Here is a 94,177-nt window from a genome sequence, read left to right as displayed (position 1 = left end):
AAACCCCGCCTGGGGGAAGCGGGGCTTTCTGGTAGGGGTGAAGCTTAGGGACGCTTCGACTGTATGACGCGCGATCGTGGAAAAGGTTCAAAGCCTAAAAAGCGAACCACGCCAATACTGCAATGATCGGGATGATTGCCACGCCGAGAAGCACCAAGGGTGCAGGTTCATTGCCCGTCCTGTCGCTCAATGCTGATCTCCTCCAAAGTCCGGAGCGTATCGAAAGCAATTGCAACATTCGTTTGCGACCGCCCCTGTTCGGAACGTTCAAACGTCACGGTTTCGGACTTGGCTGCGGCGTAGGTGCGGCTTGAGGAGAAGGTGTCGGATTGCTCTGCTGCTGAGGCGCTGCGGCCTCGCCGCCTGCGTGAGGAACGCAGGTACCGATGTTGCTGAGCAGCCGTTTGGCCTGGAGGTCGCGCACCTTTGAGTATTCGCGTCGTCGCTCGATATTCGCCGCCGCCCATCGGTCCCAGGCCTCGAAAGCGTCCGTGTAGTGCTTTCGCATCTGCTCCTCGGCGGCAAGGCAGTCGGCGAACTTGTCGAAAACCAGGTCGGTGTTGACCGGGGTCATGCCTCCTACCAGGACAACGAGCATCCATTTCATCTTGCCGATCGCCTTTCGCGGCGGGCGAATTCTCCGCTAACGCGAAGAATTCCGTCCACGGTGGTTAGATGGCCCGACGGCTGCGACCGGCCACAAAACCGTAGATGAAAAGCACGATGATGGCGCCTACCACTGCCCCCACCAGCCCTGCGCCTTCTCCTGGCCGGTACCAGCCGAGAGATTGGCCAAGATAGGTCGCAACGAACGCGCCCACTATTCCCAGGATCGTGGTCAGGATGAAACCCGAGGGCTCGTTGTCGCCAGGCATGATGAACTTCGCGATGACGCCTGCGATGAAACCGATGATGATCGTCCAGATGATGCTCATATCTTTTCTCGAGTCTTGAGGAGTGCCTATCCCGCGGATTGCGCCGGAAGACGTCCGTCCGGCGTGTATTTGTCCACCGCTGCCGGAAGCTCGCGCGACAATCGGTCGAGGATCTCCTGCTGCGACAGGCCGGTCTGCTGCTCCAGCTTTTGAAGAACGTCCGGACCGATAGCCTGCTGGAGTTCGGGCGGGGTGACTTCGCGATTTGGCCCCTGATTGATCCAGGATTGAGCCGCATCGCCCTGTCCGTTCTGCTTGAAGTGCTCGAGCAACTCGCCGATCCCGCCGTTCAGCAGCGAACCGACGCCGCCGCCTCCCACAAGGCCGCCAAGATTGCCGAGCATGCCGCCCAGCGAATCCTTGGCACCCGACGGCTGACCGGAGGTAGCATTGCGGAACATGTCGCCGAGCTTGTCCCGATTTTGATAACCGGCGATTGCGAGCATACCCAAGAGGGCGGTCATCGATGGCATTCCGCGGCTCATTTCCGGCTCCTGAGTTCGATGATGGGCATCGTGCGTAAGCAATGGCGGCCCGCCTTGTGCTGGCCGCCGCATCACTCATCGCCCACAACATACGCGGGGCTGGGAAGTTCCACGTTCCCCAGAGCCACGTTTCCTCAGAACGATGGGCTTGTCAGTCACTGCCACTCCCGAACCAATTAATGCATCTCGCTTGACCGATTTGGCGTCTCCGGGTGGCCTCGTCGGAAATCAGCGCGTGAAACTCGCCTGGACGATCAGGGACAATCCAATCGAAAGACCGGCGGCGAGGCCAGACAGCACGATGGCCCACCATCGCCGCTCCAGCTCCGGCTCACCCTCGGTGCGGATCGTCTCGTGGATGAGTGCGGCGTTCGGCCGGCTTTGGGATTCGATCTGCTCGGTCTGGCGCCCGTGAGACGCCGTCAAGCTTCGAGGCTGGATTGAAGGAGGCGCCGTCTCCTGAAGGGCAGGTTCATCTCGAGGCTCGGAGCGGCAAGGGGTTTCTCGTGAGTGCTTCGAGGCCGCAGCGCTGTTGAGGTACGGCGGCGCCTGGTCCACCATCAGGAACCTTCGTTGGAAGCGGGTGTTTTCCACCGGGGAGGGGCGGCGATCTGACAAGAGGCCAACCGTGCAAGATAACGTGCGTGTGCGCTCGACCGCGCAAATCGCAGGCCATCCGATTCATCCGATGCTGGTGCCGATCCCGATCGCTTGCTTCATCGGAGCGCTGCTGACCGACATCGCCTATGTCGTCAGTGCCGAGATCATGTGGGCGGATTTTTCCGCCTGGCTTCTGGTGGTCGGCGTCATCTTCGGCGTGCTCGCGGCCATCGCGGGCCTGACCGATTTCCTCAGCAACCGCCTGGTGCGGGCGCAGCCGCCGGCCTGGCCGCATCTGATCGGCAACGCGCTGGCGCTGGTCCTCGCCATCGTCAATGCATTGATCCACACGCGCGATGCCTGGACCTCGGTGTGGCCGACCGGGCTCATTCTGTCAGCCATCACCGTATTGATCCTGCCGGTCACCGGTTGGCTCGGCTGGGCCATGGTGTATCGCCACGGCGTGGGAGTTGCCCGATGAACTCCGCAATCGCTCGGGCGCTGTTGTGCGCTTCTCTGCTGTCTCTCGCCGGCTGCAATGACGGCAGTGGCGATCCGAAGGCGCAAACCGGCGCCAACCCGACGCTTCCCGAGATCCAGCAATATCTGCTGCCGCCGATGCACATCGCCCGTATCGTCGGCTGGAAAAAGGACGAGACCCCGGCCGTTGCGCAGGGCTTGCAGGCCAAGTCCTTCGCGACCGGATTGCAGCACCCCCGATTCCTTTACGTGCTTCCCAATGGCGACGTGCTGGTGGTGGAATCCAAGGCGCCGAAGGGCGCTCCGATCAAGCGCCCCAAGGAAATCGTGATGGGATACATCGAGTCCTGGGCGACATCCGGCGGCGACACCGGCGAGAGCAACCGCATCACGCTGCTGCGCGACAGCAACGGCGACGGCGTGCCGGATACGCAAAGCGTCTTCCTCGACCATCTCAACTCGCCGTTCGGCGTCGCGCTGGTCGGCAACGATCTCTATGTCGCCAACACCGATGCGATCGTCAGATATCCTTACACGGAGGGTGACACGAAGATCACCGCTCCGGGTACGGTGCTGACGCCGCTGCCGGGCGGACCGATCGACCATCACTGGACCAAGAGCCTGGTCGCGAGCCCCGACGGTTCAAAGCTCTATGCCGGCGTCGGCTCCAACAGCAACATCACCGAGAACGGCATGGAGGCCGAGCACAATCGCGCCGCCATTCTCGAGATCGACCGTGCCAGCGGCCGCTGGCGCATCTTCGCAAGCGGCTTGCGCAATCCCAACGGCCTCAGCTTCGAGCCGCAGACCGGGGCGTTGTGGACGGTGGTGAACGAGCGCGACGAACTCGGTCCCGATCTCGTACCGGACTACATGACGTCGGTGAAGGACGGCGGCTTCTATGGCTGGCCCTACAGCTATTACGGCCAGCATGTCGATCCCCGCGTCCAGCCGCAGCGTCCTGATCTCGTCGCCAGGGCGATCGTGCCTGACTATGCACTGAGCTCGCATGTCGCGCCGCTTGGAATGGCCTTCAACACAAGCGCGAGTTTGCCGGCCGCCTATCGCGGCGGCGCCTTCGTCGGCGAGCACGGCAGTTGGAACAGGCAGGTCTTGAACGGCTACAAGGTGGTGTTCGTGCCGTTCACGGACGGCAAGCCGAGCGGCCCGCCGCAGGATGTCGTCACCGGCTTCCTCAACAGCGACAACCAGGCGCGCGGGCGGCCCGTCGGCGTCGCCATCGACAAGACCGGCGCGCTGTTGGTCGCCGATGACAGCGGCAACACGGTGTGGCGCGTGACGGCCGCGCACCCGCAACTCACGCAGCGATAGATCTCGAGGAGTTACACCATGGGCCTTGCTCAATACACGATCGTGCCGGTGCAGGACGAATGGGGCGTGCTGCACGACGGCGATGTCAAGAACAGATACTCCACCAAGGAAGCCGCGTTCGAATCGGCGGTGGCCGCAGCATCGCTGGCGCTTCGCGAGGGACACGAAGTCCATGTCAGCGTGCCCGGCCGCGAAGCCGGCGAGAACGCGCTGGGAATTTGATGAGACACTTTGAGCAGAACACTTCAGGAGCCTGCGATGACCAAGCCCCGGGAGCCGAACGGCATTGAACCCTCCCGCTCCGAAGACGACATTCAGCGTGATCAGCTCGGGCCGCGCGGTGTGCCGGATGCGCCGGATCCGGCCAAGATGACGCCCCAACGCGATAAGAAAACGCCGAAGCACGTCGATCCCGGCCATACAGCCTGACGGCTGCTCCGTGGCTTTTCCGTTCGGCCGGTAGGTTGCCGCCCGGCAGTCGTCGACTTACGCCGCCGCAACGATATCCGTCTTGGCAAAGTCGTCGCCGACGTAAAGAAGTGCGCAGCCATGCTCCTTGGCGACATCGTAGGCGAAGCAATCACCAAAGTTGAGACCGGCGGGACGAATGCCTTTGCCCCAACGCGAGTAGATCTGCGCCACGCGTTCGGCCGAAGCTTGGGTCACCGAGATCACGTTCAAACCGAGATCGTTGATCAGCCTGTTCATCTCTTCGTCGACGCCCCGCCGTGCCGCGACGATCAGGCTTTCTGCAACGGAGGCGGCCGAGATCAGGATTTCGTCGGCGGTCTCCAGTGCGGTGATGCAAGCATCGGCTTGCGGTTCGTCGAGCACGATCGCCATCAGCGCGGAGGTGTCGACTGCGATCATTCCGGCAGTCCGTCATCGCCGAAAAGAAAGTCCTGACTGCGCGCGGCGGTCGGTCCGGGGATAGCTTTGGCCCCGCCGGTCCTTCGCGCCGCCTCGAGCACGGTCCGGCGGGCGGCGCGGTCCGGCGCAAGCTTGACCGGGACGAGCCGCACCGCGGGATGTCCATGCCGCGTCAGGATCACCTCGTCGCCAGCCTCTGCGCGGCGGACAAGATCGGTCAATTGTCCTTTTGCGTCGGTGACGGAGACCCGCATCTCATTGTCTTTCCTCAATTTCGATAAAATGGACCATGTAATGGTCCAATGTCAACTGCCTCCCACCCCGCCATCGCCGGACGCAATCTCTCGGCCGATCTCGGCATGAGCCTGCCGGCGGTGTTCGCCGGGACGTCTCGCGCGCAAATAACATCATGTTAGGTTTGTCGCATAACGGGGTAATTGTGTTAGCCCGGCGAAAGCCTATCGTCCCCACCAAGCAGACACCCATCGGCAATGACAAGCGCTCGCGAAACTCCGCAGAGCGGCCGGAGAGTGCTGCCCAATTTTGAGCGAAGCCCGTCAACGGGACGTCAGCAAAACCCAAGGGAGGAAACTTGAGATGACTGCGATCCGACACATGAGTCAGTCCAGGAAGGCCGCTGCCAGCGGCTGGATCGGGTCAGCTCTCGAATATTATGACTTCTTCATCTACGCGACCGCCGCGTCGCTGATCTTCCCGCAAATCTTCTTCCCGTCGGAGAATCCAACCGTCGCGATCGTTGCGTCGTTGGCGACTTATGGCGTCGGCTATGTGGCTCGTCCCATCGGCGCCTTCGTGCTGGGACATTGGGGCGACACCCATGGCCGCAAGACCGTTCTCATCGTCTGCATGTTCCTGATGGGCATCTCGACCATGGCGGTCGGTATCCTGCCGACTTATCATCAGGTCGGTATCCTGGCGCCGATCCTGCTCGTCATGCTGCGCCTCGTGCAGGGATTTGCCGTGGCCGGTGAAATCTCTGGCGCGAGCTCGATGATTCTGGAGCACGCGCCGTTCGGCCGGCGCGGCTTCTATGCAAGCTTTGCGCTTCAGGGCGTGCAGGCCGGGCAAATTCTCGCGGCCGCGGTGTTCCTGCCGCTGGCGGCCTACATGCCGACCGAGGCCTTCAACAGCTGGGGCTGGCGGATTCCCTTCCTGCTCAGCTTCTTCGTCATCGTCGCGGGCTACATCATTCGTCGCGAAGTCGACGAGACCCCTGCCTTTGCCCGCGAGGGCGAACGGGGAGAAACGCCGCGGGCGCCCATCGTCCAGGCCATCAAACTGAGCTGGCGCGACATGCTCAGGGTCATCTGCATGGCACTGATGAATGTCATCCCGGTGGTTGCGACCATCTTCGGTGCGGCCTATGCGGTGCAGCCAGCCTACGGCATCGGTTTTGCCAAGGACGTCTATCTCTGGATCCCCGTGCTCGGAAACATGCTGGCCGTGTTCGTCATTCCCTTCGTCGGCAATCTCTCCGACAAGGTCGGCCGCAAGCCTCCGATCGTCGTCGGTGCGCTGCTCTCGGGCGTGCTGGCTTTCGGTTATCTCTATGCCATCAGCATCAGGAACGTGCCGCTGGCGATCCTGCTGTCGCTGTTGATGTGGGGCGTGGTCTATCAGGGCTACAACGCGATCTTCCCGAGCTTCTACCCCGAACTGTTTCCGACCCGCACCCGCGTGTCGGCGATGGCGATCTCGCAGAACATCGGCACGACCATCACCGCATTGCTTCCGGCCTTGTTTGCGACCGTGGCGCCTCCCGGCTCGGCCAACATTCCCCTGACTGTGGGGGCGATCGCCTTCGGCATCACTGTCATCGCAGCGCTCGCCGCCGTCACGGCCCGGGAGACCTATCGGGTCAGGATCGACGATCTCGGCAATCCCAACGCCGTTCCGATGCCGCGGGCAGACTATGAGCGGCAGCGTGCGGAGGTGGCGAGCGGTGCGGCCGCAATTCCGACCTGACGGGTACGCAAGGAAGCCATGCCGCTGCGATCGAGGACGGTTGCAGCGGCAGGGTGTGAGGCGTTACCTAACTGCCTGCTCGAATTCCGCGCGCGAGCGCGATCATCATGAGGTTGCAGAATGAACCCCGTCGTCGTCGCTGTCGCCATCACCGGCTCCGTTCCGCGCAAGAAGGACAATCCCGCGGTCCCGATCCTGCCGTCCGAACAGATCGAGTCGACGCACCAGGCCTTCGAAGCCGGTGCCACGCTTGCCCATATCCATGTTCGCAACGATGACGAGACGCCATCCTCCGATCCCGAGCGTTTCGCCGCGGTGCAGGCGGGGATCAGGAAGCACTGTCCTGACATGATCGTTCAGTTCTCGACCGGCGGGCGGGGCCGAGATCCCTCGGCGCGCGGATCGTCGCTCTACCTGAAGCCGGACATGGCCTCGCTGTCCACGGGATCGGTGAACTTTCCGACCATCGTCTACGAGAACGGCGCTGCTCTGGTCGAGATGCTCGCCACCGGGATGAAGGCGAATGGTATCCGGCCGGAAATCGAAATCTTCGATCTGTCGCATCTGCATGGTGCCCGCCGTCTGATCGAGGCGGGGCTGATCGACCAGCGTCCGCACGTTCAGTTCGTCATGGGCGTCAAGAACGCCATGCCCGCGGACGAGCATGTGCTCGACATCCTGCTGGGCGAGCTCAGGCGGCTGATCCCGAAGGCGACGTGGACGGCAGCCGGGATCGGACGCCACCAGGCCGAGGTCATGGGCTGGGCGCTCGCGCGGGGCGCCGATGCGGTCCGCACCGGGCTCGAGGACAATATCAGGATCGACAAGGCACGCCTCGCCGCCAGCAACGCGGAGCTCGTGGCCATCGCCGGTGAGGCTGTGGCGCGCCACGGCCGGCGCGTGGCGACTGCGGCCGAGGCGCGATCCCTGCTCGGGCTCGCGGGGCAGGGAGCTCCTGCCGCCTCCTGACATGCTCCCGGCCGCCTGCTGCCATTCGACGGCCGGCGTTTCCGTACGCTGAGTCTCCGGGTAAGACTGGCGTCACGGGCGTGATCTGCGCCTGGCGGGCAGGCGACGGTTGGAATGCGGTTCTTGAAATCTGACAGCAGGCTCATCGGGGTCCTGCTGGTGCTTGCGGTCTCCCAGCTTGTCGGGTGGGGTACGATAGGTCTTCCCGCCATTGTCGGCCGCGATCTCGCGGCCGATCTCGGCATGAGCCTGCCGGCGGTGTTCGCCGGGACGTCCGTTCTCTATGTCTCGATGGGCCTGTGCGCGCCCTGGCTCGCCAAGTCGTTTGCGCGGCACGGCGCACGAAAGGTGATGATCTCAGGCACGGTCCTCACCGCGCCGGGCTTCATCCTGCTGTCCCTCGCGCGCGAGCCGATACTGTATTTCGCTGCCTGGATCGTCCTCGGCACTGCCGGCAGCGCCACGCTTTCGACCGGCGCCTATATCATGCTGAACGAGGTCGCCGGGCGGCAGGCCAAGAACGCCATCGGCGCGCTGATGCTGGTGACGGGCCTGTCGAGCAGCATCTTCTGGCCAACGACATCGTTCCTCAGCGGTCTGCTCGGCTGGCGCGGGACGTGCCTCGTCTATGCGGCCATGATGCTCCTCATCAACCTTCCGCTCTATGCTTTCTTTGTACCGCGCCGGAAAATCGTCGGTGATCGTGGCGGAGAGCCGGTGAAGTCATCGCCGCCGCCTGCGATTCCCAGGAGCACGTTCAGCCTCGTCGTCGCCGCGATCACGCTCAATGCCTTCGTCAATTTCGGCATCGGCGCCATCATGATCGAGTTGTTGAGGGCAGAGGGGCTTCCCCCGGCGCAGGCACTTGCGTTCGGCTCGATGCTGGGCGTGATCCAGGTCAGCGCCCGCGGGCTCGATTTTCTCGGCGGAGGGCGGTGGGATGGAATCACGACCGGGCTCGTCGCCGGCACGGCGCTCCCGGTCGCCATGCTGCTGCTGATGACCAGCGAGGGCGCGACCTGGGCGGTTGCGACCTTCATCCTGCTCTATGGCGCCGGCAGCGGTGCGATGGCGGTGGCGCGGGCGACGATCCCGCTCGTGTTCTACGATCAGACAGAGTTCGCCAAGGCGATGTCGATGATCGCGCTGCCGCTCAATCTCGCATCCGCGGTCTCGCCGCCGCTCCTTGTCGGCCTGCTCACCCAGTTCGGCAGCCGCGGCGCGCTCGGTCTCACCTTCGTCTGCTCCTGCGCCACGGTGCTGATCCTGGTCCTGCTCGGCCGCCGGCGGCCGCAGGTGGCTGCAGCGGCCGCGACCTGTGAATATTCGCGCTGCGGAAATTCACCGCGCAGGTGACCTGCGCCGGGCGGGCGGGGGGATAGCCGTATGCCGCCAGTGCAGTGCTCGGAACGCCAAAATAGTGTATCCGCAGGGAGCGCGTCCCGCGATCTCGCCGCCGCGCCAATATCCAGTTCCCGGAGGAATTCGACATGTCGGCCCTGCCGCTCTCAGGCATCAAGATCCTTGACCTCACCCGCGTACTTGCCGGGCCCTTGTCGGCCCAGATGCTGGGCGATTTGGGCGCGGAGGTGATCAAGATCGAGCGGCCGGGCACCGGTGACGACGCGCGCGCCTTCGGCCCGCCCTATCTGACCGATCCTGATGGCAAGGCCAACAACAACAACTCGTTTTACCTCTGCGCCAACCGCAACAAGAAGTCGGTCACGGTCAACATCGCCAAGCCTGAAGGGCAGGCGATCATCCGCGAGCTCGCCAAGGACGTCGACGTCTTCATGGAGAACTACAAGGTCGGCGATCTCAAGCGCTACGGCCTCGACTACGAGACCATCAAGGCGATCAATCCCGGCATTATCTATTGCTCGGTGACGGGCTTCGGCCAGACCGGCCCCTATGCGCCGCGCGCCGGCTATGACGCCATCCTGCAGGCGATGGGCGGCCTGATGAGTGTCACCGGCCATATCGACGGCGAGCCCGGCGAGGGCCCGATGAAGGTCGGCCCGTCGATCGTCGACTACATGACCGGCATGAATACCTCGATCGGGATTCTCTCGGCGCTCTATCATCGCGACGCCAATGACGGCGTGGGACAGCACATCGACGTCTGCCTGTTCGACACCGTGATCGCGTCGCTGTCGCACTGGCTGCAGATCTACCTCGTCAACGGCAAGACGCCGCCGCGCCGCGGCACCTGGGGCAATGGCGGCATGCCGGCCGGCGTGTTTCGATGCACCGACGGCGAGCTGATGCTGGTGGTCGGCAATGACGGCCAGTTCCAGCGCACCTGCGCCGTGCTCGGCGCGCCCGAGCTTGCGAGTGACAAGCGCTTCGTCAAGAACAACGACCGCGTCGTGCACGGCAAGGAGATCATGGCGATCTTCGCCGGCCTGTTCCTGAAGCAGCCGGTGGCCTACTGGCTGGACAAGCTGGAGGAGGCCGGCGTGCCCTCGGGCCCGATCAACAATTTCGAGCAGGTGTTTTCGGATCCGCACGTCCAGTCGCGCGGCATGCGGGTGAAGGTCGACCATCCCTTCCAGCCCGATCTCTCGCTGATCCGCAACGCGCTGACGCTCTCGGAAACCCCGATCAAGGATTACCGCGCCCCGCCGCTGCTCGGTGAGCACACCCAGGAGGTGCTCGCCGGCAAGCTCGGCTATGATGCCGGCAAGATCGAGACACTGAAGCAGCAGGGTATCATCTAGCTGCTCGTTGACTGGCAAGGGACAGCACGCATGACCTCGTCCAAGACCATCATCACCTGTGCCATCACGGGCAATCTCACAAAGCCCGAGCAGTCGCCGCATCTGCCGATCACGCCCGAGCAGATCGCGACATCGGCGCTGGAAGCGGCCGAAGCCGGCGCCGCCATCGCCCATATCCATGTCCGCGATCCCGCGACGGGGCGGCCCTCGATGGAGATCGATCTCTATCGCGATGTCGTGGATCGCATTCGCGCCCGCAGCAAGAGTCTCGTCATCAACCTCACGACCGGCCCCGGCGGTCGCTTCGTGCCTTCGATCGAGGACCCCCGCGTCGCCGGTCCCGGCACCACGCTGCTGCCCCCCGAAAAGCGCGTCGAGCATATCGAGCTGCTCAAGCCCGACATCTGCACGCTCGACCTCAACACCATGAATTCGGGCGGCGAGGTCGTGATCAACACGCCGCGCAACGTCCGCATCATGGCCGAGCGGATGAAGGTGGTCGGCGTGCTGCCGGAGATCGAGCTGTTCGATTCTGGCGACTGTCATCTCGCCCGTGACCTCCTTGCCGATGGCACGCTGAAAGGACCGGGCCTGTTCTCGCTCGTGCTCGGCGTCAAGTACGGCTTCTCCGCCACGCCCGAGACGATGTTCTATGCCCGCAGCCTGTTGCCGCCGGGCGCGATCTGGTCCGGCTTCGGGATCGGTCGCGCTGAATTCCCGATGGTGGCGCAGGCCTATTTGCTCGGCGGCCACGTCCGCGTCGGCATGGAGGACAATCTCTATATGTCCAAGGGCGTGCCGGCGAAGACCAATGCCGAGCTGGTCGCGCATGCCGCCGGCATCGTCAAGAGCCTGGGGGCGAGCGTCGCGACCGCCAACGAGGCCCGCGCGATGCTCGGGCTTGCCTGAGGCTTGCGGGCCATCCCCAGATAATCCCGGTCCGTACTCACACAGGCTTCCGCTCCGCGCGCGACTCAGATTCGATCCATCCACTCAGTCCGGGAGGGAACGCATGTCCTACACGATCGGGTTTCAAGCCAAGAACCAGAAGGCAATTCTGGCGACCGAGGCGGCAACGGCCAACCAGGCCGTCGCGATCGTTGCCGCATTGCGGCAAAGCGCCGACGAAATAAAGTTCATCCGCTCGCCGCAGGAAGGCGACATGGGCATCGAGATGCTGCTGCTGCTCGCCAAGGAAGAGGCCGAGGAGATGCCGCAGCACGCCTAGCCGGCTCGGCGGGCACACTTCGATCAGAAGCGAAGCATGACGGCTGCACAATGATGTAGCAAGCCGTCATCTCGCTTGCACCGAAGGTGGCCGCCCGTGAAACTTGAAATGAAACGCGAAGCGCTCCGCGTCGAACCGATTTCGACATTCCTCGACCGCCGGAACGCTCCGGTCTCGCCGGTCACGCGCGCCGGCAACATGATCTTCGTCGCCGGTCTGCCGCCGTTCGACCCCGAGACGGGCGAGATCGCGGAAGTGCCGATCGAACGACAGAGCGAATTGATCATGGAGCAGATGAAGCTGTGCCTCCAGACGGCGGGCGCGAGCCTCGACAATGTCATGAAGTGCAACGTCTACTGCACCTCGACAAAACACTTCGCGGCGTTCAACGCCGTCTATGCGCGCTATTTCCCACACGATCCGCCGGCGCGGATCTTCGTCTGCACGCCGGAATGGTTCGGCCCCTTCGACGTCGAGATCGACTGCATCGCGATGATGTGAGGTTAGCGTGCCGCCACCCTTGACGGCGCCTTCGTCTCCATCCGTCCCGCCGTCAGCGCCATCGTCGCTACGCTGACGACGCGCGCGACCACGTCATCGACGTCGTCGAGATCGCATTTGCCTTCCGACAATTTCGTCAGCCGTTCGCTCTCGCGGATGGTGTGGTGCGCCATGGCGAGCGCGAAATTCAGGCCCCAATAGATATCGACGTCGCTGCGGTCGGGCAGGGACCTTCGCATCGCGCCGGCGAACTTTCGCAAATGGTCGATCTCGCGGTTCTTGATGCGGCGGATCGGCGGCACGGATTCGATCGAGGCGCGGATCATGAAGCGCGCCGCGCTCGAGCGCTGGTTCTCGGGGCCAAGGCAGCCGCGCAGCGTCGGGCCGACCAGGGCATGCAGGATCACCTCGATCGGCGCGCGGCCGCCGCCTTGTTCTTCCGCCGCCTTCAATTCGCGCAAACGCTCGCGGTTGGTGGCGATCGAGCGTGTCACGAACAGCTCCGCGATCAACTCGTCCTTCGAGCCGAAATGATAGTTCACCGCCGCGAGGTTGACACTGGCCTCCGCGACGATGTCGCGCAGCGTCACGTCGCCGAACCCGCGATCGGCATAGAGCCGCTCGGCGGCGGCGAGAATGGCAGTCCGGGTATGATCGCTGGCCATAGGAGCCCCTCTTGGAGGGAGTTGCAATTCAAACAGTTGTATGAAACTATCGTTTGAAGGCCGGGAAAGTCAATCCGCAATCGGGACTCGTTCGCAAACGCGCGAACCGGTTCCGCAGCGTCCGCAAGTCGCGCATTCGCACTTGCGGGTCGCACAATGCGGGTGGACAGTCCGGCGCAAAACAAGTTCGCCAAAACAACTTCGCCAAAACAAGTTGGCAAAGACGAGGAGCATCCCATGGATTTCGATCTGTCGCCGAAGCAGAAGGAATGGCTCGACCGCGTGCAATCCTTCATGGCCAAGCACGTGCGCCCGGCGGTGCCGGTCTATGATGAGCAGGATCGCAGCGGCGAACGCTGGAAGGTGATCCCGGTGCTCGAGGATCTCAAGAAGAAGGCGAAGGCCGAAGGCCTCTGGAACATGTTCATGCCGCCGAACGAGCATGAGGACGACGAATTCCGCGGCGCGGGACTGACCAATCTCGAATACGCGCTGCTCTCCGAGCAGATGGGCCACATCTCCTGGGCTTCGGAAGTCTTCAACTGTTCCGCGCCCGACACCGGCAACATGGAAGTGTTCATGCGCTACGGCTCCAAGGAGCAGAAGCGCAAATGGCTGCGTCCGCTGATGGACGGCGAGATCCGCTCGGCCTTCCTGATGACGGAGCCGGCCGTGGCCTCGTCCGATGCCACCAACATCGAGACCAGCATCGCGCGCGACGGCGACCATTACGTCATCAACGGCCGCAAATGGTGGTCGTCGGGCGTCGGCGATCCCCGTTGCAAGATCGCGATCCTGATGGGCAAGACCGATTTCAAGGCGGCCAAGCATCAGCAACAGTCGCAGATCCTGGTTCCGCTCGACACCCCCGGCATCAAGGTCGAGAAGATGCTGCCCGTGTTCGGCTTCGACGACGCGCCGCATGGCCACGCCCAGGTGCTGCTCGAGAACGTGCGGGTGCCGAAGGAGAACATCCTGCTCGGCGAAGGCCGCGGCTTCGAGATCGCGCAGGGCCGCCTCGGTCCCGGCCGCATCCATCACTGCATGCGCACCATCGGCAAGGCCGAGGAGGCGCTGGAGAAGATGGTGAAGCGGCTCACCTCGCGCACGGCCTTCGGCAAGCGGATCGTCGAGCATTCTGTGTGGGAGCAGCGCATCGGCGAAGCCCGCACCAATATCGAGATGACGCGGCTGTTGTGCCTCAAGGCCGCCGACATGATGGACAAGGTCGGCAACAAGACCGCGCAGGCCGAAATCGCCATGATCAAGGTCGCAGCTCCCAACATGGCGCTGAAGATCATCGACGAGGCGATCCAGGCCTTCGGCGGTGCAGGCGTCTCGGACGAAGCCGGCCTTGCCAAGGACTACGCTCACATCCGCACGCTCCGTCTCGCCGACGGCCCGGACGAGGTGCACAATCGCGCCATTGCCAGGCTCGAGGTTCGGAAGTATGCAAACTCTTCCAGTCATTAAGCGGGAGAGCATGCTGGCGCTCCCGATTTGAAGAAACGACAGAACATGATCCGTGATCGGATGACCGCTTGACGCAAGTGCGCTGGGGGTTACCGATTAGGATCATGTTCGGACTGAAGAGGGAGCGTCATCGTGGCTGACGGCGTCAGGAAAGACGAAGAATTCTCGGGCACCAAGCCGGTCGAGGAGCGTCATCGTATCGACGAGATGCGGCTCGAAGCCTGGATGCGCGACAACGTCGAAGGCTATGAGGGACCGCTGGTCGTCCTCCAGTTTAGGGGTGGCCAGTCCAACCCGACCTACCGGCTCGATACGCCGAACCGCTCCTATGTGATGCGTAGAAAGCCGTTCGGCAAATTGTTGCCGTCGGCGCATGCGGTCGATCGCGAATATCGCGTGATCGCGGCACTGGGAAAACAGGGTTTTCCGGTCGCGAAGGCCTATGCGCTGTGCCAGGACGACAGCATCATCGGTTCGGCCTTCTACATCATGTCGATGGAAGACGGCCGGGTGTTCTGGGATCCGACGCTGCCGAGCCAGACGCCGGAAGATCGTCGAAAGATCTTCACCAGCAAGATCGAGACGCTGGCCAAGCTCCATATGTTCGATCCCGCCGCGATCGGTCTTGGCGACTTCGGCAAGCCCGGCAATTATTTCGCGCGCCAGATCGACCGCTGGACCAAGCAGTACCGCGCGTCCGAGACCCAGACCATTCCGGAGTTTGAGAAGGTCGCTGAATGGCTGCCGAAGACCGTGCCGGAGCAGGCGCGCATCTCGATCGTCCACGGCGACTATCGCCTCGACAACATGATTTTCCATGCGACGGAACCGCGCGTGCAGGCCGTGCTCGATTGGGAATTGTCGACACTCGGCGATCCCATGGCCGACTTCACCTATCTGTTGATGCAGTGGGTCATGCCCGGCCTGGACGGCGCCGACCTCAAGGCGCTCAACATTCCGAGCGTGGAAGAGGCCGCGCAGATCTATTGCAACGTCACCAAGATGACGGTCCCTGATCTCAACTGGTACTTCGCCTACAACCTGTTCCGCCTCGCCGGCATCACGCAAGGCATCGCCGGCCGCGTCCGCGACGGCACCGCGGCAAACGCCAAGGCGCTGGAGTCAGCCAAGCGCACCGTGCCGCTGTCGAAGGCATCGTGGGAATACGCGCAGAAGGCGGGGGCGGTTTAAGAAATCCGAAGGCGCGGCCGGCGGCCGCGCCTTTGCTTGCGTTCCTCTCGTGTCCGGGACACGAGACAGAATGACGAGAGAGATGTCCGCATGATCGACCACACCACGCTCATCACCTACATCCTCATCGTCCTCGGCTTCGTCTTCATTCCCGGACCGGCGACACTCCTCACCATGGCGCGCGCCGCAAGCTCGGGAACCAGGGTCGGCATCGCCACAGGCGCGGGAATTGCGGCCGGTGACGTGGTCCACACCACAATGGCAATCGTCGGCCTCTCTGCGGTCATCGCAACGTCGGCGCTCCTGTTCAGCGTTGTCAAATACGCAGGTGCAGGCTTCCTGATCTATCTCGGCATTCGCGCCATGCTCGACAAGACGCCGCTCGAGGTGAATGGCGGCGCGCCCGCGATCAGCGCAGCGCGGGCATTCCGGCAGGCCGTGCTGACTGAGGTGCTCAATCCGAAGACCGCGCTGTTCTTCCTTGCGTTCCTGCCGCAGTTCGTCCGTCCCGAGCATGGTTCGACGACGCTGCAGCTCGCGCTGTTCGGCGCTGTCTTCGTGTTGCTCGGCCTCGTCAGCACGGTGGTGTTCGCCGTCGGCGCCGGTCGCCTTGGCAATTTGCTACGCCGCCATCCAGCCGTCGTGAAATGGCAGGGCAAGGTGCTCGGGACCATCTACTGCGCGATCGGCGTGCGGCTGGCATTGCAGGAGCGCTGAGGCGCACCGCTCACGTGGGATACGCGCTGCCCCACATACTCCCGTCATTGCGAGGAGCTCTTGCGACGAAGCAATCCAGACTGCCCCCGCGGAATGATTCTGGATTGCTTCGCTTCGCTCGCAATGACGAGAAGAAGCCTCACCCCTTCTCGCAATGCGCGATCAGCTTCTCCACAAACCCTGCGCATTTCTCCAGCTCCGCCATTTCCACGAACTCGTCCGGTGTGTGCGCCTGTGCGATCGAGCCGGGGCCGATCACGACGGACGGGATATCGACCATGCTGGCGAACAGGCTTGCCTCGGTGCCGAAGGCGACCTTGGCGTGGTCGTTGCGCCCCGCAAGGCTCTTGGCCAGCGTGACGATTGTCGCATCGGCCGCCGTGTCGAGGGCGGGGTAGTCGAGGATCTCCTCGAAATCAATGCCGCACTCCGGATGTCTGGCCTTCATCGCGGGCTCGATCTCCGCCTTGGCCCAGGCAACGATCGCATCCGTGACCTCGCGCGACTCGGTGATGCCGATGCCACGGCATTCGAAATCCACCGTGCAAGTATCCGGCACGATGTTCAGCGCGGCGCCGCCATGGACGATGCTGGTGAGCAGCGTCGAGTGCGGGACGTCGTAGAGGCTGTCGGCCGCTCGCACGGCTGCGAGCGCCACGGCGCGGCGTCGGATCTCGACGATCAGCTCGGCGGCGTATTCGATGGCGTTGACCCCGTCGGGCGCGATCGAGGAGTGGCGGGCGAGCCCCTTGAACGTGGCGCGCACGCCGTGCTTGCCCTTGTGCCCGATGATGACCTTCATCTCGGTCGGCTCGCCGATGAAGGCGCCGAGCGGCTTCACGCGTTTCTTCGCTACCTCGCGCAGCATCGGCCGCACGCCGACGCAGCCGATCTCCTCGTCATAAGAGATCGCGAGGTGAATCGGCGTCGCGAACTTCGCTTCCAGCATCTCCGGCACCATGGCGAGGCACACGGCGACAAAACCCTTCATGTCGGTGGTGCCGCGGCCGTAGAGCTTGCCGTCGCGCTCGATCAGCTTGAATGGATCGTGGCTCCAGTCCTGGCCGACCACGGGCACCACGTCGGTATGTCCCGACAGCACCAGACCGGGGCGGTCCTCGGGTCCAATGGTGACCCATAGCGAGGCTTTCTGTCCGGTCTCGTCAACGATGCGCTCGCCCTTGACGCCGAGCGCGGCGAGATAGCCTTCGATATGCGCGATCAGGGGCAGGTTGGAGCGATCGCTGATCGTGTCGAAGCCGACGAGGTCGGCGAGCAGCTTGCGAATGCGGTCGGGTCTTGAGCTTGGCATTTTCACGTTCTTGTCAGGGGGATGGAAGCTGAAGTGCTTGCACGAACCATACCAATGCGGTGGCTGGAGGCGCAAATCCAGATCACAGGTCCGTAGCCCGGATGGAGCGAAAGCGTAATCCGGGACCTCTTGTCCGCGTGAATGGATTCCCGGATTTCGCTGCGCTCCATCCGGGCTACAAGACTTTGCGTTGCCTGTCGGGCAAAACACCCAATTGTGGTCAACGCGGGACGCAACCCTGCGCCCTCTTTCGTTGAGCGTAAGGCGACGAAGCAAAGCTCGGGCGCAATGAGCCGCGAGAGGGCGAAGGTGTGTCTGCGATCGGGAGTGCGAATGGAAGCGCGACCCTGCACCCAAAGACTCCGTCATTGCGAGCGCAGCGAAGCAATCCAGGCTGCCGCCGCGGAAAGACTCTGGATTGCTTCGCTACGCTCGCAATGACGTGCTGATGGAGGCGCGCACTATCTCCCCAACGTCGTCCCGGCGAAGGCCGGGACCCATAACCACAGGGAGCAGTTTTGCGAAGACCAGTTGTCCGGGATCGGCACCGTGCGCAAGCCGATAGACCTCGCGGTATGGGTCCCGGCCTTCGCCGGGACGACGCTGAGAATGTGGCGGTGCCGTGCAAGACAGAGGCGAGAACCCGCCTGCTAAACCGGCTTTCCCGTATACGGCATCGACGCCGTCAGTCCGCCGTCCACCGGGAACGCCTGGCCATTGACATACGACGCCTCGTCGCTGGCCAGAAACAATCCCATCGCGGCGAGCTCGTGCGGCTGGCCGGGGCGCTTGAGCGGATTGAGCTGGCCGATCTTGTCGGCGGTGCCGCGCTCCTTGGCGCGGTCGAAGATCGGCTTGGTCATGCCGGTCTCGATCAGGCCCGGGCACACCGCGTTGATGCGCACACCGGTGCCGGTGAGCGAATACGCCGTGGTCTGCACCAGGGAGATGACGCCGGCCTTGCTCGCGGCATAGGGATGTCCGCTGGCGCCGGCCTTGAGACCCGCGACGGACGCGGTCAGCACGATCGCGCCGGACTGCTGCTTCACCATGTGCGGCATCGCATGCTTCACCGCGAGAAACGGCCCGATCAGATTGATGCGCAAGACCTCCTGCCATTGCTCGACGGTCTGCTCGCCGAGCGGGACGAGTCCGCCGGAGACGCCGGCATTGGCCCAGATCACGTCGAGCCGGCCGTGTGTCTTCACCGCCTTGTCGATCACGGCCATGACGTCCTTTTCGGAGCCCGCATCCGCTATCATCGCTTCGGCGACACCGCCGGCCTTCTTCACCTCCTCTACCGTCTCCTTTACCGCCTCGCTGCGATCGACCGCGATCAGCCTGGCGCCTTCTTTGGTGAACAGCAGCGCGGCGGCGCGGCCGATGCCGCTGCCGGCACCGGTGATGATGACGGATTTGCCTTGCAGACGGCCCATGCGATTTCTCCCTTCGGTTCGCACGCGACGCTTGCCGCGCGACGGAATTTCAAACAAGATTTCAAACGGTAAAGTGTCTTGAGACACGTTCACTACTGACGTACAGCGACATCAAACGGGATGGAAGGGTTTCGATGGCAGGTGCAGACAAGCCCAAAGTGGTGACGACACGCTGGTGGTGGGTCCGTCACGCGCCCGTGCGCAATGACGGCGGCAACATCTACGGTCAGTCCGATCTCGCCTGCGACACCAGCGATACCTACGTCTTCAATGCTGTTGCCAAGGTGCTGCCACGCAAGGCGGTCTGGTATTCGAGCAATCTGATGCGCACGCATCAGACCGCCGAAGCGATCTGGGCGGCCGGCTTCCCGAGGCCTGCGGCGATGACATGGGAAGCGGACCTCGCCGAACAAAACCTCGGCCGCTGGCAGGGCATGAACCGCGCCGAGTTCATCGCCAGCCGTCCCGTCGGCTCCAGCTGGTTCGCCGACATCAACGAGCCCGCGCCCGGCGGCGAGAGCTTCATGGACCTCTACAACCGCACCCGCCGCACCATCGAGCGGATCAACAATGAGGCCGCCGGGCAGGACGTGATCGCGGTCGCACATGGCGGCACCATCAAGGCGGCGCTGGGGCTGGCGCTCGACAATCAGCCGGAGCAGGGACTCGGATTCGATATCGACAATTGCTCGGTGACGCGGCTCGATTATTTCGCAAGCCCCGAGCGCAATGTCTGGCGGCTGCCGATGGTGAACCAGCAGCCGTGGATCGCGGACGATGCGCATGCGGCGATGCATCAACCCGCGGGACCGGAAGTCAAGAAGCTCGCCTGAGTGAGCTGTCATTCCGGGACGGTCCGCAGGACCGGACCCGGAATATCGAGATTCTCAGGTGCGCAATTGCGCACCATAGTTCGATGCATTGTATCGCCGCGTAGGAACAACGAACACGAAGATCAATCAGGGAGAGAAACATGACCTTGTTCGACATGAAGGGGAAAGTCGCCGTCATCACCGGCTCGACGCGCGGCATCGGGCTTGCGATCGCCGAACGCATGGCCGAGCACGGCGCCAAGGTGGTGATCTCCTCGCGCAAGGCCGACGTTTGCGACCAGGTCGCGAAGAACATCAATGATAAGTTCGGCAAGGGCACGGCGGTGGCGATCGCCGCCAACATCTCCTCGAAGGAGAACCTGCAAAACCTGATCGACGAGAGCAACCGCGCCTTCGGCAAAATCGATGTGCTGGTCTGCAATGCCGCATCGAACCCGTATTACGGCCCGCTCGCCGGCATCTCCGACGATCAGTTCAGGAAGATCCTGGACAACAACATCGTCGCCAATAACTGGCTGATCTCGATGGTGGTGCCGCAGATGATCGAGCGCAAGGACGGTTCGATCATCATCGTCTCCTCGATCGGCGGCCTGAAAGGCTCGACCATCCTCGGCGCCTACGCGATCTCCAAGGCCGCGGACATGCAGCTCGCGCGCAATTTGGCCTGCGAGTACGGCCCGCACAACATCCGCGTGAACTGCATCGCGCCCGGCCTGATCAAGACCGATTTCGCGAAAGCGTTGTGGGACAATCCGGAGAATCTGAAAGCCTCGACCGCGCGTTCGCCGCTGCTGCGCATCGGCGTCCCCGACGAGATCGCGGGCGCTGCGGTGTTCCTGGGCTCGAAGGCCGGCGACTTCATGACCGGCCAGACCATGGTGATCGACGGCGGCGCAACGATCAGCTGAGGCCCCAGTAGCTGTCATCGCCCGCGAAGGCGGGCGATCCAGTACTCCGCGGCCTGCGTTGGAGAGCTCGCTCTCACCACATCCGACACAGAGTACTGGATGCCCCGGTCAAGCCGGGGCATGACAGCGAGAGTGTGGATGCAGCGCCGCGGCTAGCGAGGCCGTCTCAATCCACCGCCGCGTACACCAGATCCCGCACCAGCGTTCGCGTAAAGTCGCGCTGTCCCGGGCCCTGGCTCATGAAGACGACGAACAGATCCTCCTTTGGATCGATCCAGAAGAACGTCCCCGCAATGCCGCTCCAGAAATACTGGCCGACGCTGCCGGGGAAGGGCGCGATGCCGGCCTCGCGGCGCACCGCGAAGCCGAGGCCGAAACCGTGGCCGGCCGAAAGGAGAGTGCCGTTGGTCACGACGTGAGGTCCGAGATGATCGGAGGCCATTAGCTCCAGCGTCTTGCGGCCGATGATCCTGTTGCCGTCGAGCGTGCCGCCATTGCGCAGCATCAGTGCGAAGCGGGCATAGTCCATGGTGGTGGAGACGAGGCCGCCGCCGCCGGACTCCATGATTGGCTGCTCGAGCATGTTGAACAGCGCAACCTTGTCGCCGGTCCAGGGATCGGCCGCGAACGGCTCGGCAAGCCGGCCGACATTCGCCTCGGCTGTCGAGAAACCGGTCTCGGCCATCTGCAAGGGCGTGAGAATGCGCTCGCTGAGGTACGCGCCGAGCGATTTGCCGCTGACGATTTCGATGATGCGCCCGAGGATGTCGGTGGAGCGGCTGTAATTGAACTCGTCGCCGGGATGGCAGACCAGCGGGAAGCTCGCCACCAGGGTGGCGTGCTCGGCATTGGTGATCTTGCGGCTGCGCACCCGCGAGTCCTGGTAGATCTTGTGCACGGGGCCATCGCCCTGGTGCTCGTAGGTCAGGCCGGAGGTGTGGCGGAGCAGGTCCTGCACCGTCATCGGGCGTTTCGGCGGAACCAGTTCCAGCTTGCCGCCGCTGACCACGCCGACCTTCTGGTCGGCGAACTCCGGGATGAATTTCGCGACGGGGTCGCCAAGAATCAGGTGCCCGTCCTCGACCAGCGCCATGATGCCGACCGACACGATCGGCTTGGTCATCGAGAAGATGCGAAAGATCGAATCATGCGCCATCGGCGCCGCGCCCGTCGGGCTCTGCCTGCCGAGCGCCTCGAACCAGCCGACCTGGCCGTGCCGTGCCACCAGCACGGTGACGCCCGGCACGGTTCCCTTATCGATCTCGCGCTTGAAGGCCTCCGACATCGCCACGAGGCGGGGACGCGACAGCCCCAGCGTCTCGGGGCGGGATTCCGGCAGAGGCGGGGTTTTCGGCGCGGTCGAGGGGCGGTGGGCGGCTGTAACGGACGCTTGGGCAGTAGACGCTTGGGCAGACATGGGCACTCCCGATTGCTTATTATTGTTCGGAGCGGACTGTGGCCCAGAAGGCGCGGCACAAACAAGCGAAGCCAGCGCGCTTCACCCTTGCAATCCGGCCTTGCAATCCGGTCGCCCCCTGTGCTTCAAAGCGGCCTGATCCGCGCGGCAACGCAGGGTCCGTAGGAGTGTAGCTCAATTGGTAGAGCACCGGTCTCCAAAACCGGGGGTCGCAGGTTCGAGCCCTGCCACTCCTGCCAGCGAAATCAAACACTTAGATTAGGACGCGGGCGATCAGCCATCGCCCGGATATTGCCGCCGGACGGTGTGAGGCCTAACCGCCGACCTGCCGTTTCCAGATCGCCTCCGCAAGGGTGATGTCGGCCACGGAATCTGCGCCGGAAGCCAGCGGCGTCCTCTGCTCCACGATATCGGCGACGAATGCATCGGCCTGACGCCGAAACGCCCAACTCGTGTCGCGCGGCAATTGCGTGCGTTGTCCTTGCTGATCGAGGATGACCTCTGCCTCCTGCTCGGCAAAAGGCGGGGGCAATTCGATGGTCAGCGCGCCCCGCTCGAACGCGATGCTCAGCCCCTCGCGCCAGACGCCTTCGGATCCATTCGCGAGTTGCAGCGCGCAGGCGATGCCGTCGAAGTCGAGTGTCACGGTCGCTGCGCCCGAGCTCTCGACGTTGCTTTCGGCGACTGCCGGCGACGACCCGAGCACGTAGCGCGCGAGGTTGATGATATGGCTGAACACGTTCAGAAAATTGTCGTAGCCGGGTCGCATCGCGCCCGGCATCCAGTCGGGGCCGTCCTGCCAGAGCTCGAGCCCGTCCGGCCGTACCTCGCCGGTCATGATGAAATTGTCCTGCGACCGGCCCGTGCTGCCACCGAAGCACCAGCCTCGCGCGCCGACAATGCGTCCAAGCGACTGATCTGCTCGCAGGCGCGCCAACTCGGCCATCGCGCGCGTCACCCCGGCGTCGTGACGCTTCATGTAGCCGATGCTGTAGACGCGGTTGTGCCGCCGCGCCGCCTCGGCCAGTGCAACGGCCTGAGCCGTGGTGTAGGCCATCGGCTTTTCCGAGAGCACATGGCGGCCGCTGTTCAACGCATCCAGCACGATCGGGCCGGTGGCGCGACGCTTCGTCACCACGACGACGGCCGACACCTCGCTGTCCGCCAGCAATTCCCGGTGCGTGCCGTAGACCCGCGCGATGTCGAATTTTTGCGCCGCTGCCGCGGCGAGATCAGGCCTGAGATCCGCGATCGCGACAACGCGGCAGGCGGGGTTGGCGACGAAATTGGCAAGGTGGCACATCTGGCCGACCATGCCCGTTCCGATGATGCCAATGCCCGGCCTCACTTGCTAGGACCCCTCGAAGCGTTTCCGGAGAACGAGGAAATGCGCCGGCTGTCCCCAGGTGTTGATGAACGCCTGGTCGGATTGGGTGAGAGCGGTGACTGTGGACGCATCCCGTCGCCCGATCGCGTCAAAAATACGATGGAAACTGTCGAGGGTCGCGACGATGGCGTCGATGTCGGACGCACCGTCGGCGAGAACATCTGTCGTCGGTATCGTCTCGCGCAGCGAAGCGAGGCTCGCGATCACACGGGGCAGGCTATCGCCGAAGGGATCGTCGATCATCGCATCGACATCGAGAACCAGTGTCTCGATCGAAGCCGAGATCGCCTCGACCGCTTTGGTCTTGCCGGCCAGATAGAGCTTCCGTCCGCCGAGAAAGCTCAGACGGCTGCGACCGAGGTGGCGCGTCGCGCGCCGCAGCTTCTCGTCGTCGGAGAGAACCTTCTTGTGCCAGTAGACATCCAGGCTGTCGCGATAGGCGGGCCACGCCGAATGGATGTCGAATCCCTGCTCATGTGCCGCCGTGCACAAGGCTCCCGCGTCGAGAAAGTAGCGGTGCCGGACGAAAGGATTTTCGAGCACGTCCATCAGCCAGGATTCGAAGCTGCGCGTGTGCGGAATGCTGTTCCATTTCGCGTCGAACAGCAGCTTCGCCGTTTCGAGTCCGGGACGGCCCGTCAGTGCCTTGCCGGCCGCATGAATCGCCTTGAGCGCGAGTTCGAAGAAGCCGCCGTAGCGCTCGTAGTAGGAAACGACGGCGTAACCGTCCGGATTGAGTAGCCGGTGAAAGATGCCGAGCCAATTTTCAGTCGGTTGTACCGTATAGATGAATCCTTCGGCATCGATGATGTCGAAACGACGATCGCTGCGAAAGCCTTCGACGTCGAACGACACGAGTTCGCGGAGACGTTCCGCTTGGCTGAAATGCGCGAAGTAAGCCTGGATTTTCGCGTGCGCATGCCGGTTCGGCTCGGCGAGCGTCATGTTCGCGCCCCAGCCTGCAAACACCAGCGCGTTCTCGCCGGAATCGGGGCCGAATTCGAGCACGTCTGCATCGCGGAACAACCGCGGCGGCAGCACCAGCTTGTCCGAAAACAACTCGCGCCGCAGGCCGGCATAGGCTCCGAGTTCGGCGGCGGATTTGAAATTCCCGAACGTCGGCAGGACGTCCTGGCGTTCGTAATAGTTGAAGAGCTTGTCCTCAGCCATGCCGCGACCCCGCGGCCGCCTCGAGGCGATCGAGCTCGCTCCAGATGTCCGAGGGCGCGAAGATCGAAACGATGTGGAGCGGACGCTTCACGTTTTCACGTAGTCGGCTACCGACCTTGTCTTCGTTCTCCTGGTTCACGGCCAGAAGACAGACGAGCGGATTCGACTTGCCGGCAAGGTCCTCCGGCGGGCGGATCGGAATGCCGGTCCCGGGCAGGAATAAGCCCTGGCGCTCCTTCTGGTCGTCGACCGAGAGATCGACGAGATCCCCGAGTTCATGGGCATTGGTGAAGGTGCAGGCGCGGCAGCCGGCGCCGTAGATGGCGATTTCGGCCCTGTTGGCGCGGGCCTTGGCGAGGATCGGGCGAAGACGCGCGCCGTACTCCCTGGCGCGCCGACCGAATTTCTCGCCGACGCCGGATGGCGCGGGCGGGGCCGTCACGTCGCGCGTCGCGCGTCGCGCTGCGATCGCGAGACTGCCGCCGCTGAAATTGTATTTCTTCACCGACACCGCCTCGAAGCCGTGGCGCGCCAGCAGCGCGAGCAGCGTCGGCTCGGTGAAGTAGCTGACGTGCTCCTCCCAGAGGACCGAGAGGTCGCCCGCCGTCGAGCCGGGTGCGAAATCAGGTACGTCGATGAACAGCAGCCCGTCGTCGCGCAGCGCGATCTTCACGCAGTCGAAAAAGTTCTCGAAATCGACGATGTGCTCCAGCACCTGGCGCGAGACGACGAGGTCGAACTTGCCGGCCTCGGCAATCGCGTCGTGACACAGCGCCGGGCTGATCATGTCGGCATAGACCTTGATGCCACGCTCGCGGGCGATCTTGCCGGACACCGGGTTGGGCTCGACGCCCACCAAGACCTTCGCACCGCGTTCGCGAAGCCTGTCCATGAACAGGCCGTCATTGCATCCGATCTCGAACACGGATTGGTGGGGTGAGAATTTGGCGATGGTGTCGAGTTCGTCGACCTGGTGCGGCTCCGGCTTCCAGCTGCTGAAATTGTAGTTGAACTGCCGGTACAGAATGTCGGGATCGATCGGCTTGACGATCTGGGGCAGGCCGCACTCGCCACACGCCAGCACCTCGAACGGATACCGTTCCTCCTGTTCGTCGCGGCTGTGCCGAAGCCGATGCGCAATCGGCATCTGTCCGAGGTCGATGACCGGGCGCAAATTGGTCGAATGGCAGAGGCGGCAATGGTCAGTCATCGGTAGAAACCTCTGCTGGAATGGCTCGTGAAGTATGGCGATGGGCCAGATGCTCCGTGGCGAGCGCACCAACCTTCGTGACGTAGTTCTGGACCTCGGCGAAATCGTTGCCGTCGGGCGCCCAGTCGGGGAATGCCGTGCGGGAGGGATCGAACGGACCGGCGGTGGTTTCGTGAAACACCAGCCACTCCGAGGTGATCAGGATCGAGTGAAACACCTGCTCGGGCATCCGGTAATAGCAAAGCGCGCCCCGGCCGTACGGCGCCATCTCGAGCACGTCGCGAATGCGGCCGTCGCCCTCGAAGATCACGACCTGCGCGGTGCCCTCGATCAGGTGAAAGGATTCAGGTTTGCCAAAATGCTTGTGAGGCCGCACATAGGCCTCGCGATGATGCACGATCAGCATCTCGTGAAGGCCGGACAAGGGATCGGGATGCGTGCACAGCCGGCTGCGCAGACGCGGATTGCCTGCGGCGATGCGCTTCAGCTCCGCGATCGTGGCGTCGTCCGCCGTAACGATGGCGTCGTCCGAATAATACACTTCGGGATTTTGCGCCCGCAGCGAGGCCCGCCGGTGCAGGCCCGTTGCTTCATTCGAAGAAGATGAACCCATGGTCGCCCCGGTAGCCGCATTTGTCGTAGATCCAGGCCCAGGTTTCCGGACCATGGAAACTCAGGCAGGTGAGCTGCCAGTACAGCAGGTTCGCCTTCTCGCGCTCGTCGCGGAACGATTCCACCATCAGATATTTCGAGGCGCCGCGTCCCACGCGCTCGATCTCCGACACGGCGCGGAAGACGTCTTCGAGCGGAAGATTGTGGAGCACGCCGAGCGACACCACGAGATCGAAGCTATGGTCGGGGTAGGGGAGCTCGACGGCGCTGCCGACCTTCAATTGCGGTCGCACCTCCTCCTTGGCGTTGGCGATGCCATAGTCGGAGATGTCGATGCCTGCGATGGTGAGGCCGGGGACGAGCTGGGTGAATTCGTAGAGCAAATAGCCCTTGCCGCAGCCGACATCCAGTACGCTCATCCCGGGCTTGATGCCGTAGCGGTCGATCAGGGTCTGGGCGAGCGGGCGCCAGCGTCCGTCGTAGCGGTAGCCGCCGTAGCCATAGCGGCGGTCGCCGTCCCAATAGTCGTATCCCCATTGCCGCGCGACGGTGGCGGATTCCGCCTTGTCGTGCTCGACGACCCGCTGAACGTAGTTCCGCTTGGTCGATGCGTGCATCGGCTGGAGCAGGTTGATCTCGGTCATTGTCCTGAACCGGTCCGCGGCATCGTTACAGGATGGTCGCGAATTTGTTGACGAGCAGGATGTCCTCGACGGCCTGGATGTTGTCGCGCGAGGACAGCGTGATCTCCTCGACGGCCGCGTGCAGATCGCAGCCCTCGCTCAGCACGCGGTCATAGATCTCCCGTCGCCGTGCCTCGTCGGGCGGCAGCATGAAGATGCTGTAGAGAATCAGGCCGCGCAACCGCGGCAGCTCGTCGAGGATGTCCTCGAGCACCATGTAGCTGCCGGGCATGGTGTGCTCGGCGGCGCTGAGCAGATAATGCAGATTCTTCCGCCGCGCATAGTCGCGGATCACGATGTTCTGGACGTGCTGCGGGGTGCGGCTGCCGTTCAGCGGCCGGGCGCCGATATAGCCGCGATGGCCGGCTCGCTCAGCCATGGAAGCCTCCCGGGAGCTTGTATTGCATGCCGACGCGTGTCGCCGGACGCAGCAGGATCGGTTCGAAGAATTCGCCGAATCGCTTGTCCGCATAGGGCGACATGATGCTCTTGAAGCGGCAGTTCATGCTCCAGCGCGAGCCGGCTTCCTCGTTGACTCGATTGCCGTGCATCAGGGTCTGATTGAACAGCATCACGTGCCCGTAGGGAATCTCGATGAAGGTCGCGTGCGGCTTGATGGTCTGGTAGAGTTCCTCGGCGCTGCGGAGGCTAGTCATCCGGTCCTGCATGTCGCCGTTCAGGGATGGCGGCAGCAGATACATCGATTTGGTGCGGTGGACGTCGACCAGGGGTACCCACACCACGACCTCGAACGGGGAGTCGCCCGACCACACGTCGGAATGGGTGGCGAGCAGCGACGAATCGTCTCCCGGCAGCTGGATGCTGAGATTGACGCGACGCTGCATGCAGAGCTCGTTGCCGACGATGGTCTCGATCGTCGAGCGCGCCAGACGGAAATAGGTCGGCCGGAACCAGGGCTCGGCGTTGAGGCCGTTGAAGACGTGCAGCCGCAGGCCGTTGAGATCATCCACGCTCACCCGCGTGTGGATGGTGTCGAGCATCGCGTAGGGGTCGTTGCCGTGTGGCAGCTTCAGATAGTCCGCCGCGAGCTCAGCGGCGCGCCGCTGGATCCGGTCGAGCCCGGCGCGATCGTCGGCCGGCGTGGTGACGAAGCCGTCGTCGATGAAGCGTTGCGCCAGTGCCTGCTCATCAGCCTCGAGGAAAGCCGTGTCCGTCATGCAAAATACTCCCGGGCGGTCGCGCAAACATAGCTGATATCCGAGGCCGAGAGGAACTGGTTGATGGGAAGCGTGAGGATCTGATCCGCCTGCCGCTCGGTCACCGGAAACGCGCCGCGACCGTGGCCAAGATGCGCCGCCGCCTCCTGGAGGTGGATCGGTACCGGATAATGGATCGCGGTCTCGATACCCTTGTCGGCAAGATATTTCTGGAAGTCGTCGCGATGGTCTGTCTGCACGACAAAGGTGTGGAAGGTGTTGAACTCGATGTTGCGGCAAACCGGGATGAACAGGGGAAGGCCGGCGAGCTCGGCGCGGTATTGCGCGGCGTTGCGGCGCCGGCGTTCGATGACAGAGGGTAGGTGACGCAAGCGAATGCGAAGCACCTCGGCCTGGACGGTGTCGAGGCGCGACACGATGCCCCATTCCTGGACGTCACTGCGATTGATCAGACCGTGATTGCGCAGGCGGCGAATTCTCGCGGCAAGCTCGGCATCGGCGGTGACGACGAAGCCGGCGTCGCCCGCGGCATTGAGGTTCTTCAGCGGGTGGGCGGAGAAGCAGCCGAACGTTCCGATGGTCCCGCTCATCCGCCCGTCATAAGTCGAGCCGACGGCCTGCGCGCTGTCCTCGATGACGGCGAGAGCGTGCTTGGCCGCGATCGCCATCAGGGGATTCATGTCGGCCATGCGCCCGGTCAGGTGCACCGGCATGATCGCCCTTGTGCGCGAGGTGACCGCGGCCTCGACCGCGGCCGGATCGATATTCTGGTCCGGCAGCACGTCCGCAAACACGGGCGTGGCGCCGACGGCGATGATCGCCGCGGTCGATGCCACGAACGAATTCGGCGGGGTGATCACCTCGTCCCCGGGACCGATGTTGAGCGCCCGCAAGGACAGGATCAGCGCATCGGTGCCGGAATTCAGCGTCACCACATGCGGCGAGCCGAGATAGGTGGTGAGCTCCTCTTCGAGCTTCGCAACGGCCGCGCCGCCGATGAAATCGCCGCGCTGGAACACGCCCTCGACCGCCTGCATGATCTCGCCGCGCTCTTCCTCGAATTGCGCGGGAAGATTGACGTAACCGATGCGTCGGAGGCCGGTGTCAGCGTCCATGGCAGAAATTCCGGACGATCTCGATGACGCGGTCCTGCTGGGTGCGCGTCAGATGCTGGTCGACGGGGAAGCTGATGACTTCCCGGGCGTGGCGGTCCGTGACCGGGAAGGTGCCCGGCGCGTAGCCGAGGTGCTTGAGGCCTTCCTGCTGATACAGCGGGATGGGATAGTGGATCTTCGCTTCAATACCGTTGTCCAGGCAGTATTTGTAGAGCTCGTCGCGACGCTCGGCGAACACCATGTAGAGATGGTAGACGTGCTTCACGTTGGGCCGGCGCGGCGGAATCCGCAGGCCGGGCAGGCCGGCAAGGCCCGAATCGTAATAGGCCGCGTTCTCGATCCGACGGCGCGTGATCTCGCTGGTCTGGCCGATCAGCCAGTTGCCGACGACCGCCTGGAGGGAATCGAGCCGCGAATTGCAGCCGAGGATCGCGATCTCGTCGCGATTCTTCATGCCGTGGTTGCGGATCAGGCGAAGCCGCTCGTTCATCCCGTCGTCATTGGTGACGACGACACCGGCATCGCCCCAGACGTTGAGGTTCTTGAGCGGATGCAGGGAGAAGCCGGCCGCGATACCGTGGGTGCCGGACCGTTTTCCCGCGAACTCCGACAGGATGCCCTGGCAGGAATCCTCGACCACGGGGATGTTGTGACGCTGGGCGATCGCCGTCAGCTTGCCCATGTCGGTGACCTCGCCGGTCAACTGAACCGGCATGATCGCCTTGGTCTTCTCCGTGATCGCGGCTTCGACGTAGTCGACGTTCATGCAGAAGGAGTCGTCGCAGTCGACCAGCACCGGCGTCGCGCCGGTCTCCGCGATGGCGCCCACGGTGGCGATGAAAGTGTTGGCGGCCGTGATGACCTCGTCGCCATGGCCGATGCCGAGCGCCTTGAGCGGCAGCTTGAGCGCATCGGTGCCCGATCCGACACCGATGGCATGACGCACGCCGATCAGCTCGGCAAAGCGCCGTTCGAATTCCGCGACCGGCTTGCCCAAGGTGAAGTCACCGGTCGCCACCAGCCGGCCGATCTCGGCCAGGATCGGTGCCGGGTCGGAGAATTGCTCGAGCAGATAGGAATATCGAACGTCGTGCATGGGGCCCGTCAGGTGGATTGAAGTTGAGGAGAGGAGGTGGGCGAGGCGATGAGCGCGCGCGCGATCGAGGTCGCGATGGCGTCGGCGGAAAGTCCGTGCTTCTTCAACAGCGAATCTTGCGATCCGTAATTGTGCATGAACCGGTCCGGCAGCGACAACCGCAGCATCGCGGGCAGGCCAGAGCCGAGCTTGTCGATCAGCGCCTCCGCGACTGCGCTGCCGAGGCCGCCGGAGGGCACGTGCTCCTCCAGCGTCGCCACGAGCCGGGTGCCCCGGATCGCTTGCAGCAGCGCCTCGGTGTCGAGCGGCTTGACCGTGTGCATGTGCAGGATGCCGGCGCGAATGCCCTGCGCGGCCAGCATGTCGGCCGCAGCGAGTGCGCGCTGGAGCATGATACCTGTCGTGACCATGACGACGTCGCCGGGCGGCCGCAGCAGGATGGCCTTGCCGATTTCGAAGCCGTGCTCGGCCTTCGAGACGATTGCGTCGCCACCCTTACCGAGCCGGATGTAGATCGGTCCAGTCCAGTCGAGGGTTTGCTCCATCAGCCGCGCCGCCTCGTCGGCGTCGCACGGGCAGACCACCGTCATGTTCGGCAGCGCCCGCATGATGGCGATGTCCTCGATCGCCTGGTGAGTGGGGCCGAGCGGCGCGTAGACGAGCCCGCCGCCATTGGCGATCAGCCGCACCGGCAGATTGTGCAGGCAGAGATCGACGGCGACCTGCTCGTAGCAGCGGCGGGTGAGGAATGTGGCGATCGTGTTGATGTAGGGCACGAAGCCTTCCATCGCGAGACCGGCCGACATGCCGATGATGTGCGCTTCCGAAATGCCTTCGATCAGATGGCGCTTGGGAAACTCCTTGCTCATCGCGCGCAAGGTGCCTGCGCCGGGATCGGAGCCGATGTAGAGCACACGCTCGTCGCGCGCGGCGAGCTTGTGGATCATGTTCATCGCGGTGTTGCGCATGAGGAGCCGATCAAAAATCCCCGACGGCGACGCGGATTGCGTCGAGCTCGCTGTCGGTCAGCTTGTTCTTGTGATGCCAATCGGCGTTGGATTCCGCGGCCGGCAGACCCTTGCCCTTGACGGTATGGCAGATGACCGCGGTGGGCTTTCCCGGAACGGCCGGGACCTGCTTCAGGACGGTGCGCAGGGCGCCGACGTCGTGGCCGTTGAGCTCCTGGACGGCAAAGCCGAAGCTGCGCCATTTATCCGCGAGCGGCTCCAGCGGCAGGACGTAGTCGGTGGGCCCGTAGCTCTGCAGCTTGTTGTAGTCGATCATCGCGACAAGATTGTCGAGCCCGTGCTTGGCCGCGCCCATGGCAGCTTCCCACACCGATCCCTCGTTGATCTCGCCGTCGCCGAGCAGGACGAAGGTGCGGTAGCTGCGCTCGCGCATGCGCGCGGCGAGCGCCAGGCCGACACCGATCGACAGGCCGTGTCCAAGCGCGCCGGTCGACGCCTCGACCCCCGGCACCATTCCGTATTCGGGATGTCCGCCCAAAATGCTGTCGGGGCCGCAGAAGCCGTCCAACTCCGACAGCGGAAAAAACCCGCGATCGGCCAACAGCGCATAGAGCGCCAGACACCCGTGTCCCTTGCTGAGGATCGCGCGATCGCGGGCCGGATCGCGCGGGTTGCTCGGATCGATCCGCAGCACGTCATCGTAGAGCACGCGGACCATCTCGATCAGCGACAATGCCGGACCGACATGTCCGCGTCCCGCGGAGCGGACAGACCCCAAGACCAGGCGGCGCAGATAAAGGCTGCGCTCATCCAGCGTGCAGGTGAGGGCGGCTTCGGCGTGGGGCGAGATTTGGGTCACTTCGGTAAATCGGTTGGCCGAATCGTCTGGTGAAGCCGGCGGGCTTTGTCGAGCTGACCGGCGAGGCGGATCCTAACATCGCCACCTTGCGCAGCCATTGCGCGCCGGGAGCGGCTGTCCGGCAAATAGGCGTTCAGGACAATCAGGCACCAGATTCCCTTGAACACAGGATACAGTACGTCACGTCGGATCGCAAACGCGTCATCTCTCGCCTCGAAGGCGCGCGACAGCCGTTCGATCAAGTGATTCGCGCTCGCCTCGGGCAGATCGCTGCCGGGGTGAATGGCGGTGTCGGACATGAGCTTGACCGGATCGTCCCAGCCAAAATATTCGAAGTCGATGAATCGCAAGCGCCCGTCTTCGGCGCGCAGTGCGTTGTGCAGTCCGAAATCGGACGGACTCAGCGCGCGATGGGGCGGCGCAAGGTCCGCTGCGGGATCCCGACCCAGTTCCGCGTAGCGCCGGCGGAGCTGCCGAATCGCAACGGCCGTGATGGGAACCAGGCTGCCTTCGAGGAACGCACGCAGGTCAGGATGATCATCCGAAGCCCGCCGCAGTCCGTCCAGGCGCTGCTCATACTGGACGATGGCCGCTTCGGGCGAAAAGATGCTGGCCGAGGCATTGCGCAAGTTCTGCGCGCCTTCGGCCTCGCGCAGCTTCTGCAGCTCGATGAGGAAATCGGCGAGCTGATCGGCATCGTCGCCTTGGGGGCGCAGCACTGCGGCCTCGCCGTCGAACCATTGGTACAGCGCGCAGAACGCATCTGCGTCCTTCGCGACCGGCCGCGGTGTCGACGTGATGCCGTGGCGCGCCAGGAACGAGAGTGCATCATACTCCTGTCCCAGGCGATCGCGTCCGTCGGACGGATAATGCTTGAGGGCGAGGGGCGGTCCCTCCGCCATCTCCAGCCGAAACACCCTGTTGTTGCCGCCGGACCTTGTCGGCTGGGCGGCCGCGACACGCGCACCGGCCAGGCGGCTGCCGATCGCCATCGCATCCGGCGCGGTGATGTCGGTCTCGCTCATGCCGCAAACACCTCGCGGCGGATATCGGCCCATGTCGCGATCGGCTTGCAGTGTTCGGGGTGGGGAGGCTGCGACCGCGTGAACAGGATCGATCGCATTGCTTTCGGAAAATGCGGTTGCTCGAAGACGTCGACGAGATCGTCGATGAAGACGTCGAGCTCCAGGCTCGCGAGCCTCTCGACCTTGGCGGCCAGCGTGTCCTCGAAATAGACGTCGCCGATGGCCAGCGCCGCATCCGCAGCGTCGATCAGCCTGGCTCCCCGCAGCCAGCCGCGCGCGGCGTCACGCAGGTCGGTGCGGTCGGGGTCCTGATGACCGAATCGGGTCTTGTGGCTGACGATGGAGACCTTCGCGCCGGCCTGCTTGCACGCCGCCAGGAATTCCCGCACTCCCGGATAGAGTTCGGCGCCGCCAATTCCCTTGCCGTAGACGAAGCCTTGCAGTCCTTGCCAGGCGAGCTCGCCGCCCGCGCGGGACCGGAGATGATCCCGGAGGTCGGTCTTCAGCCCCTCCCACCCTTCCGGCACCAGCCCACGCTGACGTGCGACGGCCGCAAAGACCTTGTCGTAGCAGATGATCGTGTTGTCGAAATCGATGCCGATCCGCACGCCGCTCACTTCAGGCTGATGTTCTGCATCATCTTGATGTTGAAGTACCGGGGGTCATTGAGCGAGTTCGGCAGGCGGCCGCCCTTGAAGGCGTTGACGAGGCCGGACACGGCCTGCTCGATCGTGTGGGTCGGCGCAAAGCCGAGCTCGCGGCGAATCTTCTCCGAAGAGACGTGGTAGGAGCGGAGATCGTCCGTCGGCTCGACGACGACGTCGACATTGCTGCCGACCACCGACTTGACGATGTCGGCGATCTTCATCAGCGAGTGGTTCTCGTAGCCGATATTGTAGGTCTTGCCGTCGATCTTTGCGTCATCCTGCTGGAGCAGGAACAGATAGGCGGCTGACATGTCCTCGATGTGCAAATTGGGCCGGCGCTGCGTTCCGCCGAACACGCGGATGCGGCCGGTATTGACCGCGAGATTAGTCAGGATGTTGACGACGACGTCGAGCCGCTGCCGCGGCGCGTAGCCGCAAACGGTGGCGGGGCGGACCGTGCAGGCGACGAACCCGGACGCGGCCTCGTCGGCAAGGTCGGTTTCGCACATCGCCTTGAACTTCGAGTAGTCCGTGAGCGGCTCGCAGGACAGGTCCTCGGTCACCTCGGCTTCGTCCTTGATGCCGTAGACGCTGGACGAGGAGGCGTAGATGAAGCGCTTGATGCCCGCCTTCTTGGCGGCGCGCACCATCGGCCGGAAGCAGTCGTAGTTGATGGACTTGCCGAGCCCCGGGTCCAGTTCGAACGACGGGTCGTTGGAGATGCAGGCGAGGTGGATGACGGCGTTGTTGCCGCGCAGGGCCTCGTTGATCGCGGCTTCGTCACGAATGTCGCCCTTGATCAGGCGCAAATCGGGATTGTTGCGGACGGCGTCGAACACGTCCTCGCCATACATGAACAGGTCGAGCACGGTGACCTTGTGGCCCGCAGCGAGCAACTGGGGAACCAGCACGCTGCCGACATAGCCGGCACCACCGGTGACCATCACATTCCATTTTTGACCAATCACTGTCGTTCTCCAGTATCTGCCGTCGCGCTACTTCAACAACGCGGTGACGAACTTGACCAGCGGCACCTTCTCGACCGAACTGCGGTGGCCGACGATCCCGACCTTGATTGCGCCGGCTGCGTTGCCGATGAAGGCGACGTCCTCGATATTGCCGCCGGCGGCGACCAGCGGCGCAGTGATCGTCAGGAAGGCGTCGCCCGCGCCGACGGTGTCGACGACGGTCTTGGTGAAGGCGGGGACGCGCGTGACACCGGTTTTCGACGAGAAGGGGTAGCAGCCGAAGGAGCCGTGCGTGATGATCATGTTGTCGCAATCGATCTTGCCGTGCAGGCCGGCCTCGATCACGGACGCGATGTCGCTGAACTTGTCGGTTGCAGCCAGACGGGCCTCCGGCGCGTCGATGCAGATGTAGTCGGCCCGCGGATACCTCGTGATCAAATTGTAGCCGTGATTGCCGCTGTTGCTCTGGGCATTGACCGCCAGGAACTTGGAGTTGGCGATCAGGGTGTCGATCGTGCTCGACGCGATCATGCCGTGGCCGAAATCCGTGGCGATCACCACGTCCGCGCCACGGACGCGCTCCGTCGTGATACGGTCGATCTCCTTCCGATCGGCCTCCTCGAGCGGCGTATCGTCCATGGTGTAGACTTCGAAGAGCTTGTGCAGATACCCCAGCTCGACGTACCGCGATTTGCGGGTCGTCGGACGGCCCTGAAGGCGGATCGGCGTCAACGTGACATTCGGGCGGACATGCGCACGAATGAACTCCTCAGGGTAGTCGTTGCCACCCAGCGTCGTGACGACCTCCACCGACTTGCAGAAGCTCGCGACATGGTTCGCCGCGGCAATGACGCCGCCGGCAAATTGCTCGCCGCTCTTGAACAGCGTGGCGACGATGTTTTCCTTCGAGGCCTTTCCGAGCGCCGTGACGTACTGGTATTCGTCGATGATGGTGTCGCCGACCAGCACGACGTGCATGTCCTGCACTTTGTCGATCAGCTTCAGCAGGCGATCGGCGCCGCCACCTTCACGGACTTTTTGCAGGTAGTCGCGGAGTGGAGGATCGTAGATGTCGAAATACCGGTTCACCAGCGACGAGGAGCTGAATGTCACGTCGCGGGTGAACACGATGCGTCCGCCGTGACGCTCGACGGCGTCGCGCTCGGTTCGGATCTTGCCGGTCACGTCGTCTTCGGGATTTTCGTAGTCGGACCCCTTCACATAGATGTCCGGCCTCACCGTATCCAGGATCGGCTCGGCGCTGGAAGTGTGATTGATACCGACCCAATCGACCGTCGCGAGCGAGGCCAGCATCTCGGCCCGCATATTTTCGGGGAAGATCGGTCGACCGGGGCCCTTGTTGACGTAACGGTCGGCGGTGATCGTCACCATGACGACGTCGCCCTCGTTGCGCGCCGCCTGGATGTGTCTGATATGGCCGAGATGCACGAGGTCGAAGACGCCGTGGCAGAGTGCAACCTTCCGGCCCCGCGCCTGCGCGGACCGCGCGATCTCGCCCAATTCCTCGATCGTCTTGATCTTTTCGTGCGCCGCCAGTTGGTCGTTCAACGCGGGATTGCCGGTCGGAAGATTGCCCATGTGAATAACCCAAAGCGCCAGCCGGACTCAGCCGGGCGGCCCGGAATTGATCGATTCGCGGCAACGATACCCGGTGAACCTGTTCACTGGCTTGCCTTCTGCGGCGCGCCGGACGCCGCGTCGTTGTTGTCCCCGAGATATTTGAACCAGTCCTTGGTGGCGTCCGCGATCTTGTCCACCGTCCACAGGGGAGCGTCCTTGTACTGATCCATCGACTTCAGCATCGTCGCGACCCCGTCCTCAAATTTTACCTTCGGCGTCCATTTCAGGATCCGCTTGATCTTGGTGATGTCGGCATAGGTGCAATCGGGCTCGCCGGGCCGCTTGGGAATGTGGACCTTGTCGCCGCCGAGAAGCTCGACAAGCCGGTTGACACTGTAGGTGTTGTCGGAGCCGACGTTGAAGATTTCGTTCGAGACCTCGGAGCGCGCTGCGGTGACGAAAGCGTCGGCGACATCGCTGACGAAGGTGAAGTCGCGGGTCTGCTCGCCGTCGCCAACCACCGTGAAGGGCTTGCCGGCGAGCTTCTGCGCCATGAACACGCCGAACACGGCGCCGTAGGTGCCCGTGGTGCGATGGCGCGGCCCGTACACGTTGAACAGGCGCAGCGCGACCGCGGGCAGCTTGTAGACCTGGCACCAGTGCATGACGCACTGCTCGCCGAGATTCTTGGTGAGGGCATAGGGATACATCGGACGGATCTCGGCGCTCTCCGGCGTCGGATAGACGTCGGGAATTCCGTAGCAGGAGGACGACGCGGCATAAACGAAGCGGCTGACGCCGGCCTGCCGTGCAGCCTCGAGAACGTTGACGGTCCCGTCGACATTGGCGCGGTGATACGGGATCGGGGACTCGATCGAGGGAACGATGTCGGCCAGCGCGGCGAGATGGAACACCCAGTCGATGCCGTCGAAATGCGGCTTGATCGATTCGAGTTCGGTGACGTCGGCCCGTACGATCTTGAGTCGATTCGAATCGATCCGCGAGACCAGATTTTCGGGGCGTCCGATCACGAAATTATCGAGCGCGATGACCTCGTGGCCATCGTCGAGGAGGCGGTCGACGAGGTGACTGCCGATGAAGCCGGCGCCACCAGTAACGATGCATTTCATAGGAACATCCGTGATGCGAATGCCCAGCGAAACAGGCCCGCCAATGTTGAGTGAAGGTGGAAGCCGAATCGGCTGCTGATAGACTTCGAAGGTAATATACCTTTGCAATCGCTGGTGATAGCCGGTATCAGGGCGTCATGTCGCCGTCGAGCCGCGAGCCCATGCCTGCCGAGTCCGTCGATCCCGATCACAAGGCTTTCCTTGACGACTACGTAGGGCGCCTACATCGTGCGACGGCAATTGACGACGGGGTTTTCGCCAGGATTTCCGTCACCCGCACGGCTTGGTTGCGCGCGCGCGAGCAGGGCGGCCGCGTCATCTTCATTGGCAATGGAGGCTCGGCCGGCATCGCCTCGCATCTCGCAATCGATCTGGCGAAGAACGCATCAGTGCCCGCACTCTGCTTCAGCGATGCCAGCATGATGTCGTGCCTTGCCAATGATTACGGTTTCGAGGACTGGCTTGCGCACGCTGTGAGGCTGAGCGCCCGCGCCGGCGATTGCCTCGTCGCGATCAGCTCGTCGGGACGCTCGAAGAACATTCTCAATGCGGTCGCGCAGGCGCGGGCGATGAATCTCGATGTGATCACGCTGTCGGGCATGAACGCGGAGAATCCGCTGCGCAATCTCGGCGACGTCAATTATTACGTCGACAGCCGCAGTTACAACATCGTCGAGACCACGCATCAGTTCTGGATGATGGCCGCGATCGACCTCATCATCGGTCGCGCGGAATATCCGGCGTCCTGAGGCGGTGCCGTCGATCTGATCACCACGGGTGAGATTGCCTCACCTGTTCGCATGTCTCCGTCTTACGGTCCTACGATGAAAAACCTGTTCTACGTCCGTCATACCTGCCGCCTCTGTCATTCGGACAAGCAAGAGCTTGTCGTCCCGATGGCAGGCATGCCCATTGGCACGCCGAACTTCCAGGTGCCGGATGCAAGCGTCGACGATCCCGTCTTTCGGGCCGCGGTGCCGATGGCGCTGCACCTGTGCGCGGACTGCGGCCATCTGCAGATTCTCCACGTCGGCAATCCAGAGATCCAGTACCGAAACTACGTCTATACCACCTCGCTCTCGCTTGGCCTGCGGGAGCACTTCGCGGGCTATGCCAACGATGTCGTCAGCCGGTTCGCCATCGCGCCGGGCTCGCTGGTCGTCGAGCTCGGCAGCAACGACGGATCGCTGCTCGGTTTTTTTAAGGAGCGCGGCATGCGGGTGCTGGGTGTCGATCCCGCCGTCGACATCGCGCGGCGTGCGACGGAAGCGGGAATCGAGACCATCGGCGATTTCTTCACCGATGCCATCGGTCGCCGCATCCTGCAAAGCCACGGCGCGGCCAGCGTCGTAATCGCCAACAACATGATCGCCAATGTCGACAATCTAGACCCGCTGGTGATCGGGGTTCGCGACGTGCTTGCGCCGGACGGGCTGTTCGTTTTCGAAACGCAGTATGGCGTCGACGTCACCGAGAAGAACCTTCTCGACACCGTCTACCACGAGCATCTGTCGTATTTTAACATCAAGCCGCTGACGCGCTTCTTCGCGCGGCTTGGCATGGAAGTGATCGACGTCCAGCACATCGAGACCAAGGGCGGCTCGATCCGGGTGACGGTGCAGCGTGCCGACGGCGCGAAAAAGCCATCCGCGGAGGTCGCGCGCTTCATCGCCGAGGAAGACCGGCTGGGCGTCGATCAGTCGGCCTACTATGTGCCCTATGCGAGGAGGATCGCCGCCATTCGCGACGAGTTGGTCGCGATGGCCGATGCCGCCCACGCGCGCGGCCAGCTCGTGGCCGGCTACGGCGTCTCGGTCGGGACCACGACCCTGCTGCCGCAGTTCGGCCTGGAGAACAAGATCGACTTCCTGGTGGACGACGACCCCAAGAAGGGGAACGTGATGGCCGGCCCCGGGTACGACATCCCGATCCTGCCGCCTGCCGCCCTTTACGAGCGCAAGCCGGCGTTCGTCGTCGTCTTCGCCTGGCGCTATGTAGATCCGATCCGGGCCAAGCATGCCGGCTATTTCGCTGACGGCGGAAAGTTCGTTGTGCCGTTGCCGGGCATTTCGACGATCGACCGGGCGGACTGACCTTGAGAGTCGCCAGAGGCGCGGCAGGTGAGGGGGCGCCGGTGGTGCCGTCCTGCAAGGAACCGGCTGCGGCCTTGGGACGGCGCCTCGCAGGCGGCGGATAAGCCCTTGATCGGCCTGATCTCTGGTCGGTCGCCCGCGGAGGTCGTTTTAGGCGCGCGGGCCCTCCCTATCTTGACCTTTGGCCCCATCCGCAGTAGATACCACGCACTCGCAGCCGGCCCGTTAGACGCGGATTTCCGGCGCGGCTTTGAAATCCCCGAACAATCGAGCCCGATTTCCGGCTCATCCTTCGACAGAGGGTTGGGCCAACGGCGGCTGTTCGGATCCCTGAAATTCATTCGCGTCTGTCGACGGACGTTGGACATCAAACGATGGCAGTCAGCCCGTTCAAGTTCTTGCAGGAAGTGCGCTCGGAGACCGCCAAGGTCACCTGGCCGACCCGGCGCGAGACCACGATCACCACCATCATGGTGTTCGTGATGGTCGCCGTGGCCTCGATCTTCTTCTTCGCCGCCGACCAGATCATCCGCGTCCTCATCACCTTCCTTCTGGGCATTCACTGATGGCAACAGCAACGGCTCAATTGTCTGACAAGCGCTGGTACATCGTCCACGCCTATTCGAACTTCGAGAAGAAGGTCGCCGAATCGATCCGCGAGCAGGCCAAGCAGCGCGGGCTCGAGGAACTGTTCGAGCTGGTGCTGGTTCCGACCGAGAAGGTCACGGAGGTGCGCCGCGGCCGCAAGATCGACGCCGAGCGCAAGTTCTTCCCGGGCTACGTGCTGGTGAAGATGAAGCTGACCGACGAGGCGTTCCATTTGATCAAGAACACCCCGAAGGTGACCGGCTTCCTCGGCGCGGAAAACAAGCCGATGCCGATCTCGGAAGCCGAGGCCATGCGCATCCTGCACCAGGTGCAGGAGGGCGTGGAGCGGCCGAAGGCGTCGGTGTCGTTCGAAATCGGCGAGAACGTGCGCGTGGCCGACGGCCCGTTTGCGTCGTTCTCGGGTGTGGTCGAGGAAATCGACGAGGCGCGCTCGCGCGTGAAGGTCGCGGTGTCGATCTTCGGCCGCGCCACGCCGGTCGAACTGGAATTCGGTCAGGTCGAGAAGGTCTGATCGGGTAGGCGTGAGGCTTCGGTCTCGCGCAACAAGAGGCCGTGGGAGGGAGAGGGCGGTTGCCAGCCGCATCGGACCCAGACCACGAACCTGAAACCGCTGGCCCAGGCCGGCCCAACAGGAGTGATACATGGCAAAGAAAGTGACCGGATACCTGAAGCTTCAGGTCCCGGCCGGTGCGGCGAATCCTTCGCCCCCGATCGGTCCCGCGCTCGGTCAGCGCGGTCTCAACATCATGGAGTTCTGCAAAGCGTTCAACGCCCAGACCCAGAAGGAAGAGAAGAATACCCCGATTCCCGTCGTGATCACGATCTACGCCGATCGTTCGTTCACGTTCGAGATGAAGACGCCGCCGATGTCCTTCTTCCTCAAGCAGGCTGCCAAAATCCAGTCCGGCTCCAAGGCGCCGGGCCGTGACAAGGCGGGTGCGGTGACCAAAGCGCAGGTGCGCGAGATCGCCGAGAAGAAGATGAAGGATCTCAATTGCGACTCGATCGAGTCGGCCATGAAGATGGTCGAGGGCTCTGCCCGTTCGATGGGTCTGGAAGTGGCGGGGTAAGGGCTCATGGCAATCGGAAAGCGTTTGAACAAAGCCCGCGAAGGTATTGATCGCGAAAAGCTTTACCCGCTCGCGGACGCCATCAAGATGGTCAAGGAACGCGCGAAAGCGAAGTTCGACGAGACCATCGAGGTCGCGATCAATCTTGGCGTCGATCCGCGTCACGCCGATCAGATGGTCCGCGGTGTCGTGACCCTGCCGAACGGCACCGGCCGTACGCTCCGCGTCGGCGTGTTCGCCCGCGGCGCTAAGGCCGACGAGGCCAAGGCTGCGGGCGCCGACGTCGTTGGCGCCGAGGACCTGGTCGAGAAGGTGCAGAACGGCACGATCGATTTCGACCGCTGTATCGCAACCCCCGACATGATGCCGCTGGTCGGCCGTCTCGGTAAGGTGCTCGGCCCGCGCGGCCTGATGCCGAACCCGAAGATCGGCACCGTGACCATGGACGTCACCGGTGCGGTGAAGGGTGCCAAGGGCGGCTCGGTCGAGTTCCGCGTCGAGAAGGCCGGCATCCTGCAGGCTGGCGTCGGCAAGGCCTCGTTCACCGAGGAAAAACTGGTCGAGAACATCAAGGCCCTGGCGGACGCTGTCTCCAAGGCCAAGCCGGCCGGTTCCAAGGGCACCTACATCCAGCGCGTTGCGGTGTCCTCGTCGATGGGCCCCGGCGTGAAGGTCGAGCCGGGCACCATTCTCGGCTAAGGTTCGGAAATGACATGAGGCGAGGGGCGGAATTGGGCAACCGATTCCGCCCCTCGTCGTTTGTGACGGCGTTCACCGGAAACAAGAACAATGACTGACAAGGTCCTGATCTACTCGCGCTTTCCCAAGACGATGATGGCGCGCTTCGCCGAGCGGTTCGAGCTGCTCGACACCGGCGGCAAGCCGGCGCGGGAGGTGTTTTCGGCCGACGAACTCGGCGGCATCCGCGCGGTTCTCACCGCCGGCGGTACGCCGCTGGGCGCGGAGGCGATGGACCTGTTTCCGAAGCTCGGTGCCATCGTCTGCTACGGCACTGGCTATGACGGTGTTGACCTGAAGGCCGCTGCTGCCCGCGACATCGCGGTCGGACATAGCCCGGGCGCCAATGCGGCCTCGGTCGCCGACATCGCGATGACCCTGATGCTCGCGACGACGCGGCGAATCCTGGTGGCCGACCAGTACGTCCGAAGCGGCGATTGGGCCGCGTCAAAGCCCTCGCCGATGATGCGCCCGCAGGCCGGCATGCCCGGCCGCCGCATCGGCATCTACGGCATGGGCGAGATCGGCCGCAAGATCGCGGCGCGCTGCGCATCCTTCGAGAGCGAGGTCGGCTATTTCAGCCGCAGCAAGTACGATCTGCCCTATCAATATTTCCCCACGCTGGAGGCGCTCGCCGACTGGTGCAGCGTGTTGATGATCGCGGTCCGGGCAGGAGCCGAGACCCAGCATGCCGTCGGCTCCGATATTCTCAAGCGCCTCGGGGCGGACGGTTATGTCGTCAACATCTCCCGCGGCTCGGTGATCGACGAGAAAGCCCTGGTGTTGGCGCTCACCGAGAAGACCATCGCCGGCGCGGGTCTCGACGTCTACGACAAGGAGCCGCACGCCCCGGACGCGCTGACGGCGCTGCCCAATGTCGTGTTCGCCCCCCATATCGGCGGCCACACCCTGGAATCGCACGTCGCTATGCAGAACTGCGTGCTGGCGAACCTGAGCGCGTTTTTCGAGGGCAAGCCGCTGCCTTACGGGGTCAAATGAGCCTCAATCGGCCCTTGTCAGCCGGGTCAAGCGCCTGCGGCAACGGATTGGAACTGGTGTGAATTTTGCTCTTGGCAAGCAGGCTCCGAGCGGTTAAAGAACCGCTTCCGGACGCACCGGCCTTGGCTGGCGCGTTCGTGCACGCATTCCGAAAACAAGCGATGGAGATCATTCCTTTTCAGGACGTCCGTGAGGATTGGCTGGAAAAGGAGGGAAATTCGTCGGGCGTGGGATGCGGGCAGAGGTCGGGCGGTTCGCCGGCTGACCTTGTCCTGTCCAAGACTGCAGGCGCCTGCGGGGAATTTCGATTTCTCAACGGCTTAATCGCATGGCCTGCATAGACGGGTGAAGACCGGATTTCACGTCGTGACCACCTTAGGGTCGGTTGCGGAATGGGTTTGGTTCGGACCTCGACACGCCGTGGGCTCTAACGGGCTCCCGGAGGGCAGGCTTTGAATTGTCGTCTTGCCCGGCGTGTCCGATGGGTCTTGGCCCTGAGGTTCAGGTTTGGGCGGGACGATGGGTGCAACCCGGCGGTCCCGCTTTCGCGATGACCGCCAACCGGAAAGAGCTTGCTGTGGAACGAGCGGCAAAAAAGGAAGCGGTCGAACAGCTCAATGGGGTCTTCAAGACCACGAGCGTCGCGGTCGTTGCCCAATATTCCGGCCTGACCGTTGCCCAGATGCAGAAGCTGCGCATGCAGATGAAGCAGGCTGGCGCCTCGGTGAAGGTCTCGAAGAACCGTCTCGCCAAAATTGCTCTTGAAGGCACTGACGTCGTTGCCATCGGCCCCATGCTGAAGGGACCGACCGTGATCGCCACTTCGGACGATCCGGTAGCGGCGCCAAAGGTCGCCATCGAATTCGCCAAGGCGAACGAAAAGTTCGTCATCATTGGCGGCTCGATGGGAAAGACCGTCCTGAATGTCGACGGCGTGAAGGCACTTGCCTCGCTGCCGTCGCTTGACGAACTGCGCGCCAAGATCGTCGGCCTGCTTGTGGCCCCGGCGACCAAGATCGCTCAGCTCGCCAACGCGCCCGCGGGCAAGCTCGCGCGCGTCATCCAGGCTTATGCCTCAAAGGGCGAAGCGGCCTGACGCCCTTCGCAAAACTCAAACCCGAACCAGACTTACATTCAAGGAAACTGAACAATGGCTGACCTGCAGAAGATCGTTGACGACCTCTCGAGCCTCACCGTGCTCGAAGCTGCCGAACTCGCGAAGCTCCTCGAAGAGAAGTGGGGCGTTTCGGCTGCCGCGGCTGTCGCCGTGGCCGGCCCGGCTGGTGGTGGCGCTGCCGCCGCTCCGGCCGAAGAGAAGACCGAGTTCACGGTCGTTCTTGCCGCCGCCGGCGACAAGAAGATCGAGGTCATCAAGGAAGTCCGCGCCATCACCGGCCTGGGCCTGAAGGAAGCAAAGGACCTCGTCGAGGGCGCGCCGAAGCCTGTCAAGGAAGGCGTGAACAAGGACGAAGCCGAGAAGCTCAAGGCCCAGCTCGAGAAGGCTGGCGCGAAGGTCGAGCTCAAGTAAGCATCGCTTACTGGCACGAGATCCCGGTGAGCATCATCGCAACCGGGATCTCGGTCCACTCCTCCGAAAGGGTGGGCCAGATGCAAAAGGCGTGCGACGGAACCGCCCGACGCAGGCCGAACACGAAAAAGTGTGGGGATTTGAGGGTTTGTCCCTCGAATCTGCACTAATGTCGCCCCATATCGGGTCGGCAGCACGAAAGCGCGGTGGGCAGGGATACCGGATTCTCTGTAAGCCGTTGGGAGAGCAAGCTATTTCGGGCTTTTGCAGTCCGTGAAGAGGATGGTTGTGACGGGCGGGCGCGCTCCTGCGCCCCGCGCGTCGTTTTGCGTTTTGAAGGTCTGAAGAACAGATTCAGGACATTCCTGCCTGAAACTGAGTCTCCGGCCCCCAAGACGGGTTCGAAAAATTCAACCCGGGGAGCGGCGGTCGCCGCGTTCCGGAGGGCGCGCCCAAATCGGGCGACGAAAATGAGAGGCCACGATGGCGCAGCAGACATTCACCGGTCGCAAACGCGTTCGCAAGTTCTTCGGACACATCAAGGAAGTGGCCGAGATGCCGAACCTCATCGAGGTTCAGAAGGCGTCCTATGACCAGTTCCTGATGGTCGACGAGCCCCAGGGCGGTCGGTCTGACGAGGGCTTGCAGGCGGTGTTCCGCTCGGTGTTCCCGATCTCCGACTTCTCGGGCACCTCGATGCTGGAATTCGTCCGCTACGAGTTCGAGCCTCCGAAATACGACGTCGACGAGTGCCGCCAGCGCGGCATGACCTTCGCGGCCCCCCTCAAGGTGACGCTGCGCCTCATCGTGTTCGATATCGACGAGGAAACCGGCGCGAAGTCGGTCAAGGACATCAAGGAGCAGGACGTCTACATGGGCGACATCCCGCTCATGACGATGAACGGCACCTTCATCGTCAACGGCACCGAGCGCGTCATCGTCTCGCAGATGCACCGTTCGCCGGGCGTGTTCTTCGATCACGACAAGGGCAAGACCCATTCGTCGGGCAAGCTGCTGTTCGCCGCCCGCGTGATCCCGTATCGCGGCTCCTGGCTCGACATCGAGTTCGACGCCAAGGACATCGTCTATGCGCGTATCGACCGTCGCCGCAAGCTTCCGGTGACGTCGCTGATGTTCGCGCTCGGTCTCGACGGCGAGGCGATCCTCAGCACCTTCTACAAGAAGATCCAGTACAAGCGGATCAAGGAGGGCTGGCGCGTTCCGTTCGACGCCAATCGTTTCCGCGGCTACTCGACCATCAACGACCTGATCGACGCCGATACCGGCAAGGTCGTGCTCGAAGCCGGCAAGAAGCTCACCGTGCGCGGTGCGCGTCAGATGCAGGAGAAGGGGCTGAAGGCGCTGCGCCTGTCGGATGCGGAGCTCGTCGGCAACTACATCGCCGAGGACCTCGTCAATCCGAAGACCGGCGAGATCCACGCGGAAGCCGGTGAAGAGATCACCGACAAGTCGATGAAGGCTCTCAACGAGCAGGGCTACAAGGAACTGCCGCTGCTCGACATCGACCACGTCAATGTCGGCGCCTACATCCGCAACACGCTCTCGGCCGACAAGAACATGACGCGTGAGGACGCGCTGTTCGACATCTACCGCGTGATGCGTCCCGGCGAGCCGCCGACGCTGGATTCGGCGCAGGCGATGTTCCAGTCGCTGTTCTTCGACGCCGAGCGCTACGACCTCTCGGCGGTCGGCCGCGTCAAGATGAACATGCGCCTCGACCTCGATGCGCCCGACACCCAGCGCACGCTGCGCAAGGAAGACATCCTCTCCGTCATCAAGACGCTGGTGGATTTGCGCGACGGCAAGGGCGAGATCGACGACATCGACCATCTCGGCAACCGCCGTGTGCGTTCGGTCGGCGAGCTCATGGAGAACCAGTACCGCATCGGCTTGCTCCGCATGGAGCGCGCGATCAAGGAGCGCATGTCTTCGGTCGACATCGACACGGTCATGCCGCAGGACCTGATCAACGCGAAGCCGGCGGCCGCCGCCGTGCGCGAGTTCTTCGGCTCCTCGCAGCTCTCGCAGTTCATGGACCAGACCAACCCGCTGTCGGAGATCACCCACAAGCGCCGCCTCTCGGCACTTGGACCGGGCGGTCTGACCCGCGAGCGTGCCGGCTTCGAAGTGCGCGACGTGCATCCGACGCATTACGGCCGCATCTGCCCGATCGAGACGCCGGAAGGTCCGAACATCGGCCTGATCAACTCGCTCGCGACCTTCGCGCGCGTGAACAAGTACGGCTTCGTCGAGACGCCTTATCGTAAGGTCAAGGACGGCCGCGTCACCGACGAGGTCGTGTACCTCTCGGCGATGGAAGAGGGCCGCTACACGGTCGCGCAGGCCAACGTGCCGCTCGATCCGAAGGGCCGCTTCACCGAAGATCTCGTGGTCTGCCGTCACGCTGGCGAAGTCTTGCCGGTGACCCCGGACAAGGTCGACTACATGGACGTGTCGCCGAAGCAGCTCGTTTCGGTCGCAGCCGCGTTGATCCCGTTCCTCGAGAACGACGACGCCAACCGCGCGCTGATGGGCTCGAACATGCAGCGCCAGGCGGTGCCGCTGGTTCGCGCCGAGGCGCCGTTCGTCGGCACTGGCATGGAAGGCGTGGTTGCGCGTGACTCGGGTGCTGCGATCGCAGCGCGCCGTTCGGGCGTGATCGACCAGATCGACGCAACCCGCGTCGTCATCCGCGCCACGGAAGATCTCGATCCGACCAAGTCGGGCGTCGATATCTACCGGCTGATGAAGTACCAGCGCTCCAACCAGTCGACCTGCATCAACCAGCGTCCGCTGGTGAAGGTCGGCGACATCGTCAAGAAGGGCGACATCATCGCCGACGGTCCGTCGACCGATCTCGGCGAGCTCGCGCTCGGCCGCAACGTGCTCGTCGCGTTCATGCCGTGGAACGGCTACAACTTCGAAGACTCGATCCTGCTCTCCGAGCGGATCGTGAAGGAAGACGTGTTTACCTCAATTCATATCGAAGAATTCGAGGTGATGGCCCGCGACACCAAGCTCGGGCCTGAGGAAATCACCCGCGACATTCCGAACGTGTCGGAAGAAGCGCTGAAGAACCTCGACGAAGCCGGCATCGTGTACATCGGCGCGGAAGTGCGCGCCGGCGACATCCTGGTCGGCAAGATCACGCCGAAGGGCGAAAGCCCGATGACGCCGGAGGAAAAGCTCCTGCGCGCCATCTTCGGCGAGAAGGCTTCCGACGTCCGCGACACCTCGCTGCGCGTCCCTCCGGGCGTCCAGGGCACCATCGTCGAAGTGCGCGTGTTCAACCGGCACGGCGTCGACAAGGACGAGCGTGCGCTGGCGATCGAGCGGGAAGAGATCGAGCGTCTGGCCAAGGACCGCGACGACGAGCAGGCGATCCTGGACCGCAACGTCTATAACCGTCTTGCCGAGCTGCTCGAAGGACGGCAGGGCATTGCCGGCCCGAAGGGCTTCAAGAAGGACACCAAGATCACCCGTGCGGTGCTCGAGGAGTACCCGAAGTCGCAGTGGTGGCTGTTCGCTTCGCCGAACGACAAGCTGATGGCCGAGATCGAGGCCATGCGGAAGCAGTACGACGAGTCGAAGAAGGGGCTGGAACAGCGCTTCCTCGACAAGGTCGAAAAGCTGCAGCGCGGTGACGAATTGCCGCCCGGCGTGATGAAGATGGTCAAGGTCTTCGTCGCGGTGAAGCGCAAGATCCAGCCCGGCGACAAGATGGCCGGCCGCCACGGCAACAAGGGCGTCGTGTCGAAGATCGTGCCGATCGAGGACATGCCGTTCCTCGAAGATGGTACGCATGCCGACATCGTGCTCAATCCGCTGGGCGTGCCCTCGCGCATGAACGTCGGACAGATCCTCGAGACCCATCTCGGCTGGGCCTGTGCCGGCCTCGGCAAGCGTATCGGCCAGACGGTCGATGCCTATTTGTCGAAGCAGGACATCAGGCCGCTGAAGGAAACCTTGAAGAAGGTCTACGGCGAGGACGAGACGATCAAGTCGCTCAACGACAACGAGTTGATCGAGCTTGGCCACAATCTGAGCCGCGGCGTTCCGATCGCGACGCCGGTGTTCGACGGCGCCAAGGAAGCCGACATCGAGGAGATGCTGAAGCTTGCCGGTCTCGACGCTTCGGGTCAGTCGACCGTCTATGACGGCCGCACCGGCGATGCCTTCGATCGCAAGGTGACGGTGGGCTACATCTACATGCTCAAGCTGCACCATCTCGTCGACGACAAGATCCACGCGCGTTCGATCGGTCCGTACTCGCTCGTTACCCAGCAGCCGCTGGGCGGCAAGGCGCAGTTCGGCGGCCAACGTTTCGGCGAAATGGAAGTGTGGGCGCTCGAGGCTTACGGCGCGGCGTACACGCTCCAGGAGATGCTGACCGTGAAGTCGGACGACGTCGCCGGCCGTACCAAGGTGTACGAGGCGATCGTGCGTGGCGACGACACCTTCGAGGCCGGTATTCCGGAATCGTTCAACGTGCTGGTCAAGGAAATGCGCTCGCTCGGCCTCAACGTCGACTTGCACAATTCCAAGGTCGGACCGGGGACGGCGGAAGCGGCCGAGTAATACGACCCTCGTGCCCGGCCTGAACGGCCGGGCATCGGCGCCCAGTCCTGGAGTCGCGAGGGCAGGGCGCCCCGCATAGTGATTTTCGAATTTGCTGCCGGAGGCGACCGGCACGCGAGGAGAAGACGATGAACCAAGAAATTATGAATCTCTTTAATCCGACGACGCCGGCTCAGGTCTTCGACCAGATCCGAATCTCGATCGCGAGCCCCGAGAAGATTCTGTCCTGGTCGTACGGCGAGATCAAGAAGCCGGAAACCATCAACTACCGTACCTTCAAGCCCGAGCGCGACGGCCTGTTCTGCGCCCGCATCTTCGGGCCGATCAAGGACTACGAGTGCTTGTGCGGCAAGTACAAGCGCATGAAGTACAAGGGCATCATCTGCGAGAAGTGCTCGGTCGAAGTCACGCTGTCGCGCGTCCGGCGCGAGCGCATGGGCCATATCGAGCTCGCAGCCCCCGTCGCCCACATCTGGTTCCTGAAGTCGCTGCCCTCGCGCATCGGCCTCCTGCTCGACATGACGTTGAAGGATCTCGAGCGGATCCTCTACTTCGAATATTACGTAGTGCTTGAGCCGGGCCTCACCGCGCTGAAGGACCGTCAGCTCTTGTCGGAAGACGAGTATCTGAAGGCGCAGGACGAATACGGCCAGGATTCCTTCACCGCCATGATCGGCGCCGAAGCGATCCGCGAGCTGCTCAAGGGCATGGACCTCGAGAAGCTCGAGCTGACCTTGCGCGCGGAGATGCAGGAGACCGACTCCGACATCAAGCACAAGAAGCTCGCCAAGCGCCTGAAGATCGTGGAAGCGTTCCGCCACTCCGGCAACAAGCCGGAATGGATGATCATGACCGTGGTCCCGGTGATTCCGCCGGACCTGCGTCCGCTGGTGCCGCTGGACGGCGGCCGCTTCGCGACCTCGGACCTCAACGATCTCTACCGCCGCGTCATCAACCGCAACAACCGCTTGAAGCGGCTGATGGAGCTGCGCGCGCCGGACATCATCATCCGCAACGAGAAGCGCATGCTTCAGGAGGCCGTCGACGCGCTGTTCGACAACGGCCGCCGCGGTCGCGTCATCACGGGTGCCAACAAGCGTCCGCTGAAGTCGCTCGCCGACATGCTCAAGGGCAAGCAGGGCCGGTTCCGTCAGAACCTGCTCGGCAAGCGCGTCGACTATTCGGGCCGTTCGGTGATCGTGGTCGGTCCCGAGCTGCGCCTGCATCAGTGCGGCCTGCCGAAGAAGATGGCGCTCGAGCTGTTCAAGCCGTTCATCTACTCGCGGCTTGACGCCAAGGGCCTGTCCACCACCGTGAAGCAGGCGAAGAAGCTGGTCGAGAAGGAGCGGCCCGAGGTCTGGGACATCCTGGACGAGGTCATCCGCGAGCATCCGGTGCTGCTCAACCGCGCACCGACGCTGCATCGCCTCGGCATCCAGGCGTTCGAGCCCGTGCTGATCGAGGGCAAGGCGATCCAGCTCCACCCGCTGGTCTGCGCCGCGTTCAACGCCGACTTCGACGGCGACCAGATGGCCGTGCACGTTCCGCTGTCGCTTGAAGCGCAGCTGGAAGCGCGCGTCCTGATGATGTCGACCAACAACATCCTGCATCCGGCCAACGGCCAGCCGATCATCGTGCCGTCGCAGGACATCGTTCTCGGTCTCTACTACGTCTCCATCATGCGCGAAGGCCTGCCCGGCGAGGGCAAGATCTTCGGCGAGATGGCGGAACTCGAGCACGCGCTGCACGCGAAGGTCATCCACCTCCACACCAAGATCAAGTACCGGTGGGAAGGCATCGACGATACCGGCAAGATCTCCAAGCGCTGGATCGAGACCACTGCTGGCCGCGTCATGCTGGGCAATCTGCTGCCGAAGAACCCGCGTGTTCCGTACGAGATCATCAACAAGCTGATGACCAAGCGCGAGATCTCCGGCGTTATCGACCAGGTCTACCGTCACTGCGGTCAGAAGGAGACGGTGATCTTCTGCGACCGCATCATGGCGCTCGGCTTCTACAACGCGTTCAAGGCCGGCATCTCGTTCGGCAAGGACGACATGGTCGTTCCGCACTCCAAGTGGAAGATCGTCGACACCACCCGTACGCTGGCGAAGGATTTCGAGCAGCAGTACAACGACGGTCTGATCACCCATGGCGAGAAGTACAACAAGGTCGTCGACGCCTGGTCGAAGGCCACGGAAGAAATCGCCAAGGCGATGATGAAGGAGATCTCCTCGACCAAGAAGACGGCGAGCGGGGCGGATGCCGACATCAACTCGATCTACATGATGGCTCACTCCGGTGCCCGCGGTTCGCCGGCCCAGATGCGCCAGCTCGCCGGCATGCGCGGCCTGATGGCCAAGCCGTCGGGCGAGATCATCGAGACGCCGATCATCTCGAACTTCAAGGAAGGCCTCTCAGTGCTCGAGTACTTCAACTCGACCCACGGCGCCCGCAAGGGCCTCGCGGACACCGCGTTGAAGACCGCGAACTCCGGCTACCTGACCCGTCGTCTGGTCGACGTCGCGCAGGATTGCATCATCACGCAGGACGATTGCGGCACCAAGCTCGGCATCAAGATGCGCGCCATCGTCGATGCCGGCACCGTGGTCGCTTCGCTCGGCTCGCGCATCCTCGGACGCACGGCCTGCGAAGACGTGCGTGACAGCACCGGCAAGGTGATCTTCAAGCGCGGTACGCTGATGGAAGAGAGCCATCTGGATGCCATCCAGCAGGGCGGCGTCCAGGAGGTGAAGATTCGCTCGGCGCTGACCTGCGAGCTCGTCAACGGCATCTGCGGCAAGTGCTACGGCCGCGATCTCGCTCGCGGCACGCCGGTCAACCACGGCGAAGCGGTCGGGGTCATTGCGGCCCAGTCGATCGGCGAGCCGGGCACCCAGCTCACCATGCGCACCTTCCACATCGGCGGTGCGGCGCAGCTGAACGAGCAATCTTTCGTCGAATCCAACTTCGACGGCAAGATCGTGATCAGGAACAAGGCCATCGCCCGCAACAGCGAAGGCCACCTCGTCGCGATGGTTCGCAACATGGTGATCGCGATCGTCGATGCCGACGGCACCGAGCGTGCGACGCACCGTATTCAGTACGGTTCGCGCCTGCACGTCGACGAGGGCGACATGGTCAAGCGTGGCCAGCGTATCGTCGAATGGGATCCCTACACCCGTCCACTCCTCACCGAGGTCGAAGGCACCATCGGCTTCGAGGATCTGGTCGAGGGACAGTCGATCTCGGAAACGCTCGACGAGGCCACCGGTATTGCCAAGCGCGTGGTCATCGACTGGCGCTCGATGCGCGGCGGCGGGGACCTGCGTCCCGCCATCGTGATCAAGGGCAAGGACGGCAAGGTGCTCAAGCTCGCCCGTGGCGGCGATGCCCGCTACATGCTGTCGGTCGACGGCATTCTGTCGGTCGATGTCGGAGCCAAGGTCCAGGCGGGCGACATTCTCGCCCGTGTCTCGACCGAAAGCGCCAAGACGCGTGACATCACCGGCGGTCTGCCGCGGGTGGCGGAACTGTTCGAGGCTCGGCGTCCGAAGGATGCGGCGATCATCGCCGAAATCGCGGGCACCATCCGGTTTGGGCGCGACTACAAGAACAAGCGTCGCATCTCGATCGAGCCGATGGACAAGACCGACGAGCCGCGCGAGTACCTGATCCCGAAGGGCAAGCACATCCACCTTCAGGACGGCGACGTCGTCGAAAAGGGCGACTTCATCGTGGAAGGCAACCCGGCGCCGCACGACATTCTGGCGGTCAAGGGCATCGAGGAACTCGCGGCCTATCTGGTCAACGAGATCCAGGAGGTCTACCGGCTCCAGGGCGTGCTCATCAACGACAAGCACATCGAAGTGATCGTCCGTCAGATGCTCCAGAAGGTGGAAGTCACCGATCAGGGCGACACGGACATGATCTCGGGCGAGCAGATCGACAAGATCGAGTTCGACCAGATCAACGCGAAGGCCAAGGAAGAGGGCAAGAAGATCGCCACGGGGACGCCGGTTCTGCTCGGCATCACCAAGGCGAGCCTTCAGACCCGCTCCTTCTTCTCGGCGGCCTCGTTCCAGGAGACCACCCGCGTCCTCACGGAAGCGGCGGTCAACGGCAAGGTCGATCCGCTCGAAGGCCTCAAGGAGAACGTCATCGTCGGCCGGCTCATCCCGGCAGGCACCGGCGCCTCCATGGCGAAGATCCGCGAAGTCGCGGTGAAGCGCGACAAGATGATCCTCGACGAGCGCGAGAAGCAGGCGGCGGTCGTGCCGCCGGCGCCGGAAGTGGAGCCGATGGCGCTGCCACCTGCGGAATAATCGTTCATCCGTAGGAATACCGAGGACACTGAAAAGGCCGGCGCAAGCCGGCCTTTTTGCTGCTTTGTTTCCCTGTTGCGGTGCAGGATCAACCTTTGTTCATCTTTCCTTCAGGCGCAAAAGCGCTTCTGCTAGGAGAGCTTAGACCGGTGGTCCCGTGAAGGGGGCGGGCCGGAGACCACGGAATTCTCATGCTTGATCTCGCAATCGTAGGCGGCGGCCCCGGCGGGCTGATGAGCGCTTGGTATCTGAAGCGCAAGCTCGGCGACCTCTGCCGCGTCACCATCTACGAGGCGTCCGACCGGCTCGGCGGCAAGATCGTCACGCGCAAATTCGATTCCGCGCCCGCGATGTACGAGGCCGGCGTTGCCGAGATCTACGACTACTCGATGACCGGGCCGGATCCGTTGCGCGAGCTGATCCAGCATTTCGGCTTGCAGACCATTCCGATGGATGCCGAGCAGGTCCAGTTCGGCGGCGAGCTCCTCAACGACGTCGCGGGTATGCGCCGCAAATACGGGGCCAAGACCGCGGACGCGATCGAGGCGTTCCGCAAGCGTTGCGCCGAGACGATGACACCGATCGAGTATTACGAGGGCGTCGGCGCGCACGACAACGAGAATCCCTGGGCCTACAAGACCGCCGAGCAGGTGCTCGACGAGGAGGTCGAGGACGAGACCGCAAAGCGATTCTTCAAGGTGATGGCGCGCTCGGACCTCGCGACCGAGAGCCACAACACTAACGGGCTCAACGCGCTCAAGAACTACCTGATGGATGTCGACGGCTATATCGGCCTCTATTCCATCCAGAACGGCAACGAGCAGCTCATCGAGTGCCTCCAGTCGGAGGTCAATGCCGACATCCAGCTCAATCACCGAATCCTCACGGTCGGCAAGGCGCCGACCGGCCGCTATCAACTCAAGATGATGAACGGCAAGGGGCCGGAGACGCGCGACTTCGACCTCGTGCTGGTCTGTCTGCCGCATTCCTGGCTCGGGACCGTCGGCTGGGAGGGCGAACAGCTCCGCAAGTCGATGGTCAAGCACGTCTCGTACTTCGACCGTCCTGCGCACTATTTGCGTGTCTCGATCCTGTTCGACACCCCGTTCTGGGGCGACAAGATCGCCGGCGCCTGGTTCATGTCGGAAGCCTTTGGCGGTTGCTGCGTCTATAACGAGGGCGCGCGCCATGATGTGGGCAAGCACGGCGTGCTGAACTGGCTGATTCCGGGCTCCGACGCCCTGGCCTTTGCGAATCTCTCCGACCAGGAACTGATCGACGCCGCGCTGAAATCGCTGCCGGCATCGCTCGGCGATGCACGCGCCCATTTCCTGGAAGGCAAGATCCACCGCTGGCTGTCATCGGTGAACGCGATTCCGGGCGGCTTGCCTGTACGCGACGTCATGACCAATCACCGGCCCGAGCCGAAGGAACATCCCGGAATCGTGGTGGTCGGCGACTATCTGTTCGACTCGACGCTGAACGGCCTGCTCGATTCCTCGGATGCGGCGACCGACATCATCTTGACCGAGATGATGCGCCTGCGCCGCGAACGTTCGCAGGACGACAAGCCGCTCTCGGACAAGATCGATCGCGACTATTTTGACAATTATCGCGGCCAGGGTCCTTACAGCGAAGCGTGGCAACACTTCACGGATCCCGACTATCTCACAAAACTGATCGGCATCGTCTGGGGCAAAGCCAAAGGCACGAAGCTCTTGATCGCGGGCTCGGCCAGCGGCGAGCTTGTCGGCGCCCTGCGCGACCGCGGCATCGATGCCTTCGGCATCGAGAACAACCGCGGCATTCACGCCAGAACGCCGAAGGCGCTGAAGAAGTACAACAAGCTCGGTTCGATCACCGACATGCCGTTCAAGGACGGTGCGTTCGACTTCGTATTCGAGACCAGCCTCTGCCATCTTTCCCCGAAGCAGGTGGTCCGTGCGATCAGGGAGCTGAACCGCGTGGTCAAGACCGGCCTCGTGTTCGGCTCGGTCACCTCGGACATGGCGCCGGCACTGATCGACCGCTACGACCTTCTGCGCGGGGTCAAGAAGCTCGGCACCTGGTGGGAATGGTCCGAACTGTTCTTCGGCAACGGCTTCGACCTGTCGATGCACCGCAAGGACTGCACCGACGCGCTCTGGGAGGCGACGCTCGCCGCCAACAAGGGCCCGGGGCAGTGGTACGCCGACGCCGATTCCTTGCGCTATTCCTTTTTCGACAAGGTCGAGGACGAGGAAGACGACTAGCCGCCTGAAGCGGGCGCCTTCGCCAATTGTTTTGCCGAATTCATCTTGATCGCATAGAATCGATGCAATAGCGGTTGCCGCTATCTCCTGCTTTCTCTGCGGTCATGCCGGCCGTCAGCATCGGTTGGTTTCATGGCGTCCAAGCCCCTCCCGCCCGACAAACAGAAGCTCGCCGCGGAAGAGGCGGCCGAGCTCGACGACAAGCTCGTCCCTACCGCCAAGCCGGACCTCGAAGTCGAGGAGGACGATGAAGACGATGAGGATGGCGGGCTGGAGCTCGATGACGACGATGAGGACGAGGACCTCGTCGTCTTTACCGCGCGCGAGGCCGCCGGCGCGCTCGCGACCATCCTGGGTTTCGTCAAACCCTTCCTGGTCAACTACAAGCAGATGCTGTCGTTCGTGGCGTTCGGCGTCTTCGTCGAGACGCTATTCAACGTCATCATGCCGCTCAGCCTGAAGTACCTGATCGACGACGCGCTCGGCGAGGAGGATTTCCAGGCGCTGTACAAGATCCTCGGCGTGCTCGCGGTCGCAGGCATCTTCACCTCGATCGTCGCGGTCTGGTACGAACGCTGGGATGCACGGCTTGCGGCGTGCATCATCTCCGATGTCCGCAAACGGCTGTTCGAGCACGTCCAGGACCTGCCGGCAGCCTATTTCGGCCGCACCAAGCGCGGCGAGATCCTGTCGCGCTTCTCGGTCGATCTCGCGGCCTTCGAGGGCTCGGTCAAGACCTTCGCCAACAGCGCGGCGCTGCCGTTCCTGGAGTTGATCGCGGGCATCATCCTGATGGTGTTCCTGAACTGGCAGCTCGCGGTGGTTGCGCTGCTGGTGTTTCCGATCACGCTGATCGGTCCCCGCATACTCACGCCGAAGGCTGTTCAGGCCAATTACGAGCAGAAGCTCAACGAGTCCGCGCTGCTCGGCATGGTGCAGGAGAACGTGGCAGCCCAGGCCGTGATCAAGGCGTTCAGCCTGCAACGCAGGATGTTCGGCTTCTTCACCTTTCGCAACGACGAGACGCGAAACAGGATGGCCTCGGCGACGTTCCTGTCGACCATGGTGGAGCGGACGGTCACCATCTCGGTGCTGCTCTTGCATCTCGTCGTGCTCGCGATCGGCGCGTATCTGGCGACGAAGGGGCAGATCACCATCGGCACCTTCGTCACCTTCGAGAGCGCGTTCTGGGAGGTGTCCTACAACATCGCCCATGTGATGCATTTCATCCCCGTGTCGATCTCCTCGGCAGCCGCGATTCGTCACATGCAGGAGCTGCTCGACGAGCCCACGCGCAGCGCCGATCGTGCCGGCGCGCCCGATCTGCCCCGCATCACCAATGACATCACCTTCGACCACGTGACGTTCCAGTACGAAGGCAGCCAGACGCCGGTGCTGGACAATCTCAGCCTCAAGCTCAATGTCGGCAAGCGCATTGCCATCGTCGGTCCCTCGGGTTCCGGCAAGAGCACGCTGCTGAATCTGATCCTGCGGCTCTATGTGCCGGACGAGGGGCGCGTCACCATCGACGGCGTCGACGTCCGCAAGGTAACGCTGGATTCGCTGCGCCGGAGCATGGCGGTGGTGTTCCAGGAGAACATGCTGTTCAACATGTCGATCCGAGAGAACATCCGGCTCGGCAAGGAGGGCGCGAGCGACGAGGAGGTGGAGGAGGCGGCCAAGAAGGCCGAGATCCACCGCTACATCATGAGCCTGCCACAGCGATACGACACGCCGGTGGGCGAGCGCGGCGATACCTTGTCGGGCGGCCAGCGCCAGCGCATCGCGATCGCGCGCGCGGTCATTCGTAATCCCTCGGTGCTGCTGCTGGACGAAGCCACTTCGGCGCTCGACCAGACCACGGAAGCCGCGATCAACCGCACGCTGCTGAAGGTTGCCAAGGGTCGCACCATGATCTGGTCGACCCACCGACTGACCTCGGTGGTCGAGATGGACGAGATCATCGTGATTTCAGGGGGCAGGGCGATCGAGCGCGGCTCGCATGCCGAGTTGCTCGCCAAGAACGGCACCTATCGCAAGCTGTGGAACGACCAGATCCACCAACCTCATGGCGCGCCGGCTCACGTCGACGAGGACAGCGACGATGACGAAGAGGATGATGACGACCTCGACGAGGACGATGAGGAGGAGTGACCGAGGAAGTTCGGCTCCAGATGGACGGCTCCTCCAAGCGGCCGCAATAGCCCCTGAACCGACCAGGCAATGAAGCGTGCCCAGCGCTGCGCCGCCCAATAGGGGCTCGTCGCAATCGAGACCGAGCGGAAGTCGAACGCCTTCGCCGCCGACCAATCGTCGCACGCCCGCTTGACCGGATCTGCGTAGAAGGCGGCGATCTTGCTTGTATCCATCCCGTCGGAAGCCAGCCACTGCGGGATGTAAACGTTGCAGAGCCGCTCGATGTCGGTGAACACCTTGTCGCAACCGGTGCCGGCGGCGGGGCAGGAGGTCGAGAAGGCATCGCCAACCAGCACGAGGCCGGGTTGGCCGCTTGCATCGTTCACATAGAGATCGACCGGGCGGATTTTCAGCTCACCGGGAATGTCGAATGGTCCGGTGATGCGCTTGAGCCGTGGCAGCGCGGCGTTCAGCGTCTCGGCGGGCGCGCGGCGCAGCTCACGCAGCCAGGGATCGTCGAAGCTGCGATAGACGAACAGATTGGCGCGCATCCGCGTTCCGATCGGAAACAGCGTGAGGTAGGGGATGCGGTCGCTCGGCCGTTCCGAGAAATAGGTCAGCGCCGGGAAGTCGAACGAGGCCCGTCCTGCGGGCACCACGTCGAACCCGATCGAAATCGAATGGCAGGGACTAACGATCTTTCGCGCGATTCCCAGCTGGTGGCGCAGGCCAACGTTGAGTCCATTGGCGAGCACGACCAGCCGGGCGGAGACCATCTCGTCGCTGGAGAGAGTGACCTTCTGCCGCTCCGCACTTGTTTCGACCGAGACGGCCTTGGCGCAGATGCGCTCGACACCGGCGGGAATTTCGTCGCGGACAGCGCTGACGAGGGAATCGTAGGGGATGTTGAACTGCCGGCTTGGCGCCTTGTCGAGAAGACGGCCGAAGCGCGCGATCCAGTTCTCACCCACAAAGGTCGCGCGGCGCAGCACCGATTCGGCGATTCCCGTCTGAAGGAATCGCCCGACCTGCACGTGGCCGCTGAGTTTTTCGACTCGAAAATCCGCCGAATAGCTCTCCTGCGGATCGATCAGGATGGTCGAAATGCCGCTACGGCCGAGCATCGCGGCGGCGGTAGAGCCGGACAATCCCCCGCCGATAATGGCAATGTCGGTGTACCGCATGGCGCCAATCTCTGCCCAAGGCGGCACATTGACGCTCCAACAGGAAAGAAAGCCTTAGCCAACGGTTATAAAAGTATATTTAACCCGGGTATAAATAGGATTCGAGGTGGCGGAGCGCGCTCCTCATTTCCATATCGGGAAGGCGCAGCGAGCGACCCAGGAAGCAATTTCGACAGGCGCGGGAAGCGCTTCTGACTGACGTTTCGCCTTGACTTGACCGACTCCCACTTATAGAACCCCCTCACTTAACGACAGGCGGTGAGCATCGCCAACGTCGGAACGGGCCACCTGTTTGATCCCCCGGGATCGCCAAGACAGGCACCAACCTCGACGAATGCCGCTCAAACGCTGTCGATCATAGCTAGGCAATGCCAGTGCGATTTTAGGTCTCTTGAGCATGTTCTCTCGAGATCGAATTCGGATGCATGACCTCGGTGCGCGGGCCGTAGCTGCAAGCTGACGGTTCAACTACTGCGGTCCTCTGTGGCGTCGAAGCGCTTTCCGCCCGTTGATGGGTGGTTGGCGCGATTTCGCTTTGTGCGGATTGTTCCGCGGAAGGCGGCCTCGTCGGGCGGGTAGCTCGAAAGAATTTGCGGACCCGGTGACGGGCCGCGGCAGAACACAAAGGGTAATGCCAGGATGCCGACGATCAACCAGCTGATCGCTCAACCGCGGGAAGTGCAGAAGTCGCGCAAGAAGGTGCCGGCGCTGCAGCAGTCGCCGCAGAAGCGCGGTGTTTGCACGCGCGTTTACACCACGACCCCGAAGAAGCCGAACTCGGCGCTTCGTAAGGTTGCCAAGGTGCGCCTGACCAACGGCTTCGAGGTGATCGGTTACATCCCCGGTGAAGGCCATAACCTCCAGGAGCACTCCGTGGTCATGATCCGCGGCGGTCGCGTCAAGGACTTGCCCGGCGTGCGCTACCACATCCTCCGCGGCGTTCTGGATACCCAGGGCGTCAAGAACCGTAAGCAGCGCCGTTCGAAGTACGGCGCCAAGCGTCCGAAGTAAGCGGGAACCAGGTCCATGTCTCGTCGCCATTCTGCCGAAAAGCGCGAAGTCCTTCCCGATCCGAAGTTCGGGAACATCATCGTCACGAAGTTCATGAATTCGGTGATGTACGCCGGAAAGAAGTCGGTCGCCGAAGGTATCGTCTACGGCGCATTCGGCCTCATCGAAAGCAAGACCAAGCAGAACCCGCTCGGCGTGTTCGAGCAGGCACTCGAGAACGTCATGCCGACGATCGAAGTGCGCTCCCGCCGCGTCGGCGGCGCGACCTATCAGGTTCCGGTTGAAGTTCGCTCGGTGCGCCGTCAGGCGCTGGGCATTCGCTGGCTGATCTCGGCTGCGCGCGATCGCAACGAGAAGACGATGACCGAGCGGCTCTCTGCGGAGCTCCTGGACGCGTCGAACAACCGGGGTAACGCCGTCAAGAAGCGTGAAGACGTGCACCGGATGGCGGAAGCCAACCGCGCCTTCTCGCACTATCGCTGGTAACGGCGACACACGGAATCTAAGGAACACTCCATGCCCCGCGTTCATGCCATAGAGAACTACCGTAACTTCGGTATCATGGCGCATATCGATGCCGGCAAGACCACGACCACCGAGCGCATCCTCTATTACACAGGCAAGAGCCACAAGATCGGCGAAGTGCACGAAGGTGCCGCGACGATGGACTGGATGGAGCAGGAGCAGGAGCGCGGCATTACGATTACGTCGGCCGCGACCACCGCGTTCTGGGAAGGCAAGCGTCTCAACATCATCGACACTCCCGGCCACGTCGACTTCACCATCGAAGTCGAGCGCAGCCTGCGCGTGCTCGACGGCGCCGTGTGCGTGCTCGACTCGAACCAGGGCGTCGAGCCCCAGACCGAGACGGTCTGGCGCCAGGGCGACAAGTACAAGGTTCCGCGCATCGTCTTCGCCAACAAGATGGATAAGACCGGCGCCGACTTCTACAAGTGCATGCAGGATATCGTCGATCGCCTCGGCGCAAAGCCGATCGCGATCCAGCTTCCGATCGGCTCGGAGAACAACTTCAAGGGTCTGGTCGATCTCGTCCGCATGAAGGGCGTGGTCTGGGAAGAAGAGAAGCTCGACGCCAAGTTCGTCGACATCGATATTCCCGAGGACATGGTCGAGAAGGCCAAGGAATATCGCGAGAAGCTGTTGGAGGCGGCCGTCGAGCTCGACGACGACGTTCTCGCCGCTTACCTCGACGGCAATGAGCCCGATCAGGCGACGTTGAAGCGCTTGATCCGCAAGGCCGTGCTGACTGGCGCGTTCTTCCCGGTATTGTGCGGCTCGGCCTTCAAGAACAAGGGCGTGCAGCCTTTGCTCGACGCGGTCGTGGATTATCTGCCGTCGCCGGTTGACGTGCCCGCGATCAAGGGCGTCGATGAAGACGGCAACGAGGTCGTTCGCCGGCCCGACGACAAGGAGCCGCTGGCTCTGTTGGCGTTCAAGATCATGGACGACCCGTTCGTCGGCACCATCACCTTCTGCCGCATCTATTCCGGCACGCTGCTGTCGGGTACCGGCGTCATCAATTCGACGCGCGACCGCAAGGAACGCATCGGCCGCATGTTGCTGATGCATGCGAACAACCGCGAAGACATCAAGGAAGCCTATGCCGGCGACATCGTTGCACTGGCTGGCCTGAAGGAAGCCCGCACCGGTGACACGCTGTGCGATCCCGACAAGGCGGTGATCCTCGAAAAGATGGAATTCCCCGAGCCGGTCATCGAGATCGCGATCGAACCGAAGTCCAAAGCCGACCAGGAAAAGCTCGGCGTGGCGCTGGCGAAGCTCGCCGCGGAGGATCCGTCCTTCCGCGTGTCGACCGACCAGGAGTCCGGCCAGACCATCCTCAAGGGCATGGGCGAACTCCATCTCGACATCAAGGTCGACATTCTTCGCCGCACCTACAAGGTCGATGCCAACATCGGCGCGCCGCAGGTGGCGTTCCGTGAGCGCGTCACCAAGCGGGCCGAGGTCAAGTACACCCACAAGAAGCAGACCGGCGGTACCGGTCAGTTCGCGGAAGTGTCGATCGTGGTCGAGCCGAACGAGCCCGGCAAGGGTTACGAGTTCGAATCCAAGATCGTCGGCGGTGCGGTTCCGAAGGAATACATCCCCGGCGTCGAAAAGGGCCTCAACAGCGTGATGGGCTCCGGTGTCGTCGCGGGCTTCCCCGTGGTCGACGTCAAGGTTCAGCTCGTCGACGGCAAGTATCACGACGTCGACTCGTCGGCGCTCGCCTTCGAAATCGCTTCGCGTGCTGCATTCCGCGAAGCCTTGCAGAAGGGCAAGTCCGTCCTGCTCGAGCCGATCATGAAGGTCGAAGTGGTGACCCCGGAAGATTACACCGGATCGGTCATCGGCGACCTGAATTCCCGGCGCGGTCAGATCCAGGGTCAGGACATGCGCGGCAACGCCAACGTCATCAACGCGATGGTGCCGCTCATGAACATGTTCGGTTACGTGAATAACCTGCGCTCGATGAGCCAGGGTCGCGCAACCTTCACCATGCAGTTCGACCACTACGCAGAAGCGCCGGCCAACGTGTCGGCAGAAGTCCAGAAGAAGTTTGCCTGATTGTCGTCGGTCTCGAACTGACGATTGAACGGAGAGTCAAATGGCCAAAGCAAAGTTTGAACGTAACAAGCCGCACTGCAACATCGGCACCATCGGTCACGTCGACCATGGCAAGACGTCGCTGACCGCGGCGATCACCAAGGTCCTCGCCGAAGCCGGCGGTGCGACGTTCACGGCGTACGACCAGATCGACAAGGCGCCGGAAGAGAAGGCGCGCGGTATCACGATCTCGACGGCGCACGTCGAATACGAGACCAAGAACCGCCACTACGCGCACGTCGACTGCCCCGGCCACGCCGACTACGTGAAGAACATGATCACCGGCGCTGCCCAGATGGACGGTGCGATCCTGGTCGTGTCGGCCGCTGACGGTCCGATGCCGCAGACCCGCGAGCACATCCTGCTCGCCCGCCAGGTCGGCGTTCCCGCGCTCGTCGTGTTCCTCAACAAGTGCGACATGGTCGACGATCCGGAACTGCTCGAGCTCGTCGAGCTCGAGGTTCGCGAGCTGCTCTCGAAGTACGAATTCCCGGGCGACACTATCCCGATCATCAAGGGCTCGGCGCTCGCCGCTCTCGAAGATTCCGACAAGACCCTCGGCCATGAGGCCATCCTCGAGCTGATGAAGCAGGTCGACGCTTACATTCCGCAGCCGGAGCGTCCGGTCGACCTGCCGTTCCTGATGCCGGTTGAAGACGTGTTCTCGATCTCGGGTCGCGGCACCGTCGTGACCGGCCGTGTCGAGCGCGGCATCGTCAAGGTTGGCGAGGAAATCGAGATCGTCGGTCTGCGCGCCACGCAGAAGACCACGGTCACCGGCGTCGAAATGTTCCGCAAGCTGCTCGATCAGGGCCAGGCCGGCGACAACATCGGTGCGCTGCTTCGCGGTACCAAGCGTGAGGACGTCGAGCGCGGCCAGGTGCTGTGCAAGCCGGGTTCGGTCAAGCCGCACACCAAGTTCAAGGCTGAGGCCTACATCCTCACCAAGGAAGAGGGCGGTCGCCACACTCCGTTCTTCACCAACTACCGTCCGCAGTTCTACTTCCGCACCACCGACGTGACCGGTGTCGTGCATCTGCCGGAAGGCACCGAGATGGTGATGCCGGGCGACAACATCGCGATGGAAGTGCACCTGATCGTGCCGATCGCGATGGAAGAGAAGCTCCGCTTCGCAATCCGCGAAGGTGGCCGCACCGTCGGCGCCGGCGTCGTCGCCTCGATCATCGAGTAATTACGAGAATAGGGATCGGCGAATAGCGAATGTGACATTCGCTATTCGCTATTCGCCACCCCACTGAAGAAAGACCACGGCAATGAACGGCCAAAACATTCGCATCCGTCTCAAGGCGTTCGACCATCGTATCCTCGATACGTCGACCCGCGAGATCGTGAACACGGCGAAGCGCACCGGCGCGCAGGTCCGCGGACCCATTCCGCTGCCCACCCGCATCGAGAAGTTCACCGTCAACCGTTCGCCGCACGTCGACAAGAAGAGCCGCGAGCAGTTCGAGATGCGCACTCACAAGCGCCTGCTCGACATCGTCGATCCGACCCCGCAGACCGTCGATGCTTTGATGAAGCTCGACCTGGCCGCCGGTGTCGACGTCGAGATCAAGCTCTAAGATTTTTGGATCACGTTCGCCACTAGCGGACAGAAAGAACAGGAAGCACGCCGATGCGCTCCGGAGTGATCGCACAAAAGGTCGGGATGACGCGGGTCTTTACAGAGGCCGGCGAACATATCCCCGTGACCGTGCTGAAGCTCGGCAATTGCCAGGTCGTAGGCCACCGCACCGAAGAGAAAAACGGTTATGTCGCGCTCCAGCTTGGTTCTGGCAGCCGCAAGACCGTGTACATGCCCAAGGCGGAGCGCGGCCAGTTCGCGGTCGCCAAGGTCGAGCCGAAGCGGCAGGTCGAGGAGTTCCGCGTTTCCGCGGATCAGATGATCCCCGTCGGTGCCGAGATCCTGGCCGACCACTTTGTCGTCGGTCAGTTCGTCGACGTCACCGGCACCTCGGTCGGCAAGGGTTTTGCCGGCGGTATGAAGCGCTGGAACTTCGGCGGTCTGCGCGCCACCCACGGCGTCTCGGTCTCGCACCGTTCGATCGGTTCGACCGGTGGCCGTCAGGACCCGGGCAAGACCTGGAAGAACAAGAAGATGCCCGGTCACATGGGCGTCGACCGCATCACCACGCTCAACCTTCGGGTCGTCCAGCTCGATGTCGAGCGCGGCCTGATCCTCGTCGAAGGCGCCGTTCCCGGCTCCAAGGGCGGCTGGATCCGCGTGCGCGACGCCGTCAAGAAGCCGCTGCCGAAGGAAGCTCCGAAGCCCGGCAAGTTCAAGGTTGCTGGCGAAGCGGACGCTGCTCCGGCTGCGCAGGAGGCGTGAGATGGAATTGAAGGTCACGACCCTCGAAGGTAAGGAAGCCGGCTCGGTCCAGCTTTCCGACACCATTTTCGGCCTCGAGCCGCGCCAGGACATCATTGCACGTTGCGTGCAGTGGCAGCTCAACAAGCGCCAGGCCGGCACGCACAAGGCCAAGGGCCGCGCCGAGATCTGGCGCACCGGCAAGAAGATGTACAAGCAGAAGGGCACCGGTGGTGCTCGTCACGGTTCGGCCCGCGTGCCGCAGTTCCGCGGCGGTGGCCGTGCCTTCGGTCCGGTGGTGCGTTCGCACGCCACCGACCTGCCGAAGAAGGTCCGTGCGCTTGCCCTCAAGCATGCGCTCTCGGCCAAGGCCAAGGACGGCGATCTCGTCGTGATCGACAAGGCGGCGCTGGAAGCTGCCAAGACCAAGGCTCTGCTCGGTCATTTCTCCGGTCTGGGTTTGACCAACGCGCTGATCATCGACGGCGCCGAGCTCAACAACGGCTTCGCCGCTGCGGCCCGCAACATCCCGAACATGGACGTGCTGCCGATCCAGGGCATCAACGTTTATGACATCCTGCGCCGTCGGAAGCTTGTTCTGACCAAGGCCGCCATCGATGCGCTGGAGGCGCGCTTCAAATGACGAAGAACATCGAGCCTCGCCACTACGACGTGATCCTGTCGCCGGTCGTGACCGAAAAGGCCACGATCGCCTCGGAGCACAACAAGGTGCTGTTCAAGGTGGCCGCGAAGGCGACCAAGCCGCAGATCAAGGAAGCGATCGAGAAGCTGTTCGACGTCAAGGTCAAGAGTGTCAACACGCTGGTCCGCAAGGGCAAGACCAAGATCTTCCGCGGCAATCTCGGCTCGCAGTCGAACTCCAAGCGCGCGATCGTGACTCTCGAAGAGGGTCACCGGATCGACGTGACCACCGGTCTGTAAGGTCGTACGACGATGGCACTGAAGACATTCAATCCCACGACGCCGGGCCAGCGCCAGCTGGTCATGGTCGATCGTTCGGCGCTCTACAAGGGCAAGCCGGTCAAGGCGCTCACCGAAGGCAAGCACTCCTCCGGCGGCCGCAACAACACCGGTCGCATCACCGTGCGCTTCCGCGGCGGCGGTCATAAGCGGACATTGCGTACCGTCGATTTCAAGCGCGACAAGGTCGATGCGCCCGCGACGGTCGAGCGGCTGGAGTACGATCCGAACCGCACCGCGTTCATCGCGCTGGTCAAGTACGAAGACGGCACCCAGGCCTATATCCTGGCGCCGCAGCGTTTGGCCGTCGGTGATTCCGTCGTCGCCGGCAACTACGTCGACGTGAAGCCGGGCAATGTTATGCCGCTCGGCAACATGCCGGTCGGCACGATCATCCACAATATCGAGGTCAAGATCGGGAAGGGCGGCCAGCTCGCCCGTTCCGCGGGCACCTACGCCCAGCTGGTCGGTCGCGACCAGGACTACGTGATCGTCCGCCTGAACTCGGGCGAACAGCGCCTGGTGCACGGCCGTTGCCGCGGCACGATTGGCGCGGTGTCGAACCCGGATCACATGAACACGTCGATCGGCAAGGCCGGCCGCAACCGCTGGCTGGGCCGCAAGCCGCACAACCGCGGCGTTTCGATGAACCCGATCGACCATCCGCACGGCGGTGGTGAAGGTCGTACCTCGGGCGGTCGCCACCCGGTTACCCCGTGGGGCAAGCCGACCAAGGGCAAGAAGACCCGCTCCAACAAGTCGACCAACAAATTCATTCTCCTAAGCCGCCACAAGCGGAAGAAGTAAGGAACGCCGGACATGGTTCGTTCAGTCTGGAAAGGCCCGTTCGTCGAGGGTTCTCTGCTCAAGAAGGCAGATGCCGCGCGCTCGTCCGGCCGTCACGACGTCATCAAGATCTGGAGCCGTCGCTCGACGATCCTGCCGCAATTCGTCGGCCTGACCTTCGGCGTCTACAACGGTCAGAAGCACGTGCCGGTGGCGGTCAACGAGGAAATGGTCGGTCACAAGTTCGGCGAGTTCTCGCCGACCCGTACCTTCCATGGCCACTCCGGGGACAAGAAAGCCAAGAAGGCTTGAGGATTAAACGATGAGCAAACCTAAGCGCGAACGGAGCCTCGCCGAGAACGAGGCCAAGGCGGTCGCCCGGATGCTGCGGGTGAGCCCGCAGAAGCTCAACCTGGTCGCCCAGCTCATTCGCGGCCGGAAGGCGGCTGCTGCGCTCGCCGACCTGCAGTTTTCGCGCAAGCGGATCGCGGTTGACGTGAAGAAGTGCCTGGAATCGGCTATTGCCAACGCCGAGAACAACCACGACCTCGACGTCGACGATCTCGTCGTGGCACAGGCCTTCGTCGGCAACGGCCTCGTGATGAAGCGCTTTGCCGCCCGCGGCCGTGGCCGCTCGGGCCGTGTCTACAAACCATTTTCACAGCTGACGATCATCGTTCGTCAGGTCGAAGCCGCAGCAGCGGCTTAAGGGACGCAGGAGAACACGATGGGTCAAAAGATCAATCCGATCGGTCTGCGTCTTGGCATCAACCGGACTTGGGATTCCCGCTGGTTCGCCGGCAAGCAGGAATACGGCAAGCTGCTGCATGAGGACGTCAAGATCCGCGAGATCTTGCACAAGGAGCTCAAGCAGGCGGCCGTCGCCCGCATCGTGATCGAGCGTCCTCACAAGAAGTGCCGCGTCACCATCCACTCGGCTCGTCCGGGCGTGGTGATCGGCAAGAAGGGCGCCGACATCGACAAGCTGCGCAAGAAGGTCGCGGACATCACCTCGTCCGACGTTGTCATCAACATCGTCGAGATCCGCAAGCCGGAGCTCGATGCGACGCTGGTGGCCGAGTCGATCGCGCAGCAGCTGGAGCGCCGCGTCGCGTTCCGCCGCGCCATGAAGCGCGCCGTTCAGTCGGCGATGCGTCTCGGCGCGGAAGGCATCCGCATCAACTGCTCGGGACGTCTGGGCGGTGCGGAAATCGCGCGCATGGAGTGGTACCGCGAAGGTCGCGTGCCGCTACACACGCTGCGCGCAGACATCGACTACGGGGTTGCGACCGCGTTCACGACCTTCGGCACCTGCGGTGTCAAGGTCTGGATCTTCAAGGGCGAGATCCTCGAGCACGATCCGATGGCCCAGGACAAGAGAATGGCCGAGGGCGAGACTGGTGGCGGCGGCGATCGCGGCGGCCGGCAGCGCCGTGACAACGCTGCAGCCTGACGCCAGCACAGAGAATTTGAGGGCTTGAAGCCATGATGCAACCTAAGAAAACGAAGTTCCGGAAGGCGCATAAGGGCCGTATCCACGGCGTTGCGTCTTCGGGCGCGACGTTGGCGTTCGGCCAGTTCGGCCTGAAGGCAACCGAGCCTGAGCGCGTCACCGCGCGCCAGATCGAAGCCGCTCGCCGCGCGCTGACCCGCCACATGAAGCGCGCCGGCCGCGTCTGGATCCGCATTTTCCCCGACGTTCCCGTGTCGAAGAAGCCTGCCGAAGTCCGCATGGGTTCCGGCAAGGGTGCACCGGAATTGTGGGTCGCGCGCGTCAAGCCGGGCCGGGTGCTGTTCGAGATCGACGGCGTCAACACCCAGACGGCGCGTGAGGCGCTGACCCTGGCGGCAGCCAAGCTGCCGATCAAGACGCGCTTCGTCGAGCGCATTGCGGAGTAATGGCCATGGCCCAGATGAAAATCGAAGACATCCGCGCGTTGAGCCCCGATCAGCAGGATGACGCCATCCTGAACCTGAAGAAGGAGCGCTTCAACCTGCGCTTCCAGCGCGCCACCGGGCAGCTCGAGAACACCTCGCGCCTGCGCGAGGCCCGCCGTGACATCGCCCGGATCAAGACCGTCGCCGCGCAGACGCGCGCGAAGAAGAAGTAAGAGGCTTACGAAGATGCCGAAACGTACTTTGCAGGGCGTGGTCGTCAGCGACAAACAAGCCAAGACCATCGTGGTGCGCGTCGATCGCCGCTTCACGCACCCGATCTACAAGAAGACGATCCGCCGTTCGAAGAACTACCACGCGCACGACGAGAGCAACGAGTTCAAGCCGGGCGACATGGTGTGGATCGAGGAATCGAAGCCGATTTCGAAGTTGAAGCGCTGGGTCGTGATCCGGGGCGAACACAAGAAAAGCGCCTGATCTGTTGGCTTTAGCCGACTGACTTCAGGGAAATGTTGAGCGCCGGCTGGGCTGGCGCAAATAGAAGAGGACGAGGTGCATCAATGATTCAGATGCAGACCAACCTCGACGTGGCCGATAATTCTGGCGCACGCCGTGTCATGTGTATCAAGGTGCTCGGGGGCTCCAAGCGCCGCTACGCCACGATCGGCGACATCATCGTTGTCTCGATCAAGGAAGCGATTCCGCGTGGCAAGGTGAAGAAGGGCGACGTGATGAAGGCCGTCGTGGTGCGCGTCCGCAAGGACATCCGCCGCGCCGACGGTTCGGTCATCCGCTTCGACCGCAACGCCGCCGTTCTGATCAACAATCAGTCCGAGCCGGTCGGCACCCGTATCTTCGGGCCCGTGCCGCGCGAGCTGCGCGCCAAGAACCACATGAAGATCATCTCGCTCGCGCCGGAGGTGCTGTAATGGCTGCGAAGATCCGCAAGGGCGATAAGGTCGTCGTGCTGACCGGCCGCGACAAGGGCCGCACCGGCGAGGTGTTCGAAGTGCGTCCCGACGCCGGTACCGCGCTGGTGCGCGGCGTCAACATGGTCAAGCGTCACCAGAAGCAGACGCAGGCCCAGGAGGGCGGCATCATCTCGAAAGAGTCGCCGATCCAACTGTCCAACATCGCGTATGTCGGCAAGGACGGGAAGCCGACCCGCGTCGGATTCAAGATTCTGGCGGACGGCAAGAAGGTCCGCATCGCCAAGAGCTCGGGAGCTGAGATCGATGGCTGAGGCCGCTTACACGCCGCGCCTGCGCGCGGAATACGACGCGAAGATCCGGACGGAAATGACCGAGAAGTTCGGTTATGAGAACGTCATGCAGGTTCCGCGGCTGGACAAGGTCGTGCTGAACATGGGCGTTGGCGATTCCGTCAACGACCGCAAGAAGGCAGAGAACGCCGCTGCGGAATTGACCCAGATCGCCGGCCAAAAGGCGATCGTGACCTATTCGCGGATCGCGATCGCGACCTTCAAGTTGCGTGAGAACCAGCCGATCGGCTGCAAGGTCACGCTGCGCAAGGCTCGCATGTACGAGTTCATCGACCGCCTGGTGACGGTCGCGCTGCCGCGCGTCCGCGACTTCCGCGGCTTGAACCCGAAGAGCTTCGATGGCCGCGGCAACTACTCGCTCGGTCTCAAGGAACACATCATTTTCCCCGAGATCGACTTCGACAAGGTCACGGAATCCCGCGGTATGGACATCACCGTCTGCACCACGGCCAAGACCGACGACGAGGCGAGGGCCTTGTTGACCGCTTTCAATTTCCCGTTCCGGCAGTGAGACGCTGACCTAAAGCCTCTCAAACGCGGATACCCAGGAGCCAAGCATGGCAAAGAAGAGTTCAATCGAGAAGAACAACCGGCGCAAGCGGATGGCGAAGAACGCCGCCCCGAAGCGCGAGCGGTTGAAGGCGATCATCGCCGACAAGTCGCTGCCGATGGAGGAGCGGTTCGCCGCGACCCTGAAGCTGGCGGAAATGCCGCGCAACTCGTCGGCGACCCGCATCCGCCTGCGTTGCGAGCTGACGGGCCGCCCGCGTTCGAACTACCGCAAGAACAAGCTGTCCCGTATCGCGCTGCGTGACCTTGGCTCCAGGGGCATGGTCCCGGGCCTCGTGAAGTCCAGCTGGTAAGGAGGGTCGTTTAAATGTCTACGCACGATCCAATCAGCGATCTGATCACCCGCATCCGCAACGCGCAGATGCGCTCCAAGAACAAGGTCTCCACGCCTGGCTCGAAGATGCGCGAGAATGTTCTCGAGGTGCTGAAGAGCGAAGGCTACATCCGCGGTTACGCCACACTCGAGCACTCCTCGGGCCGCAGCGAGATCGAGATTGAGCTGAAGTATTTCGACGGCGAGCCCGTTATCCGCGAGATCGAGCGTGTCTCCAAGCCCGGGCGTCGCGTTTACGCCTCGGTGAAGAACCTGCCGCGGGTCAATAACGGACTCGGCATTTCGGTGTTGTCGACGCCGAAGGGAATCATGGCTGACCACAGTGCGCGTGAAGCGAACGTGGGCGGCGAAGTTCTCTTCACGGTGTTCTGAGAAGGATTTTTGATCCATGTCACGTGTTGGCAAAAGGCCGGTAGCGGTGCCGTCGGGTGTGACCGCGACCGTCGACGGGCAGACCGTCAAGATGAAGGGGCCGAAGGGCCAGCTTCAGTTCGTCGTCCATAGCGACGTCGAGGTGAAGCTCGACAACGGCCAGGTCAAGGTGAACCCGCGGGTCGAGACCAACCGCGCGCGGGCCCTGTACGGGACCGCTCGCGCCCAGGTCGCGAATCTGGTCGAAGGCGTCACCAAGGGTTTCGAGAAGAAGCTCGAAATCACCGGCGTCGGTTATCGCGCCGCGCTGCAGGGCAAGAACCTGCAGCTCGCGCTCGGCTACAGCCACGATGTGGTCTACGCGATCCCGGAAGGGATCACGATCACCGTGCCGAAGCCGACCGAGATCACGGTGACCGGCAGCGACATTCAGCGCGTCGGCCAGGTCGCCGCCGAGATTCGCTCCTATCGTCCGCCGGAACCCTACAAGGGCAAGGGCGTGAAGTATGTTGGCGAATTCATCTTCCGCAAGGAAGGCAAGAAGAAGTAACGGAGCCGGTCATGTCGAAAGCCAAGGTTACGAATGCCCGGCGCAAGCGCAGTGTACGACTGAAGCTGCGCCGCTCGGGTGGCGGCCGTCCGCGCCTGTCGGTGTTCCGCTCGTCCAAGCACATCTACGCCCAGGTCATCGACGACCTGAAGGGCGAGACGCTTGCCTCTGCCTCGTCGCTCGAGAAGTCGATGCGCGATGGCGGCAAGACCGGCGCCGACATCGATGCGGCGAAGGCGGTCGGCAAGCTGCTGGCCGAGCGCGCCGCCGAGAAGGGTGTCAAGGAAGTCGTGTTCGATCGCGGCAGCTATCTCTATCACGGGCGCGTCAAGGCTCTTGCCGACGCGGCGCGTGAGAGCGGGCTGAGCTTCTAACAGAATTTGAGGATTGAGGCGTAAGCCTCTGAAGGACTGGAAAAACCATGGCAGAACGCGAACAACGTGGTGGACGCGATCAACGCGGCGGCGGACGTGAACGCAGGGAAGAGCGCGACAGCGAGTTCGTCGACAAGCTCGTCCACATCAATCGCGTCGCCAAGGTCGTCAAGGGCGGCAAGCGCTTCGGTTTCGCAGCGCTGGTCGTGATCGGCGACCAGAAGGGCCGCGCCGGCTTCGGTCACGGCAAGGCGCGCGAAGTGCCCGAGGCGATCCGCAAGGCAACCGAATCCGCCAAGCGCAACCTCACCCGCGTGTCGCTGCGCGAGGGCCGCACGCTGCATCACGACATCGCCGGCCGTCATGGCGCGGGCCGTGTTTACCTGCGCGCAGCTCCGGCCGGCACCGGCATCATCGCCGGCGGTCCGATGCGCGCCGTGTTCGAGACGCTCGGCGTCCAGGACGTGGTTGCGAAGTCGATCGGCTCGTCGAACCCGTACAACATGGTTCGCGCGACGTTCGATGCGCTGAAGCATCAGGATTCGCCGCGCTCGGTCGCTGCCCGCCGCAACATCAAGGTGTCCACCCTCCAGTCCCGCCGTATCGGTGGCGACGCCGAGGCGGTTGCCGAATAACGCAAGCTTTTCGGAGTAGACGCCCATGGCCAAGAGTGCCGTTACGACCGCAAAGACGATCAAGATCGAGCAGACCGGCAGCGCGATCCGCCGCCATCACTCGCAGCGCTCGACGCTGATCGGGCTCAAGCTCAACAAGATCGGCCGCACCAGCGAACTGCCGGACACCCCGGCGGTGCGCGGCATGATCTTGAAAGTTCACCATCTCGTTCGCATCGTCGACGAGAAGTAAGCAAAGGCGCACGATCCCGAAGCGGGGACCCGTTTTCGGTGAAGGTCATGCGCAGGAAACAAGGAGCAGGGCGATGAAGCTCAGCGATATCGCCGACAATGCCGGCTCGCGCAAGAAGCGTATGCGCGTCGGCCGCGGCATTGGTTCGGGCAAGGGCAAGCAGGCCGGCCGCGGTGGCAAGGGCCAGACCGCGCGTTCGGGCGTGCGCATCAAGGGTTTCGAAGGCGGCCAGATGCCCTTGCATCGCCGTCTGCCCAAGCGCGGCTTCAACAACATCTTCCGCATCGAGTTCGCCGAGATCAATCTCGACCGGCTCCAGGACGCGGTCGATGCCAAGAAGATCGACACCGGCAGCGTCGTGAACGTCGAATCCCTGGTCAAGGCCGGCGTGCTGCGCCGCGCCAAGGGCGGCCTGCGGCTGCTCGGCCGCGGCGAGTTCAAGGCCAAGCTCAACATCGAAGTGCACGGCGCCTCGAAGACCGCAATCGCGGCAGTCGAGAAGGCCGGCGGCTCGGTGAAGATCCTCGCGCCTGCCAAGGAAGAAGGCGAGGCGGCGTAACAACTGCGTCATCGGCCCGCAGCTCGCGGGCCTTTACGCATGCGGGACGATGGATTTATCGAAGCCGTAGCCCCAGATAATGTCCGGTGTCCGGTATAATGTAGCCCGGCCGCGGGCATGACGGCGCAATAAGCGGCGGGAGAAAGTCCAAGATGGCCTCTGCAGCGGAACAACTGGCAGCCAATCTCAATTTCGGTGCGTTTGCCAAGGCCGACGAACTGAAGAAGCGCATCTGGTTCACCCTGGGTGCGCTGCTCGTTTATCGGCTCGGGACCTACATCCCGCTGCCCGGCATCGATCCCAACATCTGGGAGCAGGTGTTCCGCTCCCAGGCGGGCGGCATCCTCGGCATGTTCAACATGTTCGCCGGCGGCGGCATTCACCGCATGGCGATCTTTGCGCTGAACATCATGCCGTACATCTCGGCCTCCATCATCATCCAGCTCCTGACCACCGTCTCGCCGCAGCTCGAGGCGCTGAAGAAGGAAGGCGAGTCCGGCCGCAAGCTGCTGAACCAGTACACCCGTTATCTCACGGTGATCCTGGCCGCGTTCCAGTCCTACGGCATCGCGGTAGGCCTCGAAGGCGCAGGCAACGTCGTCAGCGACCCCGGCATGTTCTTCCGTCTGTCCACGGCGATCACGCTGACCGGCGGCACCATGTTCCTGATGTGGCTGGGCGAGCAGATCACCTCGCGCGGCATCGGCAACGGCATTTCCCTTATCATTCTCTCCGGCATCGTCGCCGAGCTGCCCGCGGCGCTCGCCAACATGCTCGAGCTCGGCCGTCAGGGTGCGATGTCGACGGGCCTGATTCTGGTCGTCATCATCATGGCGGTGGCCGTGATCGCCTTCATCGTGTTCGTGGAGCGCGCCCAGCGCCGGCTCTTGATCCAGTATCCGAAGCGCCAGGTCGGCAACAAGATGTTCGAGGGGCAGTCCTCGCATCTGCCGCTCAAGCTCAACACCTCGGGCGTGATCCCGCCGATCTTCGCGTCCTCGCTGCTGCTGCTGCCGACCACGGTCGCGAACTTCAACGCGGGCAGCGGGCCGGAATGGTTCCAGTGGATCAACACCCAGCTCGGCCACGGCCGTCCGCTGTTCCTGATCATGTATCTGGCGCTGATCGTGTTCTTCGCCTTCTTCTACACCGCGATCGTGTTCAATCCGACCGAGACCGCGGACAATCTGAAGAAGCACGGCGGCTTCATTCCGGGCATCCGTCCGGGCGAGCGTACCGCGGAATATATCGACTACGTGCTGTCGCGCATCACTGTGCTCGGCGCGGTCTATCTGGCGATCGTCTGCTTGATTCCGGAAATCCTGATCTCCTACGCGTCGGTGCCGTTCTACTTTGGCGGCACGTCGCTGCTGATCGTCGTCAGCGTCACCATGGACACGGTGGCGCAGGTGCAGGGCTATCTCCTGGCGCATCAGTACGAAGGCCTGATCCGGAAGTCGAAGCTGCGCGGCCGCCGCCGTTAAGCGCGGCGTCCCCTCGGGCGGCGCAATTGCGCCGCCGATTCGCCGCGCGTGCAACGCGCGCGGACGGCGAGCCGGGCATTCGGTCGCCTCGACAGAGCCGCTCTTACTGTCGTGCAAGCACTGATCTCAAAGGCTTCTTGGCGTCCGGCCATTTGCTCCCCTATGATATGGGTAGCGGTGCGGCGCTGATTATGATTTGCACTGTAGCTGGACTTCAAAACACGGGCGCGCGACGCATCGCGCACCAATCGGGGGGCGTACGCCGATGAGAATTATACTTCTGGGGCCGCCGGGATCGGGCAAGGGCACCCAGGCGCAGCTGCTTGTGCAGCGCTATGGTATCGTCCAACTCTCGACCGGCGAGATGTTGCGTGCAGCGGTGGCGGCCGGAACGCCGGTCGGTCTCAAGGCCAAGGAGATCATGGCCAGCGGCGGTCTCGTGCCCGATGATGTCGTGGTCGGAATCATCTCCGATCGAATCGATCAGCCGGATGCCAAAAACGGTTTCATCCTCGACGGTTTCCCGCGGACCGTGCCGCAGGCCGAGGCGCTGGATGAGCTGCTCAAGCAGAAGCACCTCAAGCTCGACGCCGTGATTGAGCTCCGCGTCAACGAGAGCGCGCTCCTGAACCGTGTCGAGACCCGCGTCGCCCAGATGCGCGAGCGCGGGGAGGAGGTCCGGCTCGACGACACCCCGGAGGTCCTAACCAAGCGGTTAGCCAGCTACCGCAACCAGACGGAGCCGCTGATTCACTACTATTCCGAGCGGCGGAAGCTCTCGACCATCGACGGCATGATGGCCATCGACGAGGTCACCCGCGCCATCCATCGCCAGCTCCTGGCGCTCGGGGCGGTCGAGCCCAAGACTCATGGCAAGACCCGCGCCCGCAGCGCGGCCAAGGCCGCCCCGGCTAAAAAGGCCAAGGCGGCGACGAAATCGGCTAAAAAGCCGACGAAGACGGCCAAAAAGGCCGCCAAATCCAAGAAGGCGGCTAAAAAGACCGTGACGGGTCCCAAGAAGGCGGCCAAGAAAACCGGCAAGAAAGCCGCCAAGAAGGCAGGGAAGAAGAAGGCAGCCAAAAAGACCGCAAAGAAGGCTGTCAAAAAAGGTGCCAAAAAGGCCGCAAAAAAGGTCACGAAAAAGCGAGCTAAGCGCTAGCAGCGGTTGACGAAAGCCCCCTGAATCCCCTAATAAGCCCCGCATCCAAGTCGGATAGTTTCAAACGATGCCGGGCCCCAGGAAGACCAGGGGTGGGCGTCGTGTTCGCGTTTGTGAACACCTGCCCGAGAAACCAGCACTTAAAGCGCGATTCCTGACGAGGAATCGGCGACAGGAGAGAAGGCCGTGGCCCGTATTGCCGGCGTGAACATCCCGACCAACAAGCGCGTGCTGATCGCGCTCCAGTACATCCATGGCATCGGCCAGAAGATCGCCGGTGAGATCATGGAGAAGGTCAAGATCCCAGACGATCGTCGGGTCAATCAGCTCAGCGACGCCGAAGTGCTTCAGATCCGCGAAGTGATCGACCGCGACTATCTCGTCGAGGGCGATTTGCGTCGTGAGGTCGGCATCAACATCAAGCGTCTGATGGACCTCGGCTGCTACCGCGGCCTGCGCCATCGTCGCGGTCTGCCGGTGCGTGGCCAGCGTACCCACACCAACGCGCGCACGCGCAAGGGTCCGGCCAAGGCCATCGCCGGCAAGAAGAAGTAAGTTTTCGCATCCAATCACGGCGTGTGGCGAAAGGGGATGACCCGTTCGCCACGCGCCTTTCGTTCCACAGGTGTAGCCGCTGGCATTACGGCGGCGTTTGAGATCTTCAGGAAAGGTAGTCTATGGGCAAGGAAGCCACCCGCGTTCGTCGTCGTGAGCGCAAGAACATCGCCTCCGGCGTCGCGCACGTGAACTCGTCGTTCAACAACACGACCATCACCATCACCGACGCGCAGGGCAACACGATTGCCTGGTCCTCCGCCGGCACGATGGGCTTCAAGGGCTCGCGCAAGTCGACCCCGTATGCCGCACAGGTTGCCGCCGAGGACGTGTCGAAGAAGGCGCAGGAGCACGGCATGCGCACGCTGGAAGTCGAAGTCGCCGGTCCCGGTTCGGGCCGCGAATCGGCGCTCCGGGCGCTCCAGGCCGCGGGCTTCACCGTCACCTCGATCCGTGATGTGACCACGATCCCGCACAACGGTTGCCGTCCCCGCAAGCGTCGGCGCGTTTGATACCAAATTGCGGGCGCATTGGCGCCCGCAATGATTTTTTGCAAAGCCGTGGAAATGATCTGCGGCCTTTCTCCAACGCCAGTGCCTGCAACAGCAGTCTGACTGGCCTGTATGGGTGAAACAGTGACGATCCAGAAAAATTGGCAAGAACTGATTCGGCCGAACAAGCTGCAGGTACAGCCCGGCAGCGATCCGACCCGTTTCGCGACCATCGTCGCCGAACCGCTCGAGCGCGGCTTCGGCCAGACGCTCGGCAACGCGCTGCGCCGCATCCTGCTGTCCTCGCTCCAGGGCGCGGCGGTGCAGTCGGTGCACATCGACGGCGTGCTGCACGAGTTCTCCTCGATCGCGGGCGTCCGTGAGGACGTCACCGACATCGTGCTCAACATCAAGGACATCTCGATCAAGATGCAGGGCGAAGGCCCCAAGCGCATGGTCGTCAAGAAGTCCGGCCCGGGCGTCGTCACCGCCGGCGACATCCAGACCGTGGGCGACGTCGTCGTGCTCAATCCCGACCTGCAGATCTGCACGCTCGACGAGGGCGCCGAGATCCGCATGGAGTTCACGGTCGCAACCGGCAAGGGCTACGTTCCCGCCGAGCGCAACCGCCCCGAGGACGCGCCGATCGGCCTGATCCCGGTCGACAGCCTGTACTCGCCGGTCCGCAAGGTCTCCTACAAAGTCGAGAACACCCGCGAGGGCCAGATCCTCGACTACGACAAGCTGACCATGACAATCGAGACCAACGGCGCGCTGACGCCGGATGATTCCGTGGCCTACGCCGCGCGCATCCTGCAGGATCAGCTCAACGTGTTCGTCAACTTCGAAGAGCCGCGCAAGGAAGTCGCCCAGGAGATCATCCCGGACCTCGCCTTCAACCCGGCCTTCCTCAAGAAGGTGGACGAGCTCGAGCTGTCGGTGCGTTCGGCCAATTGCTTGAAGAACGACAACATCGTCTACATCGGCGACCTCGTGCAGAAGAGCGAAGCGGAAATGCTCCGCACTCCGAACTTCGGCCGCAAGTCGCTGAACGAGATCAAGGAAGTGCTGGCCCAGATGGGTCTGCACCTCGGCATGGAAGTGCCGGGCTGGCCGCCGGAGAATATCGACGAGCTCGCCAAGCGCTTCGAGGATCACTACTGATCCGAACGACAACAGGCTAAGGCGCGAATTCATCGCGCCTTAGCGGGCGAACGCAGGCAGCCCACCTGAGCAACTGGTCCGACGAACCGTCGCGACGAATGAAATTCAAGGAATCAAAAAATGCGTCACGGCAAGGTTCATCGTAAGCTCAACCGCACCGCCGAGCATCGCCGCGCGATGTTCGCCAACATGTGCGCCGCGCTGATCAAGCACGAGCAGATCGTCACCACGCTGCCGAAGGCGAAGGAATTGCGTCCGATCGTCGAGAAGCTGATTACCCTCGGCAAGAAGGGCGGGCTGGCCATGCGCCGCCAGGCCATCTCCGAGATGCGCGACAAGGATCAGGTCCGGAAGCTGTTCGACACGCTCGCGCCCCGCTACAAGGATCGCCAGGGCGGCTACACCCGCATCATCAAGGCCGGCTTCCGCTACGGCGACAACGCCGCGATGGCCGTGATCGAGTTCGTCGATCGTGACGTTGATGCCAAGGGCCAGGACTCCGGTCCGGTGCAGGAAAAGGAAGCCGAGGCGGCGTAAGCCGACCGGTAGAGAGTTTTCAGAAAGCGGCGCCTTCGGGCGCCGCTTTTTTATTGGCCGTCCTCGTTCGTTAGGTCCCGTCCCTCACGCGTCGGTGAGTGCCGATTGCTATCGTGCCGGTAGCGCCCAATATCTCCGTCAGCATCAACGGAGATCACGCATGAACATCGACCTTTCCGGAAAGACCGCCCTCGTCACCGGCTCGACCGCCGGTATCGGCCACGCCATCGCCAAGGGCCTTGCCGGCTCGGGTGCGAGCGTCGTGATCAACGGACGCGGCCAGGACAAGGTCGATGCGGCCGTGCGCAAGCTGGAGGGAGCGGGGGCCAAGGTCCGCGGCATCGCCGCCGATGTCTCGACCGCTGCCGGCTGCAAGGCGCTGGCCGCGGCGCTGCCAGACGTCGACATCCTCATCAACAATGCCGGCATCTTCGAGCCGAAAGACTTTTTCGACATTCCGGACGAGGACTGGAGCCGCTTCTTCGAGGTCAACGTGATGAGCGGCGTGCGTCTCTCGCGCGCGTATATGAAGGGCATGCTCAAGCGCAACTGGGGCCGAGTCGTCTTCATCTCCTCGGAGTCCGGGCTCAACATTCCCGTCGAGATGATCCACTACGGTATGAGCAAGACGGCGCAGCTCTCGGTCGCGCGCGGCCTGGCGCAGCTCACACGCGGCACCGGCGTCACGGTCAATTCCGTGCTGCCGGGCCCGACCATGTCGGAGGGCGTGGAGACGTTCGTGAAGGATCTTGCCAAGCAGAACGGCCAGTCGGTCGATGAGGCCGCGGCCAATTTCGTCAAACAGCATCGCCCAAGCTCGCTGCTCCAGCGCTTCGCCAGCGTCGACGAAATCGCCAACATGGTGGTCTATGTCGCCTCGAAGGAAGCGTCCGCAACCAACGGTGCGGCGCTGCGCGCGGAAGGCGGCATCGTCAACACGATTGCCTGAGGCCAATTCATGCCGGCCTATGTGATCTCGGAGGTCGAGGCGCGCGATCAGGCCGCGATGGAGGCCTATCGCGGCTTGGCGGCGCAAACCATCGCGCAATATGGCGGCCGCTACCTCGCGCGCGGCGGTGCCGCTGAGGTGGTGGAGGGCGGCCCGCCGCCCAAGACCATCATCATCGTAGAGTTTCCCTCGATCGAACGCGCGCGCGAATGGTACGCGTCGCCGGAATATGCGGCGGCGCTCAAACTGCGGCGGACCGCGCTGGAGCGGCGGTTGATGTTCGTTGAAGGCGTGGTTCCAGTCTAGCTGGTCTGCTCGCTTGCCCCTTCAATTCGCGACGTGACCGGCTAAAACTCCGGCTCATGCTCTGGCCCCTGTCGACGCGCCATAAACGCCTGTTCAGGCTGACATCCGCGCGATGGCAGCGGCGGGCAATCTTCGTGCTCGGTGGGATCGGGGTTGGCGCCGCGGCGGTGGCGCTGGCGCAACTCGCCGATCTCGCCCAGCACGCCTTTGCGCTGCTGTTGGCCCAGTCGCGGTACGCCGTGCTCGCGGTGACACCTCTCGGCTTCATGCTCTCGGCCTATCTAACTACCCGGCTGTTCCCGAACGCACAGGGCAGCGGCATTCCTCAGGCGATCGCCGCACGGCATCTGACCGACCAGACGGCGCGCGAGAGCCTGGTCTCGATCCGAATCGCGATCGGCAAGGTGATCCTCACTTTGTTCGGTCTGCTGTGCGGTGGCTCCGTCGGCCGGGAAGGACCGAGCGTTCAAGTCGGCGCTTCCATCATGTTCGCGCTCGGACGCGTCTCGCCACGCCACCAGCCCGGATTGATCCTGGCCGGCGCGGCCGCCGGCGTCGCGGCCGCCTTCAACACGCCGCTGGCAGGGATCGTCTTCGGCATCGAGGAGATGAGCCGGGCTTTCGAGACGCGTACCAGCAGTCTCATCATCGCGGCGGTGATAGCGGCCGGCCTGACCTCGCTCGCGCTGATGGGCAACTACGCCTATTTCGGCAGCAGTGCGATGTCGCTGGCCCCCGGTGCCGACTGGCTGGCGGTTCCAGTGTGCGGCGTGGTCGGCGGTTTGGCCGGCGGCGTCTTCAGCCGCATCGTCATCGTGATGGCGCGCGGCTTGGCCCATCCTTTCGGACGCGCGGTGAAGGGCCACCCTTTGTGGTTCGCGCTTGCGTGCGGATTGGCGGTCGCGATCTGCGGCATCGTCTCCGGCGATACGATCTATGGCACAGGCTACCAGCAGGTAAAGACGGCCCTGGAGCATGGCGCACCGCTGCCGCAGGACTTCGGCATCCTCAAGCTTCTCGCCACCACCTTCGCGGCGATCAGTGGCATACCCGGCGGAATTTTTTCGCCGTCACTCGCCGTCGGTGCCGGCCTCGGCAGCAATATCGCATCCTTCTTCCACGACGCTCCGCTCGGTGCGATCATGTTGCTCGGCATGGTCTCCTATTTTGCCGGTGTGGTGCAGGCGCCGATCACCGCTTTCGTCATCGTGACCGAGATGACCGATAACCATGCCATGGTGGTGCCGTTGATGGCCGCCGCCCTGATTGCACATGCCACATCGCGGATGATCTCCGAGGAAGGGATCTATCACGCGCTCGCCAAGGGCTTTATCGAGCGGGCGACGCGTTCGCCGGAGACGAATGCGGCGCCCGCTTCGAGCTAGGACCTACCACCCCTCCAGCACGATCTTGCCGCGCGACTTGCCGCTCTCGAGCAGCGCGTGCGCGCGCTTGAGATTGGCCGCGTTGATCGTGCCAAAGGTCTGGTCGAGCGTCGTGCGCAGCACGCCCTTGTCGATGAGGTCGGCGACGTCGTTCAGCAGATGATGCTGCGCGATCATATCGGCAGTCTGGAACGAAGAGCGCGTGAACATCGATTCCCAGTGCACCGAGATCGCCTTGCCCTTGAACGCACTCATGGTGAATTCCGGGGGATCGTCGATCAGGCCAAACTTCCCCTGCGGCGCCATGAACTCGACGATGCTCTTGTAGTGCTGGTCGGTGAAGGTGAGGCTCGCCACCAGCGCGACCGGCGGCAGCTTCAGCTTCTCGATCTGCTCCTTCATCGGCTTACCGTGGTCGATCACCGCATGCGCGCCGAGATCGAGGCACCATTTTTGCGATTCCGGCCGCGTCGCGGTCGCGAGCACCGTCAGCCCGGTGAGGCGGCGGGCGAGCTGGATCAGGATCGAGCCGACGCCACCGGCCCCGCCCGTGATCAGCAGCGTACGCGGATCGACACTCTTGCCCGGCACCGCACCAAGCCGGTCGAACAACAGCTCCCAGGCGGTGATGGAGGTGAGGGGAAGGGCGGCTGCCTGCGCGAACGACAGGCTCTTCGGCTTGTTGCCGACGATACGCTCGTCAACCAGATGGAATTCGGAATTGGTGCCCTGGCGCAGGATCGAGCCGGCGTAAAATACCTCGTCGCCCGGCTTGAACAACGTGACGTCGGGACCGACGGCTTCGATCACGCCGGCCGCGTCATAGCCCAAAATCTTCGTTTCCCCGTCGGGCGGGGCGGCGCGCTTGCGCACCTTGTAGTCGACCGGATTGGCCGAGATCGCCTTCACGGCCACGCGGATATCACGGCCCTTGGGTTCGGGCTTAGCGGTCTCGAAATCGAACAGCGCGTCCTGTTCCTCGATCGGAAGCGACTTTTTGTAACCAACGGCCTTCATGGCTTGTCTCCTTCAGATAGCGGCGTTGCAGATGCGGGGTCCCGGGTCCGCGTTTTGCCCGCCCCGGGACGACAGGCGAGACCTAGAACGCGAACTGCGTCCGCATCGCGACCGCATCGAACTTCGAGCCGACATCGGCGGTCGAGATCGGCGAGGCCTGCCTCGACACCGTGCCATGCAAATAGTCCAGCATGAAACGGACGTTGCCGTTGACATACCAGTTCAGCGCCGCCGTGTAGACGGTCTGCCGACCGCCTGCGATGCCAGTGGCGGTCCCGAGTTGATCGTTGAGGTCAATCGTGGAGAAGCGTCCCGCGACTTCCCACGCACCCCAGCCGCCGCCCTCGAGCGAGAACGGATGCGCCGGCTTGACGCCGCCATAGGCCGCATTCGCCGCATTATAGCTGCGACCCTCGCCTGTCAGCACGTAGCCGGCCTGCGCGTAGCCGCCCTGGAATTTGAGGCTCGGCGCACCCAGCGGCGGCAGGCCGGTATTGGCGCTGCGATCGATGTTGTACCAGAAATACTCGCCTTGCAGGATCAGCGGTCCATAGGTGGCGGCCGCTTCAACGCTGTAGACCTGCGCGCCGGAGGCATTGGCGATTGCGCCGGTCGTAGCCAGTGCCGTGGGATCGATGCGCAGTTCCGGGCGGTCGCTGAGTGTCACCGTCTGTGCGCCCGTCACCATGTTGCGCGACGGCTGGATCAGCCATTCGGCGTTTCCGCCAAGATGCAGCGAGTAATCCTTGCCGCTGACGACCTGGCCGGCAACGCGGGCGACGGCGCCATACTGCTCGGAAGCACCGTTCGGTGCTACGCTCGACGCCGAATGGATCGCGCCGGTCGAGGGTCCCGTGACATAGCCGCCGATCCAGAGCTGGTCGTTGTACCAGCGCGTGCCGATCGCCGAGCGGAAGTCGCCCGCTGCGATGCTGGTGGCGACGATGCCGGCTGAGGCGCGCTCCATGAACATGATGTCGTTGGAACTCGTGGCCTCATCGAGGGTGTAGGGCAGGTCCATGATGCCGCCCTCGATGGCCATCTTGCCGCCGAACGGTTTCAGGCCGGTGTAGCTGAGATAGGCATTCTCGACGCCGGAGACGCCGCCGCCGGGCAGCGAACCCGGAGCTGCGCCGCCAAACCCGTCGGAGGAGCCGCCGAAGTCGTAGACCAGCGCGAAATTCCAGTCGTGGAAGAACTTGCCGGCGAGACCGATGCGCGCGCGGCGGACATTCTCGCCGCTGTCGAGCTTTTGCGGCACGGTTGCCGCCGTGTTGGGCCGATAGTCGTAGCCGCCGACATCCCAATGCACGCGGCCTGTGATCCCGACGCAGTTTGCCCCATCGGCAGTGCAGATGGTCGGCCGGTTATTCGGCATCGTCACGACGACGCCGGATGCGGGCGCCGGTCCCTTGAGCGGGATCGCCGCGTTGGCGTTGGCGACCGCGGCCTTCGCTTCGGAACGCGCTTCGGCTTTCGCCTCCGCCTTGGCTTCGGTCCTGGCCTTTGCCGCAGCGGCAGTGTTCGCGGCGGTCTGGCTCTGGAGTTTGTCGAGCTTCTGCTCCAGCATCTTCAACTGCTGCTTCAGGAGCGCGATCTCCTGGTCACTGCTGCTCGCCGATTGGGCCTGGGCCTGCGAAGCTGCCAGTGCGGCGGCGAGACCAATCGCCGTGGCTGCAATTCTTGTCCTGCTCACGTCATGACTCCATCGTTTGACGAACTTCCCCAAGTCGCTGCCGGAGAGCCTAGATATGATCGATGACTGCCCCGCGACGCTGCGCTCGGTTGCGCGGTTCCCACTGGTGTAAATTCGTCGCAACCGAATCCGCCTTGCACCACCATGCAAGACGACGCACATCATGCCAATCCACAGCCCAGCCAAATTGCCATTTCGCACGCAGTGCTTGCAGGCCGGACACACCAAAAAGGGGGGCGAATATGCCGCCGGGCGCCCTTCTATTGGGGGGCGAACGCGCCTATATTCCGGCGTCTTTTCCAAGAGGTAGGAATGTTTCGATCGACCTGGACCGCCGTCGTCACGGCGCTGTGCATAGCCTTTTCGGCCAACGTCAATCCGGCCGCCGCGCAAGACCGCCGAGTGCCGTCCTCGCCCGCCGAACTGCGGCTGTCCTATGCGCCGATCGTGCAGCGGGTGCAGCCGGCAGTCGTCAACGTCTATGCCGCCAAGGTGGTGCAGAACCGCAATCCGCTGCTCGACGACCCGATCTTCCGCCGCTTCTTCGGCGTGCCCGGCCAGCAGCAGGAGCAGGTGCAGCGCTCGCTTGGTTCGGGCGTGATCGTCGATGCGTCCGGGCTCGTCGTCACCAACGTCCATGTCATCGAAGGCGCCGACCAGGTCAAGGTGTCGCTGTCGGACAAACGTGAGTTCGAGGCCGAGATCGTGCTGAAGGACTCTCGCAGCGATCTCGCGGTGCTGCGTCTGAAGGACACCAAGGAGAAGTTTCCGGCTCTCGAATTCACCAATTCGGACGAGCTGCTGGTCGGCGACGTCGTGATGGCGATCGGCAATCCCTTCGGCGTCGGCCAGACCGTGACCCACGGCATCATCTCGGCCCTGGCGCGCACGCAGGTCGGTATCACCGACTACCAGTTTTTCATCCAGACCGACGCGGCGATCAATCCCGGCAATTCCGGCGGCGCGCTGGTCGACATGAACGGCCGGCTCGCGGGCATCAACACCGCGATCTATTCTCGCTCCGGCGGCTCGCAGGGCATCGGCTTCGCGATCCCCGCCAACATGGTGCGCGTCGTCGTCGCCTCCGCCAAAGGCGGCGGCAAGGCGGTAAAGCGGCCCTGGCTCGGCGCGAAGCTGCAGGCGGTGACGCCGGAGATCGCCGAGAGTCTCGGCCTGCGTTCGCCGACCGGTGCGCTGGTCGCAAGCGTCGTTCCGAACGGACCGGCGGCCAAGGCCGGGCTGAAATCCTCCGACCTGATCGTCTCGATCGACGGCCAGACTGTGGATGATCCCAACGCTTTCGACTATCGCTTCGCCACACGGCCGCTCGGCGGCACGGCGCTGATCGACGTGCAGCGTGGCGGCAAGCCGGTCAAGCTGACGGTGGCGCTGGATGCTGCGCCCGATACCGGCCGCAACGAGCTCGTCATCACGGCGCGCTCGCCTCTGCAAGGCGCGAAGGTCTCGACCATCACCCCGGCGCTCGCCGACGAGCTGCATCTGGACGCCGACACCGAAGGCGTCGTGGTCACCGATCTCGGCGGCGACAGCGCGGCCGCGAATGTCGGCTTTCAGAAGGGCGACGTCATCCTGGCGGTCAACAACCAAAAGATCAGCAAGACCAGCGATCTCGAAAAGGCGGCGGCCGAGCGCCAGCGCATCTGGCGCATCACGCTGGTGCGCGGCGGCCAGCAAATCAACGTCACGCTGGGCGGATGAGTCCGAAGCGACCACAGGAGACGCCAACTCTCTTCGCCGCGGCGGGGCTCGATCACGAGGCTCCGCATCCGCTGCCGGATCGGCTGCGACCGCGCGCGCTCTCGGAGGTCGTCGGCCAGGATCACATCCTGGGTCCCGACGGCGCGCTGACGCGCATGCTGGAGACGCGCACGCTGGGCTCGCTGGTGTTCTGGGGTCCGCCCGGCACCGGCAAGACCACGGTCGCGCGGTTGCTCGCGGACGCCACCGATCTGCATTTCGAGCAGATCTCCGCGGTGTTCTCCGGCGTCGCCGATTTGAAGAAGGCCTTTGAGGCCGCGCGTGCACGCCGCGAGATGGGCAAGGGCACGCTGCTGTTCGTCGACGAGGTGCATCGCTTCAACCGCGCCCAGCAGGATTCGTTTCTGCCGGTCATGGAAGACGGCACGGTGGTGATGGTCGGCGCCACCACCGAAAATCCCTCCTTCGAACTCAACGCGGCGCTTCTGTCCCGGGCGCGCGTGCTGGTGTTTCGCTCGCTCGACGCGGCCGCGATCGAAAAGCTGTTTGCGCACGCCGAGGAGGTCGAGGGCCGCAAGCTGCCGCTCGACGAGGAAGCGCGGGCGGTGCTGGTGCGCATGGCCGATGGCGACGGCCGCGCATCGCTGACCCTCGTCGAGGAAGTCTGGCGCGCCGCGCGCAAGGACGAGATTTTCGACGCCGCGCAGTTGCAGGAGATTTTGCAGCGCCGCGCGCCGATCTACGACAAGTCGGCCGACGGCCATTACAATTTGATCTCGGCGCTGCACAAGTCGGTGCGGGGCTCTGATCCCGATGCCGCGCTGTATTATCTCGCGCGCATGCTCGATGCCGGCGAGGATCCGCTGTTTCTGGCCCGTCGCGTCGTGCGCATGGCGGTCGAGGATATCGGGCTTGCCGATCCGCAGGCGCTGGTCATTGCCAACTCCGCCAAGGACGCCTTCGACTTCCTCGGTCATCCCGAAGGCGAGCTCGCGATCGCGCAGGCGGTGGTCTATCTCGCCACCGCACCGAAATCGAATGCCGTCTACACCGCCTTCGGCAAAGCGATGCAGGTCGCAAAGCAGGCCGGCTCACTGCTGCCGCCGAAACACATTCTCAACTCGCCGACCAAGCTGATGAAGTCGGAAGGCTACGGCGCGTCGTACGAATACGACCACGACGCCCCCGACGCCTTTTCCGGCCAGGACTACTTTCCGGAGGCCCTGGGCCGCCAGACCTTCTACGACCCGCCGGACCGCGGGTTCGAGCGGGAGATCAGGAAGCGGCTGGATTATTGGGCCAAGTTGCGGAAGGAGCAGGGCGGCTGAAGCCAAATCGCCATTTCGCCGTGACGTGAGGCCGCTTTTGAGCTAGGCAGGCACCATGAGCCGCCGCATCAAAAGAACCGATCCAAAGCCCCGTTCGCGCGATGAACGCAAGGAGGCGCGTCCGTTCAAGGCGCGCAGCGCGAAGGCGGCAGGACCGCGGCCGGGCGGCAAGCCCGGCGCGAAGCCGCCGCGCTTTGCGAGCGAGCGCGTCGAGCGGCGCGCGCCCAAAGCCGAACCGGAGAAGGCTGCACCGGTAAAGCCCGTCGAGGCATTGCTGCCAACCAAGGTCCAGACCGTCAAGGTGACGGCCGACGAGAACAACATGCGCGTCGATCGCTTCCTTGAAGCGCACTTTCCCGGCCTGTCGTTTTCCCACATCCAGCGCGTCGTTCGCAAAGGCGAGCTGCGCGTCGACGGCAAGCGGGTCGACAGCAAGGACCGCCTGGAGGAGGGCCAGAGCGTTCGCATTCCGCCGCTGAAGCTCGACACGCCGAAGGCGCCCAACCCGCAGTCGGAGGCGGCGCAAAAGACGCTTGCCGCGCTGAAGGAGATGACGATTTACGAGGACGACGACGTTCTCGTGCTGAACAAGCCGGCCGGACTTGCAGTGCAGGGCGGCTCGGGCATGACGCGACACATCGATCAGATGCTGGAGGTGATGCGCGATTCCAAGGGCCAGAAGCCGCGCCTCGTGCACCGGATCGACAGGGAGACGTCGGGCTGTCTCCTGGTCGCCAAGACCCGCTTTGCCGCCTCGCATCTGACCGGCGCGTTCCGTTCGCGGTCGGCGCGAAAAACCTATTGGGCGCTGGTGCCGGGACTACCGAAGCCGAAGCAGGGCCGCATCTCGACATTTCTTGCCAAGGAGGAGAGCGAGGACGACACCATCATGCGCATCGCCCAGCATGGCGACGAGGGCGCAAGCCACGCTGTGACATACTATGCGGTGGTCGAAACCGCCGGCAACAAGCTGACCTGGGTGTCGCTGAAGCCGGTGACGGGACGCACCCACCAGCTGCGCGCCCACATGGAACATATCGGTCACCCCATCGTCGGCGATCCCAAATATTTCAACATCGAGAACTGGCAACTGCCGGGCGGCCTGCAAAACCGGCTGCATCTGCTGGCGCGCCGCATCGTCATTCCGCATCCGCGCGGCGGCTTCATCGATGCCACCGCGCCGCTACCGCAGCACATGCAGCAGTCGTGGAACCTGCTCGGGCTCGATGCAACGAGATTTGATCCGATCGAGAACGCGCCGGAAGAGTAGTTGAGTTTGCGATCGGGTTGCTTCGCTGCGCCCCGAATAATGAAGCCCGCTCAATTCCGAAACTGCTCCAGAAACATCCGCAGGCTGTCGTGCGGGCTCTCGACATCCGTGATCAACCAGCCCTCGGGCCCGCTGACCAGGATGAAATTTAAGGTCACCGGCCGGCCGCGGTTGTCAAAATTCGCCGCGACGTAGGTCTTGTCGTATTGCCTGCGAATGACGGCGATGGCGACGGGGCCGAGCTTCCAGCTCGGGCTCTGCACCAGAAAATCGTAGGGCGCGACTTGCGGCGCGGACCACACCTTGCGCAAGGAGGGGTCAAAGAATTGCCGGGCGGTGGCGGCATCCCGCGGCAGGCCTTTTGAGAGCTCCGGCGCGCCTTGGCCGTAATGAGCGTAGACGTTGCGGACCACCGATTCCGGAGTCCGAAAGCCGGCCTGCGCCGCGGCCGGCCAAAACCCGGCTAGCAGAGCCACAATGCCCGCAAGTTCCCTCATACCTGCCGCTCGCTTTATCGGTCGCCGCTCTTACCTTACAAGCCTAGCATTGAGTGATCAGGGCCGAAAACCAGATGCGCGAATTGTTCGATGAAGTTGCGGGGCGATCCCCGCTCGATCCGCAAGAGGCGGTCCGCCAGGCCTCGCGCGTGCCGTTGCGCAAGCGCTTCTACAAGGAGGTAGGGGTGGCCGAGGCCGAAGGCGGCTTCGCCATCACACTCGATGGCAAGGCGATCCGCACGCCCTCTGGCCGCCAGGTGGTGATCCCTTCGCGCGCGCTAGCCGATGCAGTCGCCACGGAATGGGCGGATCAGAAAGAGACGATCAATCCAATGACCATGCCGCTGACGCGGATCGCCAACAGCGTGGTCGAGGGTGTCGTCGACCGCGTCGATCTCGTCACGGAAGACCTCGCAAAATACCTCCGGTCCGATCTGCTGTTCTACCGCGCCGGCCATCCCGAGGGACTTGTCGCCCGGGAGGCCGCGCATTGGGATCCCGTGCTGTTCTGGGCCGCGGAGACCCTGGGGGCGCACTTCATCCTGTCCGAAGGCGTCATGCATGTGACGCAGCCGGAGGAGGCTGTTCGGGCGGCGCGTGCGGCGCTGCCGGGGGATGCCTGGTCGGTCGCCGCCCTCCACGTGATCACCACGCTCACGGGCTCGGCTCTGCTGGCGCTGGCGCTAGCCCACGGGGTGCGCGACGCCGACCAGGTCTGGGCGGCGGCTTATGTCGACGAGGACTGGAATGCCGAGAAATGGGGCGTGGACGAGGAAGCGGCCGGCCGCCGCGCTGCCCGTCTGCGGGATTTCGAGGCTGCCGTGGCGGTTTTGACCGCCGTAAAGCCGCCCGCGGCCGAAGGTCCTTAACGAGAGGTTTACGAGGGCTGCCTTAGGGTAGGACCTGCGCTTCCCGGGCCCCTCGCCATGCCGACGCCGATAAGTTCGATCGTTCCCGTCAGTGCCGCCAGCCCTGTTGCTGACGCGGCGACGCCCGATCTTGTGCTGCAGCCCGGCAGCGTGGTCGACGCAAGAGTCGTCAGCGTGCTCGCCGATAATCTGGTGCGGATCGCGATCGCCAACCTCTCGATGGATGTGATGTCCGAGGTGGCGCTGACACCCGGACAAAATCTCCAGCTTGCGGTGTCGCAGAACGGCGGCACCATTCGGCTCGCCGTCATGGGCGGGGCAGGCGAGGCGACCGCCGATCAGGTCACGCTGACGCCTGCTGCGGCCTCGCTGGTGGACAGCCCGCCGCTTGCGCCGTTAGTGGGCGCGGCGCGCAACGTGCTGACGCCATCGGAGCAGGTCGCCGTTACCGCAGCTTCGGCCGAGGCGGTCACAAAGCAGGGCAGCCAGGCGCCGCTGTTCGCCAATCTGGCCGCGGTGGTCACCGGCAGCGATCTTCCGGCGGGGCTGAAGCAGGCGATGCTGGGCGTGCTGGCGCAGCAGACGCCGCTCAACACCAGGCTCGATGGCGGCGACGTCGAATCCGCTTTCCAGAGATCCGGGCTGCTCCTAGAGGCCTCGCTCGCCGCAGGCGCGACGCCGTCCTCCGCCACGATGCCGGATTTGAAAGCCGCGCTTCTGGTGCTGCGGCAGACGCTGGCAACGCTCGAGACGGCGCCACAGACGCAAGGTGCCACCCTTCCAGCTGGTACCGGGGCAACACCGCAGGTCGCTACCGCGCAGACGCAGGCTGCACAGGCCGCCTTGCCCGCAACCGAACCCGAGATCGCCCAATCACCGCAAATGCCGCGCAGCGCCAATCTCGCGGCCGCTGTGCTGGCGGACATAGCTGGCGGTGCGCCGCAGGCTGCGATGCCGCGAACCATATCTGCGGGCCTTGCCGCGAGCCTCCTGCAAGAGATCACGCAAAACCTGCCGCGCATGATGGGCAATTTGCCGGGCTCGAACAAAGCCGTGCCCGACGGACATATTTTCGAAGCCGCCGCGCGCGCGACGCCACCGCCGGTTCGCGGCGCATTACCGTCGCCGCAATCCATCGCCTCGCCGTCACTCGCGCCCGATACGCCGCTCGCCGCGACCGTGCATCGCCTGCTCGACGACACCGATGCCGCGATCGCGCGCCAGACCTTGCTCCAGGTCGCTTCGCTCCCCGATCGCACCGATGCCAGCGGTCACAGAATCGATCCGACCGTGCCGCAGTGGAATTTCGAGATTCCGTTCGCAACGCCTCAGGGCACCGCAATGGCGCAGTTCGAGATCTCGCGCGATGGCGGCAATGAATCCGCCGATCCCGCCGGGCGCGCCTGGCGCGCGCGCTTCACACTCAATGTCGAGCCGGCCGGCCCCGTGCACGCTTTGATTACCCTGAACGGCGACACGACCTTCGTGCGGATGTGGGCGGAGCGGCCGGCGACCGCACAGCAGCTTCGCGCCGGAATCGGTGAGCTCAACCAGGCCCTGACCAGGGCCGAGCTCAAGCCCGGCGACATCCTGGTTCGCGATGGCACCCCGCCACAGCCCGCACCGACCCGTGCCGGCCACTTCCTGGATCGCGCCACATGAGCGACCCGTCGAAGCTAGCGATTGCGCTGCATTACGAGAAGGGCAGCAACGCGCCTGTCGTCGTCGCCAAGGGCAAGGGCACGATCGGCGAAAAGATCGTCGAGATCGCCAAGGCCAACGACATCCCGATCGAGGAAAACGAGATCCTGGCCGGTGCGCTCTCCAAGGTCGAGCTTGGCGAGGAGATCCCGCCCGACCTCTACAAGGCCGTCGCCGAAGTGCTGGTGTTCGTGCTGCGGCTGTCGGGTAGGCGGTAGAGCATGATCCGCAAAAGTGTGCAGCGGTTTTCCGAAGAGATCATGCTCAAGAAATAACCTGTCATCGTTTCACCACGATAGCGGCTGCATGGTCGGGGCCTTCTTCATCGCGTAAACGGACACCGCCAGTGCTCACCCGCCGTTCGACTCTCGGTCTTCTCGCCGCAACCGCGATCCTGCCGTCGCGCGCACTCGCCCATGTCGCGCCGCCGCGAAACGAGATTCGTGACAGCCTCGCAAAGCGCTTCACCGACCTCGGCACGGCCGGGACGTTCGTCGGCTACAAAGTCGAGGACTATCTGGTCGTCGCGAGCGACAAGGAACGTTCGGGCGAGGCGAAGCTGCCGGCTTCGACCTTCAAGATACCGAACTCGCTGATCGCGCTCGAAACTGGCGTCGTCGCCGATCCCGACAAGGACGTTTTTCCCTGGGATGGCGTGAAGCGTCCGATCGAGGCCTGGAACAAGGATCACACGCTGCGCAGCGCGATTCTCGTGAGCGCGGTACCGGTCTATCAGGAGATCGCGCGCCGGATCGGACAGGAGCGCATGCAGAAATACGTCGATCTGTTCGACTACGGCAATCGCGACATCGGCGGCGGCATCGACCAGTTCTGGCTTACCGGCGCCTTGCGCATCGATCCGGTCGAGCAGGTCGATTTCGTCGACAGGCTGCGCCGCCGCGCGCTGCCGATCTCCAAACGCAGCCAGGATCTCGTCGCTGACATCCTGCCGGTGACCAAGGTCGGCGACGGCGTCATTCGCGCCAAGTCCGGGCTGCTTGGCGCCGAGCGAGGCGAGCCGTCGCTTGGCTGGATGGTGGGCTGGGCAGAGAAGGGCGAAGCGCACACCGTGTTCGCGCTCAATATGGACTGCAAGGAGCCGCGTCTGGTCGGCGAGCGCATGCCGCTGACGCAAGCCTGCCTTGCCGAGATCGGCGCGATCTAGCGCTACCACGCCGGCGCCGCTCGACTAGCATCCTCCGGATCAAGAAAAAACCGGGAGGACAACATGAACTCAACGCCACTCTGGCTGTCGTCGCTGACGCTTGCTGCCGCGGGTGGCTGGCTCGTCGCCACGATGTTTGCCGGTCCCGCCACCAGCAGGGAGCCGCGCTTTCCGCAGCTCACGATGGACCAGCTCGACGCCAAGCAGAAGCCGCTCGGCGAGCAGATCATGAAGGTCTCGAGCGTCGGCATCGGCGGTCCCTACAATCCGATGATCCGCAGCCCGGTGCTCGGCCAGCGCCTGTTCGACCTGTTCCACTATCTGCGCTGGGAAACCACGGTCCCGACAAAGCTCAACGAGTTCGCGATCCTGATCATCGGGCGGCAATGGCGCTCGCAGGTCGAGTGGTACGCCCATGCGCCGCTCGCTGCGAAGGCGGGCTTGTCGCCCGACATCATCGCGGAGCTGAAGGCCAACAAGCGGCCGTCGAAGATGGCCGAGGACGAGGCCGTCGTCTACGACTTCGTCACCGAGCTCACCACGACCAGGAAGATCGCTGACGAGACTTACGCGCGCGCGAAGAAGGTCTTCAACGACCAGCAGATCGTCGACCTCACCGCGGTCGCCGGCAATTACGTGATGGTCGCGATGCTGCTGGCAATGGCGGAGGAGACCGTGCCGCCGGACAAGCAGGAGCCGTTCAAGCCCGGCGAGCCGTAAGACCCGTTCAATTTGGTGCGCGCTGATCGCTCCCGCGTCATGGCCGGGCTCGTCCCGGCCATCCACGACCTTCTCAAGCAGCGCAAAGGACGTGGATGCCCGGGACGAGCCCGGGCATGACGACCTCGTCCGCCTCAGGCGGGATCGGCCTTCTTCACCGTCAGCGCCTGGTCGATGGCAAAACCGCCGATCTCGCTCATCGCCTGCGAGATCACGTCGCCCTTGCGGGCAAAGCCGGCGGAGAGGACATCGAACTGGGTGCGCGCCAGCCGCAGCACCTCGATCGGCACGGAGATGGCGGTCTCGTTGAAGCTGTCGATCGAGGCGTGCAGCGTCTCCAGCTCGCTTGTAAGCTGGCCGATATGGCCCTCGGCGTGCTGCATCAGGCCAAGCAGCTTGCCGCGCT

At 63.5% G+C, this 94,177-nt stretch carries 102 protein-coding genes and 1 tRNA gene (1 of these 103 only partly in view); 72 read left to right on the top strand and 31 right to left on the bottom strand.

All coding sequences use genetic code 11. From position 1 onward, the window contains the following. Positions 1-274 precede the first annotated feature (274 nt). The 4 genes from AC0L27_RS18150 to AC0L27_RS18135 form a co-directional block, all read right to left on the bottom strand. Positions 275-607: a hypothetical protein gene (locus AC0L27_RS18150; RefSeq protein WP_354209224.1), complete on the bottom strand. Its 333-nt coding sequence runs from the start codon at positions 605-607 to the stop codon at positions 275-277. A 64-nt stretch (positions 608-671) separates the two neighbouring features. Further along, positions 672-935: a GlsB/YeaQ/YmgE family stress response membrane protein gene (locus tag AC0L27_RS18145; RefSeq protein ID WP_354209225.1), complete on the bottom strand. Its 264-nt coding sequence runs from the start codon at positions 933-935 to the stop codon at positions 672-674. A gap of 26 nt (positions 936-961) precedes the next feature. Beyond that, entirely contained in the window at positions 962-1,420 is a 459-nt protein-coding gene (locus tag AC0L27_RS18140) for a YidB family protein (RefSeq protein ID WP_473319883.1), read from the bottom strand. A gap of 228 nt (positions 1,421-1,648) precedes the next feature. Then, the gene (locus tag AC0L27_RS18135; RefSeq protein WP_354209226.1) at positions 1,649-1,846 is read right to left on the bottom strand and encodes a hypothetical protein; all 198 of its coding nucleotides are present in this window, start codon (positions 1,844-1,846) and stop codon (positions 1,649-1,651) included. A 202-nt stretch (positions 1,847-2,048) separates the two neighbouring features. Here AC0L27_RS18135 and AC0L27_RS18130 point away from each other — a divergent pair, with 202 nt between their 5' ends. From AC0L27_RS18130 to AC0L27_RS18115, 4 genes are read left to right on the top strand one after another with little or no spacing between them, the layout of a single operon-like run. Next, on the top strand, positions 2,049-2,501 hold the full coding sequence (locus AC0L27_RS18130) for a DUF2231 domain-containing protein (protein WP_354209227.1): 453 nt from the start codon (positions 2,049-2,051) through the stop codon (positions 2,499-2,501). After that, positions 2,498-3,832 (top strand): PQQ-dependent sugar dehydrogenase, encoded by a 1,335-nt coding sequence (locus AC0L27_RS18125; protein WP_354209228.1) that lies wholly within the window; start codon positions 2,498-2,500, stop codon positions 3,830-3,832. Before AC0L27_RS18130 ends, AC0L27_RS18125 begins: the two co-directional genes overlap by 4 nt. Before the next feature lie 18 nt (positions 3,833-3,850). Continuing rightward, positions 3,851-4,054, top strand: a complete 204-nt coding sequence (locus AC0L27_RS18120) for a hypothetical protein (RefSeq protein WP_007611681.1) — start codon at positions 3,851-3,853, stop codon at positions 4,052-4,054. A 36-nt stretch (positions 4,055-4,090) separates the two neighbouring features. Further along, positions 4,091-4,261, top strand: coding sequence for a hypothetical protein (locus AC0L27_RS18115; protein WP_219683770.1), 171 nt, complete (start codon positions 4,091-4,093; stop codon positions 4,259-4,261). Positions 4,262-4,318: 57 nt separating this feature from the next. Here AC0L27_RS18115 and AC0L27_RS18110 read toward each other — a convergent pair whose 3' ends face one another. Then, on the bottom strand, positions 4,319-4,702 hold the full coding sequence (locus AC0L27_RS18110) for a type II toxin-antitoxin system VapC family toxin (RefSeq protein ID WP_275168178.1): 384 nt from the start codon (positions 4,700-4,702) through the stop codon (positions 4,319-4,321). Then, positions 4,699-4,956, bottom strand: coding sequence for a type II toxin-antitoxin system Phd/YefM family antitoxin (locus tag AC0L27_RS18105; RefSeq protein ID WP_007611675.1), 258 nt, complete (start codon positions 4,954-4,956; stop codon positions 4,699-4,701). The genes AC0L27_RS18110 and AC0L27_RS18105 overlap by 4 nt, the downstream gene beginning before the upstream one ends. A 343-nt stretch (positions 4,957-5,299) precedes the next feature. Here AC0L27_RS18105 and AC0L27_RS18100 point away from each other — a divergent pair, with 343 nt between their 5' ends. From AC0L27_RS18100 to AC0L27_RS18070, 7 genes are all read left to right on the top strand, one after another. Further along, positions 5,300-6,688, top strand: coding sequence for an MFS transporter (locus AC0L27_RS18100; RefSeq protein ID WP_354209229.1), 1,389 nt, complete (start codon positions 5,300-5,302; stop codon positions 6,686-6,688). 120 nt (positions 6,689-6,808) lie between these two features. Then, a complete protein-coding gene (locus AC0L27_RS18095; protein WP_275168175.1) occupies positions 6,809-7,657 on the top strand; it encodes a 3-oxoadipate:acetyl-CoA acetyltransferase in 849 nt (282 codons plus the stop codon). 114 nt (positions 7,658-7,771) lie between these two features. Then, positions 7,772-9,013: an MFS transporter gene (locus tag AC0L27_RS18090; RefSeq protein ID WP_354209230.1), complete on the top strand. Its 1,242-nt coding sequence runs from the start codon at positions 7,772-7,774 to the stop codon at positions 9,011-9,013. A gap of 134 nt (positions 9,014-9,147) precedes the next feature. After that, the gene (locus AC0L27_RS18085; RefSeq protein WP_354209232.1) at positions 9,148-10,377 is read left to right on the top strand and encodes a CaiB/BaiF CoA transferase family protein; all 1,230 of its coding nucleotides are present in this window, start codon (positions 9,148-9,150) and stop codon (positions 10,375-10,377) included. A 30-nt stretch (positions 10,378-10,407) separates the two neighbouring features. Beyond that, positions 10,408-11,286, top strand: coding sequence for a beta-keto acid cleavage family enzyme (locus tag AC0L27_RS18080; RefSeq protein ID WP_354209233.1), 879 nt, complete (start codon positions 10,408-10,410; stop codon positions 11,284-11,286). Positions 11,287-11,389: 103 nt separating this feature from the next. Then, complete coding sequence (locus AC0L27_RS18075) at positions 11,390-11,605, top strand: hypothetical protein (protein ID WP_007602925.1); 216 nt, start codon at positions 11,390-11,392, stop codon at positions 11,603-11,605. 108 nt (positions 11,606-11,713) lie between these two features. Continuing rightward, positions 11,714-12,106 (top strand): RidA family protein, encoded by a 393-nt coding sequence (locus tag AC0L27_RS18070; protein WP_354209234.1) that lies wholly within the window; start codon positions 11,714-11,716, stop codon positions 12,104-12,106. A 2-nt stretch (positions 12,107-12,108) separates the two neighbouring features. Here AC0L27_RS18070 and AC0L27_RS18065 read toward each other — a convergent pair whose 3' ends face one another. Then, positions 12,109-12,771 (bottom strand): TetR/AcrR family transcriptional regulator, encoded by a 663-nt coding sequence (locus AC0L27_RS18065; RefSeq protein WP_354209235.1) that lies wholly within the window; start codon positions 12,769-12,771, stop codon positions 12,109-12,111. 237 nt (positions 12,772-13,008) lie between these two features. Between AC0L27_RS18065 and AC0L27_RS18060 the strand changes: the two genes are divergently transcribed. The 3 genes from AC0L27_RS18060 to AC0L27_RS18050 all read left to right on the top strand — a co-directional run bounded on the left by AC0L27_RS18060 (position 13,009) and on the right by AC0L27_RS18050 (position 16,152). After that, complete coding sequence (locus AC0L27_RS18060; protein WP_275168169.1) at positions 13,009-14,244, top strand: acyl-CoA dehydrogenase family protein; 1,236 nt, start codon at positions 13,009-13,011, stop codon at positions 14,242-14,244. 132 nt (positions 14,245-14,376) lie between these two features. Further along, complete coding sequence (locus AC0L27_RS18055) at positions 14,377-15,435, top strand: phosphotransferase family protein (RefSeq protein ID WP_354209236.1); 1,059 nt, start codon at positions 14,377-14,379, stop codon at positions 15,433-15,435. Positions 15,436-15,525: 90 nt separating this feature from the next. Continuing rightward, complete coding sequence (locus tag AC0L27_RS18050; RefSeq protein ID WP_354255004.1) at positions 15,526-16,152, top strand: LysE family translocator; 627 nt, start codon at positions 15,526-15,528, stop codon at positions 16,150-16,152. A gap of 139 nt (positions 16,153-16,291) precedes the next feature. Here AC0L27_RS18050 and argE read toward each other — a convergent pair whose 3' ends face one another. Beyond that, complete coding sequence (gene argE / locus AC0L27_RS18045; protein WP_354209237.1) at positions 16,292-17,464, bottom strand: acetylornithine deacetylase; 1,173 nt, start codon at positions 17,462-17,464, stop codon at positions 16,292-16,294. Positions 17,465-18,114: 650 nt separating this feature from the next. After that, positions 18,115-18,900 carry an SDR family NAD(P)-dependent oxidoreductase gene (locus tag AC0L27_RS18040; RefSeq protein ID WP_354209238.1) on the bottom strand — a complete coding sequence of 262 codons (786 nt, stop codon included), beginning with the start codon at positions 18,898-18,900 and terminating at the stop codon, positions 18,115-18,117. Between the two features lie 134 nt (positions 18,901-19,034). On the opposite strand from AC0L27_RS18040, the gene AC0L27_RS18035 reads away from it, so the two are divergent. Beyond that, positions 19,035-19,733, top strand: a complete 699-nt coding sequence (locus AC0L27_RS18035; protein WP_354209239.1) for a histidine phosphatase family protein — start codon at positions 19,035-19,037, stop codon at positions 19,731-19,733. Between the two features lie 140 nt (positions 19,734-19,873). Next, positions 19,874-20,641 carry an SDR family NAD(P)-dependent oxidoreductase gene (locus AC0L27_RS18030; RefSeq protein ID WP_354209240.1) on the top strand — a complete coding sequence of 256 codons (768 nt, stop codon included), beginning with the start codon at positions 19,874-19,876 and terminating at the stop codon, positions 20,639-20,641. Between the two features lie 166 nt (positions 20,642-20,807). On the opposite strand, the gene AC0L27_RS18025 is transcribed toward AC0L27_RS18030, so the two are convergent. Continuing rightward, positions 20,808-22,058 carry a serine hydrolase domain-containing protein gene (locus tag AC0L27_RS18025; protein ID WP_473319874.1) on the bottom strand — a complete coding sequence of 417 codons (1,251 nt, stop codon included), beginning with the start codon at positions 22,056-22,058 and terminating at the stop codon, positions 20,808-20,810. Positions 22,059-22,221: 163 nt separating this feature from the next. Between AC0L27_RS18025 and AC0L27_RS18020 the strand changes: the two genes are divergently transcribed. Then, positions 22,222-22,297: transfer RNA gene (locus AC0L27_RS18020), tRNA-Trp, on the top strand. Positions 22,298-22,371: 74 nt separating this feature from the next. Here AC0L27_RS18020 and AC0L27_RS18015 read toward each other — a convergent pair. The 16 genes from AC0L27_RS18015 to AC0L27_RS17940 form a co-directional block, all read right to left on the bottom strand. Continuing rightward, positions 22,372-23,406, bottom strand: coding sequence for a Gfo/Idh/MocA family protein (locus AC0L27_RS18015; protein ID WP_354255003.1), 1,035 nt, complete (start codon positions 23,404-23,406; stop codon positions 22,372-22,374). A 3-nt stretch (positions 23,407-23,409) separates the two neighbouring features. Next, positions 23,410-24,615: a class I SAM-dependent methyltransferase gene (locus AC0L27_RS18010; RefSeq protein ID WP_354209243.1), complete on the bottom strand. Its 1,206-nt coding sequence runs from the start codon at positions 24,613-24,615 to the stop codon at positions 23,410-23,412. Beyond that, entirely contained in the window at positions 24,608-25,825 is a 1,218-nt protein-coding gene (locus AC0L27_RS18005) for a class I SAM-dependent methyltransferase (protein ID WP_354209244.1), read from the bottom strand. Before AC0L27_RS18005 ends, AC0L27_RS18010 begins: the two co-directional genes overlap by 8 nt. After that, the gene (locus tag AC0L27_RS18000) at positions 25,818-26,438 is read right to left on the bottom strand and encodes a WbuC family cupin fold metalloprotein (RefSeq protein WP_473319871.1); all 621 of its coding nucleotides are present in this window, start codon (positions 26,436-26,438) and stop codon (positions 25,818-25,820) included. Before AC0L27_RS18000 ends, AC0L27_RS18005 begins: the two co-directional genes overlap by 8 nt. Continuing rightward, positions 26,416-27,081: a class I SAM-dependent methyltransferase gene (locus AC0L27_RS17995; protein ID WP_275168124.1), complete on the bottom strand. Its 666-nt coding sequence runs from the start codon at positions 27,079-27,081 to the stop codon at positions 26,416-26,418. The genes AC0L27_RS18000 and AC0L27_RS17995 overlap by 23 nt, the downstream gene beginning before the upstream one ends. Before the next feature lie 25 nt (positions 27,082-27,106). Then, positions 27,107-27,499 carry an LIC12192 family sporadic carbohydrate cluster protein gene (locus AC0L27_RS17990; RefSeq protein WP_247396583.1) on the bottom strand — a complete coding sequence of 131 codons (393 nt, stop codon included), beginning with the start codon at positions 27,497-27,499 and terminating at the stop codon, positions 27,107-27,109. Then, positions 27,492-28,298, bottom strand: a complete 807-nt coding sequence (locus tag AC0L27_RS17985) for a sporadic carbohydrate cluster 2OG-Fe(II) oxygenase (RefSeq protein WP_354209246.1) — start codon at positions 28,296-28,298, stop codon at positions 27,492-27,494. Before AC0L27_RS17985 ends, AC0L27_RS17990 begins: the two co-directional genes overlap by 8 nt. After that, positions 28,295-29,413: a DegT/DnrJ/EryC1/StrS family aminotransferase gene (locus AC0L27_RS17980; RefSeq protein ID WP_354209247.1), complete on the bottom strand. Its 1,119-nt coding sequence runs from the start codon at positions 29,411-29,413 to the stop codon at positions 28,295-28,297. The genes AC0L27_RS17985 and AC0L27_RS17980 overlap by 4 nt, the downstream gene beginning before the upstream one ends. Next, positions 29,403-30,509, bottom strand: a complete 1,107-nt coding sequence (locus AC0L27_RS17975) for a DegT/DnrJ/EryC1/StrS family aminotransferase (RefSeq protein WP_354209248.1) — start codon at positions 30,507-30,509, stop codon at positions 29,403-29,405. Before AC0L27_RS17975 ends, AC0L27_RS17980 begins: the two co-directional genes overlap by 11 nt. 8 nt (positions 30,510-30,517) lie before the next feature. After that, positions 30,518-31,477 carry a transketolase family protein gene (locus AC0L27_RS17970; RefSeq protein ID WP_354209250.1) on the bottom strand — a complete coding sequence of 320 codons (960 nt, stop codon included), beginning with the start codon at positions 31,475-31,477 and terminating at the stop codon, positions 30,518-30,520. A gap of 10 nt (positions 31,478-31,487) precedes the next feature. Continuing rightward, on the bottom strand, positions 31,488-32,336 hold the full coding sequence (locus tag AC0L27_RS17965) for a transketolase (protein WP_354209251.1): 849 nt from the start codon (positions 32,334-32,336) through the stop codon (positions 31,488-31,490). Then, positions 32,333-33,361: a phosphotransferase gene (locus AC0L27_RS17960; protein WP_354209252.1), complete on the bottom strand. Its 1,029-nt coding sequence runs from the start codon at positions 33,359-33,361 to the stop codon at positions 32,333-32,335. The genes AC0L27_RS17965 and AC0L27_RS17960 overlap by 4 nt, the downstream gene beginning before the upstream one ends. Beyond that, on the bottom strand, positions 33,358-33,969 hold the full coding sequence (locus AC0L27_RS17955; protein ID WP_354209253.1) for an HAD family hydrolase: 612 nt from the start codon (positions 33,967-33,969) through the stop codon (positions 33,358-33,360). Before AC0L27_RS17955 ends, AC0L27_RS17960 begins: the two co-directional genes overlap by 4 nt. A gap of 5 nt (positions 33,970-33,974) precedes the next feature. After that, positions 33,975-34,976 (bottom strand): NAD-dependent epimerase/dehydratase family protein, encoded by a 1,002-nt coding sequence (locus tag AC0L27_RS17950; RefSeq protein ID WP_354209254.1) that lies wholly within the window; start codon positions 34,974-34,976, stop codon positions 33,975-33,977. 27 nt (positions 34,977-35,003) lie between these two features. Further along, positions 35,004-36,575 carry a PfkB family carbohydrate kinase gene (locus tag AC0L27_RS17945; protein WP_354209255.1) on the bottom strand — a complete coding sequence of 524 codons (1,572 nt, stop codon included), beginning with the start codon at positions 36,573-36,575 and terminating at the stop codon, positions 35,004-35,006. 83 nt (positions 36,576-36,658) lie between these two features. Then, complete coding sequence (locus AC0L27_RS17940; protein ID WP_354209256.1) at positions 36,659-37,687, bottom strand: SDR family oxidoreductase; 1,029 nt, start codon at positions 37,685-37,687, stop codon at positions 36,659-36,661. Between the two features lie 161 nt (positions 37,688-37,848). On the opposite strand from AC0L27_RS17940, the gene AC0L27_RS17935 reads away from it, so the two are divergent. The 13 genes from AC0L27_RS17935 (at position 37,849) to AC0L27_RS17875 (ending at position 58,054) form a co-directional block, all read left to right on the top strand. Beyond that, positions 37,849-38,436, top strand: coding sequence for an SIS domain-containing protein (locus tag AC0L27_RS17935; protein WP_354209257.1), 588 nt, complete (start codon positions 37,849-37,851; stop codon positions 38,434-38,436). A 51-nt stretch (positions 38,437-38,487) separates the two neighbouring features. Further along, positions 38,488-39,780, top strand: coding sequence for a class I SAM-dependent methyltransferase (locus AC0L27_RS17930; RefSeq protein ID WP_354237401.1), 1,293 nt, complete (start codon positions 38,488-38,490; stop codon positions 39,778-39,780). A 374-nt stretch (positions 39,781-40,154) separates the two neighbouring features. Next, the gene (gene secE / locus AC0L27_RS17925) at positions 40,155-40,346 is read left to right on the top strand and encodes a preprotein translocase subunit SecE (protein WP_007602984.1); all 192 of its coding nucleotides are present in this window, start codon (positions 40,155-40,157) and stop codon (positions 40,344-40,346) included. Further along, entirely contained in the window at positions 40,346-40,900 is a 555-nt protein-coding gene (nusG, locus tag AC0L27_RS17920) for a transcription termination/antitermination protein NusG (protein WP_007602985.1), read from the top strand. The genes secE and nusG overlap by 1 nt, the downstream gene beginning before the upstream one ends. 130 nt (positions 40,901-41,030) lie before the next feature. After that, positions 41,031-41,459, top strand: a complete 429-nt coding sequence (gene rplK / locus AC0L27_RS17915) for a 50S ribosomal protein L11 (protein WP_007602986.1) — start codon at positions 41,031-41,033, stop codon at positions 41,457-41,459. A gap of 6 nt (positions 41,460-41,465) precedes the next feature. Continuing rightward, on the top strand, positions 41,466-42,158 hold the full coding sequence (gene rplA, locus AC0L27_RS17910; protein ID WP_007602988.1) for a 50S ribosomal protein L1: 693 nt from the start codon (positions 41,466-41,468) through the stop codon (positions 42,156-42,158). A 90-nt stretch (positions 42,159-42,248) separates the two neighbouring features. Then, complete coding sequence (locus AC0L27_RS17905) at positions 42,249-43,196, top strand: 2-hydroxyacid dehydrogenase (protein ID WP_354209259.1); 948 nt, start codon at positions 42,249-42,251, stop codon at positions 43,194-43,196. A 577-nt stretch (positions 43,197-43,773) separates the two neighbouring features. Then, positions 43,774-44,292, top strand: coding sequence for a 50S ribosomal protein L10 (rplJ, locus tag AC0L27_RS17900; RefSeq protein ID WP_275168107.1), 519 nt, complete (start codon positions 43,774-43,776; stop codon positions 44,290-44,292). A gap of 54 nt (positions 44,293-44,346) precedes the next feature. Continuing rightward, positions 44,347-44,724, top strand: coding sequence for a 50S ribosomal protein L7/L12 (rplL, locus tag AC0L27_RS17895; protein ID WP_007602994.1), 378 nt, complete (start codon positions 44,347-44,349; stop codon positions 44,722-44,724). 483 nt (positions 44,725-45,207) lie between these two features. Then, positions 45,208-49,323, top strand: a complete 4,116-nt coding sequence (rpoB, locus tag AC0L27_RS17890; protein ID WP_007602996.1) for a DNA-directed RNA polymerase subunit beta — start codon at positions 45,208-45,210, stop codon at positions 49,321-49,323. A gap of 128 nt (positions 49,324-49,451) precedes the next feature. After that, complete coding sequence (gene rpoC, locus AC0L27_RS17885; RefSeq protein WP_275168106.1) at positions 49,452-53,648, top strand: DNA-directed RNA polymerase subunit beta'; 4,197 nt, start codon at positions 49,452-49,454, stop codon at positions 53,646-53,648. 191 nt (positions 53,649-53,839) lie between these two features. Then, positions 53,840-55,900, top strand: coding sequence for an FAD-dependent oxidoreductase (locus AC0L27_RS17880; protein ID WP_354209260.1), 2,061 nt, complete (start codon positions 53,840-53,842; stop codon positions 55,898-55,900). A 132-nt stretch (positions 55,901-56,032) separates the two neighbouring features. Next, positions 56,033-58,054 carry an ABC transporter ATP-binding protein gene (locus AC0L27_RS17875; protein WP_354209262.1) on the top strand — a complete coding sequence of 674 codons (2,022 nt, stop codon included), beginning with the start codon at positions 56,033-56,035 and terminating at the stop codon, positions 58,052-58,054. Here the strand turns inward: AC0L27_RS17875 and AC0L27_RS17870 are convergent. Continuing rightward, complete coding sequence (locus AC0L27_RS17870; RefSeq protein WP_354209263.1) at positions 57,982-59,220, bottom strand: FAD-dependent oxidoreductase; 1,239 nt, start codon at positions 59,218-59,220, stop codon at positions 57,982-57,984. The two genes, AC0L27_RS17875 and AC0L27_RS17870, sit on opposite strands and share 73 nt — an antisense overlap. 639 nt (positions 59,221-59,859) lie before the next feature. On the opposite strand from AC0L27_RS17870, the gene rpsL reads away from it, so the two are divergent. The 34 genes from rpsL (at position 59,860) to AC0L27_RS17700 (ending at position 81,789) form a co-directional block, all read left to right on the top strand. Beyond that, positions 59,860-60,231, top strand: a complete 372-nt coding sequence (gene rpsL, locus AC0L27_RS17865; RefSeq protein WP_007603006.1) for a 30S ribosomal protein S12 — start codon at positions 59,860-59,862, stop codon at positions 60,229-60,231. Positions 60,232-60,246: 15 nt separating this feature from the next. Next, complete coding sequence (gene rpsG, locus AC0L27_RS17860) at positions 60,247-60,717, top strand: 30S ribosomal protein S7 (RefSeq protein WP_007603009.1); 471 nt, start codon at positions 60,247-60,249, stop codon at positions 60,715-60,717. Positions 60,718-60,747: 30 nt separating this feature from the next. Further along, positions 60,748-62,820: an elongation factor G gene (gene fusA / locus AC0L27_RS17855; protein ID WP_275168101.1), complete on the top strand. Its 2,073-nt coding sequence runs from the start codon at positions 60,748-60,750 to the stop codon at positions 62,818-62,820. A 40-nt stretch (positions 62,821-62,860) separates the two neighbouring features. Then, the gene (gene tuf, locus AC0L27_RS17850) at positions 62,861-64,051 is read left to right on the top strand and encodes an elongation factor Tu (RefSeq protein ID WP_007603012.1); all 1,191 of its coding nucleotides are present in this window, start codon (positions 62,861-62,863) and stop codon (positions 64,049-64,051) included. Positions 64,052-64,133: 82 nt separating this feature from the next. Beyond that, positions 64,134-64,442 (top strand): 30S ribosomal protein S10, encoded by a 309-nt coding sequence (gene rpsJ / locus AC0L27_RS17845; RefSeq protein WP_002712302.1) that lies wholly within the window; start codon positions 64,134-64,136, stop codon positions 64,440-64,442. Between the two features lie 53 nt (positions 64,443-64,495). Beyond that, positions 64,496-65,209: a 50S ribosomal protein L3 gene (gene rplC, locus AC0L27_RS17840; RefSeq protein WP_007603016.1), complete on the top strand. Its 714-nt coding sequence runs from the start codon at positions 64,496-64,498 to the stop codon at positions 65,207-65,209. A gap of 1 nt (position 65,210) precedes the next feature. Continuing rightward, positions 65,211-65,831: a 50S ribosomal protein L4 gene (gene rplD, locus AC0L27_RS17835; RefSeq protein ID WP_211399436.1), complete on the top strand. Its 621-nt coding sequence runs from the start codon at positions 65,211-65,213 to the stop codon at positions 65,829-65,831. Then, positions 65,828-66,130 carry a 50S ribosomal protein L23 gene (locus tag AC0L27_RS17830; protein ID WP_007603019.1) on the top strand — a complete coding sequence of 101 codons (303 nt, stop codon included), beginning with the start codon at positions 65,828-65,830 and terminating at the stop codon, positions 66,128-66,130. Before rplD ends, AC0L27_RS17830 begins: the two co-directional genes overlap by 4 nt. 12 nt (positions 66,131-66,142) lie before the next feature. Beyond that, a complete protein-coding gene (gene rplB / locus AC0L27_RS17825) occupies positions 66,143-66,976 on the top strand; it encodes a 50S ribosomal protein L2 (RefSeq protein WP_247497529.1) in 834 nt (277 codons plus the stop codon). Positions 66,977-66,988: 12 nt separating this feature from the next. Beyond that, positions 66,989-67,267 carry a 30S ribosomal protein S19 gene (gene rpsS, locus AC0L27_RS17820; RefSeq protein WP_007603021.1) on the top strand — a complete coding sequence of 93 codons (279 nt, stop codon included), beginning with the start codon at positions 66,989-66,991 and terminating at the stop codon, positions 67,265-67,267. Between the two features lie 10 nt (positions 67,268-67,277). Beyond that, positions 67,278-67,664: a 50S ribosomal protein L22 gene (gene rplV, locus AC0L27_RS17815; protein WP_007603022.1), complete on the top strand. Its 387-nt coding sequence runs from the start codon at positions 67,278-67,280 to the stop codon at positions 67,662-67,664. Positions 67,665-67,682: 18 nt separating this feature from the next. Then, entirely contained in the window at positions 67,683-68,408 is a 726-nt protein-coding gene (rpsC, locus tag AC0L27_RS17810) for a 30S ribosomal protein S3 (protein WP_247497528.1), read from the top strand. 32 nt (positions 68,409-68,440) lie between these two features. Beyond that, positions 68,441-68,854, top strand: coding sequence for a 50S ribosomal protein L16 (gene rplP / locus AC0L27_RS17805; RefSeq protein WP_007603024.1), 414 nt, complete (start codon positions 68,441-68,443; stop codon positions 68,852-68,854). A gap of 5 nt (positions 68,855-68,859) precedes the next feature. Beyond that, entirely contained in the window at positions 68,860-69,066 is a 207-nt protein-coding gene (gene rpmC, locus AC0L27_RS17800; protein ID WP_007603026.1) for a 50S ribosomal protein L29, read from the top strand. A 13-nt stretch (positions 69,067-69,079) separates the two neighbouring features. After that, the gene (rpsQ, locus tag AC0L27_RS17795) at positions 69,080-69,328 is read left to right on the top strand and encodes a 30S ribosomal protein S17 (protein ID WP_007603028.1); all 249 of its coding nucleotides are present in this window, start codon (positions 69,080-69,082) and stop codon (positions 69,326-69,328) included. A gap of 83 nt (positions 69,329-69,411) precedes the next feature. Continuing rightward, entirely contained in the window at positions 69,412-69,780 is a 369-nt protein-coding gene (rplN, locus tag AC0L27_RS17790; RefSeq protein WP_007603030.1) for a 50S ribosomal protein L14, read from the top strand. Continuing rightward, positions 69,780-70,094 carry a 50S ribosomal protein L24 gene (gene rplX / locus AC0L27_RS17785; RefSeq protein ID WP_200520812.1) on the top strand — a complete coding sequence of 105 codons (315 nt, stop codon included), beginning with the start codon at positions 69,780-69,782 and terminating at the stop codon, positions 70,092-70,094. The genes rplN and rplX overlap by 1 nt, the downstream gene beginning before the upstream one ends. Next, complete coding sequence (rplE, locus tag AC0L27_RS17780; RefSeq protein WP_007603032.1) at positions 70,087-70,644, top strand: 50S ribosomal protein L5; 558 nt, start codon at positions 70,087-70,089, stop codon at positions 70,642-70,644. The genes rplX and rplE overlap by 8 nt, the downstream gene beginning before the upstream one ends. 46 nt (positions 70,645-70,690) lie before the next feature. After that, positions 70,691-70,996 carry a 30S ribosomal protein S14 gene (gene rpsN, locus AC0L27_RS17775; RefSeq protein WP_275168100.1) on the top strand — a complete coding sequence of 102 codons (306 nt, stop codon included), beginning with the start codon at positions 70,691-70,693 and terminating at the stop codon, positions 70,994-70,996. 14 nt (positions 70,997-71,010) lie between these two features. Continuing rightward, positions 71,011-71,409: a 30S ribosomal protein S8 gene (gene rpsH, locus AC0L27_RS17770; protein ID WP_007603034.1), complete on the top strand. Its 399-nt coding sequence runs from the start codon at positions 71,011-71,013 to the stop codon at positions 71,407-71,409. Between the two features lie 16 nt (positions 71,410-71,425). After that, positions 71,426-71,959 (top strand): 50S ribosomal protein L6, encoded by a 534-nt coding sequence (rplF, locus tag AC0L27_RS17765; RefSeq protein WP_007611603.1) that lies wholly within the window; start codon positions 71,426-71,428, stop codon positions 71,957-71,959. 11 nt (positions 71,960-71,970) lie between these two features. Then, positions 71,971-72,333, top strand: coding sequence for a 50S ribosomal protein L18 (gene rplR / locus AC0L27_RS17760; RefSeq protein WP_007603036.1), 363 nt, complete (start codon positions 71,971-71,973; stop codon positions 72,331-72,333). A 47-nt stretch (positions 72,334-72,380) separates the two neighbouring features. Further along, positions 72,381-72,968: a 30S ribosomal protein S5 gene (gene rpsE, locus AC0L27_RS17755; RefSeq protein WP_007603037.1), complete on the top strand. Its 588-nt coding sequence runs from the start codon at positions 72,381-72,383 to the stop codon at positions 72,966-72,968. Between the two features lie 25 nt (positions 72,969-72,993). Then, positions 72,994-73,200: a 50S ribosomal protein L30 gene (rpmD, locus tag AC0L27_RS17750; protein WP_007603038.1), complete on the top strand. Its 207-nt coding sequence runs from the start codon at positions 72,994-72,996 to the stop codon at positions 73,198-73,200. A gap of 73 nt (positions 73,201-73,273) precedes the next feature. Then, positions 73,274-73,759 (top strand): 50S ribosomal protein L15, encoded by a 486-nt coding sequence (gene rplO / locus AC0L27_RS17745; RefSeq protein ID WP_247497526.1) that lies wholly within the window; start codon positions 73,274-73,276, stop codon positions 73,757-73,759. 152 nt (positions 73,760-73,911) lie between these two features. Beyond that, the gene (secY, locus tag AC0L27_RS17740; RefSeq protein WP_007611601.1) at positions 73,912-75,243 is read left to right on the top strand and encodes a preprotein translocase subunit SecY; all 1,332 of its coding nucleotides are present in this window, start codon (positions 73,912-73,914) and stop codon (positions 75,241-75,243) included. Positions 75,244-75,508: 265 nt separating this feature from the next. Next, complete coding sequence (locus AC0L27_RS17735) at positions 75,509-76,402, top strand: adenylate kinase (protein WP_473319869.1); 894 nt, start codon at positions 75,509-75,511, stop codon at positions 76,400-76,402. A 186-nt stretch (positions 76,403-76,588) separates the two neighbouring features. Next, positions 76,589-76,957: a 30S ribosomal protein S13 gene (gene rpsM / locus AC0L27_RS17730; protein WP_007611599.1), complete on the top strand. Its 369-nt coding sequence runs from the start codon at positions 76,589-76,591 to the stop codon at positions 76,955-76,957. Between the two features lie 122 nt (positions 76,958-77,079). After that, complete coding sequence (gene rpsK / locus AC0L27_RS17725; protein WP_007603045.1) at positions 77,080-77,469, top strand: 30S ribosomal protein S11; 390 nt, start codon at positions 77,080-77,082, stop codon at positions 77,467-77,469. A 111-nt stretch (positions 77,470-77,580) separates the two neighbouring features. After that, positions 77,581-78,612 carry a DNA-directed RNA polymerase subunit alpha gene (locus AC0L27_RS17720; protein ID WP_007603046.1) on the top strand — a complete coding sequence of 344 codons (1,032 nt, stop codon included), beginning with the start codon at positions 77,581-77,583 and terminating at the stop codon, positions 78,610-78,612. Between the two features lie 120 nt (positions 78,613-78,732). Further along, positions 78,733-79,149 carry a 50S ribosomal protein L17 gene (gene rplQ, locus AC0L27_RS17715; protein WP_275168098.1) on the top strand — a complete coding sequence of 139 codons (417 nt, stop codon included), beginning with the start codon at positions 78,733-78,735 and terminating at the stop codon, positions 79,147-79,149. Positions 79,150-79,309: 160 nt separating this feature from the next. Beyond that, positions 79,310-80,098, top strand: a complete 789-nt coding sequence (locus AC0L27_RS17710) for an SDR family NAD(P)-dependent oxidoreductase (protein ID WP_354209265.1) — start codon at positions 79,310-79,312, stop codon at positions 80,096-80,098. Positions 80,099-80,107: 9 nt separating this feature from the next. Continuing rightward, positions 80,108-80,404, top strand: a complete 297-nt coding sequence (locus tag AC0L27_RS17705; RefSeq protein ID WP_275168095.1) for a DUF1330 domain-containing protein — start codon at positions 80,108-80,110, stop codon at positions 80,402-80,404. Positions 80,405-80,460: 56 nt separating this feature from the next. Further along, positions 80,461-81,789 (top strand): chloride channel protein, encoded by a 1,329-nt coding sequence (locus AC0L27_RS17700; RefSeq protein WP_354209266.1) that lies wholly within the window; start codon positions 80,461-80,463, stop codon positions 81,787-81,789. A 3-nt stretch (positions 81,790-81,792) separates the two neighbouring features. Here the strand turns inward: AC0L27_RS17700 and AC0L27_RS17695 are convergent, their stop codons facing one another. Beyond that, positions 81,793-82,806: a zinc-binding alcohol dehydrogenase family protein gene (locus AC0L27_RS17695; RefSeq protein ID WP_354209267.1), complete on the bottom strand. Its 1,014-nt coding sequence runs from the start codon at positions 82,804-82,806 to the stop codon at positions 81,793-81,795. Positions 82,807-82,888: 82 nt separating this feature from the next. Continuing rightward, positions 82,889-84,502 (bottom strand): OprO/OprP family phosphate-selective porin, encoded by a 1,614-nt coding sequence (locus tag AC0L27_RS17690; protein WP_354058721.1) that lies wholly within the window; start codon positions 84,500-84,502, stop codon positions 82,889-82,891. A 312-nt stretch (positions 84,503-84,814) separates the two neighbouring features. Between AC0L27_RS17690 and AC0L27_RS17685 the strand changes: the two genes are divergently transcribed. Genes AC0L27_RS17685 through AC0L27_RS17675 form a run of 3 tightly spaced genes read left to right on the top strand, consistent with a single transcriptional unit; the run spans position 84,815 to position 88,819 of the window. Beyond that, on the top strand, positions 84,815-86,221 hold the full coding sequence (locus AC0L27_RS17685) for a DegQ family serine endoprotease (protein ID WP_354209269.1): 1,407 nt from the start codon (positions 84,815-84,817) through the stop codon (positions 86,219-86,221). Continuing rightward, complete coding sequence (locus AC0L27_RS17680) at positions 86,218-87,549, top strand: replication-associated recombination protein A (RefSeq protein ID WP_354209271.1); 1,332 nt, start codon at positions 86,218-86,220, stop codon at positions 87,547-87,549. The genes AC0L27_RS17685 and AC0L27_RS17680 overlap by 4 nt, the downstream gene beginning before the upstream one ends. Positions 87,550-87,604: 55 nt before the next feature. Further along, positions 87,605-88,819 carry an RluA family pseudouridine synthase gene (locus AC0L27_RS17675; RefSeq protein ID WP_354209273.1) on the top strand — a complete coding sequence of 405 codons (1,215 nt, stop codon included), beginning with the start codon at positions 87,605-87,607 and terminating at the stop codon, positions 88,817-88,819. A 50-nt stretch (positions 88,820-88,869) separates the two neighbouring features. Here the strand turns inward: AC0L27_RS17675 and AC0L27_RS17670 are convergent, their stop codons facing one another. Then, positions 88,870-89,316 carry a hypothetical protein gene (locus tag AC0L27_RS17670; protein ID WP_275168087.1) on the bottom strand — a complete coding sequence of 149 codons (447 nt, stop codon included), beginning with the start codon at positions 89,314-89,316 and terminating at the stop codon, positions 88,870-88,872. A 74-nt stretch (positions 89,317-89,390) separates the two neighbouring features. Between AC0L27_RS17670 and AC0L27_RS17665 the strand changes: the two genes are divergently transcribed. The 5 genes from AC0L27_RS17665 to AC0L27_RS17645 all read left to right on the top strand — a co-directional run bounded on the left by AC0L27_RS17665 (position 89,391) and on the right by AC0L27_RS17645 (position 93,771). Then, positions 89,391-90,185, top strand: a complete 795-nt coding sequence (locus tag AC0L27_RS17665; protein WP_354209275.1) for an ATP12 family chaperone protein — start codon at positions 89,391-89,393, stop codon at positions 90,183-90,185. A 57-nt stretch (positions 90,186-90,242) separates the two neighbouring features. Then, complete coding sequence (gene fliK, locus AC0L27_RS17660) at positions 90,243-91,847, top strand: flagellar hook-length control protein FliK (RefSeq protein WP_354209277.1); 1,605 nt, start codon at positions 90,243-90,245, stop codon at positions 91,845-91,847. Next, positions 91,844-92,104: an EscU/YscU/HrcU family type III secretion system export apparatus switch protein gene (locus AC0L27_RS17655; protein WP_007603059.1), complete on the top strand. Its 261-nt coding sequence runs from the start codon at positions 91,844-91,846 to the stop codon at positions 92,102-92,104. The genes fliK and AC0L27_RS17655 overlap by 4 nt, the downstream gene beginning before the upstream one ends. A 128-nt stretch (positions 92,105-92,232) precedes the next feature. Further along, positions 92,233-93,051 (top strand): penicillin-binding transpeptidase domain-containing protein, encoded by an 819-nt coding sequence (locus AC0L27_RS17650; RefSeq protein ID WP_354209279.1) that lies wholly within the window; start codon positions 92,233-92,235, stop codon positions 93,049-93,051. Between the two features lie 63 nt (positions 93,052-93,114). Further along, positions 93,115-93,771: a carboxymuconolactone decarboxylase family protein gene (locus tag AC0L27_RS17645; RefSeq protein WP_354209281.1), complete on the top strand. Its 657-nt coding sequence runs from the start codon at positions 93,115-93,117 to the stop codon at positions 93,769-93,771. Positions 93,772-93,905: 134 nt separating this feature from the next. Here the strand turns inward: AC0L27_RS17645 and AC0L27_RS17640 are convergent, their stop codons facing one another. Further along, positions 93,906-94,177, bottom strand: the final stretch of a protein-coding gene (locus AC0L27_RS17640) for a hypothetical protein (RefSeq protein ID WP_354209283.1). It continues 322 nt past the right edge of the window; the window shows 272 of its 594 coding nt (coding positions 323-594); the start codon falls outside the window, past its right edge; it ends in the stop codon at positions 93,906-93,908.

This window comes from Bradyrhizobium sp. Ken51, assembly GCF_055807435.1.
This window is presented reverse-complemented; position numbering and strand designations above follow the sequence as displayed.

What these genes read in the sequence shown, in the direction of transcription:
- AC0L27_RS17710 (WP_354209265.1), top strand. Translation starts at nt 79,310, where the DNA reads ATGAACATCGACCTTTCCGGAAAGACCGCCCTCGTCACCGGCTCGACC.
- rplX (WP_200520812.1), top strand. Translation starts at nt 69,780, where the DNA reads ATGGCTGCGAAGATCCGCAAGGGCGATAAGGTCGTCGTGCTGACCGGC.
- AC0L27_RS18150 (WP_354209224.1), bottom strand. Translation starts at nt 607, where the DNA reads ATGAAATGGATGCTCGTTGTCCTGGTAGGAGGCATGACCCCGGTCAAC.
- rplC (WP_007603016.1), top strand. Translation starts at nt 64,496, where the DNA reads ATGCGCTCCGGAGTGATCGCACAAAAGGTCGGGATGACGCGGGTCTTT.
- AC0L27_RS17685 (WP_354209269.1), top strand. Translation starts at nt 84,815, where the DNA reads ATGTTTCGATCGACCTGGACCGCCGTCGTCACGGCGCTGTGCATAGCC.
- AC0L27_RS18105 (WP_007611675.1), bottom strand. Translation starts at nt 4,956, where the DNA reads ATGCGGGTCTCCGTCACCGACGCAAAAGGACAATTGACCGATCTTGTC.
- AC0L27_RS17695 (WP_354209267.1), bottom strand. Translation starts at nt 82,806, where the DNA reads ATGAAGGCCGTTGGTTACAAAAAGTCGCTTCCGATCGAGGAACAGGAC.
- AC0L27_RS18025 (WP_473319874.1), bottom strand. Translation starts at nt 22,058, where the DNA reads ATGTCTGCCCAAGCGTCTACTGCCCAAGCGTCCGTTACAGCCGCCCAC.
- AC0L27_RS17830 (WP_007603019.1), top strand. Translation starts at nt 65,828, where the DNA reads ATGACGAAGAACATCGAGCCTCGCCACTACGACGTGATCCTGTCGCCG.
- secE (WP_007602984.1), top strand. Translation starts at nt 40,155, where the DNA reads ATGGCAGTCAGCCCGTTCAAGTTCTTGCAGGAAGTGCGCTCGGAGACC.
- AC0L27_RS17905 (WP_354209259.1), top strand. Translation starts at nt 42,249, where the DNA reads ATGACTGACAAGGTCCTGATCTACTCGCGCTTTCCCAAGACGATGATG.
- rplR (WP_007603036.1), top strand. Translation starts at nt 71,971, where the DNA reads ATGTCGAAAGCCAAGGTTACGAATGCCCGGCGCAAGCGCAGTGTACGA.
- rpsS (WP_007603021.1), top strand. Translation starts at nt 66,989, where the DNA reads ATGGTTCGTTCAGTCTGGAAAGGCCCGTTCGTCGAGGGTTCTCTGCTC.
- AC0L27_RS17990 (WP_247396583.1), bottom strand. Translation starts at nt 27,499, where the DNA reads ATGGCTGAGCGAGCCGGCCATCGCGGCTATATCGGCGCCCGGCCGCTG.
- rpsH (WP_007603034.1), top strand. Translation starts at nt 71,011, where the DNA reads ATGTCTACGCACGATCCAATCAGCGATCTGATCACCCGCATCCGCAAC.
- AC0L27_RS18140 (WP_473319883.1), bottom strand. Translation starts at nt 1,420, where the DNA reads ATGAGCCGCGGAATGCCATCGATGACCGCCCTCTTGGGTATGCTCGCA.
- AC0L27_RS18145 (WP_354209225.1), bottom strand. Translation starts at nt 935, where the DNA reads ATGAGCATCATCTGGACGATCATCATCGGTTTCATCGCAGGCGTCATC.
- AC0L27_RS17970 (WP_354209250.1), bottom strand. Translation starts at nt 31,477, where the DNA reads ATGCGCAACACCGCGATGAACATGATCCACAAGCTCGCCGCGCGCGAC.
- AC0L27_RS17975 (WP_354209248.1), bottom strand. Translation starts at nt 30,509, where the DNA reads ATGCACGACGTTCGATATTCCTATCTGCTCGAGCAATTCTCCGACCCG.
- AC0L27_RS17940 (WP_354209256.1), bottom strand. Translation starts at nt 37,687, where the DNA reads ATGAAATGCATCGTTACTGGTGGCGCCGGCTTCATCGGCAGTCACCTC.
- AC0L27_RS18030 (WP_354209240.1), top strand. Translation starts at nt 19,874, where the DNA reads ATGACCTTGTTCGACATGAAGGGGAAAGTCGCCGTCATCACCGGCTCG.
- rpsK (WP_007603045.1), top strand. Translation starts at nt 77,080, where the DNA reads ATGGGCAAGGAAGCCACCCGCGTTCGTCGTCGTGAGCGCAAGAACATC.
- AC0L27_RS18065 (WP_354209235.1), bottom strand. Translation starts at nt 12,771, where the DNA reads ATGGCCAGCGATCATACCCGGACTGCCATTCTCGCCGCCGCCGAGCGG.
- rpsJ (WP_002712302.1), top strand. Translation starts at nt 64,134, where the DNA reads ATGAACGGCCAAAACATTCGCATCCGTCTCAAGGCGTTCGACCATCGT.
- AC0L27_RS17675 (WP_354209273.1), top strand. Translation starts at nt 87,605, where the DNA reads ATGAGCCGCCGCATCAAAAGAACCGATCCAAAGCCCCGTTCGCGCGAT.
- rpsQ (WP_007603028.1), top strand. Translation starts at nt 69,080, where the DNA reads ATGCCGAAACGTACTTTGCAGGGCGTGGTCGTCAGCGACAAACAAGCC.
- rplQ (WP_275168098.1), top strand. Translation starts at nt 78,733, where the DNA reads ATGCGTCACGGCAAGGTTCATCGTAAGCTCAACCGCACCGCCGAGCAT.
- AC0L27_RS17700 (WP_354209266.1), top strand. Translation starts at nt 80,461, where the DNA reads ATGCTCTGGCCCCTGTCGACGCGCCATAAACGCCTGTTCAGGCTGACA.
- AC0L27_RS18075 (WP_007602925.1), top strand. Translation starts at nt 11,390, where the DNA reads ATGTCCTACACGATCGGGTTTCAAGCCAAGAACCAGAAGGCAATTCTG.
- rpsN (WP_275168100.1), top strand. Translation starts at nt 70,691, where the DNA reads ATGGCAAAGAAGAGTTCAATCGAGAAGAACAACCGGCGCAAGCGGATG.
- AC0L27_RS17870 (WP_354209263.1), bottom strand. Translation starts at nt 59,220, where the DNA reads ATGCGGTACACCGACATTGCCATTATCGGCGGGGGATTGTCCGGCTCT.
- rpoC (WP_275168106.1), top strand. Translation starts at nt 49,452, where the DNA reads ATGAACCAAGAAATTATGAATCTCTTTAATCCGACGACGCCGGCTCAG.
- AC0L27_RS17655 (WP_007603059.1), top strand. Translation starts at nt 91,844, where the DNA reads ATGAGCGACCCGTCGAAGCTAGCGATTGCGCTGCATTACGAGAAGGGC.
- argE (WP_354209237.1), bottom strand. Translation starts at nt 17,464, where the DNA reads ATGCCAAGCTCAAGACCCGACCGCATTCGCAAGCTGCTCGCCGACCTC.
- AC0L27_RS18050 (WP_354255004.1), top strand. Translation starts at nt 15,526, where the DNA reads ATGATCGACCACACCACGCTCATCACCTACATCCTCATCGTCCTCGGC.
- rplF (WP_007611603.1), top strand. Translation starts at nt 71,426, where the DNA reads ATGTCACGTGTTGGCAAAAGGCCGGTAGCGGTGCCGTCGGGTGTGACC.
- AC0L27_RS17960 (WP_354209252.1), bottom strand. Translation starts at nt 33,361, where the DNA reads ATGAGCGAGACCGACATCACCGCGCCGGATGCGATGGCGATCGGCAGC.
- AC0L27_RS17645 (WP_354209281.1), top strand. Translation starts at nt 93,115, where the DNA reads ATGAACTCAACGCCACTCTGGCTGTCGTCGCTGACGCTTGCTGCCGCG.
- rplD (WP_211399436.1), top strand. Translation starts at nt 65,211, where the DNA reads ATGGAATTGAAGGTCACGACCCTCGAAGGTAAGGAAGCCGGCTCGGTC.
- rpoB (WP_007602996.1), top strand. Translation starts at nt 45,208, where the DNA reads ATGGCGCAGCAGACATTCACCGGTCGCAAACGCGTTCGCAAGTTCTTC.
- AC0L27_RS18125 (WP_354209228.1), top strand. Translation starts at nt 2,498, where the DNA reads ATGAACTCCGCAATCGCTCGGGCGCTGTTGTGCGCTTCTCTGCTGTCT.
- AC0L27_RS17875 (WP_354209262.1), top strand. Translation starts at nt 56,033, where the DNA reads ATGGCGTCCAAGCCCCTCCCGCCCGACAAACAGAAGCTCGCCGCGGAA.
- AC0L27_RS18115 (WP_219683770.1), top strand. Translation starts at nt 4,091, where the DNA reads ATGACCAAGCCCCGGGAGCCGAACGGCATTGAACCCTCCCGCTCCGAA.
- rplL (WP_007602994.1), top strand. Translation starts at nt 44,347, where the DNA reads ATGGCTGACCTGCAGAAGATCGTTGACGACCTCTCGAGCCTCACCGTG.
- AC0L27_RS17945 (WP_354209255.1), bottom strand. Translation starts at nt 36,575, where the DNA reads ATGGGCAATCTTCCGACCGGCAATCCCGCGTTGAACGACCAACTGGCG.
- rplN (WP_007603030.1), top strand. Translation starts at nt 69,412, where the DNA reads ATGATTCAGATGCAGACCAACCTCGACGTGGCCGATAATTCTGGCGCA.
- AC0L27_RS17705 (WP_275168095.1), top strand. Translation starts at nt 80,108, where the DNA reads ATGCCGGCCTATGTGATCTCGGAGGTCGAGGCGCGCGATCAGGCCGCG.
- rplE (WP_007603032.1), top strand. Translation starts at nt 70,087, where the DNA reads ATGGCTGAGGCCGCTTACACGCCGCGCCTGCGCGCGGAATACGACGCG.
- AC0L27_RS18090 (WP_354209230.1), top strand. Translation starts at nt 7,772, where the DNA reads ATGCGGTTCTTGAAATCTGACAGCAGGCTCATCGGGGTCCTGCTGGTG.
- tuf (WP_007603012.1), top strand. Translation starts at nt 62,861, where the DNA reads ATGGCCAAAGCAAAGTTTGAACGTAACAAGCCGCACTGCAACATCGGC.
- rpsL (WP_007603006.1), top strand. Translation starts at nt 59,860, where the DNA reads ATGCCGACGATCAACCAGCTGATCGCTCAACCGCGGGAAGTGCAGAAG.
- rplO (WP_247497526.1), top strand. Translation starts at nt 73,274, where the DNA reads ATGAAGCTCAGCGATATCGCCGACAATGCCGGCTCGCGCAAGAAGCGT.
- AC0L27_RS17670 (WP_275168087.1), bottom strand. Translation starts at nt 89,316, where the DNA reads ATGAGGGAACTTGCGGGCATTGTGGCTCTGCTAGCCGGGTTTTGGCCG.
- fusA (WP_275168101.1), top strand. Translation starts at nt 60,748, where the DNA reads ATGCCCCGCGTTCATGCCATAGAGAACTACCGTAACTTCGGTATCATG.
- AC0L27_RS18085 (WP_354209232.1), top strand. Translation starts at nt 9,148, where the DNA reads ATGTCGGCCCTGCCGCTCTCAGGCATCAAGATCCTTGACCTCACCCGC.
- rpmD (WP_007603038.1), top strand. Translation starts at nt 72,994, where the DNA reads ATGGCCAAGAGTGCCGTTACGACCGCAAAGACGATCAAGATCGAGCAG.
- AC0L27_RS18040 (WP_354209238.1), bottom strand. Translation starts at nt 18,900, where the DNA reads ATGGGCCGTCTGCAAGGCAAATCCGTCATCATCACCGGTGCCGGCAGC.
- fliK (WP_354209277.1), top strand. Translation starts at nt 90,243, where the DNA reads ATGCCGACGCCGATAAGTTCGATCGTTCCCGTCAGTGCCGCCAGCCCT.
- rplV (WP_007603022.1), top strand. Translation starts at nt 67,278, where the DNA reads ATGAGCAAACCTAAGCGCGAACGGAGCCTCGCCGAGAACGAGGCCAAG.
- AC0L27_RS17680 (WP_354209271.1), top strand. Translation starts at nt 86,218, where the DNA reads ATGAGTCCGAAGCGACCACAGGAGACGCCAACTCTCTTCGCCGCGGCG.
- rpsG (WP_007603009.1), top strand. Translation starts at nt 60,247, where the DNA reads ATGTCTCGTCGCCATTCTGCCGAAAAGCGCGAAGTCCTTCCCGATCCG.
- AC0L27_RS18010 (WP_354209243.1), bottom strand. Translation starts at nt 24,615, where the DNA reads ATGGCTGAGGACAAGCTCTTCAACTATTACGAACGCCAGGACGTCCTG.
- AC0L27_RS17930 (WP_354237401.1), top strand. Translation starts at nt 38,488, where the DNA reads ATGTCTCCGTCTTACGGTCCTACGATGAAAAACCTGTTCTACGTCCGT.
- AC0L27_RS18120 (WP_007611681.1), top strand. Translation starts at nt 3,851, where the DNA reads ATGGGCCTTGCTCAATACACGATCGTGCCGGTGCAGGACGAATGGGGC.
- AC0L27_RS17665 (WP_354209275.1), top strand. Translation starts at nt 89,391, where the DNA reads ATGCGCGAATTGTTCGATGAAGTTGCGGGGCGATCCCCGCTCGATCCG.
- AC0L27_RS17935 (WP_354209257.1), top strand. Translation starts at nt 37,849, where the DNA reads ATGCCTGCCGAGTCCGTCGATCCCGATCACAAGGCTTTCCTTGACGAC.
- nusG (WP_007602985.1), top strand. Translation starts at nt 40,346, where the DNA reads ATGGCAACAGCAACGGCTCAATTGTCTGACAAGCGCTGGTACATCGTC.
- rplK (WP_007602986.1), top strand. Translation starts at nt 41,031, where the DNA reads ATGGCAAAGAAAGTGACCGGATACCTGAAGCTTCAGGTCCCGGCCGGT.
- AC0L27_RS18095 (WP_275168175.1), top strand. Translation starts at nt 6,809, where the DNA reads ATGAACCCCGTCGTCGTCGCTGTCGCCATCACCGGCTCCGTTCCGCGC.
- AC0L27_RS18060 (WP_275168169.1), top strand. Translation starts at nt 13,009, where the DNA reads ATGGATTTCGATCTGTCGCCGAAGCAGAAGGAATGGCTCGACCGCGTG.
- AC0L27_RS18070 (WP_354209234.1), top strand. Translation starts at nt 11,714, where the DNA reads ATGAAACGCGAAGCGCTCCGCGTCGAACCGATTTCGACATTCCTCGAC.
- AC0L27_RS17720 (WP_007603046.1), top strand. Translation starts at nt 77,581, where the DNA reads ATGGGTGAAACAGTGACGATCCAGAAAAATTGGCAAGAACTGATTCGG.
- AC0L27_RS17995 (WP_275168124.1), bottom strand. Translation starts at nt 27,081, where the DNA reads ATGACCGAGATCAACCTGCTCCAGCCGATGCACGCATCGACCAAGCGG.
- AC0L27_RS18100 (WP_354209229.1), top strand. Translation starts at nt 5,300, where the DNA reads ATGACTGCGATCCGACACATGAGTCAGTCCAGGAAGGCCGCTGCCAGC.
- secY (WP_007611601.1), top strand. Translation starts at nt 73,912, where the DNA reads ATGGCCTCTGCAGCGGAACAACTGGCAGCCAATCTCAATTTCGGTGCG.
- AC0L27_RS18080 (WP_354209233.1), top strand. Translation starts at nt 10,408, where the DNA reads ATGACCTCGTCCAAGACCATCATCACCTGTGCCATCACGGGCAATCTC.
- rplP (WP_007603024.1), top strand. Translation starts at nt 68,441, where the DNA reads ATGATGCAACCTAAGAAAACGAAGTTCCGGAAGGCGCATAAGGGCCGT.
- AC0L27_RS17735 (WP_473319869.1), top strand. Translation starts at nt 75,509, where the DNA reads ATGAGAATTATACTTCTGGGGCCGCCGGGATCGGGCAAGGGCACCCAG.
- rpsC (WP_247497528.1), top strand. Translation starts at nt 67,683, where the DNA reads ATGGGTCAAAAGATCAATCCGATCGGTCTGCGTCTTGGCATCAACCGG.
- AC0L27_RS17980 (WP_354209247.1), bottom strand. Translation starts at nt 29,413, where the DNA reads ATGGACGCTGACACCGGCCTCCGACGCATCGGTTACGTCAATCTTCCC.
- AC0L27_RS18035 (WP_354209239.1), top strand. Translation starts at nt 19,035, where the DNA reads ATGGCAGGTGCAGACAAGCCCAAAGTGGTGACGACACGCTGGTGGTGG.
- rplB (WP_247497529.1), top strand. Translation starts at nt 66,143, where the DNA reads ATGGCACTGAAGACATTCAATCCCACGACGCCGGGCCAGCGCCAGCTG.
- AC0L27_RS18005 (WP_354209244.1), bottom strand. Translation starts at nt 25,825, where the DNA reads ATGACTGACCATTGCCGCCTCTGCCATTCGACCAATTTGCGCCCGGTC.
- AC0L27_RS18000 (WP_473319871.1), bottom strand. Translation starts at nt 26,438, where the DNA reads ATGGGTTCATCTTCTTCGAATGAAGCAACGGGCCTGCACCGGCGGGCC.
- AC0L27_RS17985 (WP_354209246.1), bottom strand. Translation starts at nt 28,298, where the DNA reads ATGACGGACACGGCTTTCCTCGAGGCTGATGAGCAGGCACTGGCGCAA.
- rpsE (WP_007603037.1), top strand. Translation starts at nt 72,381, where the DNA reads ATGGCAGAACGCGAACAACGTGGTGGACGCGATCAACGCGGCGGCGGA.
- AC0L27_RS18110 (WP_275168178.1), bottom strand. Translation starts at nt 4,702, where the DNA reads ATGATCGCAGTCGACACCTCCGCGCTGATGGCGATCGTGCTCGACGAA.
- AC0L27_RS17880 (WP_354209260.1), top strand. Translation starts at nt 53,840, where the DNA reads ATGCTTGATCTCGCAATCGTAGGCGGCGGCCCCGGCGGGCTGATGAGC.
- rpmC (WP_007603026.1), top strand. Translation starts at nt 68,860, where the DNA reads ATGGCCCAGATGAAAATCGAAGACATCCGCGCGTTGAGCCCCGATCAG.
- rplA (WP_007602988.1), top strand. Translation starts at nt 41,466, where the DNA reads ATGGCAATCGGAAAGCGTTTGAACAAAGCCCGCGAAGGTATTGATCGC.